We start from the raw sequence: 115343 nt of genomic DNA, 5'->3' as shown, positions 1-115343 counted from the left end.
CCGGCGGGCCCGGACCATCGCCATCAGCGGCACCACGCCCGAGCCGCCGGCGACCAGCAGCACCGGCGCGGTCTCCGTCGGCCGCCAGACGAACCAGCCGCCGACGGGGCCGCGCACCTCCACCGGGTCGCCCGGCGCCCAGACGTCGATCAGGTACGGCGACACCTCGCCGTCGGGCACCCGCTGCACGGTCAGCGCGATCCGGTCGCCGTCGGCCGGCCCGGCGAGGGAGTACGACCGGGCTGCCTGGTACCCGTCGGACGCGGTGAGCCGGACGTCGACGTGCTGGCCAGGCAGGTGCCCGGGCCAGCCGGGCACGTCGATGACGAGCGTCCGCGCGGTCGGCGTCTCGCCCCGCCGCTCGACCAGCCGGGCCACCCGCCAGGTCAGCGGGGCGCTCAACGGGGCGCTCAATCGCCGGTGTAGCGCTGCTCGCGCCACGGGTCGCCGTAGGCGTGGTACCCGGCGGTCTCCCAGAAGCCGGGCTCGTCCATGGTCTTGAGCCGGATGCCGCGCACCCACTTCGCGGACTTCCAGAAGTACAGGTGGGGCACCAGCAGCCGGGCCGGGCCGCCGTGCTCGGCGGGCAGGTCCCGGCCGTCGAAGCGGTGCGCCACCCAGGCCCGGCCGCCGCGCAGGTCGGCCAGCGGCAGGTTCGTGGTGTACCCGCCGTACGAGTGGACCAGGGCGTACGCCGCGTCGGTGTCGACGCCGTCGAGCAGGACGTCCAGCGAGACGCCCTGCCAGTTCGTCGCGAGCTTGGACCAGCGGGTGACGCAGTGGATGTCGACGGTCGGGGTGTCCTGGGGCAGGGCGGTGAACTCGGCCCAGGACCAGCGGCGCTCCGCGCCGGCCTCGGTGGTGACGACGAACTCCCAGGTGTCCGGCCGCACCTTCGGGGTGGGGCCGGCGGAGAGCACCGGGAAGTCCTCGGTCAGGTACTGCCCCGGTGGCAGGGCCGGCTCCGCCGAGCGGGGGCGGCCCTGAAAGCCCGGTGACACGATTCCCACCAGTCAGTCGTACCACCTGCCGGATCGCGACGGCACCGTTCGCCCGGACCCGCCCGGCCGGCGGCGCGGTCAGTGCCGGTCGGCGACGGCCTCCTTGTCACCCGGTGCGGCGTTGCGGGTGGCCCGGAGGCTGGTGAACGTGACGACGACCAACGCGCCGATGATCACCCCGAGCGAGGCCAGCGTGGGGATCTGCGGCACGCCCGGCCAGATCCCGTGCGCCCAGTGCAGGCCGAGCTTGACGCCGATGAAGGCGAGGATGAAGGCCAGGCCGTAGCTGAGGTGCACCAGCCGGCTCAGCGCGGCGTGCAGCACGAAGTACAGCGCCCGCAGGCCGAGCAGGGCGAAGGCGTTGGTGGCGAAGACGAGGTAGGGGTCCTCGGTGATGCCGTACACGGCGGGCACCGAGTCGACGGCGAAGACGATGTCGGTGGCGAACACCGCGACCACCACGAGGGCGAGCGGGGTGAGCGCCCGACGACCGTTCTGCCGGACGGTCATCCTCGTGCCCTGGTACTCGTCGACGACCGGCATGAACCGGCGCAGCAGCCGCACCGACCGCATCTTGTTGATGTCCACCTTCTGCTCGTGGCCGGAGAGGGCGTCACGGAGCAGCTTGACGGCGGTGACGATCAGGATGGCCGCGAAGATCAGGAAGGCGAAGTCGAGGGTCTGCAGGGCCGCCGCGCCGAGGGCGATGAAGATCGCCCGCAGCACCAGCGCGCCGGTGATGCCGTAGAGCAGCACCCGCTGGGCGAGCACGGCGGGCACCGCGAACGCCGCCAGCAGCAGCATGAAGACGAAGAGGTTGTCGACCGAGAGGGACTTCTCGACCAGGTAGCCGGTCAGGTACTCCACGCCCTGCTGGGAGCCGAACCGATACCAGACCCAGGCGCCGAAGGCCAGCGGCAGGGCGATGTAGAAGGCCGACCAGCCGAGCGCCTCCTTGATCGACACCTCGTGCGGCTTGCGGGTGACGAGGAAGTCCAGCGCCAGCAGGGCGAGCACGCCGACGATGGTGACCGCCCAGAGCATGGGCGTGCCCACCGACGACAACTCGCCGGCGGACAGATAAGACAATTCGGTCATGGAATCCCCTCGAACACCGTGTCATGTTCGAGGTCTCCTTCACCCACGTTCTCGTGGGCAACCACCCGAGGCGTGCCCCGGGCACGCCGTACTGACCGGAATGATTCGTGGGAAGTACTCCCCTCGTGCGACAAGGTTAGGTCAGCTCGGTCCACTCGCCAAGCCGCGACCCCGGCCGTCACCAGCGGTGATCGGGCCGGGACCCGTCGCCGACCGGGTCGCGGTGAGGCGGCCGGGGCCGTACGGGAGGGCCACCCGGTACCGGGGGTGGTCACTCACGCCACCCACCCGTCGCCTCGCAGTCGCGGGCAGACTCCCGGGCCTCGCGGTCACGGACGGACTCCCGGCGCCTTACGGGACAAACCCGAAACGCCTATGGTGACCCGATGGACGAGCGCGTGAGCCACCCCGACGCGGGCCGGTCGGCGGCCGGCGGCGGGGCCGGCCCGCTCGCCGGGGTGCGGGTGGTCGAGCTGGCCGGCATCGGCCCCGGCCCGTTCACCGCGATGATGCTGGCCGACCTGGGCGCCGACGTGATCCGGGTGGACCGGGCCACCGACGTCGACCCGTCGGCCTTCGGCACCCCGCACCCGGACCTGCTCAACCGGGGCCGCCGCTCGGTCGCGGTGGACCTGAAGTCGACCGGCGGCCGGGACGCGGTGCTGGCCCTGGTCGGCCGCGCGGACGCACTGGTCGAGGGCTTCCGACCCGGGGTGACCGAACGGCTCGGCCTGGGCCCCGCCGACTGCCACCCGGTCAACCCCCGCCTGGTGTACGGGCGGATGACCGGCTGGGGGCAGGACGGCCCGCTCGCCCCGTACGCCGGGCACGACATCGACTACCTGGCCCTGACCGGGGCGCTGCACGGCATCGGCCGGTCCGGTGAGCGCCCGGTGCCGCCGCTGAACCTGCTCGGCGACTTCGGCGGCGGCGGGATGATGCTGGCCCTGGGCGTCGTCTCGGCCCTGTACGCCGTCCGGGCCGGAGCGCACGGACAGGTGGTCGACGCGGCTGTCGTGGACGGGGTTGCGGTGCTGTCCACCCAGGTCCACGCGCTGCGCCGGCTCGGCCTGTGGCAGGACCCGCGCGGGGTCAACCTGCTCGACGGCGGCGCTCCGTTCTACGACACGTACGAGTGCGCCGACGGCCTACACCTCGCCGTCGGCGCACTCGAGTCCCGCTTCTACGCGGAACTGGTCCGGCGTACCGGCTTCCCGCTGCCCGGCGACGAGGCGCCGGACCGCGACGATCCGGCGAACTGGCCGGCGCTGCGCGCGGCGTGGGCGCGGCTGTTCCGCACCCGGACCCGCGACGAGTGGACGGCGCTGCTCGGCTCCTCCGACGCGTGCGTCGCGCCGGTGCTGGACTGGCGGGAGGCGCCGGAGCACCCGCACCTCGCGGCCCGGGGGGTGTTCGTGGAGCACGCCGGGGCGACCCAACCGGCACCGGCGCCCCGGTTCACCGGCACGCCGACGGCGCTGCGCCGGCCGCCGCCGCACCCGGGCGAGCACACCGACGAGGTGCTGGCGGAGGCCGGCCTCGCCGCCGACCGGATCGCCGCCCTGCGCGCCGCCGGCGCGGTCGCCTGAGGGCCGCCGCATTGGGGGCTGGCACGGTCGCCTGAGGGCCGCCGCATCGAGGCCCGGCACGGTCGCCTGAAGGCCACCGCGCGGGGCCGGTCCCGGCGGCACGACGCCGACCGACTCGCTGAACCCGGCCGCCCCGCGCGGCGGGGTCGCCGAGGGGGTGACGGTCGGTCAGGGGCGGCGCGGGACGGCGGCCCCCGGGGCGAGCGCCGGCTCCACCATGTCCCGGTAGTCGCGCGGCATCTGGACCACGATGTCGTCGAACTCCCCGCCGGTGACCGCCTCGCGCAGGGTGACGAACACGGCCCGGATGGCGTCCCGGGCGGCCCGTTCGTCGAGGCCGGCCCGCTGGCCGACCCGGGCCACGAACTCGGCCGCGCCGAACCGGTCGGCGGCCTCGGTGTCGGGGCTCGGCCGCATGACCAACTGCAACGGCTTCGGCAGCTGCGCCGCGAGGTCGAGCACCTCGCCGCCGGTCAGCCGCTCCGCCAGGGTCTCCAGCGTGGCCCGGGTCAGTTCCACGGCCCGCTCCGCGGGGACCTGGGCCCGCAGGGCCACCTGTTCGACGAAGGTGTCGTAGTTCATGCGGTGCTCCTTCCGCTGCCTCGGGTCGGTCGCGTACCCGTCCCGCAGGGCCGGAAACGGCGACCGGCCGGTCCGCGATTTCCCGCAACGGACGGGCGTGGGCGGCCTGCGGGTGGGTAACCGCGGCCGGTCGTGAAGTCGTGAACCGGATCGAACCGGCGAGGGAGCCCACACATGGCGAGTTACGACGACGTCCTGCAGTACCTGTCCAGCCTCGACTACCCGGCTGGGAAGGCCGACGTGGTGCGCGAGGCGCAGCGGGAGGGCGCGCCGCCGGAGGTGCTGCGCGCGCTGCGGGCCCTGCCCCCGGTCGACTACGCCAACGGCAACGAGGTGGCCCGGTCCGCCAAGATCGACGCTGCCCCGGAGATCGGCAGGTCGCAGCGCGCGGCACAGGCCCGGGAGCCGCACACCCGGGTCGCGCAGCACCTGCGCGGCATCTGAGCCCGCGCCGGCGGGAGCGGGTGAGGGCGCGACCGGTGCGCGGCGGGGACGGGCACACCCCGGCGGTGGTCCAACTCGCCGTGCTCGGGCTGGCCGGCGGGCTGGGCGGCGGCCTGTTCACCCTCGTCGGCCCGCCTTCGCTCGGCCCCCTCGTGGGCTGGGACGCGGCGGCACTGAGCTGGCTGGTGCTGGTCTGGCGCACGCTGTGGCCGTCGGACGCCGAGCGGACCGCCCGGCTCGCCGTACGCGAGGACCCGAACCGGCCCACCCGCGACCTGTTGCTGCTGGTCGCCTGCCTGGCCAGCCTGGTCGCCGTAGCGGTCGTGCTGGTCACCGCGCACGGCGCCCGACCGGGACTGCCCCGGGACGCCTACGGCGTGCTGGGTGTGACCAGCGTGCTGCTGTCCTGGCTGGTGGTGCACACCGTTTTCACCGCCCGGTACGCCCGGATCTACTACAGTGGGCCCGACGGCGGGGTGATGTTCCACCAGGCGCAGCGCCCGCGCTACTCGGACTTCGCCTATCTCGCGTTCACGGTGGGGATGACCTTCCAGGTCTCCGACACGAACCTGACCAGCAACGAGATGCGCACGACCGTGCTGCGGCACGCGCTGGTGTCGTACCTGTTCGGGGCGGTGATCATCGCCTCGACGGTGAACCTGCTGGCGGGTCTGGTCAGGTGACCGGGGCTGGTCAGACACCGGGGCCGCAGGTGAGCGGGCCAGCCGGAGACAGGCGGGCGCCCCGGGCCACGAACCGCGACCTGGGGCGCACGCAGAACCTGTCTCCCGGCGGTGACCGCGACCCGAATCGGGTCGCACCGCCGGGCGGCCATGTCCGCCCGAACCGGGCGGACTCGACTGCCGAGATCATCATATCTTCTGCCATCGTACTTACGGTCAGATTTCGAGGAACTGTGGGCCGACACACCTTCAGTCGGTCAGCTCGGCGTACCGCTTCTCCAGGTCCACCCGGGCGAGCGCGCCGACCAGCCAGGCCAGCCGCTCCGACTCGCCGCCGCCGGCCAGGTGGGCGAGATCGGTCGCGGACCGCCCCAGGCCGAGCCGGCGGGCCGCCGCGAGCGCCCGCCGGTCCGCCACCGGGGCCACCTCCCGCCACAGCGCCTGCGTCTCGCGCAGGAACAGGTCGACCACCCCGGCGTCGACCCCGGGCAGCTCGGCCAGCAGCGCCCGCTCGCCGGCCGGGTCGTGGTGCGCCGCGGCGCGCAGCCGACGCAGGTCGCCCCGGTACCGCTCCACCACGGCACGGGCGAGGTCACCCAATGTGTCGGCGAGGGCGTCCACGTCGCCGCGCTGCCCGGCCGCCCGCAGGACCCGAACCCGGTCGGCGTGCAGCGAACGGGCCAACCGGGCCGCGCTGTCCCAGCCGGCGTCGCGCAACGCGGCGGCGGTGTCCAGGGCCCGCCGGAAGTCGCCCCGCCGGGCGAGCAGGACCGACAGGACGAGGATCTGGAACAGGTTGGACGGGTTGTTGGTGACCCGGAACCCGTACTGCTCGGCGAACCCGCGCCCGCTGCCGGCGAGCCGGCGGGCCAGTCGCTTCTTGTCCTCGATGCTGGAGATCGCGGTGATCGGCATGCCCGCGACTACCCGCGTCGCCGCCCGCCACGCCTCCACCCGCCGGTACCGCCCGGCCCCGCCCGGCCCGGGGTTCAGGCCCGGATGTCGCCGTGCCGGGTGCGGGCCTTGAGCCGGGTGGTCGGCAGCGCGGGCGCCGGCAGCGGCGGCGCGTCGTCGTCGGCCACCGTCCCGAACCGGCGGCCGGCCGCCCAGTCCGCACGGGCCGCGACGACCTCCTCGTGCGACCGGCCGACGAAGTTCCACCACATCACCAGCGGCTCGTCGAACGGCGCCCCGCCGAGCAGCAGCAGCCGGCTGCCCGGTGCCCCGCTCAGGGTGAGGCTGTCCCGGCCGGCACCGAGGTAGAGCAGCGCACCCGGCTCCAGCGGCACGCCACCCACCTGGGCGGAACCGGACATCGCCAAAAGGCCGTACTCGAAGTCGCGGCGCAGCGGCAGCCGGGCCAGCGCCGCGCCCCGGGCCGTGAGCTGCGCGCCGACCAGCGGGGTGTGCAACACCGCCGGGGACCGCTCCCCGCCCAGCTCGCCGGCCAGCAGCGTGACGTCGAGGTCGCCGTCGCGCCACACCGGCAGGTCCTCGTGGTGGGCGAAGTCGGGCGCCGCCGCCCGCGCCGGGTCCGGCAGGGCCACCCAGAGCTGTACGCCGTGCATCACCGGCGGATGCGCCGCCGGCGACCGCTCCGAGTGGGCGATGCCGTGGCCGGAGGTCATCACGTTGAGCTGCCCCGGCCGGATCGGCTGGACGTTGCCGAGGCTGTCCCGGTGCACGATCTCCCCGTCGAGCAGCCAGGTGACCGTCTGCAACCCGGTGTGCGGGTGCGGCGGCACCTCCATCCCGGGCCGCTCGGCGACGTCGTCCGGCCCGAAGTGGTCGACGAAGCACCAGGCCCCGACCATCCGCCGCCGGCGCTGCGGCAGCAGCCGGCGCACCGTCGTGTAGCGGCCGAGCGGCACGTCGTGCCCGGGCAGCAGCACGCTGCCCGGGTCGGCGGGCGCCACGCCGGGCGGTCGCGTCTGCGCCGGCAGGGATTCGGTACGGTCCACCGCCCGACTGTACGCTCAGGCCCCTTCGACGGTCACCGCGTTGGCCCCGGCCACCAGGTCGACGTACACCCGGTCCACGCTGCGGTCCCACTGCGGCGAGCCGACCAGCGTGCCGGCGGCCACCCCGGAGCGGTGCCCGTCGTACACGGTGACCGAGCCGGCACCGGCACCGGCGCCGAGCCGCACCCGGGCCGGGACCGATCCGGGCACCCGGACCAGGAGCTGGTTGGCACCGGCGCTCATCCGCACCGTCAGCGTCCGGAAACCGCTGGCCCCGAACGCGCAGACGCCGCTGGCCGGTCTCCGAGGTGTCGGGGACCGGCCAGCGGTGGTGCGGTGGTGCTGGGTGCGTGGTGCGCTGAGTGTCAGCTGTTCCAGTGCTCGGCGACGAGGTCGGCGGCCTGCTGCTCCCACTGCGCGTACGCGTCCGGGTACGCCGACACCTGAACGGTCTGCGCGGCCTCGGTCAACGGCATGTCCTGCCACCCGTCAACCTGCTTCAACCCCTTCAGGAACGCCAGGGTCGAGTACTCCGGGTCGGTGATCTGCTCCGGCGTACCCCACCCGGAGGTCGGACGCTGCTGGAACAGACCCAACGAATCGTGATCGTTACGGTCACCCAGGTGACCCAGGTTCTCCAACTTCGACTCCTGCAGCGACGTCCCGATCGAGATCACAGCAGCCCGCTCGTCCAAGCCGGCCTTCTTCGTCGCCGCCACAATCGCCTTCACATTGGCGGTCTGCTCGTCACCCAACTCGATGCGGGACTGCGCGCCCTGCACACCGTGCGGAATCAGCTTGCCCTTGTCCACACCCGGCTTGTCAGCCTGCACGGCCACAACAACCGGGGCGGCCGACTCCACGGTCGGGGCCGTGGCGGCGTGATGCAGAGGACCAGCGGCCAAACCACCGGCAAAAGCCAGACCAGCAATACCGAGAACGCTCTTACGCATGATCGTATTCATCAGGGGTGACTCCAATCGGGGGTCGACACACCACCGCCCCGGAGGAAGGGGCGAGGTGTGAGCACCACATCGAGGCGCCCAAAAGATTCAGGGGGAAAGCCCCTCGCTCACTGCACCGGGGGGTGCTCGTGGCGGCGGGACCATGTGTAACGACCGCAGGCTGACCCGCATTCCGTGAGGAGGTCACCGGGTCCGGGCAGCTCAGCAGCGGCGTGCGCTACTCGATCGTCTGCCATGTGTAACGACCCCGTCCCGCCCGATGTTCCGCCGACCGGATGCCCCCGGCCACACCCCAAAACACCCAGACCCCCCAAACCCCCCCACCCCCGCACCGCCTTTGCCCGGTGATCAAGAAGTTTGCGTCGGGTTCGGGGCGCAAACCTGACGTAAACCTCTTGATCACCGCGCGAGGCGGAGGGGGCGCGGCGGCCAGCGGGTTCAGCGATCGGGGCCTCCCCGCCAGGACCCGCTGCGGTAGATGGTCCCCCGGTACTCACGCGCCCCGTCGAACTCCGGCCCGACCGGCGGCGACGCCTCCGCGTCCGACGCGTGGACAGCAGCGTCGACCGGGGCGACCGGGGCGGCCCCGTCGACGGGCACCCGCCGGGCGGCGCGGGCACGCCGTATCCGGGTGACGACGAACCAGCCGAGCGCCACCGCGCACACCACGATGACCACGTTCTGGAACGTGCCGACGTAACCCTCGACGACGTGCCACTTCTCCCCCAGCAGGTAGCCCGCCATCACGAAGATCGTGTTCCAGATCAGGCTGCCCAGGGTCGTGAACAGCAGGAAGGTCGGCACCGGCATCCGTTCCACGCCGGCCGGGATCGAGATGAGGCTGCGGAACACCGGGATCATCCGGCCGAAGAACACCGCCTTGACCCCGTGCCGGAGGAACCACGCCTCCGTCCGGTCGACGTCGTCGAGCTTGACCAGCGGCAGTCGCGCGACGATGGCGCGCATCCGGTCCCGGCCCAGCATGGCACCGATCACGTACAGCGCGAGGGCACCGACCACGGAGCCGAGGGTGGTCCAGCCGATCGCCCCGACCAGGCTCATTCTTCCCTGGCTGGCGGCGAACCCGGCCAGCGGCAGGATCACCTCGCTGGGGATGGGCGGGAAGAGGTTCTCAAGCGCGACCGCCAGTCCAGCGCCGGGACCGCCCAGCCGTTCGACCAGGCCCGTGACGAACCCCACGGGCCCGTCGGAGCCGGGCTCGGGACCGACGGCGACCGTACGGGGGAACGGCAGGAGCGGCTGCGTGCTGATCATCCGACAAAGCTAATGACCGTCTCCGCCGATCGCCATGTCTGGTGCACCTGTTCACCACGGCCACCCTGGACGGGATCGGCGCGCAGTTGCCCGGCGGCACCGTGGGCGTCAACCTGGTGCTACGCGCAGGTGGTAAGGCCGGCCGGGGGCGGTGGGGGCACCGTCGCGCTGGGCTGAGGGCGGTCAGTCCGCCTCGGCGCCGCGCAGGTAGTCGTACCCGGTGAGCAGGTCGCGCAGTCGGTTCGCCACCGCCGCGCCGAGCCGGTCCCGCTCGACCGCCTCGGTGACCCGTTCGAGCAGGTCCCGGACCCGCTTGACCCGGTCCTTGAGCTTGGCCCGGTTCAGCGCCTCGGCCTTGTCGCGCAGCTCGTCGGCGGTCTCCCGGTCGATCTCGCCGCGAGCCTGTGCCTCGTCGACCACCGCGATGAGCTCGGCGGCCAGCTCGCGCAGGGTGGCCGGTCGGCTTCGAGTGGTGGCCGGAGGGGCCGGGCGCGGCGCGGCGCTGGTCGGCGCGAGGGCCGCGGCCCGCGCCGACGTCGACTTGGGGGCCGGAGTGGTCACGCCGGGCACGGCGGCCGGCGGGGCCGGGGACCCGCCGCCGGGGGCCAACAGCCCGACCAGCCCGACGAGCAGCGCCACCCCGGCCACGACGAGGACGCCGAGCAATCGATTTCCGTGCCGCGACCGCCCCGGCGAGGCGGGCGAAGGCGACGCGCCCGGCCATGGCGCGCCCGAAGACGAGGCGGGCGAAGGGGACGCGGCCAGAGGCGAGGCGGCCGGCCACGACGCGCCCGGCCATGGCGCGCCCGAAGGCGACGCGGGCGAAGGGGACGCGGCCAGAGGCGAGGCGGCCGGCCACGACGCGCCCGGCCATGGCGCGCCCGAAGGCGACGCGGGCGAAGGCGACGCGGGCGAAGGCGACGCGGGCGAAGGCGACGCGGGCGAAGGCGAGGCGGAGAGCGGCGGAGGAGGCCTGGTCGCCGGGCCGGGGGTGACGCGGGTGGCGCGTGGGCCGGCCCGGTCGATCAGGGTCGGCGGGTATGACGCGGTCGGCGGCACGACGGGCAGGAGCGCGGTCGGCGGTTCCGCCGGGGGTGCCGCACCGAGCCGGGCGGCCAGCTCGGCGGTGGTGGGTCTGCGGGCCGGGTCGGCGTCCAGGCAGGCGAGGGTGAGCGCGGCGACGTCCGGGGGCAGCCCGGTGACCCGCAACGGCGGCACCGGCATCTGCCGGGCGTGCACCTCGACGGCGTCCTCCCAGGTCTGCACGGGCAGCGGGGCGCCACCGGTGAGGGCCCGGTAGAGCACCGCGCCGAGGGCGTAGACGTCGCTGGCCGGGTCCGGCGGCCCGGGGGCCATCCGCTCGGGCGCGAAGTATGCCGGGGTGCCCATCATCAGCTCGCCGCTGTGACCGGAGGACGGGCCGGCGAGCGGGTGGCGCGGGCCGGCGAGCGCGGCGATGCCGAAGTCGAGCACCTTGGCGCCGGTCCCGGTGAGCATGACGTTGCCCGGCTTGACGTCCCGGTGCACCACGCCGATGCGGTGCGCGGCGGCGAGGGCGGCGGCGACCTGCCCGGCCATCCGGACGGCCTCCGGCCAGGGCAGCGGGCCGGTGGTGAGCCGGTCGGCCAGGCTGTGCCCGTCGACCAGCTCCATCACGAGGTAGGGAAGCACGGTGCCGCCGGCCAGGGTCGCCTCGCCGTAGTCGTACACCTGGGTGACGTGCGGATGGGTGAGCCGGGCGGCGGCCCGGGCCTCGCGCTGGATGGTGGCGCGTAGCTGCGGGTCGGCGGCGGGCTGTCCCGCGAGCGCCTTGACCGCGACGGGACGGTGCAGCACCTCGTCGTCGGCACGCCACACCTCGGACATCCCGCCGAGGCCGATGCGCTCGCGCAGGACGTACCGGTCGTGCAGCCGCAGGCCGGGGGTGAACGGCGACATGATGGGTCCAGTCTGCCCGCCGGCCGGGGCGGGCACCAGCCCCGGCGCCCGGCCGGGGCCGGCATGTTCGAATATGGACGGTACCGCTTGCGGGCGGCCCGGGGCGGGCACGCCGGGGCCGGTCAGGGCTTACGGGCCACGGCCGCGTAGAGGCTGACGTCGACCGCCGAGGGCCGGGGCTGCGGCTCCGCGTCGGCACGCCACTCGGCGGCGGAGACGATGCCCGGCTCGACCAGCTCCAGGCCGTCGAAGAACCGGGTGAAATCGGCCAGGCCGCGCAGGTAGATCGCGCCGTACTCGCCCCCGTTCCTCGTCGCCGCCCTGGTGTCCTCGGCGACCTGCGCCGGGAGGTGGTCGTAGGTGGCGTGCGATGCGGCCAGGTAGCTGCCCGGGGGCAGGGCGTCCAGCAGCCGTCGGACCAGCGCGTACGGCTCGTCCGGGTCGGACAGGAAGTGCAGGATCGCCACCAGCATCAGCGCCACCGGCTGCCCGAGGTCGATGGTGCGCCGCAGGTCGGGGTGGGAGAGGATCCTCTCCGGATCGAGCAGGTCGGCGTCGATGTAGGCGGTGGCGCCCTCGGGTGTGCTGGTCAGCAGCGCACGGGCGTGGGCGAGCACGATGGGGTCGTTGTCGACATACACCACCCGGGTCTGCGGGGCGACGGCCTGGGCGACCTCGTGGGTGTTGTCGGCGGTGGGGATGCCGGTGCCGATGTCGAGGAACTGCCGCATGCCGGCCTCGCGGGCCAGAAAGCGCACCGCCCGCTGGAGGAAGCGGCGATTCTCCAGGGCGGTGACCCGGATGGTCGGGAAGGCCGCGGCCATCGCGTCACCCGAGTCGCGGTCGGCCTGGAAGTTGTCCTTGCCGCCCAGCCAGTAGTTGTAGCGGCGGGCGGGATGCGCCACCGAGGTGTCGATCCGGTCGCTGGGGTGGACGGGGTCGGTCGGGGCACCGGGGGGGTCGGTGGTCAAGGCTCCTCCATCGCTCTGCACTGGCCTCAGCGCACCGACGTCCGTCCACTGTCGTCGGTTCCGACCATGGTAGAGGTATCCCGGGCCGGCTACGCGCCCGGGAACCGTCACCGCGGGAGGATCTCGTCACGCAGCCGGGCCAGCAGCTCCGGCGTTCGTTCCGGGGGCTCGGCCTCCACGCAGAGGCGTTCCATGGCCGCCGCGTAGTAGTCGAGATCCTCGCGCTTGTCGAGGTAGATGGCGCTGGTGAGCTGTTCGATGTAGACGATGTCCGGCAGGTCCTGGTCGCCGAAGCGCAGGATGGTGAAGGCGCCGCCCGCCGCGGCGTGCCCACCCGCGTCGAACGGGATGATCTGCAGCCGCACGTGCGGCGACCGGGTCGCCTCGATCAGGGCTGCGAACTGGCCGCGCATCACCTCGGGGCCGCCGATCGGCCGGCGCAGCGCGGCCTCGTCGACCACCGCCCACAGCTGGGGCGGCTGCGGGCGGCGCAGCAGCTCCTGGCGCTGCATGCGCAGGCCCACCCGCCGGCCGATCTCGTCCGCGCCGGCGCCGCGGTGGCCGAGCAGGACGACCGCCCGGGCGTACTCCGGGGTCTGGAGCAGGCCGGGCACGAACTGGACCTCGTAGCTGCGGATCAGCGCGGCGGCCGCCTCCAGGCCCAGGTAGGACTGGAACCAGGACGGCAACACGTCGCCGTAACGGTGCCACCAGCCCGGGCTGTTGGCGTCCTGGGCGAGCTTGAGCAGGGCCTCGCGCTCCTCGAGATCGGTGACCCCGTAGAGGCTGAGCAGGTCGGCGACGTCACGCTCCTTGAAGCCGACCCGGCCCAGCTCCATCCGGCTGATCTTCGATTCGGAGGCCCGGATCTCCCAGCCTGCGCCCTCCCTGGTCACCCCGACGGCCTCGCGTAGGCGGCGTAGTTGGGCGCCGAGCAGCATGCGCAGCACGGTCGGGCCGGTGGCCGGGCCACCTTCCGTGGGAACCATCGTCACGTGCCGACCTCCGCTTGCCAGCCTCCGTCAACCGGGCCCCGACCCCGGCCGACGTGTAAGCATGCCATGGACCGACAGTGAGGTGAACCCACCCGAGGGGTGTTTTGGTCCCATCGACGGGACGGAGCCGGCCGGTGACGCTGAGTCAGGCAATCAGGTCGTCGAAGTCCCCGTCCCGGGCGCCGAGCACGAAGGCGGCGATCTCGTCCACCGTGTAGATCAGCGCCGGACCCTCCGGGTGACGCGAGTTGCGCAGGGCGATCCCGGCGCCGCCGGGGAGTTCGGCCAACTCGACGCAGTTGCCGCTGGGGTTGCTCCGGCGGCTCTTCTGCCACTTCAGCGGGGGGAGGTGCGCGGCGGGAACGCCGTTGTGGGGCTGCTGCATGGGGGCGTCTTTCTCTTCAAGAGCCTGCCTATGCCGCGGGGAGGAGCGGTGCTGGCGAGGGTGCGGGGTCAAAAACGATCCTGCTGCACGTGCATCTGCTATTGCATCTGCACCGGACAACGAGCATGATAACGCACGTGCGGTGTACCCATTCGTTCACTTTGGGTTACTCGAATCGGGTCCGCACCAGGGGAAACGAGGGTGGGCAGGGCGTCGGCCGGCACCGGGCAGGGCAGGCGGGCGGACGCGGCGAGGGGAGGGTTCGTGCCGGATCCGTTGACCATCGCGTCCGGCATCTCGGCCGCCGGGGCCCTCGCGTCCGCGTGGCAGCTACGCCGCCGTGCCCTGCTGGCCGAGGCCGAGATCGAGCACCTCCAGGCGGAACTCGCCGCCGAACGGCACGCCGCGAGCCACGACCCGCTGACCGGGCTGCCCAACCGACGGGCCTTCTTCCGGCTGGCCGCCGCGCTGCTCACCGATGCCGCCGGCAAGCCGCTGATCGCGGTGGTGCTCGACCTGGACGACTTCAAGCAGGTCAACGACCGCTACGGGCACGCCGCCGGGGACCGGGTGCTGATCAGCGTGGCCGAGCGGCTGGCCGCGTTCGCCGGCGACAACCTGGTGGCCCGCCTCGGCGGCGACGAGTTCGCCGGCCTGCTGACCAGCCCGACGGTCGACCGGCGGTGGATCGAGCACGCCTCCCGCCGGCTCTGCGAGGCGCTCGCCGCGCCCATCCCGCTCGACGGCCTCAGCCTCCGGGTCACCGCCTCGGTCGGCCTGGCCCCGGTGACCGGCCCCGCCCAGCTCACCGAGGCGCTCGACCGCGCCGACGCGGCCATGTACCGGGCCAAGAGCGTCGGCGCGTCCAGTCCCACCCGGCAACTCGTGGACAGCGCGCACCTCGCCGAGTGCTGACCGCCCGAGCCGGGCAGCGGCGTGGGGTCAGCGCCAGCCGTAGCCGGCACGCAGGGCCTGGCCGACCCGGTCGAAGCGGGGACGGTCCAGCACCGCGCCCTCGCGCCGGATGCTGTCCTCCCGCATGGTGAGCACCCGGTCGAGGCGTACCCAGCTCGGCCGGTTGTCACGGTCCCAGGTGCCGGGGCCGAGGGAGAACCAGTGCCGCTGGCCGTCCCGCTCGCTCTGGCTGGACAGCATCAGGCCGAACAGGGTGCGGCTGCTCCGGCCGACGACCAGGACCGGCCGGTCCTTGCCCTGCCGGGGGTCGTCCTCGTAGGGGACCCAGGTCCAGACGACCTCGCCCGGGTCGGCCTGCCCGTCGGGCTCCGGGGCGTAGCTGAGCTCCCGCCGCTGCAACGCCGCGACCTGCCGGCGCCGCGCGACCTGGGCCGGGATCGGACCGGGGGTGCGCGCCGGGGCGGCCCCGCGGGTCACCCGCCCCAGCCGGGACGCCACACTCCTCAACAGACCTGCCACGGCGGGCAGCCTAACCCCTCCCCCGGCCCGCCGCCGACCCGCGTCGGGCGAAGAGCAACGGGGCCAGGAACGGCGGAGGCGAAAAGCGGTGGAGGCGGGTGGTCTGATCCGCGACGATGCCGACGTGACCATCCCCCTGCACCAGATCCGCGCCCGGTACACCGCCGACACGCTGACCGTGTACCAGGCGTACCCGCCGGAGATCGCCGGGCCGGCGGTGGCGGCGGGCCGGTTCGTGCCCCCGTTCAAGCGGGACCGAATGACCTGGATCAAGCCGTCGTTCCGCTGGATGATGTACCGCTGCGGTTGGGCCCGGAAGCCGGGCCAGGAGCGGGTGCTCGCCGTCGAGATCGACCGCGCCGGGTTCGAGTGGGCCCTGGCGCACGCCTGCCTGAGCGGCTACGAGCCCGCCCTGCACGCCGACCGGGACGGCTGGGCCCAGCGGCTGCGCACCAGCCCGGTCCGGGTGCAGTGGGACCCGGAGCGCACCGTGCGGGCGCAGCCGCTGCGTCACCGTTCCCTGCAGATGGGCCTGGCCGGCGAGGCCGCCCGGCGGTACGTCGACGAGTGGATCGTCGGGATCACCGACGTCACCGCGACGGCGCGGGCGATCCGGGCCCGGCTGGACGCGGGCGACGACGCCTCGGCCGAGGCGATGCTGCCCGCGGAGCGCCCCTACCCGCTGCCGACCGGCGTGGGCGACGCGATCGCCGCGCACCCCGGCTGACGTCCGGGCCGCCGCGCACGCCGCTGGCCTGCGGGCCCGCCGCGCACCCCGGCTGACGTCCGGGCCGCCGCGCACGCCGCTGGCCTGCGGGCCCGCCGCGCACCCCGGCTGACGTGCGGGCCACCGCCACCGTCGGGCACCATGGGTGCGACCGGGCCACCTGAGGCAGCGAACGGGAGGAGCGACCGTGACGGGTATCCCCGACGACCTGCCGGTCGTCGAGCGGCGCGCGGTACGGCTGGTGGTGCTCGACGCCGACCGGCGGCTGCTGCTGTTCCACACCCGCGACCCGGACCACCCCCGGCTCGGCACCTGGTGGGAGCTGCCCGGCGGCGGCGTCGACCCCGGCGAGACGTACCTCGACACGGCCGTGCGGGAGCTGCGCGAGGAGACCGGCATCCGGGTGACCCCGGAGCGGATCGGTCCGCCGCGCTGGCGGCGGCGGGCCAGCTTCATCCACCGCCGGCTGCGCCACGTGCAGGACGAGGTCGTCGTGGCGGTACGGCTGGACGGCCCCGGCCCGGACGTCGACGAGACCGACCGGCTGGACTACGAGCGGGAGGACTACTTCGGTTTCCGCTGGTGGCCGGTCGCCGACGTCGTCGGCAGCCAGGAGCGGTTCTACCCGGGCCGGCTGCCCGGGCTGCTCACCGCCTTCCTGGCCGGGGACGAGATCGACGAGCCGTTCGAGCTGTTCTCGTGAGAACCGGCCCGGGCGGGGCACAGTGGAGGCCATGACGACGAACCTCCACGGCCCGCTGGCCCGCTACGCCGCCCGGCTGCACGGCTCGGTCGGCGCCCGGCACCACGTCGCGTCCCCGCTGGGCGCCTGGCTGCTGCTCGCGCTGTGCGGGTCGGCCGTCCCCGACGCCGACGGCCTCGCCGACGCGCTGGGCACCGACCCGGCGACGGCGGCGCGGACCGCCGCCGCGCTGCTCGACGCCCCGCACCCGCTGGCACCGGCCGCCACCGCCGTCTGGCACCGGCCGGACGCGGACACCGACGCGCTGGCCGCCTGGCGGGCCACCCTCCCCCGCGCCACGGAGACCGGCCCGCTGCCGGACCAGGCCGGCCTGGACGCCTGGGCGCGCAGGCACAGCGCTGGCCTGCTCGACAGGTTCCCGCTGACCCTCTCGCCCCGCGTCGTGCTCGCGCTGGCCTCGGCCGTGGCCACCCGGATCTCCTGGGCCGACCCGTTCGGCCTCGCCCCGGCCGCGGCGCTGGGGCCGGACAGCCCCTGGGCCGGGCGGCTGACCCGGGTGCTGCGCACCCCGGCGTACGGGCACAAGGCGTGGATCGCCGCGACGCCGGAGGCCGGCGACGTCGCCGTGCACACGGCGGCGGCCGGGCCGGGGGACGGGAACGGGGCCGCCGGACCCGGGGACGGGGCCGGGCTGCTGGTCGTGTCGGTGGCCGCCGCTCCCGAGGTCGCCCCCGCCGACGTGCTCGCCGCCGCGTACCGGATCGCGGCCGACGCCGACGCCGACGAGCCCACCGGCCGGCGATCCCTGTTCGACCTGCCGCTGGGCGCGACGCCGCTGTGGACGCTGCGTGAGGAGACCGTCCGCACCCACGCCCGCGACCGCCGGGAGGAGCGGCACGCGGCGGCGCTGCCCTGCTGGTCGGCCCGCGCCGAGCACGACCTGACCGGGCCGGGGCTCGGGTTCTCCGCCCTCGCCCGGGTCCTCGCACCTCTGGTCGGGGGCACCGAGGTCGAGGCACGGCAGGCCGTCGTCGCCCGGTACAGCCGGAACGGGTTCGAGGCCGCGGCCGTGACCGGGGCGTTCGGGGTGGTGAGCCTGCCCCCGGAGGGGGTGGCCCGCACCGCCGAGCTGCGCTTCGGCCACCCGTACGCGGTGGTGGCCGTCGCCACCGACCGGCGGGGCGGCGGGGTGGGCCCGTGGCACGGGGTGCCGGTCTTCTCCGGCTGGGTCGCCGAGCCCGACGACGTTCCCGAGACCGAGTTCGCCGACCCGCCCCTGGCGTAGGGGCCCACACCCGGCCGGACGCGGAGCCCGGGCACCCGGCCGGGCGGTCGGCCAGGCGCGGGGCCGGCGGTCGGTCGGGGGTCACGGTTCCGACCCGTCGCTCACGACGCCGCCGGCGCCGTCACGCCGCGACCGGCACCTTCTCCTCCTGCCGCTCGGCGGCCCGGGCGGCCAGCCGCCGCTCGCGCTCCTGGGCGCCGATCAGGTCGTCCGGCAGCGAGTCCGGCACCTCCATGTCGAAGCGCCGCAGCAGCCGGATCGCGAAGCCGCCCAGGGTGACCAGCACCAGCGCCGCGCCGAAACAGACGTACGCGAAGCCCATGCCGCGGCCCGGACCGGTGCCGATCACCGCGCCCACCGAGCCGGCGAGGGCCCCGCCGGGGGCGAGCATCGGCTCGAACAGGGCGGTGGCGGCCGGGGCGATCAGCGCGAAGCCGATCGGCAGCGTGGACCAGGAGATGGTCTGGTTCAGGCTAAACACCCGGCCGTGGTACCGCTGGGGCACCTTCACCTGGACGATGGTGGCGTAGATCGACTGGGCGGTGGTCATCGACATGCCCAGCCAGAACACCCCGACGCAGATCACCGTCACCGAGGCGTCGAGGCCGATCACGACACACCCCACGGCGGTGCCGAGGTTGCCGATCAGCACGCCGATCATCCGCCGGCTGCGCGGGCCGCCCCACAGCGACATCAGCACGCCGCCCGCCACCGCGCCGAGCGCCTCGGCCAGGGCCACCTGCGCCACCTGCGTGGCGGTGGCGAAGGAGAGCACCATCGGGGTGGTCAGCACCAGGGCCGGGGCCAGGAAGATGTTGCCGATCGCGAAGTAGCCCAGCATGAGCCGGAAGCCCCGGTGCTGCCACGAGTAGCGCAGCCCGTTGGCGATCGCCGCCAGCAGCCGCTCCCGGGGCCGGAAGCCGAGCAGGTCCGGGAAGCGGACCACCGCCAGGGTCAGCACCGCCACCACGTAGCTGGCCACGTCGATGAGCAGGATGCCCTTGAGTCCGATGGCGGCCAGCAGGCCGGCCGCGAAGACCGGCATCAGCAGCATGGCGGAGCCGTTGGTGAGCTGGGTGACGCCCATCGCGTGGCCGAGGTACCGCTTCGGCACGAGCTGCGGCACCGCCGAGGAGAACGCGATGCGCTGGAACGACCCGGCGACCTGGCTCAGCGCCACCAGGATGTAGATCATCCACAGCCGCAGGTTGTCCGTCCAGAGCAGGCCGGCCAGCACGAGCTGGATCATCCCGGCGCTGGAGCTGGCGATCATCATGATCTTCCGGCGGCTGACCCGGTCGACGATCGCGCCCGCGATCGGCAGCATCAGCACGCCGCAGACCAGCGCGAGGGCCCAGAGCATGCCCAGGTCGGCCACCGAGCCGGTCCGGGTGAACAGCCAGATCGGCACGGCGAACGCGGTCAGCGCCGAACCGGTGGTGGAGACGAACTGGCCGGCGGTGACCGCGACGAACCGGCCCATGCTCGGCTTCACCACGGCCTTCTCCGAGCCCGTGGCCTCGCCGATGCGCTGGTGGTCGGCGACCACCCAGCCGGCGTCCTCGCCCCGGGCCGGCGCCTCCAGCGCCGTGGTGTCGCCGGCGAGCACCGCCGGGTGTGCCGCCGTGACGATCTCGGCCAGCTCATCGGCCCGGTACTTGAGGAAGAAGTGCCCCGCCTGGTCGAGGACGACCAGCCCGAGGGTGTCGGAGAGGAACCCCCACTCGGCGTACCGCTCGGTGTAGTAGTCGGTCACCGGGTCCTCGGAGCCGACCACCGAGACGATCGGGGCGCGCAGCTTCGTCGCGCCGGAGTCCAGCAGGCCGGTGAAGTACTCCTCGGAGGCGCGGGAGTCGGCCCGCATGTTGCTGATGATCCGGTCGGCCTGCTCCGGGTCCAGTTCGTCGGTGTCCACTCCCATCGACTTGAGCCAGCTCGCGTAGTGCTTGTTGCTGCGCAGCCGCTCCAGACGGTTGCGGGCGGCGGCGAAGAGGCCCTTCGGGCGGGCGAAGGGGAACATCGCGCCGATGTAGAGCGCCTCCAGCTCCCGGCCGGCCGCCTCGACCTTGCGGGCCACCTCGGCGACGATCGCGCTGCCGACGCCGCAGTGGCCGTACAGCACGATCGGGCCCTCGATCCGCTCGACGATCTCGTCGGCGACCCGCCGGGTCAGCTCCTCGAACGGCAGGCCGTCCTCGCTGAGCCCGACGTCGTGGCCGGGGATGGCCAGCGAGTACAGGGCGTTGCCGGCGGGCAGGGCGTCGGCCAGGGGCTGGTAGACGATGGCGCTGCCACCGCCGTACGGGACGCAGACGTACGTGCGGACCCGCCTGCCCGCCGGGATCGGCTTGGTCAGCTCGTAGAGCAGCCGGCGCGGGCCGTCGTCGGCGGCGTCGCCGGTCATGAACGCGGCCAGCTCCCGGATGGTCCGCTTCTGGAACAGGTCCATCACGCCGACCGCCCGGCCACCGTGCTCGGCCTTGCGGATCTTCGCCACCACCTGGGTGGCGAGCATCGAGTGCCCGCCCAGGTCGAAGAAGTCGTCGTCGATGCCGAGCGTGTCGACGCCCAGCACCTCCGACCAGATCCCGGCCAGCAGCCGCTCGGTGTCGTCGCGCGGCTCGACCAGCGCCACCGACGCCTCGCGGGTCACCACGGGGGCAGGCAGCGCCCGACGGTCGAGCTTGCCGTTGGGGCTCAGCGGCAGCGCGTCGAGGGTGACGAGGGCGGTCGGCACCATGTACTCGGGCAGGGTCTCCTTCAGCGCGGCCTTCAGCGCGGCGTGCTCGGCGTCGCCGACCACGTACCCGGTCAGCCGCTTGTCGCCCGGGGTGTCCTCGCGGACGATCACCGCCGCCTCGGTCACCTGGGGCTGCTCGCGCAGGGCGCTCTCGATCTCACCCAGCTCGATGCGCAGCCCGCGCAACTTCACCTGGTGGTCGATCCGGCCCAGGAACTCGACGACCCCCGACCCGTCCGGCGAGGCCACCCAGCGGGCCAGGTCGCCGGTGCGGTACAGCCGGGCGCCCGGCTCACCCGAGAACGGGTCGGGCACGAACCGCTCGGCGGTCAGCGCCGGCCGGCGGTGGTAGCCCCGGGCCAGCCCGACGCCTCCGATGTGCAGCTCGCCCGCGACGCCGACCGGGCACTCGTTGCCGGCCGGGTCCAGCACGTGCAGCCGCAGGTTGGCGATCGGGCCGCCGATCGGCACGCTGGTCAGCCCGGCCAGCTTGGCCGGGTCGCAGTGCCAGGCGCTGACGTCGATGGCCGCCTCGGTGGGGCCGTACAGGTTGTGCAGCTCGCACCAGGGCAGCCGGGCGGTGAACTCCACCGCCGAGACCAGCGGCAGCTCCTCGCCGGAGCAGATCACCCGGCGCAGGCCGGTCGCCGCCTCGACCCCGTCCTCGCCGAGGAACACCGTCAGCATCGACGGGACGAAGTGGGCGGTGGTGATCCGCTCAGAGACCAGCAGGTCGCGCAGGTACGCGGCGTCCTTCTGCCCGCCGGGCCTGGCCAGCACCAGCCGGGCGCCCTCGCGCAACGGCCAGAAGAACTCCCACACCGACACGTCGAAGCTGGCCGGGGTCTTCTGGAGCACCGCGTCGTCGGCGCCCAGCCGGTACGTCTTCTGCTTCCAGTCCAGCCGGTTGACGATGCCCCGATGGGTGTTCGGCACCCCCTTGGGCCGGCCGGTGGAGCCGGACGTGTAGATGACGTACGCCAGGTTGCCCGGCCCGGCGGTCGGCGCGGGGTCGGCGGTGGGCTGGTCGGCCCACACCGACTCGTCGTCCAGGGCCAGCACGGTCGCGCCGGTCTCGGGCAGCACGTCGCGCAGGTGCTCCTGCACCAGCACGACACCGGCGGCCGCGTCGGTGACCATGAAGGACAGCCGGTCGGCCGGGTACTCCGGGTCCAGCGGCAGGTAGGCGCCGCCGGCCTTGAGCACGCCGAGCAGCCCGGCGACCAGCTCCACCGAGCGCTCCGCGCACACCCCGACGAGGGTCTCCGGGCCGACGCCGGCGGCGCGCAGCCGGTGCGCCACCCGGTTCGCGGCGGCGTTCAGCTCGGCGTACGTCACCGAGCGGTCCTCGAAGGTCAGCGCCACCGCGTCCGGGGTGGCCGCGGCCCGCTGCTCGAACGGGCCGTGCAGGGTCTGCGCCTGCGGGAAGTCGGCCGTGGTGTCGTTCCAGCCGGCCAGCAGCTCCCGCTCGGCGGGTGCGGTCAGCTCCAGCGCGGAGACCGGGGTGTCCGGGGCGGCGACTACCGCCCGCAGCAGGGTGGTCCAGCGCCGCGCGATCCGCTCGACGGTCTCCCGGGTGAACAGGTCGGTGTTGAAGACCAGCTTCCCCCAGAGGCCCTCGGTGGTCTCCACGGCGTGCAGCTCGAAGTCGAACCGGGTGGCCCGCAGCTCCATGGGGGTCCACTGGAAGCGCACGTCGGCGGAGTCGGAGACCCCGGTGAACCGGCCCATCTCGTAGTTCTGGAGCACGAACATGGCCTGGAACACCGGGGACCGGCTCACGTCGCGGGGCAGGCCCAGCTCGTGGACCACCTTCGCGAACGGCACCTCGGCGTGCTCGAAGCCGTCGAGCACGCCCTGCCGGGTGCGCTCCAGCAGCTCGGTGAACGTCGGGTCACCGGCCAGCTCGGCGCGCATCGGCAGCATGTTGATGAACATGCCGACGACGTTCTCCAGCTCCGGGGCGGAGCGGCCGGCCACCGACGCGCCGACGGCGAAGTCGTCCTGGCCGGCGTGCCGGGCCAGCAGCACCTGGTACGCGGCGAGCAGCGTCATGAACAGCGTGCCGCCGCCGGCCCGGGTGAGCGCGTTGAGCCGCTCGGTGTCGGCCGGGTCGAGCTGGAACTCGACGAAGTCGCCCCGGTAGGTCTGGGTGGCCGGGCGGGGGGCGTCCAGCGGCAGCTCCAGCGGGGTGATCCCGGCCAGTCGGGACTTCCACCAGTCCAGGTGGCCCCGGGCCGCCGGGCCGTCCAGCTCGCCGGCCTCCCAGACGGCGAAGTCGCCGTACTGCACGGGCAGGGCGGGCGGCTCGCCGCCGTGGTAGAGGGTGATCAGGTCGCGCAGCAGCACGTCCACCGACCAGCCGTCGCCGACGATGTGGTGCTGGGCGAGGAACAGCACGTGGTCGTCGAGGTTCATCCGGTCCGGAGTGCCGTCTTGCGGCGCGGAGGCCGGATTGTCGTCGTCGTCGGCCAGCCGGATCAGCAAGGCGCGCAGCAGCGGCCCGGCGGCCAGGTCGAACGGCTCCATCGAGGCGGCGTCGACCAGCGCCTGCGCCGCCGCCTCGTCGGCCGCCCCGGTGATGGTCAGCGGCACCTCGACGGTGTCCTCGACGACCACGGTGGGGCGGCCGTCGGCGTCGGCCGGGAACCGGGTGCGCAGCGACTCGTGCCGGGCCGTCAGCCCGGCCAGCGCGCCGCGCAGGGCCGCGACGTCGAGCGGGCCACGCACCCGCAGCGGCACCGCGATGTGGTACGCGGCCTCACCCGGGGCGATCTGGTCCATGAACCAGACCCGCTCCTGGGCGTACGACAGCGGCACCTCGGAGCCGGCGGGCCGGGGGCTGATCCGGGCGGCCGGGGCGGCCTGGCGCCGGCGTAGCCGCTTGGCGATCAGCGCTTGCCGGGCCGCTTCCCGGGCCGGATCCTTCAGGTCGGTCATGTGGTACGTCCCTCTTCCGTCGCCAGCAACGCGGCGACCTCGGTGTCGGAGAGCCCGTCGAGTTCCGCGGCGATCAGGCTCTCGATCTGGGCGGCCAGGTCGGCCACCACGGGGCTGCCGAACAGCGCCCGCATCGGCAGGTCGACGTCCACCTCGGCCCGGATCCGGGCCATCGCCCGCATGCCACGCAGCGAGTTGCCGCCGAGGGCGAAGAAGTCGTCGGCCGCGCCGACCTTCTCCACGCCGAGGATGTCGGCGTACACCTCGGCCACCAGGGCCTCGGCGTCGGTGCGCGGGGCGACGTACGCGTCGTCGACCGTCCCGCTGGCCGGGGCGGGCAGCGCGGCCCGGTCCAGCTTGCCGTTCGGGGTCAGCGGCAGCGCGTCGAACCGGACGAACGCGGCCGGCACCAGGTGCGCCGGCAGCTCCCGGCCCAGGTCGGCGGCCAGCGCGGCCTCGTCGGCGTCGCCGACCAGGTAGCCGACCAGGGTCGGCTCGCCGGAGTCGGTGCGCACGACCACCGCCGCCTCCCGGACGCCGGGCCGGGCCAGCAGGGCCGACTCGATCTCGCCCAGCTCGATGCGCATGCCGCGCACCTTCACCTGGTCGTCGCGGCGGCCCAGGTACTCCAGCGTCCCGTCGGCCCGCCACCGGGCCAGGTCGCCGGTGCGGTACATCCGCTGCCCGGCCTGCCCGTACGGGCAGGGCAGGAAGCGCTCGGCGGTCAGGCCGGGGCGGCGCAGGTAGCCGCGGGCGAGCTGGTCGCCGGCGACGTACAGCTCGCCGGCCACGCCCGGCGGAACCGGGTTCAGCGCCGCGTCCAGCAGCAGCGCCCGGGTGTTCCAGGTGGGGGTGCCGATCGGCACCGCCCCGGCGGGCAGCTCCGCCCCCGGCGCGATCCGGGCGGCGACGCAGCCGACGGTGGCCTCGGTCGGGCCGTACTCGTTGATCACCGCCACCTCGGGGTGGGCGGCCCGCCAGCCGGCGAGCTGCTCGCCGGTGAGCGCCTCGCCGCCGATGACCAGGTCGGCCGTCGGCGACAGCGCCTCGTCGAGCAGCGGCAGGTGGCTTGGGGTGACCTTGAGGAAGGTCGGCCGGCCGCCGGCGCGGGCGGCCGGGTCGTCGATGGCCGCGAGGCGGACCGTGCCGCCTGCGGTGAGCGGCCCGAGCAGCCCGGTGACGGTGAGGTCGAACGACACCGGCGAGTGCAGCAGGGCGGTGCCGGCCAGGCCCGGGTAGGTGTGCCGGGCCCAGGCCAGGTACGCGGTCACCGACCGGTGCTCCACCACGACGCCCTTCGGGCGGCCGGTGGAGCCGGAGGTGTACAGCACGTAGGCCGGGTGGTCCGGGCGCAGCGGGGCGGCCCGGTCGGCGTCGGTCAGGTCCGCCGCGTCGAGGTCGGAGGCGGTGAGCAGGTCGAGCACCAGCGCGTCGCCGGGCACCACGGCGGCGGTGTCGGCGACCGCCAGCACCAGCGCCGGCTCGGCGTCGGTCAGCAGGTACCCGATCCGGGCGGCCGGGTAGCCGGTGTCCACCGGCACGTACGCCGCGCCGGACTTGAGCACCGCGAGGATGGCCACGAGCAGGTCCACCGAGCGGGGCAGGGCGAGGGCCACCCGGGTCTCCGGGCCGGCCCCTCGGGCGACCAGCAGCCGGGCCAGCCGGTTCGCGGCGGCGTTCAACTCGGCGTACGTCAGCTCGGCTCTGTCGCAGACCAGCGCGATGGCCTGCGGGGTGGCCGCGACCTGGCGTTGCACCTCGTCGACCAGCGTGGTGACCGGCCGGTCGTGGGCGGTGTCGTTCCACGCGTCCAGGACGAGCCGCCGCTCGGCCTCGTCGAGCAGCGGAAGCTCGGACACCCGCCGGCCCGGGTCGGCGACGGCGGCGGCGAGCAGCCGGACGTACCGGGTGACGACCGCCTCGGCGGTGGCCCGGTCGAACAGGTCGGTGCGGTAGACCAGCCGGCTCTCCCCCGCGGTGACGTCGAAGGCCAGGTCGTCCTTGGTGGTGCCCAGCGGCACCGGGTCCAGGCCGGAGTCGGGGATGAAGTTCAGCGCGGTCTGGAAGAGCGGCTGCACCGACGGGTCCCGCTGCGGGGCGACCGCCTCGACGATCTTCTGGAACGGCGTCTGCCCGTGCTCCATCGCGTCGATCAGGCCGCCCCGGACCCGGCCGAGCAGCTCGGCGACGGTGGGGTCGCCGGTCAGGTCGCAGCGCAGCGCCACCGGGTTGACGAACATGCCGATCAGCGGGGCCACCTCGTCGGTGTCCCGGCCTGCGGTGGACACGCCGACCACCACCGTGTCGTCGCCGGAGATCCGGGACAACAGGGCGGCGAACCCGGCCAGCAGCACCATGTACGGCGTGGCGGCCGAGGCCGCGGCGAGCTGGCCGACGGAGTCGAGCAGCCCGTCGGGCAGGTCGAAGCGCACCTCGTCGCCGGCGAAGCCGAGCTGGGCCGGGCGGGGCCGGTCCAGCGGCAGGCCGGTCACCGCCGGGGCCCCGGCCAGGTGGCCGGTCCAGAAGGCGAGCTGCCGGTCCAGTTCCGGGCCGGTGAGCTGGTCGCGCTGCCAGGCGGCGAAGTCGGCGTACTGGATGGGCAGCTCGGGCACCTCGGCGGGGGCGCCGGTGAGCGCGGCGGTGATGAACGCGGCCAGCTCGGTGGTGAACACCAGCGCCGAGTGGGCGTCGTAGACGGCGTGGTGCACCACGAACTGCAACGACCACGCCGTGTTGACCTTGACCAGCCGGGCCCGCCACAGCGGCGGGGCGTCCAGCGGGATCGGGGTGCGGGCCAGCTCCTCGCGGATCGCCAGGTACCGGGCGACCCGCTCGGCCTCCGGCAGGCCCGACAGGTCGTCGGCCGGCAGCCGGACCGGCTCGTGCGCGCGGACCACCTGCACCACGGCCCCGTCGTCCATGCGCAGGTGGGTGCGCAGCGCCTCGTGCCGGGCGACGACCTGGTTGAACACGTCGCTGACCGCGTCGGCGTCCAGCTCGGCCGGGAACGCCCACGGGTTGGAGATGTTGTAGACCGGCGAGCCGGTGTCGAGCTGGTTGGCCATCCACACCCGCTCCTGCGCGAAGGAGGCGGGGAAGGTCCACTCCCGCGTCATGAGGACGCCTCGCGGACGGAACGGGGGCGCATGTCGGTCCACACGGTGTCGATGTGCGCCAGGCACTCCTCGCGGGTGCCGGCGAAGCCGGTGCCGTTCCAGCCCGCGGGGAGCTCACGGTCGGCCGACCAGATCGAGTACTGCTCCTCGTCGTTGCGCACGACCAGGAAGCGTGATTCGGCCATCAGTTGTCTCCAGTGCTCTCGGGGGTGTGCGGCTCGGCCATCGCGACGGCGATCCTGCGGGGGCCGGTGAACGGCTCCCGGGCGTGCGCGGCGGTCATGTTGTCCACCACCAGCACGTCGTCGCGCTGGTAGTCGAAGCGGACGCTGGCGGCCCGGTACGCGGCCCGCAGGTGGTCCAGCACGTCGCCAGGGATCTCGCCGCCGTCGCCGTAGTAGGTGTTCGACGGCAACCCGTCGGGGCCGAACATCGCCAGCAACCCCTCCTGGTACTCCTGCGGCAGCGTGCTCACGTGGAAGAACGTGGCGTGGTTGAACCAGCGCGGGGTGTCCGAGCCGGGCCGGTGGTGCACCACGTCGCGCACGGCGCGGGTGCGCAGCCCGTCCCCGCCGACCCATTCCAGGGCGATCCGGTTGGCCGCCGCGTACGCCTCGACCTCGGCCCGGTCGTCGGTGTTGAACACGTCCTGCCAGCGGGTGCCGAAGTCGGCGTGGAAGTTGCGCACCAGCATCCACCGGCGGCGGACGAACTCCTCCCGCACGGCCGGGTCGATCAGCTCGTACACCCGGCGCACGTCGGCCAGCGGGGTCGCGCCCAGGGTCTCGGGCGGGGTGACACACCAGAAGAACAGGGTCAGCGGCCAGCGCGCCTGGTACGAGTTCTCGTTGTGCAGGAAGATTTCCTCGTCCGGCGGGTAGTCGGTCGAGGTGTAGACCCGGCCCTTGATGGAGTGCCGGGGCGAGGACCGCTCGGTGTAGACCAGCGGCTCGCCGGCCAGCGCCCGCACCACCGCGTCGAAGCCATCGACGCCGCCGACGTCGAAGCCGCGGAACAGCAGCCCGCCGTGCTCGACGAGGGTGGCCCGCAGCTCGGCCCGGCGGGCGTCGATCAGGTCGGTCAGCGCCCGGCCGTCGCTTTCGACGACCACCGGCAGCGTGGCGATCGTGTCGCTCATAGCTCTGTGCTCCCTTGTTCCTCGGTCCTCACGCGCGGGGCAGCCGCGGGATGCTCGTGGTCGCCGCCGGGACGGCCGGCTCGGCCGCGGCGGACGCCTCGGCGCGCAACTCCTCGATCCGGGCGGCCAGCCCGGCGACGGTGGGCGTCTCGAAGAGGCTGCGCATCGGCAGCCGCACCCCGGTCGCCTTGCGCATCGACGCGATGAGCTGCACCGCGACGAGGGAGTTGCCGCCGAGGGCGAAGAAGTCGTCGTCCACGCCCACCACCGGCACCCCGAGGCCGTCGCGCCACACCTGGGCGACGGTGGCCTCCAGTTCGGTGCGCGGCGCCGACGAGCCGCCGGCCTCCACCATCGCGGTGGACACGGTCGGGTCGGTCTCCGACTCCAGGCTCCCGGTGGTGACCCGGGCGGCGCGGCGCCGGATGTCGGCCACCGACCGGGTGGCGATCACCACCTGGGCACCGAGCCCGGCGGTGAGGCTGCGCCGGAACGCCTCCGCGCCGTCCACCGGCCGGATGTCCTCGCCGGGAACGTCGGCGGCCGGGGCGGACCCGGCCGGGGCAGCGTCGGCGGTGAGCCCACCGGTGACCGCCGACTGGTCCACCCGGCGCAGCACGAAGTCGCTGATCGCGACCAGCTCCCGGCCGGACGCGTCGGTCAGGCTCAGGTCGGCGGTGATCACCTCGTCGGTTCCGCCGTCGCGGTGGCGCAGGTGGCTGTGGAACCGCTGCGGCAGCGTTCCGCGCACCACGATCCGCCCGTACGACAGCGGCAGGTAGGTGCCCGAGCCCTGGCCCCGGCCGAACGCGGTGGCCACGTCCAGCAGGGCCGGGTGCAGCCCCCACCCGGCCAGGTCGGCGACGGCCTCGGCGGGCGCCTCGACGAGGGCCAGCTCCTCGCCGTCGGCGAGGTGGTGCTCGGCCAGCGAGTGCCAGCGCGGCCCGAAGGTCAGCATGCTGGTGCGGCCCCGGCCGAACGACGAGTCGTCGTCGACCCGGCGGGACCGGGCGACCACGTCGGCGAGGTCCCGCACCGGCGGGGCGGGGTCGGTGGTCCAGCCGGCCGCGCCGCGCACGTGGGTGCGCAGCACCCCGGCGGTGAGGCTCTGCACGACGAACTCCGTCGACCCGTCCTCGGCGGCGGTCAGCGCCACCCGGTACTGGGCGACCGAGCCGTCGGGCACCGAGAAGGGCTCCAGGAACACCACGTCGCGCAGCTCCACCGCCGCGCCCGGGCCGGGGGCGGGGACGGCGGCGGCCACGGCGGCGCGGACGGACTCCAGGTGGGCGGTGCCCGGCACCACCGGCACCCCGCCGATGCGGTGCTCGTCGAGCAGCCAGTGGGTGGCGGCGGAGACCAGACCGTGCAGCACGGTGCCCTCCGGGCCGGTCACCTTCGTGGTGAGCACCGGGTGGTCGACGGCGGCGGTGACGGTGTCCCGGGTCAGGGCCCGGAACCCGGCCGGGGCGGTGCTCTCCGCCGCCATGCCGACCTCGGCCCAGCCGCCCCAGTTCTGCGACACCACCGGGGCGGACCAGCCGGCGCCCGCGCGGGCGTGCGCGTCGAGGAAGTTGTTCGCCGCGCAGTAGTCGACCTGGCCGAAGCCGCCGATCACGGCGGTGATCGAGGAGCACAGCACCACGAAGTCCAGCGGCAGATCGCCGAAGACCTGGGCGAGGGCGAGGGTGCCGGCGAGCTTCGGGGCGAGCACCCGCTCGGCCTCGGCCCGCTCCTTGATCTCGGCCATGCCGCCGCCGGGCAGGCCGGCGGCGTGCACGACGCCGTCGATCCCACCGAACTCGGCCTCGGCGGCGGCCCGGACCCGGCGCAGGTCGGCCGGGTCGGTGACGTCGGCGGCGAGCACCAGCACCGACGCGCCGGCCGCCTCCATCCGGCGGATCGCGGCGATCGCCCGGCCCGCCCGGTCGGACTGGCCGGAACCGTGCACGGCGAGGTGGTCGTCCCACTGCTCGCGCGGCGGCAGGCCAGAGCGGGCCAGCAGCACCAGCTTCGCCCGGGCCCGCCGGGCGAAGTCCTCGGCCAGGGTGATGCCGATGCCGCCGAGGCCACCGGTGATCACGTACCGGCCGCCCTCGCGCAGCGCCCCGGACTCGCCCTCGGCGTCGACGGTCACCTGCTCGTAGCCGGTGACCCAGCGGCGGGTGCCGCGCAGCGCCACCTCGGTGTGCTCCGGGTCGGCCGGGCGGCGCAGCTCGGCGACCAGCGCGTCCGCCCCGGTGGCGGCGGGGTCGGCGTCGAGCAGCCGGACGGTCAGCCCGGGCAGCTCGACGGGGAGCACCCGGACCAGGCCGGTGAGGGTGGCGTGCTCGGGCCGGGTCAGGTCCGCGCCGGTCACGTCGCCGATGCCGGCGGTCACCAGGTCCAGGGCCAGCGAGCCGTCCTCGGCGGTGCGGCCGGCCCCGGCGAGGGCCTGCACCAGGTGCAGGGCGCTGAAGAAGCCCCGGTCCTGGGCGGCCCAGCCGGCGGCGATGTCGGTGCCGGTGGGCTCGCCGTCGAGGGCGAAGGCGTGCACCAGCCGCTCGGGCAGGTCGTCGCCGAGGGCGGCGACCAGCGCGTCGTGGTCCTCGCGCACGCCGGGGCGCAGCACCCAGCCGCCGTCGGTGCCGGCGAAGGCGTCGCCGGCGCGTACCTCGACGATCTCGGCGCCGGCGGCGCGCAGGCCGGCGACGAGCGCGTCGCCGCGCGGGCCGTCGGCCAGCACCAGGCAGCGGCCGGACGCGGCGGTGGCCGGCGCGGGCGCGGCCTGGCGCCACACCGGCACGGCGAACCACTCGGGCAGCGCCCGCGGGCCGGTCTCGGCAGGGGCGGCGGCGACCTGCTCCTCCGGGTCCGGGTCGACCCAGTAACGGCGCCGCTCGAACGGGTACGTCGGCAGCGGCACCCGCCGGGCGTCCGGGTCGGAGCCGGCACGCACGGGCAGGCCGGCGCACCACAGCGCCCCGGCGGTGGTGAGCAGGGCGGCCAGGTCGCCGGCCGGCTCCCCCGGGCCGGGCAGGCTGCCCAGCGGGACGAGCGCCCGCTGCTCCGGCGAGCCCTTCGCGACCTGCATCCGGGCCAGGTTGGCGAGCTGCCGGCCGGGGCCGCACTCGACCAGCGCCCAGGTGCCCTCGGCGAGCAGGGTGGCCACGCAGTCGCTGAAGCGCACCGGCTGGCGCAGGTGCGCCGCCCAGTACGCCGGGTCGGTGGCCTGCGCGTCGGTGATCCAGGTGCCGGAGACGTTGGACAGGAACGGGACCTTCGGCGCGCGCAGCGGCACGGCGGCCATCAGCGCGGTGAACTCGGCGAGGATCGGGTCCATCATCGGCGAGTGGAAGGCGTGCGAGGTGCGCAGCGCCTTGCTCTTGACCTTGCGGGTGGTCTTCAGGGTCTCGGCGAACGCGGCGACCGCGGCGGACTCCCCGGCCACCACGCAGGTGCCGGGGCCGTTGACCGTGGCGATCGAGACACCCTCGGGCAGCAGCCCGGCGACCACCGACTCGTCCAGCGGGACGGCCAGCATCGACCCGGCCGGCAGGGACTGCATGAGCCGGCCCCGGGCTACGACGATCCGCAGCGCGTCGGGCAGGTCGAACACCCCGGCGACGGTCGCGGCGACGTACTCGCCGATGGAGTGCCCGGCCATCGCCGCCGGCCGGACGCCGACGCGCTGCCAGTGCGTGGCCAGGGCGTACTCGACGACGAACAGGGCCGGCTGGGTGTAGCGGGTCTGGAGCAGCTTCTCGGCGGCCTCCGGGTCCCGGCCCAGGATCAGGTCGCGGATGTCCAGGCCCAACTCGCCCCGGAGCAGCTCGGCGCACTCGTCGACGACGGCGGCGTAGCCGGGCTCCTCGGCGTAGAGCTGCGCGCCCATCCCGGCGTACTGGCTGCCCTGGCCGGAGAGGAGGAAGGCGACCCGGGGCGCGGGGCCGTCGGCGACGCCGGCCTGCCGGCGACGCGGGGTACGCAGGGCGGCGACGGCGTCGGGCAGGTCGGTGGCGACCACGGCGACCCGGTGCGCGTACTGCTGCCGGCCCACCCGCAGGGTGTGCGCGACGTCGGCCAGGTGCGCGGCCCCGTCGGGGTTGCCGGCGAGGTGCTCGGCGAGCCGGTCCACGGCGGTCTCCAGCGCGGTGGCGGTCTTCGCCGACACGTGCAGCAGCTGCGCGGGGCGCACCCGCCGGTCGGTGCGGTACGCCTCCGGCGCCTCTTCGAGCACCACGTGGGCGTTGGTGCCGCCGATGCCGAAGGAGCTGACCCCGGCCCGCCGGGGCGTCCCGTCGGTGTCCCACTTGGTGAGGGTGTTCGCCACGTAGAACGGGGTGTCGGCGAACTCGATCGCCGGGTTCGGGGTCTCGTAGTTGATGGTCGGCGGGATCAGCCCGTGCTCCATCGCCAGCACCGTCTTGATCACGCTGACGATGCCGGAGGGCTGGCTGAGGTGGCCGATGTTGGACTTCACCGAGCCGATGCCGCACCAGCCCCGGTCGTCGGTGTCCTTCGTGTACACCGCGGACAGGGCGGCGACCTCGATCGGGTCGCCCATCGCGGTGCCGGTGCCGTGCGCCTCGACGTAGCTGATGGTGCGCGGGTCGACCGCGGCCATCCCGACGGCCTGGGCGACGGCCTCCATCTGCCCGTCGACGCTGGGGGCGGTGAAGCCGACCTTGCCGGCGCCGTCGTTGTTGATGGCGTTGCCGAGCACCACGGCGCGGATGTGGTCGCCGTCGGCGATCGCGTCGGACAGGCGCTTGAGCAGGGTCACCCCGACGCCGCTGCCCCACATGGTGCCGTTCGCCTCCGCGTCGAACGGCCGGCACCGCCCATCGGGGGAGGTGAAGCCGTCCATGCCGAGGTACCCGGCGTGCGGCAGCTCGATGTTGACGCCGCCCGCGAGGGCCATGTCGCACTCGCCGTTGCGCAGCGCCTCGCAGGCGAGGTGGAAGGCGACCAGGGAGGTGGAGCAGGCGGTGTGCACGGTCAGGCTGGGCCCGCGCAGGTCCAGCCGGTACGACACGCCGGTCGCCACGTAGTTGGGCGAGTTGCTGGTGGCGATGGAGACGGCGTTGTGCGGGTTGCCGCCGACCCGCTTGTTGTGCAGCACGTTGCGGTGGAGGTACGCGGTGCCGCCGGTGCCGGCGTACACGCCGACCGCGCCGTCGTAGCGGGCCGGGTCGTAGCCGGCGTCCTGCAGGGCGGTGTAGCAGGTCTCCAGGAACAGCCGGTGCTGCGGGTCGGTGACCTCGGTCTCCCGGGCGGTCATCCCGAACAGGCCGGCGTCGAACTGGTCGTACCCGTCGATCAGCGGGGCCTTGTTGACCCAGCCCGGGTCGTCGAGCTCCTCGGGGGTGACGCCCCGGGCGAGCTGCTCCTCGCGGGTCAGCTCGGTGACCGACTCGACGCCGTCGACCAGGTTGCGCCAGAACTCGTGCACGTCGGCGGCGCCGGGCAGCCGGGCGGCCAGCCCGACGATCGCGATCGGCTCGATGCCGTCGTCGGCGGGGTGGTCGGTTTCGATCGCGTTGTCCATCAGGTCGTCCTTCATCACGCGGTGCCGCCGGGGCGGCGGGGAGGGATACGTCGGGTCCGGCTGCGACGGGCTGCGGCCCGCAGCGCGGCCCGGGCCAGTTCCGGTCGGTCGGCCGCGCCGTCGAGGTGGGCGGCGAGGGCCCGGACGGTGGGGTGGCGGAACAGGTCGAGCATCGCGATCGACCGGCCGGTGGCTGCGGTCAGCCGGGCGTGCACGGCGGCCAGGGCGAGGGAGTGCCCGCCGATGTCGAAGAAGTTGTCGGTGACCCCGACCCGGTCACGTTCCAGGACCTCCCGCCAGATGCCGGCGACCAGTTCCTCGGTGTCGGTGAGCGCGTCCGGGCCGGCGGGCAGCGCCACCGTCCGCGCGGGCTCGGCGGTCGCGGCGACGGTCATCGCGCCGAGCTGGGCGGTGCGCACGGTCGGCCGGGGCAGCTCGGCGGCGACCTCGCCGGCCGGCGCGTCGGGGCTGGCGACCAGCGCACCGACCAGGTCGGCCAGGTCGGCCAGCAGCGCGTCGATCCGGTCGGCGTCGAACAGGTCCGGGTTGTGCACCACCTCGACGCCGAGCCGGCCGGCCCGCTCCGCCACGTAGATGGTGAGGTCGAACGGGGAGCCGGGCTTGGGCACCGGCGCGGGCTCCCCGGTCAGCCCGGTCAGCGCCAGCCGGGGCTGGGCGAAGTTGAGCACGTTGAACAGCACCTGCACCAGCGGCGCCCGGGAGGTGTCCCGGCCGACGCCGAGCGCCTCGACGATCTTCTCCAGCGGCGCGCCGGGGTGGGCGGTGGCGTCGTGCAGTTCGGCCGCGCAGCGGTCGACCAGCTCGGCGAAGCTCGCCCCGCCGGTGCGTACCCGCACCGGCACGGTGTCGATGAAGAACCCGACGACGTCGTCGAACGCGGCCAGCCGCCGGTCGGCGACGATCGCGCCGACGACGTGGTCGTCGCCGCCGGTGAGCCGGCTCAGCAGCTCGCCGAAGCCGGCCAGCAGCACCGCCGCCACGCCCGTGCCGCGACGCTCGGCCAGCGCCCGCACCGCCCGGTCCGCCTCGGCGGACAGGGTGACCGCGGCCTCCACGCCGGCGTACGTCTGCACGGCGGGGCGGGGCCGGTCGCGGGGCAGGTCCAGCACGGTCGGCGCGCCGCGCAGGTGCCCGGCCCACCAGTCCAGGTCCTCGGCGCCGCGCCGGCGGTCGCGCTCGGCCCGCCAGACGGCGTAGTCGGCGTACCGGGCGGCCACGGCGGGCAGGGCGGGGGCCGCGCCGACCACGGCCAGCGCGTACGCCGCGGCGAGGTCGTCGTAGAACACCGCCTCGGACCAGCCGTCGAACACGGCGTGGTGCCAGGTGATCGCGAGCACGTGGGCGTCCGGTCCGAGCCGGTACACGGCGACCTGCCAGGGCGGCCCGGTGGCCAGGTCGAACGCGTGCGCCGCGCCGGCGGCGAGCATCCCGGCCAGCTCCGCCTCCGGGTCCGCACCGCCGGTCAGGTCGACCACCGGCACCGCCACGTCGGTGGGTTCCTCGCACACCGCGTACGGCACCCCGGCGGTCTGCGGGATGCGCCAGCGCAGCACGTCGTGCCGCTCGGCCACGGCGCGCAGGGCCGCGCCGAGGGCGGGGACGTCCAGCTCGCCGCGCAGCCGGTGGGCCACCGCGATGTTGTAGGGCGCGCTGGACGGGGCGAGTTGGTCGACGAACCACAGCCGGCGCTGCGGCGGGGACAGGGTGGGCGGGTTGCCGGTGGTCAGCCCGTCGCCGGGGTCCGGGGCGGCGGCGGTGATCCGCTCGACGAGGCCGGTCAGGGTGCGGCCGGCGAACACGTCCCGGGTGTCGACGTGCCGGCCCAGCTCGGCCCGGAGCGCGGCGACCAGCCGCATCGCGGCGATGGAGTTCCCGCCGGCGGCGAGGAAGTCGGTGCCCGGGCCGGGGGCGGCGCCGAGCAGCCGGGCCCAGGCCCGGGCCACGGCCCGGGTGACCGGGTCGGCGTCGGCCGGCCCGCCGTCGGCCACCGGCGCGGGGCGGGCGGCGGCGGCCAGGGCGCGCAGCGCCGGGCGGTCCAGCTTCCCGGTGATCGGGCCGACCGGCAGCGCGGCCAGGCGCACCGTCCGGGCCGGGCGCATGGCGGCGGTCAGCCGGGGCTCGGCGTACGCGCGCAGCGCCGCGTCGTCGGGGGCGTCGGCGGGGGTGAGGAACGCGACCAGCTCGGCGCCGGCCGGCCCGTCGACGGCCTCGACGGCGACCCGGTCGACGCCGGGCAGCCCGGCGAGGACGGCCTCGACCTCGCCCGGCTCGATGCGCTGCCCACGGATCTTGACCTGCCGGTCGGCCCGGCCGTGGTAGACGATCCGCCCGTCGGGGGCCTGGGTGACCAGGTCGCCGGTGCGGTACAGCCGCTCCCCGGGCAGCCCGGAGAACGGGTCGGGCACGAACCGCTCGGCGGTCAGGCCGGGCCGGTCGAGGTACCCGTCGGCCAGGCCGGGGCCGCCGATCAGCAGCTCACCGGTCTCCCCCGGCGGCACCGGGCGCAGCTCGGCGTCGACCACGTACGCCCGGTGGTTGGGCACCGGAAGGCCGATCGGCACCGGGTCCGTCTCGGCGGCGGTCAGCTCGCCGCTGACCACCACCACCGTGGTCTCGGTGGGGCCGTAGCTGTTGATGAAGCGCCGGCCGGGCACCCAGCGGGCGGCCAACTCGGCCGGCACGGCCTCGCCGCCGCAGAGCACGGTGCGCCAGCCGGGCAGCTCGGCCGGGTCCAGCATGGACAGCACGGTCGGGGTGATGAAGCCCCAGTTCACCTCGTGCTCGGCGACGAACCGGGTCAGCCGCGCCGGGTCGGACCGGTCGTCGGTGCCGAGGAGCTGCACCGCGCCGCCGAGCAGCAGCGGGACGAACAGGTCGATGACGGCCGCGTCGAAGCCGAGCGAGGCGATGCCGAGGCTGCGCACCGAGGCGTCCGCGCCGGACAGGGCCGCGCAGCCGGTGACGAACTCGACGACGTTGCGGTGGGTGGTGAGCACCCCCTTGGGCCGGCCGGTGGAGCCGGAGGTGAACAGCACGTACGCCGGGTCGCCGGGGCGGGCCGGGCAGGGTGCGAGCGGGGCGGGGCCGGGCAGCGCGACGGTCTGCACGCCCGGCACGTCGCCGAACTCGGCCTCGGCGGCGTCGCCGACGACGACCCGCACCCCGGCGTCGGTGGCGATCTCGCGCAGCCGCCGGCGCGGGCCGCCCGGCTCCAGCGGCACGTAGCAGCCGCCCGCGAGCAGCACGCCGAGGACGGTGACCACCAGGTCGGGCCGGCGCTCGCCGCACACCCCGACCCGGCTCTGCCGGCCGACGCCGTGCTCGCGCAGCGCGGCGGCCACGCCGGCGGCCCGGCCGACCAGTTCCCGGTAGGTGAGCCGCTCGTCCCACTGGCGCACCGCCACCGCATCCGGGGTCCGCGCGGCCTGGGCGGCGATCAGCTCGGCCAGCGTGGCGTCGGGCCAGGGCAGCGGCTCCCCGTGCGCGGCGCTGATGGACAGGATGTCGGTCACCCGTGTTCTCCCCGGTAGGTGGCTGGATCGGTGATCTGCAGGCGCAGCTCGCTGACGTAGCCGTGCCCGGCCGCGTCGGTGACCCAGGCGTCGGCGGGGGCGGGCAGCAGCTCGCTGACCGTGAGCGAGACGTCCGGGGTGGTCCGGGCGGCGGCGTCGACCATCGCGCACAGCGACTGGGCGTACAGCGGGCCGGTCAGGTCGAAGTAGCAGGGCTTGACCTCGGTGCCCACCTTGATGAACACCCGCTCGGGCAGGCCCAGGCTCTCCCGCCAGCGACGCACCGCCAGGTACCGCCCGGTGTCGCCGGTGACCCCGGCCAGGCCGCTGTCGGCGACGGTGGTGCGCCAGGTGCGCCGGGCCACGACCAGCCGGTCGATGGTGATCCGGGGGGTGGTGGGGGCCGGGGCGAGCAGCTTGAAGCTGTCCAGCAGCAGGACGCCGAGCAGGTGGGCGAAGACCTCCACCAACGGCCACCGGCCGCCGTCGGGGGTGACCGCGATCAGCCCGTCCCCGGTGTCCTCCACCCGCACGGCGCTGGCCGCGACCAGCCGCTCGCGGTCGCCGCCGCGGGCGGTGTCGATGCCGAACTGCCGGTCGCCGGGCCCGTCGAAGTGCCAGGTGGTGCGGGTGGCCTGCCGCGGGAACCCCTCCGGGTAGAGCAGCCGGACGCGGGCCGCACCCAGGTCGGCGTCGATGCCCGCGCGCAGCGTCGCCGGGTCGGGGTGGAACGGGCTGAGCACCGCGCTGTCGAACGGCACCATCGCCGGGTGCAGCTCACCGAGGACGAGCAGGAACTCCCCCCGGTTGAGCGCCGCCACGTCGGTGGCGCTGATCTGCACGTCGGGGCTGTGTGACCGGGCGGAGGGCCAGCCGGGGGCGGTGGCCGGGAAGATCGCCTCGGCCCGGGCGGCCAGGTCGGCGCTGCGCAGCCGCAGCTCCGGCTGCCCGGCGGCAACGGTGTCGAGCCCGAACAGCTCGGCCCACCGGGCGGTGAAGCTGGCGCTGGCCGCCGCGACCGGGCCGTCGGGGGCGAGGATCAGCCCCTGGGCGAGCGGCCAGATGTCGGCCAGCCGGACCGGCCCCTCGGTGGCCTGCTCGGCGTGCAGCTCGGCCAGGATCCGCTCGCAGGCGGCGCCGATCTCGGCGGTGAGCCAGCGGGCGGCCCGCAGCACGATCGCCAGCGGCGCGGCGAGCGCGTCGAGCACAGCGGAGCCGACGGCGAAGTCCAGGTCCCGCCCGGTGTCCTCGTAGACCACCGTGCGGCCGGTGTACATCTGCCCGCTGTGCCGGCTGGCCGGCCGGCCGGTGACGGCGGTGAACTCGGCGTTCAGGGCGGCCAGGGCGGCGGCGAGCCGGTCGGGGTCACCGGCCGCGGCGGCCACCTCGTCGCGGGCGGCACGGAGCCGGTCGAAGTCGCCGGCGACCCCGGCCCGCACCGCGGGGTCGCCGATCGCGGCGATCCGCGCGGCGAGCACCTGCTCGGCGCGGGGGCTGTTCGGCAGGCCGGCGTCCCAGGTGAGCAGGTCGCGCTCGACCAGCCGGTCGAGCAGCAGGAACCCGTCGTCGGCGCGGCGCAGCCCGGCGTCGCCGTCGGCGCACAGCCGCTCCACCAGCTCCCCGGCGGGGGTGTGGCCGTCGCAGCCGGCCAGCAGCCGGGCCTCCAGCGCGGACAGCTCGACCGACGGATGCAGCGCCCGACGCAGCCGGCGCCCGTCGAGGGCCAGGTGGGGTGGCAGCACCGGCGCCCACCACCGGCGCACCGCGAGGTCGTCGGCGAGCCGGTCGGCGTACGCCATCAGCGCCCACGCCTCGAAGTGCACCTCGCGCCGGTCGACCAGGCGGGGCCCCGGGGTCAGCCGGGTCCCGGCGGTGTCGGGGTCGATGACGCCCCAGCAGACCGGCCCGAAGAAGCCGATGGTCTCGGCCTTGCCGCAGTAGCGCTGCCAGTACCGCAGCACCGCGATCTCCCGCCTGCGGCGGCGGGAGTTGCGCGCCCCCGGGTCGGTGCGCAGCAACCCGTCCAGGGCCACCAGCATGTCGGGGTTCTGCCAGGTGACGGCCTCCCGCAGCAGCGGGTCGGCGCAGATCTCGCCGAGCGTGGCGGAGGACCGCGCGAACGCCTCGAGGACCGCCTTCTCGCAGACCTCGGCGGTGAACTGGCCGGCGAGCAGCCCGTCGGCGGTGGCCGCGGCCTCCGGCGCGGCGAACCGGTCGAGCCCGGCGGCGGGGAAGCCGGCGGTGCGCAGGATCGCGTCCCGCCACACCGACCAGCCGGTGTCACCCAGTGGCAGCAGGTGATTCATCGGCCGGACCGCCCCTCGTCGTCGACAATGTGCAGCCGCAGCTCGCTGAAGTAGCGCCGCCCGGCGCCGTCGGGCACCCAGGCGTCGCCGGGGGTCGGCAGCATCTCGCTGACGGTCAGCGACACCCCGTCCCCGCCGTCCTTGCGGGCCGCCCGGACCATGGCGCTGAACATCGCGGCGTACGCGGGGCTGCCCAGGTCGACGAAGCAGGGCTTGGTCTCGGTGCCGAGCTTGACGTACACCAGCTCGGGGAGGCCCTTCTCGCGCCGCCAGCGGCGGACGGCGAGGAACCGGTCCCGCTCGCTGGTGACGTCGGCCAGGCCGCACTCCCCCACCGTGGTACGCCAGGTCTGCCGGGCCACCACCAGCCGGTCCAGGGTGATCCGGGGCGTGTACGGGGCGGCGGCGACCAGCTTGAACCCGTCGACCGCGTGGCCGCTGAGCAGCCCGGCGAACACCTCGGTCAGCGGCCAACGGGACCCGTCTCGGGCGGTGGCCACGAGCCGGCCGTCGGAATCGGACACGGTCAGGTCCACGGTGGGCAGCACCCGGTCCGGGTCGACGCCCGGCGCGGGCTGGAACGCGAGCTGCCGGTCGGTCGGGCCGACCAGCGCCTCGGCGGTGCGGCTGGTGCGGCGGGGCCAATCGCCCGGGAACAGCAGCCGCATCCGGTGCGTGCCCAGGTCCGCGGCCAGCGCCGCGCGCAGCCGCTCGACGTCCGGGTGGGACGGGGTGAACACCTGGCAGTCGAAGGACGGCCAGGCGGCGTGCAGCTCGCCGAGCACGACGGTGTAGTCGCCACGGGCGAGGGCGTCGGCGTCGGTGGCGCAGATCTGGAGGTCTGGGCTGTGCAGCCGTGCGCTGGTCCACTCGCTCGCGCGGGCCGGGAACACCTCGGCGGCCCGGTCGGCCAGGCCGGCGACGGACAGCCGTACCTCGGTGCCGCCCGGGGGCAGGTCGGCCAGGCCGAACAGCCCGGCCCAGCGGGCGGCGAACTCGGCGGCGACCGCGTCGACGGGCCGCTCGCCGGAGCCCCAGAACAGGCCCTGCACGAGGAACCACAGGTCGGCCAGCGACACCGGGCCGTCGCCGGCCTCGGCGCGCAGCTCGTCGTACAGCTCGCGGAACGTCGCCCCGTACGCCTGCTCCAGCTCGCCGGCCAGCCAGCGGGCGGCCCGCAGCAGCACGGCGAGCGGGGCGGCCAGGTCGGCCAGCAGCGGGGCGCCGAAGGCCACGTCGAGGTCGCGGGCGGTGTCCTCGTAGCAGAGGGTGCGCCCGGCATACATCTGGCCGGCGCGGCGGCTGGCCGGCTGGCCGGTCAGCTCGGTGAACGTCTCGTCGAGCCGGTCGAGGGCGGCGCGCAGCCGGTCGGGGTCGCCGGCCGCGCCGGCCACCTCGTCGCGGGCGGCGCGCAGCCGGTCCAGCCCGGCCTGGGCGGCCCGGCGGGCGGGCTCGTCGCCGACGGCGTCGATCCGGGCCGCGAGCACGTCCTCGGCGTCGGGGGCGACCGGCAGGGCGGCGTCCCAGGTGATCAGCTCCCGCTCGACCAGCCGGTCCAGCAGCGCGTAGCCGTCCTCGGCGCGGCGCAGCCCGACGGCCGGGTCGGTGACCAGGTCGCGGGCGGGGCGGTGGCCGTCGGCGGCGGCGAGCAGGGCCGCCTCGACGGGGGTGAGGGTGACCGGTGGGCGGCCGGGCCGCAGCACGGCCCGGCCGCGCAGGCTCAGGTGGGGCTGGAGCATCGGCGGCCACCACTGCCGCACCGCGAGGTCGGCGCCGATCCGGTCGCCGTACGCGGACAGCGCCCACGATTCGAACCACACCCAGCGCCGCCGGGTCAGCGCCGCGCCGGGGAGCACCCGGGCGGTGTCGGCCAGCTCCGGGTCGAGGGTGACCCAGCAGCTCGGGCCGAAGAAGCCGACGGTCTCGTTCTTGCCGCAGTAGCGCTGCCAGTACTTGAGCAGGGCCCGCTCGCGATCCCTGCGGCGCACGTTGCGGGGCGCGTCCGCGCCGCCACGGGCCAGCCCGTCGAGGGCGAGCAGTGCGTTGCGGTTCTGCCAGGTGACGGCCTCGCGCAGCAGCGGGTCGGCGGCCAGCTCGCTCAGCCGGCCGGCGGTGGCGGTGAGGGCCTCGGCGAACTCCTTGTCGAACCGCTCCTCCCCGGTGCCGGTGGCGATCAGTTCGTCGGCCGCGGCGGCGGCCTGCGGGGCGCCGAGCGCGGTGAGCCCGTCGGCGGGGAAACCGGTGGTGCGCAGGATCGCGTCGCGCCACACCGACCAGCCGGTGTCACCCAGCGGCACCCGGTGGCCGGCCGCGTCCGTCGTGGTCGCCGCGCCGGCCGCCTGCTGGTCGTCCCTCGGATCAGCCGGGCCGGCCGTCGCCGGGGGGCCGTCCGGGGCCGGTGCGGTCCCGTTCGCGCCGGCGACCCGGACGGCGTTCGTGAGGTCGGCGCTGATCGTCGCGGCCAACTCGGGGAGGCGGTCGTGCAGGAAGAAGTGCCCGCCGGCGATCTCGTGCAGGGTGAACCCGGCGGAGGTGTGCCGCTCCCAGGCGATGCTCTGCGCGTGGCTCACCGCCCGGTCGGACCGCCCGCTGAACGCCACGACCGGCACCGGCAGCGGCTCGCCCGGGACGTACCGGTAGCTGTCCACCCGGCCGAAGTCCGCGCGCAGCAGCGGCAGCAGCAGCTCCACCAGCTCGGGGTGCTCCAGCACGCCGGCCGGCAGTCCGCCGCCGTCGCCGAGCCGGCGCAGCAGCTCGTCGTCGTCCACCCGGGACAGCCCGTCGAAGAGGCTGGCGTCGTCGACGTGCGGGGCCCGGGCACCGCCCACGTACAGCCGCAGCGGCAGCGGCCCGCCGGTGCGGCGCAGCTCGCGGACCACCTCGAAGCCGACCCGCCCGCCCATCGAGTGGCCGTAGATCGCGTACGGCCGGTCGGCCCGCCCGGCGATCGCGGCGGCGACGTCGGCGACGGTGAAGTTCGGGTCCTCGCTGATCCGGTTCTCCCGGCCGGGCAGTTGCACCGGCAGCACCTCGACGTCGGCGCCGAACTCCCGCTGCCAGCCGCGGAACGCGCTCGCGCCGGCACCGGCGTAGGGCAGGCAGAACAACCGCACCGGCGCCTGGGGTCGGCTTCCGGCGGAGACGAACCAGTTCACCGCAGGCCTCTCTGAGGGGGGTCGATCCAGTGCCGCTGGCGCTGGAACGGGTAGGTGGGCAGCCCGGTGCGCCGGACGCGGCCCTCGGGGTGCAGGGCCGTGAGGTCGACGTCCCGCCCGGCCACCCAGTCACCGGCGAGGTCGCGCAGTTCGCCGGGCGGTCCGGCGACCCGACCGTCGGCGGCGAGCATGCCGTCCGCCGGGGGCAGTGCATCGCCGGCGGGCAGGGTGCCGGCGGCGAGCAGGGCGTCCAGGCCGGCCAGGGCGTCGGCGAGGTCGCCCGCCACGACCGCCGCCCGGCAGGCGAAGGCCCGGCGGCCGAGCGCGAGGGTCGCGGCCACGTCGGCCAGCGCCGGGGCCGCGCCGGCCAGGTGCCGCCGCAGCCGGGCCAGCGCCGCCCACAGCGCCGCCGGGTTACGCGCCGACACCGGCAGCAGGTGCTCCGCCGCGTCCGGGACGTCGGCCGGCTCGGCCGGTGGCGGCTGCTCGACGACCACGTGGGCGTTGGTGCCGCCGAGCCCGAACGAGCTGACCCCGGCCACCCGGCGGGCCGCCTGCGGCCAGTCCCGGGCCTTCGTCGGCACGTGGAACGGGCCGCCGGCGAGGTCGATCTCCGGGTGCGGCCGGGTGAAGTGCAGGTTCGGCGGGATGACGCCGTGCTGGACGGCGAGCACCGTCTTGATCAGCCCGGCGATGCCGGCGGCGGCGTCGAGGTGACCGATGTTGGTCTTCACCGAGCCCAGCGCGCAGGACTCGGCGGGCGCGGCTCCCCCGTACACCTCGTGCAGGGCGGCGACCTCCAGGGCGTCGCCCAGCGGGGTGCCGCTGCCGTGCGCCTCGATGAACCGGACCTCGCCGGGGGCGACCTCGGCGGCGGCGAGCGCGCCGGCCACGGCGGCGGCCTGCCCGGTGGGACCGGGCACCGCGAAGCCGGCCCGGTCGGCGCCGTCGTTGGTGACCGCCCAGCCGGGCAGCACCGCGTAGACGCGGTCCCCGTCGGCCTGGGCGTCGGCGAGCCGGCGCAGCGCGACCACGCCGACCCCGGAGCCGAAGCCGGAGCCGTTGGCGGCCTCGTCGAAGGCCCGGCACCGGCCGTCCGGGGAGGCCATCCCGCCGGCGGTGTGCCGGTACCGGGGCCAGGTCACGTTGACCCCGCCGGCCAGGGCGATGTCGCACTGGTAGTCGGCGAGGCTCTGGGCGGCGACGCAGACCGCGACCAGCGAGCTGGAGCAGGCGCTCTGCACGGCCATCGCCGGCCCGGTCAGCCCGAGCCGGTACGAGACCTGGCCGGGCAGGTGGTCGGTGGACTGCCGGCCGACCAGCCGGGCCTCCCAGTCGTCGGGGTCGACGTCGCCGACGACGGCCGGGTTGTCCATGAGGTGGAACAGGAAGTACCGGTTCGCGGAGGTGGCCGAGTACACGCCGACCAGACCGGGGAACCGCGACGGGTCGTGCCCGGCGTCCTCCAGTGCCTCCCACGCGGTCTCCAGGAACAGCCGGTGCTGCGGGTCGGTGCGGGCGGCCTCCTGCGCGCCGAAGGCGAAGAAGTCGGCGTCGAAGTCGGCCACGGCGTCGAGCCGTCCGGTGGCCCGGACGTGCCGGGGGTCGGCGAGCAGCCGTGGGCCGATGCCCAGGGCGGCCAGTTCCTCGTCGGTGTGGTCGTGGATCGCGTCGACCCCGGCGCAGAGGTTCCACCAGAAGGTCGCCAGGTCCTCCGCGCCGGGGAAGCGGCCGGCCATCCCCACCACCGCGATCTCGTCGCCGGTGTACTCGCGGGCGGCCGGCGCGACCGGGGCCGGCCCGACCGGGGCGCGGTCGGGCGCGGGCGGGGCGTCGACGAGGCGGGCCTGCGCCTCGACCGTGGGGTTCTCGAACAGCCGCAGCAGGGGCGGGCGCACCCCGAACCGCTCGGCGAGGCGCTGCTGGACCACGCCGAGCAGCAGCGACTGGCCGCCGACGTCGAAGAAGCTGGCGGTGCGGGCGACCGCCGGGCGGCCCAGCACCGCGCACCAGATGTCGTGCACGGCCCGCTCGGTGGCGGTGGCCGGCTCCTCCCCCGCCGGGGCGTCCCGGGCCGGGTCGGGCAGCGCCCGCTCGTCGACCTTGCCGGTGACGGTGAGCGGGAACTCGTCGATCACCACGACGGCGCGGGGCAGCGCGTACTCCGGCAGCCGCCGGGCGAGGGCGGCGCGCAGGGCCGCCGGGTCGAGGGGCCCGCCGGCCGGTCGGGCGTACGCGAGCAGCTCGCCGTCGCGGGCGATGGCGCGGACCGCGCCGACGCCGCTCTGGGCGGCGAGGACGGCCTCGATCTCGGTCAGCTCGACCCGGAACCCGCGCACCTTGACCTGCCGGTCGAGCCGGCCGAGGCAGACCAGCCCGCCGCCGGGCAGTCGCGCGCCGAGGTCTCCGGTCCGGTACGACCAGATTCCGTCGGGCTCCCGGGTGAACCGGTCGTCGGCCCTGTCGAGGTAGCCGGCGGCGACGTGCCGGCCGCGCACCACGATCTCGCCGCTGTCCGGGGCCTCGCCGCTGTCCGGGGCCTCGCCGCTGTCCTGGTCCTTGCCGCTGTCTCCGGCGAGGTCCACCTCGTAGCCGGGGAGCGCGGTGCCGATCGGCAGCGGGCCGGTGGCGGCGGGGTCGGCGTCGGCCAGCGGCAGCGCGTACCGGGCGGCGAACGTCATCTCGGTCGCGCCGTAGCCGTTGACCAGGACGCAGTCGGGGGCGAACCGGTCCCGCCCCCGGGCGGCGTCGGCGAAGGTGGCCTGCTCCCCGCCGAGCAGCACCGCCCGGACGGCGTCCAGCCGCCGGTCGCCGAGGGCGTCGAGCAGGAACCGGTACACGGTGGGGGTGGAGTGGTAGACGGTGACCCGGTGCCGGACGAGCTGGTCGACGGCGTGGGCGAGGCCGTGCCGGCGCAGGTCGACCGGGACGACGGCAGCGCCGGTGAGCAGCGCCGGGTACAGGTCGGGGATGGCCGCGTCGAAGCTGAACGAGGCGAGCAGGCTGAGCCGGTCGTCCGGGCCGACGGCCAGGGTGTCGATCTGGTTGTCGACGACGTGGGCGAGGTTGCGGTGGGTCTGCCCGACCGCCTTCGGCAGCCCGGTCGAGCCGGAGGTGAACAGCACGTACGCCAGCGCGTCCGGGTCGACCGGGGTCGGGCGCAGCGGCCCGGGGGCCACCGCGTCGGTGGTCAGCACGGCGGTGCCGGGGCGGTCGACGGCGAGCCGGGCGGCCAGTTCCCGGTGTTCCGGGGCGGCCAGCACGGCGTGCACGTCGGCGGCGGCGAGCATGTGCCGCAGCCGGTCGACGGGGAAGCCCGGGTCCAGCGGCACGTACGCGCAGCCGGCGGCGAGCGCGCCGAGGAGCGCCGCGACGGTCGGCGCGCCGTGCGGGGTGAGCAGGGCGACCCGCTCGCCGGGACGGACCCCGGCGCTGGCGAGCAGCGCGGCGTGCCCCCCGGCGGCGGCGGCGAGGTCGGCGTAGCTGACCGCAGGTCCCTCGCCGAGCAGGGCGGGACGGGCCGGGGCCTCGGCCGCGAGGCGGGCGAATCGACCGATGATGGCGTGTTTTTCCATGTCAGCGGGCGCGGGCCGCGGCACCGTCGACGGGCGCGCGACATCCGGTCACTGTGATCACGATCCCCCCCCAGGACTACACAATGGATGCAGCATATGGGCCGGCAACTGGGGCGCAAGATCATCGATTGGAGTCGGACCGAAGAGCCGACGACGCCCGCCCGGGACGGCCGGAGAGATTCACCCGATCAGTCCCCTAGCGCGTAGAGGATCTTGGATTTAAGGGCGCACCCGCCAGCAATCTTGTGGACAAAGCCCCTGCTGGCCGGGGGTTTTCCCATCCAGCGCGTCCTGAGTCGCAGCTCAGAAGGGCGTGCCGGGAGGGGCGAGCGACGTCGTACGGCAGTCGCCACATCAGGTGGAACGATCCATAGTGCCGCAATCCGGACGAGACCCTTGCCACACAGATAGACGGCTCCCTATCCTCACTGTGGAAAGCGCTTTCCAGCACGTCGCAGCGACATCCAGCATTCGAGGACGAAGGTGAGGCGACATGAGACGACCAGTTGCACTGCGACTCCAGGCGGCGCTGGCCACGGCGGCCGTAGGGATCGCGATCGGCGTGGCTCTGCCGACACCCCAGGCGTCGGCGGCGGCCGGCAGCGCCACCGGGTACGCGACCCAGAACGGTGGGACCACCGGCGGCGCGGGCGGGCAGACGGTACGGGCCACCACCGGGACCGCGATCCACACGGCCCTGTGCACCCGGACCAGCAGCAGCACCCCGATCGTCATCGAGGTCACGGGGACCATCAACCACGGCAACACCAGCAAGGTGTCGGGTGACAGCTGCAACACCGCCGCAGGCGTGATCGAACTCAAGCAGATCAGCAACGTCACGATCATCGGGGTCGGCGGCGGAGCCGTGTTCGACCAGTTGGGCATCCACATCCGCGACTCCAGCAACATCATCATCCGGAACGTGACCGTCCGGAACGTCAAGAAGTCGGGCTCGCCCACGTCCAACGGTGGCGACGCCATCGGCATGGAGAGCACCGTCCGCAACGTCTGGGTCGATCACGTCACTCTGGAGGCCTCCGGCGGGGAGTCGGAGGGGTTCGACGGTCTCTTCGACATGAAGGACAACGTCCAGTACGTGACCCTGTCCTACAGCACGCTGCGCAACTCCGGCCGAGGCGGCCTCATCGGCTCCAGTGAGAGCGACCGCTCGAACGGCTTCATCACGTTCCACCACAACCTGTACGAGAACATCGACTCCCGCACGCCCCTGCTGCGCGGCGGCATCGCCCACATCTACAACAACTCCTACGTGAGCCTGCACGAGTCCGGGATCAACTCCCGGGCCGGCGCCAAGGCCAAGGTGGAGAACAACCACTTCAAGGACTCCAAGGACGTCCTGGGCACCTTCTACACCAGCGAGGCCGGCTACTGGCAGGTCAGCGGCAACGTCTTCGACAACGTCACCTGGTCCAGCCCCGGCAGCGAGAACAACCCCGCCGGCCCCAACCCGCAGTCCAACACCACCGTCAGCATCCCGTACTCCTACAGCCTCGACGGGGCCGGCTGCGTGCCGGGCATCGTCCGCCAGACGGCAGGCGCCAACACGGGTCTGAAGGAATCGGACGGCAACTGCTCGCCGCAGACGCCGTCGCCGACACCGACCACCCCCACTCCGGGACCGACCACTCCCACTCCGGGGCCGACGAACCCCGGTGGGGTCAACCTCAGCATCGGTGCCGGCTCCGACGGCTCGAGCAAGGCCAGCGGGACGAGCTACGGCAACGTGCGGGACGGCGACATGAACACCTACTGGTCGCCGGCCGGCTCGACGGGCTCCATCTCGATCAAGTGGGGCTCCCCGACCACGGTGTCCAGGATCATCATCCGTGAGGCGTCGGGCGCCGTGGGCAACATCGGGTCCTGGCGGGTCACCAACGGCGGGACCGGTGCCGTCCTGGCCTCCGGCAGCGGGGCGGGCACCATCACCTTCCCCTCGACCTCGCTGACCAAGGTCACCTTCGAGATCACCAGCTCGACCGGCACGCCGAAGGTCGCCGAGTTCGAGACGTACACCGCGTAGCAGCTCGGTCCCGCTGCCCGGCGGGTCCGGCGTCCCCGGACCCGCCGGGCAGTGCGCTGTTGTCCTATGCTGCCCGACCGCCGTGGGCCGACCGGTCGGCCGAGGGCGAACCGCACTCCGGAAGGGGGTCGGCATACGATCGGCCGGAAACTCCGAACTTTCATACCCGTCGATTGCTTTCGCTGCGATGAGGTCTCGATAATGTGATCCGGTGCCGGGCGGACCCGGGCAGGAGGCACATGGGTGAGTTACGCGCATCCGTCAACATCGGAAATGTCGCCGAGTTCAACCACCAGTTCTTTCCGGCGGACTTCCGGGCCGACCATCTGGAGACCTGGGATCTGGAGGGGCACCATTACGCCTGCCTCGCGCCCTTCTACAGCAGCGATCCCGGCCTCGTCGTCACGCCGCTGGCGCCTCGGCAGGAGTGGACCGAGCTGCAACTCGCGGTCATGCGCTGGCCCGGTCTGGATCTGCGGACCGGCGTGCGGGGCGAGGCTGGCGAGGTCTGCGCGGCCATCCTCGCGGACGAGCGACTGCTCGCCGACGTCGCCGACGCGGCCCGGGGCGGGTCGGCCCTCCTGCCCTGGGGACACACGCCGGGCTTCGCGGCCGTCCGTCGCCGGGTAGCCGGGGCGGGAGGGAACGGGCCCGTTCCCGGCCGCGGGGACGCCGGTGGAATCGACTGTTCCCTGTTCGAGTCCAAGGTCCGGGCGAACGAGCGGTTCCGGATCGCGGCGGCCGCCACCGAGCGGATCATCGTGGCCAGGCAGGACGTCTGCGGATCGGTCGAGGACGCCGCCGTCACCCTCGCGCGCCGGATCGCCAAGACCGGCCGGCCCCAGATGCTCAAGTCCGATTTCGGTGTGGGCGGCTTCGGCACCACCATGGTCGCGCCCGAGCAGGCGGCCACGCCCACGGACGCACGACGGCTGCTCGCCGCCCTGATCAAGGAGGACGCGATCTACGCCGTGCTGCCGCTGATCGTCGAGGAGTACGTTGCGCATCGGCAGGGGCTGCCGTCGCAGATGACCTTCAACGCTGAGATCGACCCCGACGGGACACTGCGACCTCGCGGGTGCGCCGTGATGGACGTCGTGGACACGAAGTATGCCGGTGCTGTGGTCGGCGGAGGGCTGGACCACGACGCCCGCCGCCGGATGGAGGCATTCGGCGCCGCGGTCGGGCAGCTCATGCGTGAGGCCGGGTACGTCGGCTGGTTCGACATCGACTTCATCCGCACGGACGACGACGTGCTCGTGCCCACCGAGACGAACGCGCGGCGCACCGGCCCCACCGCCGCCCTGTCGATCGCGCAGAACCTCGCCACCGGCCGTGATGGCACCACCGTCGTCGTGCGGACGAACGACCGGGTGCTGTTGCCCGAACCGGCGACGGAGCAGGCGATGCTCGACCGGTTCCTCGCGGGCAGCCGCAGACTGGGCCCCGCGTCGGGCGTGCGGTTCGTCCCCACCATCGTCACCGCCACCGACCAGGAGTTTCCGTACTTCGGGTTCGCGGCCGTCGGCCACGAGCTGAAGACCGTGAACGCGGCGACCGAGGCGTTCAGCCAGGCACTCCTACGAGAGGACTACTGACGTGCCGCTCGATGCCCCGCAACGCGACTGCGAGTACGTGACGTATTTCCCCCTGAACATCACGCCGCTTGCCGGATCGGCGCTGCGCGAGGGGCGGACCGACGCGTCCGCCGGATTCGGCGTCTACATCCACGTGCCGCTGTGCGACCGGATTTGCCCGTTCTGCAACTACAACAAGTTCCCCGCCGAGTCGCACTCCGGTCCGCTGGTCGAGGGCATGCTGCGGGAGATCGCCGGCTACGACGCGGTGGTGTCGCCGTCGGTCCGGAAGCTCGACTTCGTCTACTTCGGCGGTGGCACCCCGTCCGTGCTTCGCCCGAGCGAGATCCGGCGGCTGCTGGACCGGCTACGGGAACGGTTCGACCTCGACGACACCGAGGTCAACCTGGAGTGTCATCCCAGCCACGCGACGGTGGAATACCTCGCCGGGCTCCGCTCGGCCGGCGTCAACAGGATCAGCTTCGGCGTGCAGAGCTTCCAGGACGAGGTGCTGAGCGGCATCGGGTCGTACCACCGGGCGGCGCAGAGCCTCGCCTGCACCGGCAACGCCCGCGCCGCGGGCTTCGACAACATCGCGATCGACCTGATGTTCATGCTGCCCGACCAGGATCGCGCCAGCTGGCAGCGGGAGCTGGACGTCGCGCTGGAGCAGGGGCCGGAACACATCAGCCTGTACCGGATGCTGCTCGACCCGGCCGGCCCGCTGGGGCGCAGCGTGCGCTTCGGGCGCACCAAGCCGCAGGGCGGCGAGGCGCTCGAACTCGAACTGGCCGCGCTGGGCCTGGAGGTGATCGGCGGCGACGGCTACCGGCACTACGGCTCGTGCAGCAGCGCCGGCTTCGACCTCTGCCGCCCCGGGACGGAATCGGCGTACGAGATGTGCCACCGGGCCGCGCCGCAGTCCGAGTACGTCGGGATCGGGCCGGGCGCGGTCGGCTACCTCAACGGCCACGTGTACTGGAATGTGCACACGATCCGCGAGTACCTGGAGGTGGTCTCGGGCGGCGACCCGGCCGTCCTCGCCGGCCGGCGGCTGACCGACTCCGATTACCGGTCACGGTACTGGGTGCTGGGCGTCAAGCACCTCGCCGTGCCGCTGGCACCGTTCGAGGAGCGGTTCGGCACGACCGTCACCGACGCGTTCCCCGGCGTCATCGACCGGCTCGCCGGGCATGGGCTGGCCGAACTCGGCGACGACACGCTCACCGTCACGCCGCGCGGGGTGCACTACATGGACAACATCTCGAAGAGCTTTTTCAACGCCGACAACGCGCGGCTGCCGCAGCCGTACAAGCCGGAGCTGCAACTGCTGTCGGTCGAGCTGTTCGGGACGCCGGCATGAGGGCGACCCGGCCGGCGCACGTCCTGCTCGCTGCGGCGGCTCGGGCGGCCGGGTCGTCGCCTTACTACCGCCGTGTCCTCTCCACGCCGCCGGCCGACTGGGCGTCGGTGCCTTGCACGCTCCCCCGCGACCTGATGCGCGACGGCCCACGGTTCGCCGCCACCCCGGCCGTGACCGTCTACGCCAGCAGCGGCACATCCGGACGGGCCAAACCGGCGTTCTTCACCGCGCGGGACCGGGCCGGCACGGTTCGCCGGACGATCCAGAGCCTGATCGGTTCTGGCGTCACCGGGTCGGACACCCTCGTGGTCGCGCACGGGTTCGGGATCTGGCTCATCGGGTCGGACTTCTCGTCAGCCGGCGAGGAACTGGGGCTGCGGGTGCTGCCGATCGGCAAGGGGCCCAGCGTCGTCCAGTCGGTGCAGCTCATGCGGGAGTACGGTGCCACGGTCATCGCCACGTCGCCGAGCTACGCCCGCAGGCTCGCCGTCAACTCGGGTTTTCGCCCCGGCGACCTCGGCGTCGAGCTGGGCGTCCGGATGCTGTTGCTCTCCGGCGAGGCGATCTCCGAGGTGTCCCGGCGCGATCTCGGTCGGGCCTGGGGCGTCGAGGAGATCCGGACGTACTACGGCACCGCCGAATTCGGCCACCTCGGCTGCGACGTGCGCGGCGACACGTGCGTCCGGCTCAGCGACGACTTCGGATACGAGATCCTGGTCGACGGCGAGCCCGCTGACCTGCGGCCGGGGGTTCGCGGCGAGTTGGTGGTCACGACGCTGTTCCAGGAGGGCATGCCCCTCGTGCGGTACCGCACCGGCGACCTGGTGGAGGTGGGTGCGGTCGCGGAGCTGGCCGGGCTGATCAGTCTCGACGCCCGGGTGCTGGGGCGTTTGGAGTCGTCGGTCGTGCTGGAGTCCGGCGAGAAGCTGTCGCTCTGGCAGCTGGAGGAGGTGCTGCTCGGCCAGGCCGGTATCGTCGACTTCCGGGCGGAGCTGAACGAGGTCGAGGCTGACCGGCAGTGGTTCACGATCGCCGATCAGCTGACGATCCGGTGCGCCACGGCCGGGCCCCGCCCGCCCGACTTCGAGATGGACGACGTCGTCCTGGCGCTGCGCGAGCTGTCGCTGGACATCTCGGCCGCCGGCGAGTCGCTGCGGTTCGTGGTCGAGTGGGTGACCCCGGAGGAGCTGATCGCGCACGACGGGGAGGGCAAGCCCAGGCGACTCGTCGACCGCCGGTCCGCATCGGTCCTGGCCGGCTAGGCTCCCGCGATGGCCGGTGCGCCTCTCCGGGTCGGGCTGCTCAGCGGGGAGAAGATCCTTCCCTTCGTCGTCGCCGAACGAGCCGGCCTGCTCGCCCGCGGCGGCGTCGAGCTGTCGATAGCGGACAGCGCGGCGCGGCGGGATGCCGACCTGCTGGCCGGCCGGCTCGACATCGTTCTGATGAACCTGGTCGGCGTGCTGGTGCTGTCGCTCACCGGCACGCGGGTCACCGTGCTCACCGTGCTCGCCCCCGACCCGGGCCCGCAGGGCATGTTCCAGCTCCTCGCCCGCGCCGCGCCGGTGCCGTCCCCGGCGCGGGTCGGCTACTCGCGGCACACGATCGCCGACTACTCCGCGTCGGTGCTGCTGCCCCGGGCCGGCCTGGTCCGCGCCCGGCAGCACCTGGTCGACGTGCCGGACCTGGTCCGCCGCGGCCGGGACCTGATCGCGGGCGCGCTCGACCTGGCGATCCTGCCGGCGCCGATCGGCGACTGGTGCCGGGAGCGCCGCGCCGTCCTGCTCGCGGACGACCGCGACCTCGCACCGCCCCCGCCCACGCTGTGCATGCTCACCCGTCGGCTGGCCGAGCGCCGCGTGGAGGTCGGCGCGTTCCTCGACGCCTACGCCGAGGCGGTGCGCCTGACCAACGCCGAGCCGGAGCGGTCGGCCGGGCGGCTGGCCGACTGGGGTGTGCCGGTCGGGCGGACCTGGCGTAGCCCGCTGTTCGCCGAACGCGCCGCCCCGACGGTCGACGCGGTCGAGCGGACGCTCGCCTGGTGCCGCGAGATCGGCCTGCCGGGCGGGTCGACACCGTCCGCCGCGCTGCCCACGCCGGCCGCGGCGCTGCGTGCCATCACGTTACCGTCGACCGGTGCGACCGTTTGACGTCTCGACGCGATGCCCCATGCTCCGTACGGAGGCGACAAGGTGAACCCGCAGGAGTTGGCCGGGCGGCCGGTGCAGGAGCAGCGCGCGGCGGGCCGCCGGCTGAGCCAGGCCGATCTCGGCGAGTGGGCCGTCGCGCCGGTGCCCGAGGCGCGCTCGGCCGTCGGGTACGCAATGGCGAACGTGTTGCCAGACGGTGACCCGGCGCCGTGGGACCTGGTTCATCGCCTCGTGAACGACGACGACTGGACGGTCCGGGAGGCGGCGACGTTCGGGGTGCGGGACGCGCTGATCGCCGCGTATCCCGTCGTGGTGCCGGGGGTGCGCGCGTGGGCCGGGTCGACCGCCAACGACCGGGAGCACCGCGCGTTCCTCGTGGTCGCCCGGCAGCCGTCCCGGCAGCGCCCCGACGCCGTCGCCGAGCTGACCCGGATGCTTCGCGTGCCGCTGAGCGATCCCGCCCCGTACGTCCGCAAGAACGTCCCGTTCTGCCTACGCTACCTGGCACGCACCCATGGGCGACTGCTTGCCGGACATCTACGCGCGTGGGCCGCCGAGCCCGACGAGTGGTTGCAGCGCGCCTGCTTCGGTGGGCTGACCGACGCGCTGGCCGAGGCGGCACCCGAGGCGTACCCGGGCATCGTGGCGACCCTGCGGGCGTCGGAGTTCCGCTGGGTGCGTGCCAAGGCCGCGACGGTGTAGCGGGACGGCTCGCGGGTTATCGGCGTCGCGGCAGGGCCCGGGCCAGGGCGGCGAACAGGGTGTCGGCGTCGGCGGCGTCGTTGTAGGCGTGCCACGAGATCCGCAGCCACTCCTGCCAGCTTCCGGTGACCACGCCGTCGGCGGCGAGTCGCCGGACCAGTTCGCTCGCGGCGGCCGGGTCCGGTTGGCGGACGCAGACCAGCGGGCCGGCAGTCCGCAGCTCGGACGGGTCGATCAGGATGTCCTCGACCAGTCGCGCGGCGCAGTGCTCGACCAGGCCGCGTATCCGATCCGCCGTGGCGGCCCGGTCCCAGCTCAGCACCTCGTCCAGACCCGCGCGGGCGCACGCCGCCGCCAGGATCGAGGGCAGGCCTGCGTCGTAGCGGCGGGCCCCGGTGTGCCTGGGGACCGCGCCGCGGTGGCCGGCGAACGGGTCGACCGAGCCCAACCAGCCATGGGGAATCGGTTCGGCGTGGGTGAGGAGCCGGGGACCACAGTAGGCCAGAGCGTAGCCGCCCGCCGACCCGAGCAGGTACTTCATGCTGCCGGTCACCAGCGCGTCGACCGACGCGGTCCGGACGTCGAGCGCGGTCGCGCCCAGCCCGTGGTAGCCGTCAACCAGGCAGAGCGCGCCCTGGGCGCGGCACGCCTCCGCGAGTAGCGGAAGATCGAGCGCGAAGGCGCCAGCGTGGTGCACGGCGCTGACCACGACGGCCCGGGTCGAGGGCCGAAGCGCGGCGGCGATCGTCCGCGTCACGGACGCCGGTGCGGTCGGGCGGAGGAACCGTGGCTCGGCGCCGAGCCGACGGACCGCGAGCGCGGCGTCGCCGAGGGTCGGGAAGTCCCCCTCCACCAGCAGCAGATCCGGGCGGTCCCGGTAGTCGAGGCCGGCGAGGAGCGCGGTGAACGCGGCCGACACCGAGCCGGTGACGAAGACCTGCTCCTGGTGGGCCCCCACCAGCGCGGCGAACTGTTCCCGGGTGCGCTCGATCTCGCCGAGCCAGACGTCCCAGGGCGCGCCCTCGTGGTCCCACTGGTCGAGGCTGTCCAGGGCCGCGTCGCGGACCGCGACGCAGAGGGCGCCCTTGGCGGCGGAGTTGAGGTAGGAGCGTCGAGCCAGGATGGGAAAGCGTGCCCGGTCGGGCAGGGCACCCGGCGGTCCGGCCGTCACGGGGCGGTGCCCAGGGCGGCGATCACCGCTTCGCCGATCACGGCGGCCTCCACCGTGGTCAGCCGCCCGTGCAGGGGCAGCGCGAGCAGCCTCGGGTAGGCGTCCTCGGCCGCCGCAAGCCCGCCCGGCCCGATACGGGCGGTGCGCTGGTACAGCTCGTACTGGTGCAGCGGACGGTAGTAGGCGCCGGTCGCGATGCCCGCCGCGGCGAGTTCGCGCCGCACGTGTTCCCGGCGGCTGGCCACGGCGGCACCGTCCGTTCCGGCGAGGCGAAGCTGGTACAGGTACCAGCCGTGGTCAGCGGTCGAGGTCCGGGCCGGCAGCGCCACGCCGGGCAGGTCGCGAAGGAGGTCGTCGTAGACCGCGACGGCCGCGCGGCGGGTCGCCTGAAGCGAGTCCATCCGGCCGAGTTGCACCCGGCCGATCGCGGCGTGCAGGTCGCTGAGGTTGTACTTGTAGCCGACCTCGCGCGGGGTGTAGCCGGCCGCGGTCGCGGTCATCGCGCCGCCCCAGGTGAAGTCCAGCCCGTGCCGCGCCAGCAGCCGGGCGCGGGCCAGCACGTCCGGTCCCGCGACCAGCGCGCCCCCCTCCACCGAGGTGATGTTCTTGGTGGCGTAGAAGCTGAAGCAGGAGATGTCAGCGGCGCGGGCGACGTGCAAGCCGTCGACGTGACAATCCACCGCGTGCGCGCAGTCCGCGACGACGGTCAGTCCGAACCGATCGGCGACACTTTTCAGGCCGATCAGATCGCAGGCCGCGCCGCCCAGGTGCACGGGCATGACCGCTCTGGTTCTCGGGGTGACCGCCGCAGCGACGGATTCCGGATCCATATTCAGCGTGATTGGGTCGATATCGGCGAACACCGGCGTGGCACCGACGGCCAGAATGACGTTCGCGGTCGCCGGAAACGTGAGCGGCGTCGTGACAACCTCGTCACCGGGCCCGATATCGCTCGCGATCAGGGCGAGATGCATCGCCGCAGTGCACGAACCCAGCGCGAGCACGTCGGGCACGCCGAACCGGTCGGCGAGTTCGCGCTCGAAGAGGCGCACCTCCGGTCCGGTCGTGATGGTGCGCGACGTGAGCACGCGCACGGCGGCGTCAATCTCCGCCGGACCGAGCACATGATCCACGACCCACGACCGCCCCGCATCCTCAAGATCCACGCAGGCTCCTCGGGTCACCTATACTGCCATTGCTTCGACTGCCATCATTGTGCCGGTCGGTGGAGGAAGAATGATCTCTAATGATCGACAATTGCGACTCCGGCTGACTAATGCAAACCGTATGGTGCGCTCCGTTCGTAGTCAATTGCCCGCCGGGCAGGACGTCGACATGCGTAAGGGCACCGTCTGGCTGCGCCGGCCTCGTCGGCAGGTCGACCTGTACCAGGTCTGGTTCCGCACCCGTGGCTGCACCTTCGACCGCGCGGGGCAGTGCAGTATGTGCAACTACGGCACCGGGCCGGAGATCGACCCGAACGTGATCGCCGCCGCCGTGGAGACGACGCTCGCCCGGATCCCGCCCGGCAACCTGGTGTACGTCTCGCCCTCCGGCAGCCTCCTCGACGAGCACGAGGTACCGCCGCGGCTGCGGCTACGCATCCTCCGGGCTGTCGCCGCCCGCCAGCCGATGGCGTTCACCTTCGAGACGCGACCCGAGCTGTGCACGCCGGAGAACATCGACAACCTGCTCGACCTGCTGCCCGGCACGTCCGTCTCGTGCCACCTAGGCGTGGAGTCCTGGGACGAGGACGTGCGGCGGCTGTGCCACCTCAAGCCCACGAGGCAGGCCGCGTACCTGGCGGCGGTCCGGATGCTCCGTAGCCGGCGGGTCGCGCCCATCGCCAACATCGCGCTCGGCGGCCTCGGCCTCTCCGAGCATCAGGCGTTCGTGGACGCGGCGGCGAGCGTACGGGGCACCCGCACCGCCGGCTTCTCCATCCAGATGCTCTTCCCACTGAGCGCGAAGCGCGGGACGCTGCTGGACTGGGCCGGCTGCCGGGGGCTGTGGTCCCCGCCGTCGTTGTGGACGCTGGTCGCGGCGCTGTCGGCCTGCGTCGAGGAGGGGCTTGCCGAGGACGGCACGGGTGACCTCGACATTTCCTGGTTCAACCCGGACATCGGCAGCATCGTCCGAGCCAGGCCGGACGGCTGCCCGGCCTGCCGGCCGATGCTGATCGACACCCTCCGCGCGTTCCGGCTCCGGCCCGGCCCGGACGCGCTGGATGCCGCGGTCACCTGGTCGGGCTGCTCCTGCCGGCGACGGTCGGAGCCCGACGCGCCGGAGACCTCGTACCGCGAGCGGCTGGCGGAGGTCTTGGCCCGGTGGGAGGCGGAGGGCGTCCCGGCGGCCGCCCGGGCGGCCTCAGCCGGGTAGGCCCCACGCCACCCGCCAGCCCGGCGGGAACTCGAAGTCGAGCAGGCTGACCGCCACGATCAGTTGCCCCTGGTGCAGCACCTCGTGCTGCACCATCCGTTCCAGGTGCGCGGCGAGGGGAATCGGATCCTCTCCCGGCCACGTCACGGTGTCCGTCCGGTTCGCGGCCCTGACCGCCGGGACGAGGACGTCGGCGTCCACCCGCGCCAGATAGGCCAGCAGGTCGGCCTTCGACGACCCGTCCGCGGTGATCTCGGGCGCTCCGAACTTGATCTCCTTCGAGGTGAGCGCGCTCGCGTAGTTGCACTCGATCCGGCCGAGATGCCGGAACTGCCGCCACAGATGGCCGACCCTCGACGCCGGACACTGCTCCAGTTCCCGGTCGGTCAGCCAGCCCAGCAGTTCGAACGTGCGACCCCGGACCGGACGCCACCGGTCCAGGAACCGCTCTTCGGTCAGATCATCCATCTCAGCCGCCATTGTCATCTGTCGTAGCCAACACGCCGCCGTTCCGCAGGGAGATGCTACCGCCGGGAACGGCTCCGCCTGCGGTGATCGCGCACGCGCCCGACGGCGTGACGCGGGGCGGCTGAACAGCGGAATCGTGGCGGGGTAAGACAGCACGGCGAGGCTCCATCCGTCCGCCCCGCCGCGCGACCTGACCAACCGCTTCCTGTCCCGGGTCCGCGCGCCACGGTAACCCTGCCCGACCGCCTGCTCCGGTTCCCCTCCCCCGGGACCGGCTCGGGGCGGGCCTCATCCCACTCGTACAGGCTCGCTGCGCCGATAAGCGGAGGTCGCCGCCGGACGTTCGTCGGTGTGTTGGCTCGATCGCTTTCAGTAGTGTGCGGGAATGGTCCGGGGCCGGGGCGGCGGGTTGTGGTGGCGGTTCCTGGCTGCGGGGGTGCCGGGGGGTGTGGCCGGGGTGGCGGTGTGGGCGTTGGTCGCCGACGACAAGGCGGGGTGGACGGTCGTCGCGGGCGCTACGGCGGCCGTTGCGGGTGGGTTCGGCCCGTCCCTGGGGCAGTGGGTGGCGGCCCGGCGAGAACGGCACGAGCGGCAGGGCCGGGCGGTGGCCGGTGTGTTGGTGGCGGACCTCCCGGCCTCGGTGGCGTGGTTGTTGCATCCCCAAGCGGCAGTGATTCGGTTCTTCGGCCGGGGCTGGGTCCTGCGGGGGTTGCAGACGTGGTGTGCGGACCCGGACGCATCACCGGTGCGCCTGCTGGTGGGGAGCGGCGGGGTGGGCAAGACCCGGCTGGCCCAACACTTCGCGACCGGCTTGGCGGGCTGGACGTGGTGGCCGGTCGCGCCACAGGGGGAAGCACGGGTGGCGCAACTGGTCGCCGATGGTGAGGCTCCCTCCCGGTTGTTGCTGATGGTCGACTACGCCGAGACCCGCGACCCGGCGTCGCTGGCGGCTCTGCTGTGTACGGCGCAACGGGCCGAGGGTGTGCGGGTGTTGCTGCTGGCCCGCACGGCCGGGCTGTGGTGGTCCACCCTGTCGGCCGCGTACCCGGAACAGGCGCACCTGGTGGATGCCTTGACGATGCCGGCGAACGTGATCGAGCTGCCGGCACGCGTCGAGGAGCGTGCCCCCTCCGAGATCGTCGCGGATGCAGTGGCACAGTTCGCCGACCACCTTCGGTACGCGCCGCCGGCGGAGTTCACGCCCCAGGCCCACGATGCGGATACGCCGGTGTTGCGGTTGCACGCCGAGGCGTTGGTCGCGGTCCTCGGTGGCCCACGCGGTGGCGGCCGCTACGACGTGCTGGCCGAGGTGATCAGCCACGAAGCGCGCTACTGGCGCGGCTGTGCCCGCCGCGCCCGGCTGGTGGCTGCCGATGACGCGACCTCCCGGGACGCGGCGTTGCGTCAGGTGGTGGGCATCGCGGCGCTACTCGGTGCCGACGACGACGGGCAGGCGGCGGGCCTCGTACGTCGGGCACCGCTGCTGGGCGAGGACACGCCGGCACCGGTGGTGGGCGCCTTCGTGCGCTGGCTGCGTAACTTGTATCCGTCAGCGGGATCGGGTACGGCATTGGGGACGTTGCAGCCGGACCTGCTCGCGGAGGGCCTGGCGGTGGCGGTGTTACGCGACTGCGCGCCGGCCGAGCAGATGGCGGTGTTCTCTGGGCTGCCCAGGGCGCAAGCCGTGCGGGCGTTGACGGTGCTGGGTCGGGCGTGTGTGCATCAACCGGACGCGGTCAAGGTGATCGAAATAGCGTTGAGTGCTGACGTGCCGGTGATGACCGAGGCGGTGCTACAGGTTGGGACGCAGTTCCCGGGCAGGTTCGCCGCCCGGGTAGCGACTCTGCTCATGACAGCCGCGATCGATCCCGAATGGGCGCGCGTGTGGGCGGAGCGGGTGCCTTATCCGTCCCTGGAACTGGGCCAGGTCGCGATGGCCTTGACCGCCAAGGTCCTCATCGACCTCCCACCAACGACGCCCCCGCAGGAACGAGCGGCCTGGCTCGGCGGCCACGCACTCCGACTGGCGGAGGCTGGCCGCCGTACCGAAGCCCTGACCGCCAGCAACGAAGCCATCACCCTCTACCGCGAACTCGCCGCCACCAACCGCGACGCCTACCTCCCCGACCTCGCCGTGTCCGTCAACAACCACGCACTCCGATTCGCGGAGGCTGGCCGCCGTACCGAAGCCCTGACCGCCAGCAACGAAGCCGTCAACCTCCACCGCGAACTCGCCGCCACCAACCGCGACGCCTACCTCCCCAACCTCGCCATGTCCGTCAACAACCACGCACTCCGACTCGCAGAGACCGGCCACCCCACCGAAGCCCTGACCGCCAGCAACGAAGCCATCACCCTCTACCGCGAACTCGCCGCCACCAACCGCGACGCCTACCTCCCCAACCTCGCCACATCCGTCAACAACCACGCGGTACGACTGGCGGAGACCGGCCGCCGTACCGAAGCCCTGACCGCCAGCAACGAAGCCGTCAACCTCCACCGCGAACTCGCCGCCACCAACCGCGACGCCTACCTCCCCAACCTCGCCATGTCCGTCAACAACCACGCACTCCGACTCGCAGAGACCGGCCACCCCACCGAAGCCCTGACCGCCAGCAACGAAGCCATCACCCTCTACCGCGAACACGCCGCCATCAACCGCGACGCCTACCTCCCCGACCTCGCCATGTCCGTCAACAACCACGCGGTACGACTGGCGGAGGCTGGCCGCCGTACCGAAGCCCTGACCGCCAGCAACGAAGCCATCACCCTCTACCGCGAACTCGCCGCCACCAACCGCGACGCCTACCTCCCCAACCTCGCCACATCCGTCAACAACCACGCGGTACGACTCGCGGAGACCGGCCGCCGTACCGAAGCCCTGACCGCCAGCAACGAAGCCATCACCCTCTACCACGAACTCGCCGCCACCAACCGCGACGCCTACCTCCCCAACCTCGCCACATCCGTCAACAACCACGCACTCCGACTCGCAGAGACCGGCCACCCCACCGAAGCCCTGACCGCCATCGAGGAAGCCATCGACCTGCGCCGGGAACTGGCCGCCACCGACCGCGACGCCCACCTGCCCAACCTCGCCATATCGCTCCGGAACGTGGGTGTAGTAGGACTTGCCGTAGGCGTTGCGAGCGACCATGTCGTCGCGATGACGACCGAGGGCGTGCAGTACCTTGAGGAACTAGCTGCTGCCGAACCGGAAGCGTTCGCGGCGCTTCGGGACACGGCCGTATCAATCCTGGCCGAACTGCAGCGGGTATTCGGCAAGCAGTCCGCCGCAGCAGCATCCGACGACGCGCCTCCTGGAACAAGCGCCTGAACTTCTGGTACCGAGCCCGCCCGGCCGTGCTGCGCCAGCTCGCCGGCACCACGGCCGGCACGCCGTGACCACCACCCACGCCCGCGCGTACGCCTCGGTCTGGAGCAGGCCCGGCACCCAACCCTCCCCGACCGCCCGCCCCGGTTCCCCTCCCCCGGGAACGGCCCGGGGCGGGCCTCATCCTGCGCGAACAGCTCGTACCTCGCTGGCGCACGACCCTTCTTCCGACGACAAGGGGCCCAGGACGCCAGCGTGGCCGAGCGAGTCCCCGTAAGGACTTCGATCCGAGCCAGCGGCGTCGGCGACTCGCTGGCCGCAAATCCACCCGGTTCCTGGACCAGCAGCAAGGCGGCCTTGCCCGTCCGGACATGGGCCTGGTGGGTCACCTCGCCCCGGCGAGGGCCCATCACTCGCGCCGCTTCAGTCAAATACCGCTCGGCCCGGCGACGCCCAGTCAGACGCCCAGCAAGGGGTCAAGGACGGCGCGGCTTGGCCGGGCGCAGCGAGGCCAGCGAGTCACTCTACTGCCCGTGTCAGCTAGTTGCTCCTGGGCGACGGCCTGGAATGCTTCGCCCATGCCTTCCTACCCGCCTACCTTCGTCGACCAGGTCGTCGCACAGCCAGCCCGTGCCCAGTTCGAGGCGTTCCTCGACGAGCACCGCGGCGCGCTCAATGGCTGCTTGGACGGGCTGACAGAGGAACAGGTGCGCCGATCGCTGGTGGCCTCCCGGACCACGCTGCTGGGTCTTGTGAAGCACGCGACCTTCGTCGAGAAGGTCTGGTTCAACGAAGCCGTCACGTGCCGGTCGCGCGCTGAGATCGGCATTCCTGCGACGTCAGGCGAGTCGTTCATCCTCGATGACGACGACACGATCGCCACCGTCCAGCACGCGCACCGCGAAGCCTGCGAAGCATCACGCCACGCGACGTCGTCCCTGGGTCTGGACGACATCCTTCACGGGCACCGGCGGGGCCCGCTTCCGCTGCGGTGGGTGTATCTCCACGTGCTGCGCGAGCTCGCCCAGCACTGTGGGCACGCAGACATTCTGCGAGAGCAGCTCATCAACGAGTAGTGCGGACGTCCGCTCATGCCGCGATCCATGCGTCACGGTGTGGAACGGCACGCGCCGGCACTCGGCATCCGCTCGTGCCGATGAGCGCGCGCCTCCTCGCGCTCTGCCTATGATCGCACGTATGTTCATCGAGGTCGTTGGTAACCATCAGTTGCCCGACGACGTTGATCGCGATGACGTCGAAGAGCTACTCGCAACTGCTCTACGAGCGGACGGCGAAGTGATCGGCGCGGGTAGCGGATCGGGGCGATGGCATCTCGACGTCGAGGTCTCGGCCGATGCGGATCAGTTTCCACACGTGCTTCGAAGGCTGGCCACCGCGCTGGTCAACCAGAATCTTGGATGGGTGGTGCTCCGACCGGAGCACGAGGAGACGGGGAAGTCGTCTCGCGAGCTTGCGTGAGGCCGCTTATGACGGGCACGGGTCTGACGCCGAGCGGGTGCCACAGCATGTATTGGAGAAGTCGGCAGCGCCTCGGCGCGGAGTCGTGCGGTTCGGCCGTATCGGCCCCGCCCACATCGTCATGTCGCGTGCACTGTCATGAATCAGTGGCCGGTGTCCTGGTGGCGTTTGTTGCGACGACCGGTTGAATCCGCCCCACCAGAACCCCGCCGCTGCCAGCAACGATCCCACGGCCACCACCCTGCGCTTCACCACAGTCCAAGCCCTCACCGACTACCTGAGCGGCGACAGCAGCGCAACGCCGCGGCCCGACCTGCCCCACACGCTGTCCCACCCGTCCCTGACCGGGATGAGCCGGGCAGAGCTTGCAGACCTGGTACGACGGCTGACGCTCCCGCACGCTGCCCAGACCGAACGGCTGCGTCACCAGCGCCGCAGCCGCGACCGGCTCCCCGGCACCCGCAGCGGCGTCTTCCGCCAGAAGATCACCCAAGCCGAACGCGTCCTGGCCACCGTCCTCCACCAACGCGGCCTATGCAAAGGAGACGTCCTGGCCCAGCTGTTCGACGTCAGCCCACAAACCATCGGCAACGCCTTCACCGAAGTCGTCCCGCTACTCGAGCAACACGGCTGGACACCAGCGCCAGGCGCGCGGCGCTTCACCTCCGCCGCCGCGCTCATCGCGTCCGTCACGCCAGACGACACGTCGACATGTTGATTCTTACAGCTTCAGTGGGTGCGGCACCGCTGCCAGGCCGCGCCGGCAAGGCCGCCATTGGTTGCCTCGGAGTGGGCTGTGCCGGCAGCAGCGGCGCCAGCACAGCCCACTCGTGGTTCGTCAGATTTCCTCGTGCCGCACGGGTCTATCGAGCGGGATTCATGATCCGCGAGACAGAATTTTGGGTGAGTGGACGCCGTACCGGTGGGCGGGTGTTACGGCTGGACCGGTCGCTCAAGAACGGCGACCACCTCCACATCGAATGCGCGGTCGTGTGGCCGTCGATCGGGAGGGTGTCTCGGTGGGTGTATCCGTGCTGCTGGAACAGTTCTCGGTCGGCGTCGGTGAAGGCCTCGGCGTATGTGGGGAGGCTGAGCTTGTCCATCCAGCGCTGCGCTCCGGCGAGGACCGCTGCGGCCCGGCCCGGCTCCGCGGGGCCGGGCGCGGCGAGCAGCGCCAAGTGGTTGTGCGCCTCGGTGGGCCGTCGGGCGGCGAGGGCCTGGTCGAGCTGAAGGAACCGGTCGAGGTATGTGCTGCACGCGTCGGTGAGCCGATCGGCGTATTGGGCTGGGGGCGGGATCGGCCGGTAGCGGTGGAACCAGACGGTTGCGGCCGTGCCGTCTGGGAGTAGGAACGCGTCGCCGAAGAGCAGCGCGTGTTCGGTCCAGATCCGGGCCACGGCGGCGAGGATGGTTGGCCGGTGTCGCTCGTCGGGGACGAGCCAGGCGCCGAGGTCGGTGGGTGCGAGGGCTTCGGTGACGAGATCGGCGATCCGGCCGATGTCGCACCAGCGGGCCCGGACGACAGGCGTGCTCATGTTCATGGGTAACTCCTGGTCACCATCTTGATCGGGTACGTCGTGGAGGATGCCGGCGTCGTCGCGGGACCGCCGCGCGGGCCGGCGCGGGCCACCAAGGGCCGTCAAGGCATACGGGTACGCAGAGGCCGCCGGTGCCGCGCAACGGCACGCAACGGCCCGCCGGTCAGGCGGGCCGGGTGCCCGGGCGGGGTGAGCGGGACGGGAGGGCGTCGCCACCGGTCGAGTGGCAGCGGCGCCCCGCCAGGCTGGGCGGCGTCCACACCGAAGCGGGGGCTTCGGCGGCGTGACCGTGGACGGTGCCGGACGAGCCGGATCCACTGGTGCCGGGAGAGGGCGCGGCTGGCGCGGAGCCGGCGTCCGGCCGGAGCGGGTCCGGCCCGTCCGGCCCGACGAGGCGCGGCGGGAACGAGAGCTCGGTTGCCGTCTGCGAGTGTGATGAGGTGCTCGTGGTGGCGGGGCCCGAAACGGGCCCGGCCGGTTCGCCGACTGATCCGGAGCCGGAACCGGCGCAGCAGCCCGGGCCGGTCTGCGGCGGCGTGGGTAGCGGCGGCGCCGGCAGGGTCGGCGCGGATGGTGGCGCGGCCGTCGGGCCGGTGGGCGGGTCCAAGAGGCCTGTCACCGGTTCGAGGGGCTTGAGCACGGGGTCCAACGGCTCGAGCAGCGGCTCCAGCCCTCGCCAGACGGGCGAGAGAACCGGGGCGAGCGGCTGGGTCACCGGGCTGAGGGCGTCTGCCACGGGCGCTAGGACCCCGGTGCGTACCGGGTCGGTGACCGGGCGGAGTACCTCGGTCACCGGGGTGAGCACTCCGGCCTGGAGCGGCTTCGTGACCGGACGGAGAACATCACCCACCGGTGCCAGCACCTCCCCGCCACGCGGCCGGGTGGCCGGTCGGCTCGCACCGCCAGCGGCGGGCTTCGGCGTGCCGACCCGGACGGGCCGGGCCGGCGGTGGAGTGACTTGGTTGGCCGGCCGGGTTGCCGGTCGGGCCGGCGGTCGGGCTGGCGCCGGGAGAGGGTCGGCTCCGCTCGGCGGGGTGCCGGGGGCCGTCTCGTCGGCAGGTACTTCTGGAGCAGGCGGTGGTGCCGTCGTATCGAGGATCGGGCGGAGGACGCCGGTGAGCAGGTCGACGGCCGCGTCCACCGGCGCGGCCAGCGGACGGTCGGCGGCGTAGGCGACCGACGTGGTGGCGCTCTCGTGGACGCCCCACGCCACGACGACACCGCCGAGCAGCAGCGCGAGGCGCAGCGCGACCCGCGTCCACCGCCCGCCCCGTCGAGTCATCCCGGCACCCCTCCGACCCCCGGCCATCGCCTACGATCAACGCCCGTACCCTACCGAAAGCGGTCGGCCGATCACAGCCTGCCGCTGATCGAAGTCGGGCGCGTCGCGCCATCGCGGCCCAGGCAGACCAGAACCTTGCCGGCTGGGGCGTAGAGAAAGCGCAGTCGGGTCGGCCGTCCCGCGGCACGCATCCGTTCCAAGGCTTCAACCAGCACGGCAGTGTCGTGGTAGTCCCAGATGCCACCGGAGCACACCAACTCGGTGGCGGTGGCAGTAACTCCTGAGGCCTCGGCTGCCTCGGCGCTGAACCCGACTGGCAGCAACGTGAGCAGGTGGCGCATGGTGCGAGATCGAGTGTGGTGGGCCGAGCCGGCCGATCGCCTGTACCGTGCCAAAACTCCGGTCGCTGCCGTGACCTGGCGCGGCGAGCATCCGGCGGGCTTGCGGATGCTCGCCGACCGGATCGGTCTGACCTCGGGAATCTCGACGGTTCTGGCCAGGGCCGGGTTCACCCGGTCCACGAACGGGGTCGGGTGTTCACCGACAAGGCCGTCACCATCGCCATCGCCTGCGACGGGGGCGACCTGGTCGACATCGAACCCTGCGCCCAGCAGAGCCTCGACGTCGACGTCGAGGACCGTGCCGGCCCATTCCGCGTACTACACCTTCGATGAGGTCGCTGTCGACGGTGCGCGGGGTGGTGCCGAGCACGAGCAGCACAACCCGCCACGTACAGCGCGAGATGCCGCCGCGCGTCCGCATCTGCCGCAGACCGTACGTCACGCAGCGTCACAGCCGGTCGGTCAAGACGAGGCTTGATCTTGCCGGTGAGCGGGCTACGCGTCCGACCGAGGTGGCCGAGTGACGAGCGGAGGCGGGTCGTCCGCAAGCCGGACACGCTTTCGCCACCGGTAGTGGCGCCACACAGCGACTGTGACGGCTACGGCAACGAGCAGCGCGGTGGCACCCTTCCAGGCACGCTCGAACCATGATCTGTTGTGGCCGAACGCCGCCTCACCGGCCGTCATCAGCCATAGCCCCACCCACGCCCACTGCCAGCCCCGTGGCCGCGGGAATTTGTCGGGCGGGGCGGAGAATGCGACGGACCCAGCGGCTGCGGCGCCGCCGACGACGACCAGCGGTACTCCGATGCGCCAGGTGGCGTCCCACAGCGACACGAACCGATCATGGCACCCCATCAGCTTGAATCACCAGAGCCGTTCTCGCCCAACCCTCCGCGGCGAAGGTGGCACCCATGGCCCGAGAACACCAACGCCCGCACATCAGCCGCTGACCGCACGTCACGCGACGTCGCAGTTGTCAATCGAGACAGCGTCGGTCTTGCCGATGACCGTGCCTCACAGTTCGGTGCTCGTCATCCGAGGGCGCGCGGCCCATGCCACGCGCTTGCCGCGTCGGCCATGAAAATCGCTATCCGGTTGTCGGAGCACGGTGATAGACAGCCGGAGTGGAAGAGACTCTGGAGTTTCCCGATCTGCTGCGGCTGATCGACGAACGATCGACCGCCTTCCGCGCCGCGGTCGCCTCCGCGCCCAGCCTCGACGTGCAGGTGCCGACCTGCCCCGAGTGGACGCTGTTCGATCTGGCGCAGCACCTGGGCGAGGGGCGCCGCTCCTGGGCCGCCACCATCGCCGCAGGGCCTGCCGCCGCTGCCAAGTCCGCATTGGAGGGGGCCCCGGCTGCGCCTCGGGAGCGCGAGGCCCTGTTGGCCTGGTCGGCCGCATCGACACAGGAGCTACTGGACGCACTGCGGGAGGCCGGCCCGGATCGCGGTTGCTGGACGTGGTGGGGTAGGTCGCAGTCGCCGCAGACCTGCGGTGCCGTCGCCCGGCACCAGCTCCAGGAGGTCGCGGTGCACACCTACGACGCCCAGGTCACCCTGGGCGCCCCGCAGCCGCTGCCGGACGAGGTAGCACTCGACGGCGTCGACGAGTTCCTGTCCACCTGCTGCGCAACGACGAGCGCCTGGCCGCACAAGCCCACTGCCGTCGACTTCCACGCCACCGAGGGCCGCTCCTGGCGCCTGTCGCTCTCCGCCGATGGCGCACGGGCCACCCGTCTCCCCATCGCAACCGCCGCTGGCGAGGGCCCGGACGCGCCCGCCGCCTCCGCCCGGGGCGCGGCTGGTGAGGTGGTCCTCGTGCTGTACGACCGTATCCCGATCGACTCCCTGCAGCTCGACGGTGACCGACGTCTGTTCGACCTGCTCAGGGCCTGGAATCCGGATGAGTAGGGCGTGACGATGCGGCATCTCGTGCGCCCCGAGGGCATGCCCATTCCCGGGAAGGTGGCAATGATCGGTCGCCGACAGAGCCGCTCGAACGCGCTCATCTGCCGCTGACAACGGGCGGCCCCGACGATCCGGCCAGCGGAGCGGGAGTCAGGCGCTGCCGCGGGCGGGTGGGGGCACTATCGTTCTGGCGTGCACATCCGTTTTGACGTCCCAGCCGATCCCGCCTACCCAGGCCGCGTGGCCGCTGCGCTCAGCAGTGTCCGGCTGCGTAAGTATGGCTATATCGGCGCGGTGCTGACGGCGGTCGGAGCGATCGGTCTCGCCGTCTCGCGGGGGTTCGCATGGGGCGAGCAGATGTCGCCGCTGTGGATGGCGATGGTCGTGGGTGGTCTGCTGTCGATGCTGTACTGGCCGTGGGTGCGGTTGCGCGCCCGGCGCCGCTCCAGTCGCTACGCTGTCGAGGGCGCCTACGACATCACCGACGACAACATCATGATGCGCAGCGGCTTGGAGTCCGGTGGCATCGCCTGGGACGGGGTCGCCCAGGTAAAAGACACGCCTGAGTTCTGGATCGTGTACGTCGGCCGGATGCCGGCGACCGTGATCCCACGCCGCTTGATGTCCGCCGAGGATGCCGAGACGTTGCGAGCCTACATGGCCAGACGTGGGCTGCTCCAGCTTCGGTGAAATCAGTTGCCGCGTTCAGCGTGGTCGCTATTGCATATCCGGCGCAGGCAACGATCGCGAGACGGCGCGTCCATCGCTGCGAACGGCAGAGTGGGATTCTTTCCAGACAACGAATAGGTGCCCGTGTCCGCCTTCCTGCCACCCATCCCGACCCCCTCTCCTGACCAGGTGCGGAAGTACCTCGCGCGCTGGCGTGAAGGTGACAATGAAAAGATCGACGCCGCGCTGAAGATGACATTCGAAGCAATGCCGAGAAACGAAGATGTCGGCGAGGTGGGAGTCAAGATCGCAGCGCTGAACGGGCTCTACTCAACCAACATCTTCGGCGTGGTCCAGGTGGCACGGCACATCATCACCCTGGACATCGACGCCACGCTGGCCGCTAACACCGTGGTCCCCGACCTCATCGAGAAGATCGCCAACGTTGATTTTGGCGGCAAGAGGCGGCGCAACTACTCCTTTGCGACCAAATACTGCAACTTCCACCGGCCGGACGTCTATCCCATCTACGACTCCCTCGTAGTTGGCGTCCTCAGCGCGCTGCTCAGGCAGGGCGAGAGGTTCGACACCTTCGCGCCTGGCGAACACTGGGGAACGGACTACGCGATCTGGCACCGCTCGATCAGCGGGTTTCGCACGCACTACGGCCTTGAGGAGTATTCAATGCGGGACCTCGACAAGTACCTTTGGATGGTGGGCAAGGAAAGGAAGGCTATGTCCGCCGGCCCGGTCCCCGTACCCGGAGCCTCGCCGAGATTTGTTTGACCCACCTCGACCGCGATCCGCGCCTCTGCCTATTTCCCCACCGAAATCCGGTCTGGTTGCGCACTGCCGAGTAGGTTAAGCGCCGCTCTTAAGCGACCACGGTGCCCCTCGGCAGGCATCCTCATCGGCCGCCGTCCGTGCAGCGCCGGCACAGAAGCTGTCACGATGTTCTGAACTGGTGGGAAAAGGAGGCAGCCGGCGGCACCCGATGACCGACCAGCCCGGACCCCGCGTCACCAACATCGCCCTCGACGACGAGCAGATGCCCGCCACCATCACCCTCCAACTCCCCATCCACCATGCCGCCCTCGTGGCCCGCGCGATGGGTGAGCTGCCCACCGGGCAGGCCGCCGAGGTGTACTTCTGCCTCAGCCTGATGTTCGACCGCTTCTACCAGGATGGCCTCGACGGGTACGGCAAGGAAGCCGGTGACCGCAGCCCCGACCGTCGCGACGCTGACGCCCTCGCCGAGCATGCCCATCGCCGCGTTCGGCGTCTGACCTCCGCCAGGGCTTGCGCCAACCCCGCACGATGAGCCTGTGCCCCGCACTAGGCTGGTTGTCCGGCAGATCCTGCTGACCCTCGGATCCCTGCTCACCTGCTTCGTGGCGGGAGGCGCGGCAGGCGCTCTCTACAGCCGCGGCCTCAACCTGATCGTCGTCGTGCTCAGCACAGTGTTCATACTGCTCGGTCTCTTCGGCATGGGGATGGTCTGGTTCATCGGCGAGGACCAGATGGACGTCGAACCGCAGTGGATCGTGCCGATGACGATCGCTTCGATCTGCCTGCTCGCCGTCGCCCCCATCGGTGTGGGCCTCGCCTACCTCGAAGTGTTCGGGGAGCGGGTGGCTGTCGTGATCACCGAGGACGGCTCCGGCGAGTCCACACCCGGCACCTACCAGGCGGTTCGGGTCGCCACGGTCGCGAGCGGCGAGGACGTGGGCGAGATGGCCTACAAGTCCGAGCATGATCTACAGGTCGGCGACAGGCTGGAGGCGCTGGTCGATCCACGTGGCTGGTTCCTGCCGGACACCATGCAGTCCTACCCGCCTTTGCGCAATCTGGGGTACGGCTTCACCGGCACCGGACTCGGCCTGCTCCTCCTGATGACGGTGTTGCGTACGCGCCGGGACCTGCGGCGCTATCGGCTCACCGGCACGCGGCAGCGGTGACCTCGCAGCGGCCGGCGGCGCCGACTATCTCCGCAGCATGGCCACCGGGGCGCAGCCCTGCCCGCCCGGCCGGCTGCGGGCGCTTGCCGGTGTCATCGCGGGACGAGCAGTCGACCCCACCATTCCCCCGCTGAGCACTGGTCCTGCCGATACGAACCGCTCCGGTCGTGGCGGTGGCCCTGCCCGTAGTCGCCGACTACCGCAGCCCGGAGACCACCCGATGACCAACCAGCCCGGACCCATTCCGGGGTGGACGGGATAAGCCCTGTTGTCCGAGTTGCCCTGGATGACATTGCCCGCCCCGGGGAAGCTCGCGGACATCATCGGGCACCTGGATCGGGGACGGGCGATCAGCGGCCTCGAGCTTCTACACCGCGCCGGGCACGCGTTTTCACCGCAGGAAGTCGCGGAATGCGTGCTGGCCGAGGGCTGCGTCTCGTCTCTCGTCTCGTCCGTCCGTCGGCCGAGCCGGCGGGCTGTCGGCCGCCGAAGCTGCGGGTTCGGGTGATCGGGGGTCTGGCCCGGGCCGCGGCCAACGCACGGTCGACCCAAGGGGTGAGAGCAGATCAAGGACGCTCCCCGTCGCCGTTCGCGTTTGCGGGGCAGTTGCCGTGGCGCAAACGAGCGCAGTCCGGGATAGCCTTGGCGCATATGGCTACCTATCGCAGCGCCTCAGTGCTTCTCTCCTCGGACGGCACCAGGACCCCCGGCACCGCCGCACTCTTCGCCGAGCCCGCCCGCAAGGGTGGCACCCCACCGTGGGCAGGAGACTTCCGACCCGCCAACAGCGCCGGCAACGGCCCCAAAAACGCCGTCGGGAGGACCTTCACGCTGGAACTACCCGACGGCAGCACCGGCAAAGTCGTGGTCCAGAGCCTCAAGAGCGGGAAAGGAGGCGTCGTGCTGGCGTTGATGGGCGAGGACGCACCCCCCTTCTGATCAGGAAACTGATCACCACCGACGCCACCGGCCGGAGACAGCCGGTATACGACCCTGCCGATACCAATGCGTCCGGAGAGCTGCCGGGCGCATTGCCTCACCCGTGGCTTGGCGTCGACGACGGCCAGGTGTACTGATCTGCCGCTGAGAACGCTCGAGCCACTCGCCGCCGTTGACGCACTGTAAGCGGCGGGGGCGTCGTGGGTGCGGCAGCGCTGGTGGTGGCTCGGGTCCGGGCTGCCCTGGTCGGCGGCGGGCCGCCGCCGACCGGGGCCACCGGTCAGCGGCGGCCGGCGGCCAGGGCGACGAGGTACTGTCCGCCGCCTGCGTCGACGCTTGCGGTCACCGGCAGTCCGGGCACCAGCCGGGAGAACCGGTCGACCAACCAGTCCGCCGCCTCCTGGGCGTCCTTCCTGCTCGGGCAGCGGGCGACCAACTCGCGGCCACCCTTGCGTTCGAGCCGCTCGGCGACGGCGATCAGCGGCGCGGGCTCCACCACGTGCAGACGGTCCGGCCAGGCGATGACCACCTTGACAGCGCCCTTGCGGGTGTTGCAGGCACGGTGCGCGAGTCGCTCGGCGACCTTGGCCTTCTTGTCGGCGGTGCGGCTGTCGACGCTGGGACCACGCGGGTCGTTCACCGACATGTCGGCGTCGACCGGCTCGTCGCACACCCAGCACCGCCAACTGTCACGCCTCGCGACGTCATCGAGAAGACTCATCCGAGCAAACTAGCCTGTCAGCCCCCGGCCAACGACAGCCCCGGCCCCGGCGAGCGCCGCCAGTCCGTCAAGGGGTGCTGGTGGTGGTCGGCTTCTACCGGGTCCGCGTCGTCGACGCCATCCTGGCGCACTCGCCAGCCGGCTACGTCCGCAGACCCGTCGTACCAGCCGAATCACCCACCCTCGGCCTGTGCCACCTCCAGTTCGAAGCCCTGATCACGCGTCCTCCGCGTACGCGGCAAGGGCGGCAAGGGCGTCCTCGTCCCGTTTCCACCCGTTGTCGCCAGAGCCATCGGCCGGGCGGCCGACGACCGCGACAGCAGACCGATCCTGCGCAACACCCACGGCGCGGGGCGACTCCCAATGACCCCCCACGTCTCCGGCTGGAGGCCTGACCTTCTTCCGGCCGACGAGCAGATCGACCAGCGGGCCGGGCCGGGACCGGTCCGGCCCTCGCCCTGCTGCTGGCCGTCTCGGGCCGCACCCCAGCCCTGGCCGAGTTCAGCGGACCGGGGTGGCCGGACTCAGCGACTGAGCGAAGCCTCCCGCAGGATCCGCGAGAGCTTCTCGGGGTTGCGGACGGTATACATGCCGCTGACCAATCCCTCCACGACCCGCACCGACATGACGCTGTCGATCTCCCCGTCCAAGCGGAGTAGCAGCGCCGGCCAGCCGTTGACCTGGACCAGCTCCGCCGACATCCGATCGACGAAGATCGCCAAACCGGCCGTGATCAGGCGAGCCACCCTGTCGGCGCCCACGACCGGGCGCGGCATGGCCTGCTTTACGCCGCCACCGTCGCCCAGCGCGACCACGTCGGGTGCCAGCAGGTCGACCAGGCCCTGAAGGTCGCCGGTCTCGATCGCCCGCCGGAACGCCTCGAGCGCTCCCCGGGTCTCGGCCGGGGAGGCCACGCCGCGGGGACGCCGCTCGGCGACGCGGGCCCGGGCCCGGTGTGCGATCTGTCGCACCGCGGCGGGCGTCTTGCCCACCGCCTCCGCCAGCTCGTCGTACCCGAGGTCGAAGACCTCGCGCAGCACGAAGACCGCGCGCTCGGTCGGGGTGAGCGTCTCCAGCACCAGCAGCATCGCCATCGACAGGCTGTCGGCCAGTTCGACGTCCTCGGCGACGTCGGGGCTGGTCAGCAGCGGCTCCGGCAGCCACGAACCGACGTACTCCTCGCGCCGCCGGGCCAGCGTCCGCAGCCGGTCGAGCGCCTTCCGCGTGACGACCCGGACCAGGAAGGCCCGCGGGTCGCGCACCTCAGCCTGATCGACGCCGTCCCACTTGAGCCAGGCCTCCTGCACGACGTCCTCGGCGTCCGCGGCCGAACCGAGCATCTCGTAGGCCACGGTGAACAGCAGGCTCCGATGCCGGACGAACGGGTCGCCGATCATGTGTGCGCGACCCTGCTGGCCAGGGGCTGCAGGCCGCACGACGCGGCGTACTCCTGCGAGCGGATGCCGAGGGCGACGTTGGCGCGGGCGGTGAGATTCATGGCGCCCACCCGGGCCGTCAGCTCCAGTACCCCGGCGGCGCCCAGGTCCTCGAGCAGCACGGCGGTCATGTCGTCGGTGACCGTCACCGGGGTCTGGCACATCGCCTCGGCGTACTCCATCACCCGGCGCTCCACCGGCGTGAACACCGAGGACTCCCGCCACCGTGGGACCTCGTGCGCCTTCGCCTCGTCCAGTCCCTTGTTGTGGGCCATGAAGTAGTGGAGGTCCAGGCAAAAGCTGCAGCCCACCTCAGCGGCCGCAGCCATGGTCGCCAAGGACGCCAGGTTGCGGTCCAGCCGGTCCCACTTCTCGGTACGGCCACCGAACCTCATCATGTCCTTGAAGACACGCGGGTGGTGCCACATCACCTCGGCGCCCTCCGGCACGCCGCCGAGCATCTTGCGCATCGCCACCTTGAGCAGGCCGCCATAGAGGCCGGTGATCTCGGTGCGGGGAACGCGGGTGGTACTGGTCATCGCCGTCTCCTTGTCGCCGGTGTGACATGGAGACGCCGGCTGGCGGCGTCCTGTGACATCACGCCGCTACGCCACCGTGGTGGACCGCTCCGCGGCCTTACCGCCTCGGCCGACAGCCGCTCGGCGGCACCGGACCGCCGTCGCACCAGACGACAGTGAGCTACGGCTGCCGGTGATCGGGGGACGGGCCGTACTCGGCTTCGGAGGCAGAGCGTCCCCCACGGGCCCGCCGGGGGTGGTGACCCCCGGCGGGCCCGTCGGGCGCGACCGGTTACCGCGTCACGGGCAGGGCTTCCGCGCGCATACATCGATGACCTTGCCGGTGAGCAGGAACACCGCCTTCTGTTTCTGGGCTCCGGCCTGGGCGCGCGGGAACTCGTGTGAATCGTCGCCGTACTCCGGCCCGGCCGGGGCGAGGTTGGTCGGCGGTGGCGCGTACGCCGCGCCGCTGTTCCAGATCACGATCGCCGAGCCGGTGTACGGGTACCTGCGGATCGGCGCGATGCCCCAGTACGGCCGCACGTCCGGTGACCAGCCGTCGGCGAGCGCGGGGGTGTGCAGGCGGGCGCCGATGGTGCGCGCCTGGACTTCCGCCGCGGCGGGTGAAACCTGCTGGTCGCCGAAGGCCACGTGCATCAGCACCTGGTGCGCCGGGGTGCCCGGCAACGGCCGGTCGGTCATGTGCTGGGCGTACCCGTTGGCCTCGGAACGGTCCCACAACATCTGCAGCAGCGCGAGAATCAGCTGCTGGTCGACCTTGTCCGGGTAGTAGCCGTCCATGATCGTCTGGAACGGGGCGAAGGCCACGCTGCGTTGCAGCAGCGTGGAGTAGTTCATCGCCGGCACGCCGAGCACCGACCGGGTCCAGTCCTGGGCGATGGCGGTGAGCGCGCCGCCGTTGATGCCGCCCTGGCTGTTTCCGTCGTAGTGCAGCCCGCCGGCCACGTTGATCAGCGGCCGTGCGGCGGCGTCCCGGAACGCCGGGTGGGCGGCGAATCCGCCCGGGTGGATCATCGCCCGGCCCAGGAAGAGGAAGTTCAGGTAGCTCTGCTGCAACCGGTCCGCCACCGCGGGAAAGGCACTGAGCTCGGTGAAGGCGCCGGCCACGTAGGGGACGTCGGCGGCGGACATACCGATCCAGCTGGTCGCACAGAAGGTGAAGTCGTACGTGTTCGACATCGTCTTGACGTTGCCGGCGTTGATCTCGGTTGGCTTGCCGAGCAGGCCGTGGCCGTAGAGCGAGAGGTGCGCAGGCTTCGCGGCGGAGGCACTGCGCGGGATGTTGCAGACGAAGTCCGCCGCGACCGTCGCGCCGGACGGCGTGGGCAGGGCGTTCGGCTTCGGTGGCGTTCCGCCGCCGCCGGCCGGGCCGTAGTGCAGCCGGGAACCGGGCCCGCCGTCGCCCGTCAGATAGGACGGTACGCCGATGGTGCCGGTCACCTGCCGGGCGATCAGCGGCTCCTGCTCCGGTGGGTAGTCGGTCACCTGAGTGACGGTGAACGACGGTGCGGCCCGGCGGAGGGCGGCGAACGCGCCGTCCCGGATCGCCAACATCCGCCCGGTCAGACCGTGCCGGCTGGCCACGGTGAAGTCCCAGGCCAGGTAGAGGCTGTGCCGCTTGACGCCGGCCCTGGTCAGGTCGGTGAGGATCCGCTTCATCTGCGGTACGCGACGGTCCCGATGGCCGAGGCCGGCACCGGTCACGTACGCCGTGAACGCCTTCGGTGCCGGGATCAGCGCCTCGTTGCCGTCGCGCATGCCGCGCAGGCCGACGACGTACCGGGTGCCCTCGGTCAGCGCCACCGCCGGCCGGATGATCAGCAGCTGCCGGTCCGGCTGGCCGGCCGCGTGTGCGTCCAGCTCGGCCCAGTACGGCGTGCGCCTGCCGGTCCGGGCGTCGAGCAGCACGATCGGCGCGTCCGGCGCCAGCGAGCGGCCGATGTCGGTGACCGGCGCGATTCCGGTCGCCGTGGCGTCGAGGCCGGGCACGCGCACCAGGATCGGCGAGCCGGGACTGAACCCGTCCTGCCGGTTCCATTCCGTCGGGTCGATCGGGGTCCCCTGCGCGTTGGCGGGCATCGCGGAGGCCGCGAACCGCACCCGCTTGCCGGTCGGGCTGGTCCGATCCGGCACGGTGAAGTAGTCGTTCGGGAACGGCAGCAGGCAGGCTGTCGGGTCGATCGGGTCGCAGGCCCGGTGCCCGGCCGGTGCGGGATTCGCGGGCGGAGCCGCGGCGGCACCCCCGCCGAGCAGGACGGCGCCTGCGGTCACCAGCACGGACACGGCAAGACGGAGCCGTCTGGGGGTGGCCACTCGCATCTCCTTTGATGCTCGACGGTGAATCGATGCGGACATCGACGAAGGTACGTGGAGCGTGGTGTCCTTCCTACGCTCGTGAATGGATCTCGGCAAGGGGCGCTGCGCGCCGGGGACGAGTACCTGCCGGTGGTCCCCCGCCGGCTGGCCCGGCCTTGTCGCCCGATCGCCCCGATCGCGGGACGGAGTGGCTCTCCATGATCGTCTGCTGTAAATGGAGAACTCGCCCGGCGTGTCGTCTCACAAATCAGCAGACGATCAAGCCGCGACGCTCGGCACCTCAGGCGCGGGCGGTGTGGGGGGTGGGGGGCCGTCCGCCGGCGGCTAGTCGACGGCCGAGGCGTCGGCGAGGACGTCGAGCAGCAGGGCGGCGGTCCAGCCGAACGCGGGCGAGCCGAGGCCGACCCCGGTGTCCGGGTGGAAGTACTCGTGGCAGCCGGCCGTCGCGACCAGGTCCACCATGGACGCGCGCAGCCCGGCGGCGAGGTCGAGCCGGTGGTGGGTGCGCAGGCCCCGCCACAGCAGCCAGTCCAGGTTCAGCCAGCTCGGCCCGCGCCAGTAGCGCAGCGGCTCGAAGTCCGGCGCGGTCCGGTCGTGGCTGGGCAGCGGCCGGTCCATCCGCGCGGCCAGCCCGAACCGGGGCGAGCACGCCTCGGCGAGCACCGTGGCGACCTGCCGGGACGGCAGGTCGGGCAGCGCCAGCGGGACGAGGCCGAGCGCGGTGCGGGCCGGCACGAGCCGGCCGGTGCGCAGGTCCCGGGGGTGGAAGGCGCCGGTCGCCGGGTCATACAGCCGGTCGACGAGGGTCGCGGTGATCCGGGCCGCCCGCTCGCGGTGCGGGCCGGGGTCGGCGCCGACCGCGCGGGCGATCGCCGCCAGGGCGTGCTCGGCGAGCCCCAGCGCGGTGTTGAACAGCGGGCACTCCACCAGGAACGGGTGCCGCCCGGCCAGCCCGTCGTCGCCGTACCGGCCCGCCCGGTAGGCGTCGACCAGCGCGACGTACCGCGCGTAGTCCAGGTCGGTGGGGCGTTGCGCGGCGTCGGCGTGGGCGGTGTCGTGCCGCCGGTACGCCCGCATGACCGCCTCGTCGGCGGGCACCACGGCCAGCGGCGGGTCCCAGGCGGGGCTGTTGTCCAGCCCTGACTCCCAGGGGTGCACGAGGCAGGCCAGCCCGGCCCCGCCGACGTCGCGCCGGCCGGTCAGGTAGCGCTGTTGGGCGACGAGCCGGGGGTAGAGCCAGGCCAGTTCCGTCCGGCTGCGCTCGGACGGCGTCCGCCGGTACGCCAGCCAGGCGGCGAGGGCGTGCACGGGCGGCTGGACGATGCCGGAGGTGGCCGCGGCGGGCGCGCCCGGGGCCCGGGCGGAGTCCCAGAACCCGGGCCCGGGGAAGTAGGATCCGACGGGCAGCGCGGGGTTGAACACGATGTGCGGCACCCGCCCGTCGGCCCACTGGGCGGCGAACAGGGTGCGCAGCTCCCGCCAGGCGCGGTCGGGACGCGCCGTGGCCAGGCCGATCGCGATGAACGCCGAGTCCCAGCTCCACTGGTGCGGGTAAAGGGTGCGCGACGGGACGGTGTGGTCGTGCTCCCAGTTGCCGTCGAGGGTGGCGACCGCCAGCCGGCGCAGCGCCCCGAGGTCCCGGGCCATGGCCGGGCCGACCGGGGGCGCGTCGTCGGCGGCGGTGCCGGCGCTCACGCCGCCGCCCGCTTCGGTTCGGCGTGCCGGAGCACGGTGGCGGCCTGTTGCAGCGCCCGCACCGGCTCGCCGCGCAGCCGGCACTCCAGGGCCAGCCAGCCCCGGTAGTCGACCTCCAGCAGGGTACGCACCAGCGCCCGCCAGTCCAGGTGACCGGCGCCGGGCTGGCACCGGTTGGAGTCGCTGACCTGCACGTGCCCGAGGTAGGGCGCGGCGGCCCGCAGGGCGGCGTGCACGTCGTCCTCCTCGATGTTCATGTGGAAGGTGTCGGCGACCACCCGCACCGAGGGCAGCCCGACGGCCGCGCAGAGGACCACCGCCTCGTCGAGCCGGTTGACCATGTGGTCCTCGTACCGGTTCAGCGGTTCCAGGAAGAGGGTGACCCCCTCGGCGCGGGCGTGCTCGCCGAGGGCGCCGAGGGCGTCGAGGAGCACCCGCCGGTCGGCGGACGGCGGGCGGGGCGGCTCGAACGGCGGCAGCCGGCGGGAGAACATCCCCCAGGCGGCGGGGGTCATCACGCCGACGCCGCCCAGCTCGGCGATGACCGACAGTTGGGAGCGCAGGTTGGTCACGGCGTCGCGGGACCGGTCGGGGTCGAAGTCGCCGATGAAGTGGTCCATCTCGACGCAGACGGTCGGCATCGCCACCCCGGCGGCGCGGGCCCGGCGCAGCTCGGGCAGCCGGCGGGCGAAGGACAGGTCGCCCCGACCGCGCAGTTCGAGCCCGTCGAAGCCGAGCGCGGCGGCGAGGGCGTGCTTCTGGATCAGGTCTGCGCCGGGGAGCAGTTGCTCCTGGCAGGCGAGCGGAATGGTCATTCAGAACCTCAGCACCACTTGGAGGACGTCACCGTCACCGCGGTCGAGCAACGCCAGCGCGTCGGCCACCGCGCCCGCGTCGACGACGTGGCTCACCAGCGGCAGCGGGTCGACGCTGCCCTCGGCCACCAGGTCCATGAAGGTGTGGGCGACCCGGGCCCCGGTCCACCGGCCGGCCTGGCCGGGCGCCGGGTCGGCCCCGGACACCTGGGCCGCCACGAGCTGGATCCGGTTGTGGTGGAACTCCTCGCCGAGTCCCAGCCCGTCGGCGTGCCCCTGGTAGAAGCCGGCCGCCACGACGCGGCCGGCGTGGGCGGTGGCCCGGATCGCCTCATGCAGCGCCGGGTACGCCCCGGACAGCTCCAGGCAGACGTCGGCGCCCCGGCCGCCGCTCACCCGGCGCAGCGCGACGGCGGCGGACTCGGCGTCCGCGTCGACGACCAGCCGGGCGCCGCAGCGGGCGGCGTGGCCCAGCCGGACGGCCAGCCGGTCCACCGCCACCACCCGGGCCCCGGAGAGGGTGGCCAGCCGGGTGGCGAGCAGCCCGATGACGCCCTGGCCGAAGACGCCGACCCAGTCGCCGAGGTGCAGGTCGCCGGCGATGACGGCGGTGAGCGCGATGGCCCCGGGCCGGGCGAACACGGCGGCGAGCGGGTCGAGCCCGGCGGGCAGCGGGTGGACCGCGTCGGCGCGGACGACCGCCTCGGCGCGGTGGCCCCAGATGCCCCAGACGGTCTGGCCGGGGTGCCGGTCGGCGACGTCGGGGGCCGCCTCGACGATCTCGCCGACCTCCTCGTAGCCGAAGCCGGCCAGCGGATACGGCACCGGCGCCCGGCGGGGGACGAACATCCGGGTGGCGTCGTCCCAGTCCTTGCTCAGCCGGGGGTTGCTGCCCCGGTAGAGGGTGAGCTCGGTGCCGGCCGAGATGCCGGAGTAGCAGGTGCGGACGCGGACCTGGCCGGGGCCAAGCGGGTCCGGGGCGCAGGGCTCGAGGCTGATCCGTCGGGGCCCGGCGAGTGAGACAACCCAGTTGGCCATGAGTCACATCCCGGTAGCACTGGGCTCCATCGTAGAACAAAATATCGGCATATGTCTTGCAATTGATCAATCGAAGATGTCGAATCCGTCATGTACCCCTTCGAGGGGAGTGCCCTCCAGGAGTCCGCTGCCATCGACGGGGCGGGCCGGCTCGGGATCATCCGCCGGGTCAGCCTCCCCCTGGCCGCCCCGTCGATCATGGCGGTCGCCCTCTACGACTTCATGATCGCCTGGAACGGGTACCTGTTCGCCCTGCTCTTCCTCGTCGACAAGCCGGACCGGTGGACGGTGTCGCTCGGGCTGTCGCTGCTCGCCGACGGCGTCGAGGTGCCCAAGACGGTGCTGATGGCCGGCGCGGAGAAGGGCTGATAATGGGCTGCGCGTGCGCCCGCCTCACCCTAGGCTCCCGTGCGACCGGCTGGTCAGGCGTCCTGTCGACAGCGGTCAGTCAACGGATCGGAGATGGGCAGAGAAATGACGACTCAACTGTTCGCGCTCAGCTTCGACGCGAACGAACCCCTGCGGCTCGCACGGTTCTGGTCCGGGGTCCTGGGTTGGGACATGGCCGACGATCCGCACGACGGTGTCGCGCTCCTGCCCAGTGACGACACCGGGTTCCGAATCCGCTTTCTTCCGACCCAGCGGCGGAAGGACGGCCAGAACCCGATGCACTTCGATCTGACGAGCGCGTCCCTGGAGGACCAGCAGCAGACGGTGGCGAGGGCACTGGAACTTGGGGCACAGCACATCGACATCGGCCAGCTCCCGGAGGAACGGCATGTGGTGCTCGCCGACCCCGAGGGCAACGAGTTCTGCGTCATCGAGCCGGGCAACAACTTCCTTGCCGACTGCGGATTCGTCGGAGCGCTGGCCTGCGACGGTTCGCAAGAAGTCGGATACTTCTGGAGCGAAGCGCTGGGGTGGCCGCTGGTCTGGGATCAGGACCAGGAGACCGCGATCCGTTCGCCGCTCGGCGGTCCGAAGATCACGTGGGGTGGTCCACCGCTGATGCCGAAGACGGGCAAGCAACGACTGCACTTCGACCTCGCCCCACCTGCCCACGGTGATCAGCAGGCAGAGGTTGACCGTCTGCTCTCCCTCGGGGCGACTCGAATCGACATCGGCCAGGGCGAGGTCAGCTGGGTGGTCATGGCCGACCCCGACGGCAACGAGTTCTGTGTGTTGACGCCCCGGTAGCGCGGCCAGGGTCCGGCGGGCGGCTACCCCGCAGGTCGCGATGAGAGGCGTGCTCCTCCGCAGACTCGATCTGAGCCCACGCCTCCTTCGCCGCAGGAGAAGCCAGCAGATCCACCCTGGCCCGCAACGACACCGAAGCAGGTGTACGGCCCCGACGAGTCGCAGATATGAGTTTTCCGCGTGCGGCAGTCGCTGAAGAGTTCCGCGTAGAGAGCTATCCGTGCCTCGTGTAGGAGGTTCGCCCGCTGCTGCTGTCCCTGCCAGCGAGCACCGAGGTAGCCAGGGCGATTGCGAAGTCGGGCGGGAGCGCTTCGATCAGGATGTCTCGGGGGTCCTGGCGTGGGCGCCGCTCCACGGCAGGTGTGCCTCCCGGTGCCTATGGAGCTGAGTCGGATACGACATCAGCCACGCTCGGCGACCGCAAGCGACGACCCGAAAGCGGTGGGTGACGCGACGGCGGTGGCCCGACCGGCGGTGATGACGTAAACGACTCAGCTCCACAGGCGCCGCCCCGCCCACAACTCCGCCACCGCCACGGTCCCCGGGCCGACCAGGAACCGCACCCGCGACAACGCAATGACCCTGCCGAGGCGGCCGCCGCAGATCGCCAGCAGGGCACCGAGAAAACCCGGCCACAGTTGATTCACCGGAAGCGGTCTCAGCAGCCCGTCATATCCTCAGCCCGCCCTCCGAGCCTTACGGGCGATCGACGCTGCCGAGGTCACCGAGGCACGGGCCAGCGCGGCGGCCGAGGTGGACGGCATCCGCACCCGTGCCGCCGAAGAACTTCGCGAACTGACCGCCAGCGCGGCTGCGGATGCCGTCCACCGGGAATGAAATCGCCACACTTCGCGTCCGCCTCGCCGAGACGGCCGATCTGTTCGAGACAGTATCGACCGAGTCCGAGCGACACCAGGTGGCAGCCCGTCAGGCCGAGGCCACTCGGGTCAACGCCGACCCGGCCCGGGTCGAACTCGGCGTCCTGATCGACCGGCTTTCATTCACCGCATCGAACCAACCCTACAAGGGACAAAACCTATCGAACCATCCCCTCCTTGCTGATCCCACCAGTCGACGGTGACCTTTCGCGCCGCCTCCCCGGGTGGCCGCCCGGGCCACCACTGACCCGGACTAGCGTGGGGTCATGGCCAACCCGACCCGCTGGGCCACCGACACCGGCCCCGAGCACTCGCAGTGGTACATCGACCGCTTCCGTCGACTGGCGGCCGAGGGCGCCGACCTGGCCGGGGAGGCCCGGCTGCTGGACGCGCTGGTCCCGCCGGGCTCCCGGATCCTGGACGCCGGCTGCGGCACCGGGCGGGTCGGCGCGGCGCTGGCCGCCCGGGGCCACACGGTGGTGGGCGTGGACGCCGACCCGGCGCTGGTCGAGGCCGCCCGCGCCGACCACCCCGGCCCCCACTTCCTGGTCGGCGACCTGGCCGAGCTGGACCTGGCGGCGGCCGGGGAGGCCGAGCCGTTCGACGCCGCCGTGGTGGCCGGCAACGTGATGGCGTTCGTCGCCCCCGGCACCGAGCCGGAGGTGCTCCGCCGGGTCGCCGCCCACCTGCGCCCGGACGGTGTCGTCGTGGTCGGCTTCGGCACCGACCGGGGCTACCCGCTGGCCGACTTCGACGCCGACGCGGTCGCCGCCGGGCTGCGCCAGGAGCACCGCTTCGCCACCTGGGACCTGCGCCCCTGGACCGACGGCACCGACTTCGCGGTCACCGTGCTGCGCCGCCCCGCCGACCCGACCGTCGGCTGACCCGCCCGATCCCGCCCGCAGTGCTGCCGACGCCGGTGGTGCCCGACGGTCAGCCACGGAGATCGTCTGTCGCGTACCGGCGTCGGCCCGGCGTGTCGCGCCGGTGACCAGCAGATGATCAAGGGGCGGCCCATGAGGAAGCGCGCGGGGCGTGCGTCCGTCCGCCTCAGCGGGTCGTCTCGCGGAGGTGGGCGGCGAGCAGCGCGACGGCCAGCAGCGCGGCGGCGGCCCCGACCAGCGGCAGCGGCGCGGGGCCGGCCGGCAGCCCGTGCTGGCGTACCGCGCCGGTGACGTCGAGCCCGCCGAGCCCGTTCACCGCCGCCCACCACAGCGCCAGCCAACCGACCTGGAACGGCCGGGGGCTGCGGGTGAGCGCGCCGAGCGCCAGCGCCCCGGCGGGCAGCAGCAGCGCGGCGGCGGCCCACGCGGCGAGCCCCGGCCCGTCGCCGGCCGCCAGCATCCGCAGTGCCGGTACCCCGCCGACGACCCCGGTCAGCGCCACGCCCGCCGCCCACTGGGCGACCACCCGACGGTACGGCCGGGGGTGGGCGGCCAGCAGCGGCTCGACACCCTCGGCGTGCGCCTGCGTGCCGAGCCGGGACCAGACCAGGATCGGCCAGATCCAGGCGGCCAGCAGCAGTCCCCGGGTGGCCACGGCGGCCGGCGCCACGGCGGCCCCGACGGCGAGCAGCGCCACCCCCGCCCACCACCAGCGGGACAGCCCCTGCACCAGCACCCGCAGCTCGCCGGTGAGCAGCCGCCCGGCGGTGACCCCGGGGCTGGCCGGGGTCCGGGGCCGACCGCCGAACACGGCGGCCGGGTACCCCACCGGCCCGCCGGGGCCGGGCACCGCGCCCGGGGCCGCGAACGGGCCCGGGCCGACGACGCCACCCTGGGCCGCGAACGGGCCCGGGCCGACGACACCACCCTGGGCGGGGAACGGGCCCGGGACGGCGAACGCGCCCGGATCCACGCCCGGGACGGCAGCCGCGACGGCGTCGGGGTGACCGGCGGGGCCCTCGGGGGCGGGCCGGTACCGGCCCCGGGCCGGGTCGAAGCGGGTGAACCAGAGCGCGGGCAACACCGCCAGGCCAGCGGCCAGGAGCAGAAGCAGCAACCGCGCGGCGACGAACCCGGCGTCCGGGTGCAGGCCGGACCAGTCGAACACGCGCAGCGGCGCGTCCCGGGCGGTGAGCCCGAGGCTGAACTCCGCGCCGTCCGTCGGCACCCCCCGGCGGCCCAGGTCGGCGGCAATGGATGCGGCGACCCGGTGGCTGCCGAGGCCGCCGAGCGGCGCACCGGCGCCCTGCCCGACGATGACCGCGACCATCCAGCAGCAGAACCAGACGACGTTGCCGAGCCCGGCGCGCAGCGGCCGGACGGTGCCGAAGAGCACCGCCGCCGCCGCGGTGACCGCCAGCACGGGCAGGGTCAGCAGCAGGAACGGCGACAGCAGCGCCACCGGGTCGAGCGCGCGGGACTCGCCCCGGGCCAGTTGCAGCACCACCGCCGTGCCGGCCAGCACGCCGGTCATCGACGCCAGCACCAGCAGGTTGCTGCCGAACTTCCCGGCGAGGTAGGCCACCCGGGTCAGCGGGGTGGCGGCCAGCAGCTCGCCGACGCCGCCGCGCTCGTCGCGTTCGATGCCGTCGCGCAGCACGTAGAAGCCGCCGAGCAGCAGCCACAGGGCCGCCGCGAGGGCGATGACCGTGCCGGTCCAGGCACTGTCGTAGCGGCCCCGCCAGCCGCCCGCGTCGAGGATCACCCAGCGGGCGTCGGCGGCGGGCGCGGCGAGCAGGCCCAGGCCGATCGCCGCGCCCAGCACCACCAGGTACGCCGGCCGGCGTACCCGCTCCCGCAGGTCGGCCAGGGCCACCGCGCCGGCCGCGTGGGCCTGCGCCGCGAGGCCGGCGGGCACCCGGGGGGCGCTCACCGCCACACCACCGTCGGCGCGGCCGGCTGCGGGGTGTGGATCGCGTCGAGGTACGCGTCCTCCAGGTCGGGGGTGACCGGCACGGCGCCGGGCGCGGGCGGCTCGGCGGCCAGCACCCGGGCGCGTACCCCCGTCGGGGTGCGCAGCGTGCGGGTGAGCACGTGCCCGGCGGCGAGCCGGGGCACCTCCTGCGGCGGCAGGTCGACCTCCCACACCCGGCCGGTCAGGGGGCGCAGCAGGTCGGCGGGGGTGCCCTGGCGGCGCAGCCGCCCGCCGGCCACGATCGCGATGTCCCCGGCCACCGACTCGACGTCGGAGACGATGTGGGTGGACAGCAGCACCACCCGGTCGGCGGCCAGGTCGCTGAGCAGGTTGCGCAGCCGGACCCGCTCCTCCGGGTCGAGGCCGGCGGTCGGCTCGTCGACGACGAGCACCCGGGGGTCGGCGAGCAACGCCTGGGCGATGCCGATCCGCCGCCGCATGCCGCCCGAGTAGCCGCCGAGCGGCCGGCGGGCCGCCTCGGTGAGGTTGACCAGCTCCAGCAGCTCGTCGACCCGGGCCCGCGCCGAGCGCCGGGACAGCCCCTTAACCGCCGCGAGGTACGACAGGAACTCCCGCCCGCTGAGCTTCGGGTAGCCGGTGAAGTCCTGCGGCAGGTACCCGAGGGTGCGGCGCAGCGCCTCCGGTCGGGCGACCGCGTCGGCCCCGTCGAAGAGCATCCGCCCGCTGCTGGGCCGGGTCACCGTGGCTGCGATCCGCAGCAGCGTCGACTTCCCCGCCCCGTTGGGGCCGAGCAGTCCGACGAGCCCCGGCCCCAGCCGCAGCGTCAGCCCGTCCACCGCCCGCCGGCCGCCCCGGTACACCTTGCCGACGTCCACCAGTTCCAGCACGATCTGCCCTTCCGCCTCGCCCGTTTTGTTCCGGGTCACAGCGGACCACGCGGCGGCGGTGGCGGGCACTACGGCCAGATACCCAGTTCGGGGTAGTGCCCGCTCTACCCCCGCCTCAGGCGGGCGCGGCGACTGCGCGGGCGACGGCCGGGTCGAGCGGGCTGCCGGCGGGCACCAGGCTCACCAGGCCGGCCGGCAACCGGACGGCTCGCACGTCCCGGTAGCCGAGCATGCCGAGCACCTCGGGGTCGGCCAGCACGTACCGCCGGCCGAGGTCGGTGACGACGGAGACCGCGCCGCCGGTGGCGCCCGGCGCGGCGGCCGACTCCACGACCGCGCCGTGCCCCGGCTCGACCACCACGTGGTCGGCGACCGCCGCCACGCCTGCGGTACGCGGGCTGCCGGACAGGTCGGGCACGGCCGCGCCGAGCCGCACGTCGCGGACCTCCCCGTCGTCGCCGATGCCGACGCAGAGCGCTCCGCCGTCCGGGGCGGCCAGCCGGGGCGGGCCGGTCGGCGGGGCGGTCGGCCCGGTCGGCACGAGGTCGGGCTGCTTGGGCAGCGCGGCGAACCGGCCCAGGGTCAGCGCCTCCGGCTCGCCCTGGCCGGTGCGGGCGAGCAGCAGGTTGGCCTGCAACTCGGTGATGCCGGCGAGGCCGTCGGAGAGGGCGACGGCGTACTGCCGGCCACCGCCGGAGTTGCGGATCAGGAAGACGTCGCCGACCAGGGCGCCGGACACCTGGGCCGAGGGCCGCCCGAGGCCGGGCAGCTCCGGCGGGGCGAGGTCGGCCCCGGCCGGAATGCTGTCGATCAGGGCGGGGGCGGCCGGCACAGCCCGCTGCCGGGTGGCGGCGAGCGCGGCGAGCGACCGGCCGGTGTCCCGCAGCAGGTACCGGCGGGCGTGCCAGACCAGGTGCAGGCCACCGCCGGGGTGCCGGAGCAGGACCGCGTCGTCGCCCGGGGGCCGGCCGCCGGCGGCGGCCACCCCGATCAGCACGGCGGAGCGGGGTGCGGCCCGTTCCGCCTCGGTGGTGGCGACCGAGCAGACGGTCCACGGGGCGGTCGACAGGCGGGACGGCTCGGGCAGCGAGTCCGGGGCGTCGGGGATGCCCAGCGGCAGACCGCGCGGCACCCCCTCGATCGAGCGGCGGGCGGCCAGCACGGTCTGCGGGCGTTCGGCACCGAGGATCAGCAGCGCGGAGGCGTAGTTGAGCACCGGGTGCAGCTTCTGGTCGCGGTAGACGAAACGGGCGCCGGACTCCTTCTCCACGATCACCGCGCCGGGGTCGCGCCACTTGCTGCCGCCGCCGGTGAAGAGCCCGTACAGGGCGAAGCCGCCGAGGGCGATCGCGGCGACCAGCACGCTGGCCAGCCCGGCCCCGGCCAGCCGCCGGAACGGCGACCGCGCCGGGTCCGTCTCCCGCATCACCAGGGCGGCGACCGCCCGCTGGACGGTGAACTGGTACGAGTGAAGCTGGTCCTGCCGCGACGGCATGCGGTCCCCTCCGACGGGTCGGTCGGGGCACAGGATAAGCGCTGCGTCGATCCCTCGAAGACCCTCCGTGGCCGGCCGGAGGGCCGAGGGCAACGCGCTGGTGGCGTTCCACCTGGTCGGCGACGCGCCGCCGCCCGCCCTGGTCGCGCTGTCACACGAGGCGTCGGTGGACGAGCACCCGTAGGGCCACGAATCCGGGGACGGCGGGCAGCCAGAACGTCGCGAGCCGGTAGATCAGGACTGCGGCGACGGCCGTCTCCACGGTCAGCCCGTAGAGCAGCAGCCCGGACACGAGAGCCGCCTCGGTGGCCCCGAGCCCGCCGGGCGTGGGGGCGGCGGTGGCGACGCCCTCGCCGACGACGCACACCAGGATCACCGGGGGCACCAGGGTGAGGTCGATCGGGTGGCCGACGGCGAGCACCGCGAGGTAGAGACTGGCGCCGTAGCAGAGGGTGAGGGCGACTGAGGACACGACCAGCCGGACCAGCCGGTGCTGGCGGGTCAGGGCGCGCAGGGCCGACAGCACCTGACCGGCTGCGGCGCGTCCTTGCCGGCGCAGCCGGGGGACGGCGAGGGCCACCGCGGCGACCAGCAGCACCGCCACGACGGTCAGCAGGATGGGCAGCGCCTTCGCGCTGGCCTCGTGGGTCAGGGTGCGGGCGGGCTGGCGGGCGAAGGGCAGCAGCACGGGCAGCAGCAGCACGACGGAGACGACGCCCGCGACGCGGGACACGGCGACGGCGGTGGCCGCCTCTGCCGTGGGGATCGCCTTCTGGTGCAGGTAGCGCAGGCTCAGGGCGGCGCCGCCGACGCTGCCCGGGGCCAGCCGGTTGGCGAAGGACGCGGCGACCTGCACGACGGTCGCCTCCCGTAGCGGAATCCGGTCGGCGACGGAGAGGCGCAGCACGACCGCGCTGAGCACATAGGTGGCCGCGGAGGCGAGCAGGGTCGCGGTGACGGCCACCGGGTTCGCGCGGGCCAGCAGGTGCAGGGCGGTGCGTACCTGCCCGACCTGGGGAAGGAGGAGGTGTACGAGCAGGCCGAGGACGAGCAGCAGCCCGATGCCGTGGGGAGTCACCCGCACGACCCGGGCCAGTCGGTCGTCGTGGTCCGGGCAGTGCCGCAGGATCTCGCCGCGTACCTGGTCGAGCAGGTCGGGGAACCGGCCCAGCGTGCCCCGTCCCGCCCGGGACAGCACCGGTTTCTGCAGGTACGGCAGGCTGTCGGCGACGTGCCCGCCGCCGAACTGCGCGACGGCCGCGTCGACTGCGGCCCGGGGGGTGATCCGACCGGCGAGGGTGACCAGCAGTTCGACGACGTCCCGGGACTGCTGGTCGGCCGAGGCGTCGTCGGCGCCGAAGCCGAAGTCGACGAGGTACGCGGTCCGGCCACGGATGAGGATGTTGGCCGCGCGCAGGTCGCGGTGCGCGATCCCGGCGCCGTGCAGCAGCGCCACCTGTCGGCAGGCGTCGGCCGCCGCGTCGAGCGGCAGCGGCCCGAGCGTCGCGTCCAGCGAGGGGGCGTCGGTGAACTCCTGCACCAGCAGGGCGTCACCGCGCCCGGTGGTGGCGGTGGTGACGACTGCGGGCACGCGCGCCCCGGCGCGCTGCGCCAGCAGGACCATGTAGGTTTCGTGCTCGTTCTTCTGCTTGGCGGTGGCATATGGTGGTTCGTCCGCCACATGCCGGTAGCGCAGCCGCCGGTAGAGCTTGTACGCCCAGTCCGCGTCGCGCTGTTCACCGCCGGTCACCTTCACGAACATCCGGCGGCCGTCTGCGGTGTCCGCCCGCCAGGGCCGTGAACCACGGGCGTCCCCGGTGATCGGTTCCAGCCGCACGGCGTCGATCCCGCGCTGCGCGAGCACCCGGCGCAGCCGCGAGGTGGACTGCTCCGGGCCGACCTCGCCGACGATCAGGCGGGTCAGGCACACCGCCAGCCAGCCGGCCAGGAATCCGCCGACCGCGTCGGCGGGCAGGTGCGCCCCGACGTGCACGCGGGCCAGGGCGACCAGGACGATCACCGCCCACAGCGGTCGGCGCCAGCGCGGATCGACGGCGCGGGCGGTGACGAGGCACAGGGCGGAGGCGACCGCGACGTGCCCCGACGGGTAGCCGAACGCTCCGGTGATCGTGTCGTGCGTCCGTACGTCGGCCAGCAGCGCCGCGGGTCGCTGCCGGGCCACCGCGGCCTTGCCCAGCACCGCGAGCCAGTACGCCAGGTTGCCGGCCAGGAGCAGGTCGCGGGCGACCGCGAAGCGCCGCATGAGCGCAGCCACGGCGGCGACGACGAAGACGGCCACGTACGACCCGACCTGCATGACCACGACCAGCCCGGGAGTCAGCCCGGCCGGCAGGCGGTTGAGCAGGGTGAACAGGTCCCGCTCCCAGCGGGCGACCGAATGGTGGCCCACCGCCAGGCTCACCGCGACCAGCAGGCCGGTCGAGGTGACCAGGCTGACCAGCAGCGCCGGTGACGGGCGGTGCGTCCGGGCCATCACCAGTCCTCGACTCCGACGGTCGCTCCCCGGAGCCGGCTCCGGGCCTGTGGATCGACCCTACGGCCCGCGTGGACTCCGGCACGGCCGTTTACCCCGCATGGGGCCGGGGGCTGCGGCGGGGGGACAGCCAGCCGAGGAAGCGGGTGTGCAGCACGCCCGGGGCGGGGCGGGAGCCCAGGTGGTGCATGTCGTCCATCGCCTGGTACATGGACGCCGCCAGGTAGAACGCGAGCGCGATCGAGTGGCCGCGGAACTCGGTGAGCAGGTCGAGCCGGGCCGGGCCGCACGGCCAGGACGCGGCGCAGGACCGGCACAGCCAGGCGGGACGCATCGGCAGGTGCGTCCTGGGCGGGAGGCGGCTCACCGGCAGCCCCGGTGCGGGCGGCTGCTCCGGTGCATGCGGGTGCTCCGGTACGGGCGGGTGCTCCGGCTCCGGCTTCGGCTTCCTGGCCCGGCGCTCCCGGCAGCGTACGCATCCGCAGCGCGGTCCACGGCGCGATCCGTGCCGGCCTCTCCTGTGCAGCATGGCTCTCCCCTTCGGCTCCGCTGGAGGCCGCCCCGCGCCGGATACGCGGGGCGGCCGACGGGCGCGACCGCCGGGCCCTCGCCTCCACCGGCCGCGCCGTCCTCTGCGGAGAAACCCTGCCGCGCGTAATGGTCCAGATACAGGGCGTAAGGGTATGGTCAGCAGACATCCCTGACATCCCCTTGGGAGGGGCCGTGAACGACGCTCTCCGGGCCGCGCTGCACGACACCGGCCACACCACCGACTCGCTCGCCGCAGAGGTCGGCGTCGATCCGAAGACGACCGCGCGATGGTTGCACGAGGAACGCATCCCCCATCCCCGGCACCGCGCGGCGGCGGCGGCCGTCCTCGGCCGGGACATCGGGGACATCTGGGCGGACACATCGAGACGTCGGGAGCCCATCTGGTTCCGACCGTGGCAGGAAATCGAGCGCGAGGCGGTCTCGCTTCGCTCGTACGAGTCCATGGTGCTGCCCGGCCTGCTCCAGACGGAGGCGTACGCCCGCGCGGTGCTCGGCGGCACCGGCCTGATCGCCCGGGGCGACGTGGAGCGGCACCTGGCCACCCGGCTGGCCCGCCAGGACATCCTGCGCCACGACGACCCGCCGCAGTTCACCGCCGTCGTCGACGAGGCGGTGCTGCGCCGGCCGGTCGGCGGCCCGGCGACCATGCGCGAGCAGTTGCACGCCCTGGTCGCGGCGTGCGCGCACCCGCACGTGCGGGTGCACGTCGTGCCGTCCCGGGTGGGCGCGTACGCCGGGCTGAACGGGCCGTTCGTCATCGCGACCAGCGCGGACCACCGCCTCGGCGGCTACCTGGACAACCAGATCCAGGGGCAGGTGGTCAGCGACCCGGACGACATCGCGGCGATACTGGGGGCGTGGGAGAACGTGCGCGGCGAGGCGCTGTCCCACTGGCAATCGGTCGAGCTGATCACGGAGGTGGCGCAGACATGGGCCTGACTGGCGCGCGGTGGCGCAAGAGCAGCCGCAGCAGCGGCAACGGCGGAAACTGCGTCGAGGTGGCCGACAACCTCCCGGGCGTCGTCGGCGTACGCGACAGCAAGGACCCCACCGGCCCGGTCCTCACCTTCCCCCCGACCGCCTGGCGCACCTTCGTGACCCGGGCCGCCGGCCGGGGCTGACCCGCCCGCAGTTCCCGGCGCTCCTGAGGCGGCCGGGGTCACCGTCGCCGACGGTGACCCCGGCCGACAGCGCGGGTCGAGGGAGGTCAGTTCCACCGGTCCTGGTTGAGGAACCGGGCGAAGCCCCGCCACGAGTTCGGCCCCATCACCCCGTCGATCGGGCCGGTGTAACCGTAGCCGGAGGCCAGTCGCTGGACCGCCTTCCACGAGTTCGTCCCCATCACCCCGTCGATCGGGCCGGTGTAGCCGTAGCCGCGCATGGCCCGTTGCAGCGCCGCGTAGGTGTTCGGACCGGGTACCCCGTCGATCGGGCCGGTGTAGCCCGAGGTGATCCGCAGCCAGTTCTGCATCCGCTTGTAGAAGATGGTGCCCGGGATGCCGTCCTGCTCGGTCGAGGTCTTGGGCAGCCCACCACCCGGGTTCTGGCCGATGTAGGTGAGCGGGTTGATCCGTACCCCGCTCGGGTTGATCATGTGCCAGTGCAGGTGCGGGCCGGTGGAGCTGCCGGAACCGGGAGCGCCGACGGCCCCACCGGACCGTCCCACGATCGCACCGGCGCCGACTGCGGCGCCGTTGCCCAGCAGGAACTGCGACAGGTGCATGTACTGGCTGCGGTATCCGTCCGCGTGGTGGATCGTGACGGTGTGCCCGCCCGTGCCGTTGTTGGGGATGTTCTGGATCGTGCCGGCGCCGCAGGCCGGCAGGTTGGTGCCGACGCCCATCCCGAAGTCGATGCCGCCGAGCGAGCCGCTGTTGAGGTGGTCCTGCCAGGATCCGGTGATCGCGTAGCCGGCGAACGGGTTGTAGATCGATGGCGCGGCGTGGGCGATCCCGGGCAGGCCGAAGACACCGCCGACGGCGAGGGCACCGGTGGTCAGGGCGGTGCCGCGCAGCAGCGTACGGCGGCTGAGGCCGGCCGGCGACTGCTCTCCGCCACCGCCGCAGCAGCCGGGCAGGTTTTCATGGCCCATAGTCGTTCCTCCGTGCGGTCGTAGGTGATCATTGACGTGCAGAGGATAGCCCTCAAAGTGGCGTACATCAATGTTCAAAACAGGGGTTGAGGCGGGGCCCCGCCGGCGACGCAGGGGTGGCGTCACGCCTGGCCAACGCTTACCATTGCTCGATGATCATCGATGTATACGGAACGACCAGCTCGCCACGCGGTGGCACGGGCGCTCCAGAGGGAGACCTGGCATGACCGCCGTTCTGGGACGACTCGCGGTGGCCATCGCCATCGCCGTCGCATTGCCGGTGAGCGTCGGGGCGACGCCCGCCGCCGCGACGCCCGCCGCCGCGGCGGTGCCGCCCGGCACGGTGTCCGGCATCGACGTGGCCACCTGGCAGGCCGGCATCAACTTCGCGAACGTCCGTGCCGCCGGCCACCAGTTCGTGATCGTGAAGGCCGGCGGCTCCCAACTGTCAGAGGGCCCGTACATCGGTTCGCAGTACGCGATCCAGGTGAACGGCGCGCGGGCGGCGGGGCTCAGGGTCGGCCACTACTGGCTGGCCGGGGACTTCCAGACCCCCACCCAGGCCGCCGACTACTTCGCCGCCCACCTGCGCGACTATCGGTCCGGTGACGTGATCGCGCTGGACAACGAGGTGCTCGACGACTCGACGAGGCTGTGGAACGACACCGAGGTCACGACCTTCTTCCAGCGGATGCGCGCCCGGATCGGCAACCACGTGCCCTGGCTGTACATGGGCGCGGGCGACCTGCGCTCCCAGACGTGGCCCCGAACGATCGCGGCGGGCGTGAAGCTCTGGGTGGCGATGTGGGGCGCCAACAACGGCAGCTACCCCGGCGAGCCGAACCTGGGCGGCGCCTACCCGGCCTGGAGCGCGCACCAGTACAGCTCGAAGGGATCGGCCGGCGGCATCGCCTCGGTGGACCTGAACGTGGCCAAGCCGAGCGCGTTCGAGATCGTCAACGGCGGACCGACCGACCCGCCGTCGGACGACCCGCTGCCCAAGACCACGACCGAGCAGGACGGCACCCCCGGGCCGGTCATGTGGATGCGCGCCCAGAACTGGCTGTCCATCACGTCCGGCTACACCGGCCCGATCGACGGTGTGCCGGGGACGAACACCTACGCGGCGCTGCAACGAGCCATGCGCGGCTACGGCTACACCGGCCCGATCGACGGGGCGATGGGGCCGAACTCGTGGAAGGCGGTGCAGCGACTGGCCTCCGGCTACGGCTACACCGGCCCGATCGACGGGGCGATGGGGCCGAACTCGTGGCGGGGCTTCGCCCGGTTCCTCAACCAGGACCAGTGGGACTGACCAATCCGGCACGCACCGGTGGCCGCATCGATCGTGATCCGTGTCACACGCGACGCGCGTCACGGGTGGGCCGCCGACCCGGCCGCACACGCCCTGGTTAGGCGTGTGCGGCCAACGGTCTTTGTAGGGTTCCTACAACCGGCGCCGTTCAGCGTGCGTTGTCTGCGACATGGCGCTCCCCGCCGGTAGACGGAAGGGTGAACACTGCCGGGGGTCGCCGTGTCGCGGTGCCCCCCATCGTCGGACTACAGGAGGGCTCGGTCGGGTGTTCAGTCGTGTCGCCATCGTCAACCGCGGCGAGGCCGCTATGCGGCTCATCCACGCCGTACGGGACATCGCCGCCGAGACCGGGACCCGGATCGAGACCGTCGCCCTGCACACCGACGTCGACCGTACGGCCACCTTCGTCCGCGAGGCGGACCTGTCCTACGACCTCGGTCCCGCGTCCGCGCGCCCGTACCTCGACCTGAAGGTGCTGGAACGCGCGCTGGTGGAGACCGGGGCCGACGCCGCGTGGGTCGGCTGGGGCTTCGTCGCGGAGGACCCGGCGTTCGCGGAGCTGTGCGAGAAGGTCGGCGTCACCTTCGTCGGGCCGAGCGCGGAGGCCATGCGCAAGCTCGGCGACAAGATCGGCGCGAAGCTGATCGCCGAGGAGGTCGGCGTCCCGGTGGCGCCGTGGAGCCGCGGCGCGGTCGAGGACCTGGACGCCGCGCTGGCGGCGGCGGCCGGGATCGGCTACCCGCTGATGCTGAAGGCGACCGCGGGCGGCGGCGGGCGCGGCATCCGCGTGGTCACGAACGAGGCCGAACTCGCCGACGCCTACGAGCGCACCAGCCAGGAGGCCGCACGGGCGTTCGGCAGCGGCGTCGTGTTCCTGGAGCGCCTGGTCACCGGTGCCCGGCACGTCGAGGTCCAGGTGATCGCGGACGGCGAGGGCACCGCCTGGGCGCTCGGGGTCCGCGACTGCTCGGTGCAGCGGCGCAACCAGAAGGTCATCGAGGAGTCGGCGTCGCCGGTGCTCAGCCCCGCGCAGACGGCCGAGCTCAAGACGTCGGCCGAACGGCTGGCCCTCGCCGTCGGCTACCGCGGCGCGGCGACCGTCGAGTTCCTCTACCACCCCGGCGACAGGCTGTTCGCGTTCCTCGAGGTCAACACCCGCCTGCAGGTCGAGCACCCGATCACCGAGTCCACCACCGGGTTCGACCTGGTCAAGGCGCAGCTACACGTGGCCTCGGGCGGGCGACTCGAAGGCGAGCCGCCCGCGGAGCGCGGGCACGCCATCGAGGCCCGGCTGAACGCCGAGGACCCCGACCGCGACTTCGCGCCCTCCCCGGGCCGCATCGCCCGGCTGGCCCTGCCCGCCGGGCCCGGCATCCGGGTGGACACCGGGGTCAGCGAGGGTGACACCATCCCCGCCGACTTCGACTCGATGATCGCGAAGATCATCGCCTACGGCCGCAACCGCGACGAGGCGCTCGCCCGGCTGCGCCGGGCGATGGCGCAGACCACGGTGATCATCGAGGGCGGCGCGACGAACAAGAGCTTCGTGCTCGACCTGCTCGACCAGCCCGAGGTGATCGACGCCAGCGCGGACACCGGCTGGATCGACCGCGTCCGGGGCGAGGGCCGGCTCGTCTCGCACCGGCACTCCGCCGTCGCGCTCGCCGCCGCCGCCATCGAGGCGTACGAGGAGGAGGAACGCGCCGAGCGGCAGCGGCTGGTGTCGACGGCGTTCGGCGGACGCCCGCAGGTGCAGCACGAGAGCGGTCGCCCGCTGGAGCTGAAGCTGCGCGGCGCCGGCTACCGCGTGCGCGTGGCGCGGGTCGGCGCGCACCGGTTCCGCGTCGGCGTCGAAGCGGGTGACGACGTCCGCACCGCCGACGTCGAGCTCGACCGCTTCGACCGGCACACCGGGCAGATCCTCGTCAACGGCACCCGATACCGCCTGCTCACCAGCACGTACGGGCCGATCCACCTGGTCGAGGTCGACGGCGTGACGCACCGGGTCAGCCGCGACGAGGGCGGCGTCGTCCGCTCCCCCGCGCCCGCGCTGGTCGTCGCGACGCCGCTGAAGGTCGGTGCCGAGGTCGAGGCGGGCGCTCCGATGCTGGTGCTGGAGAGCATGAAGATGGAGACGGTGCTGCGGGCGCCGTTCAAGGCCCGGCTGAAGGAATGCGTCGTGGCCGTGGGCAGCCAGGTGGAGACCGGCGCCCCGCTGCTGCGACTGGAGCCGATCGCCGACGACGACGCCGAGGCCGAGGCCACCTCGACCGGCAGCGCCGTCGAGCTGGACCTGCCCGCCGCGCCCGAGGAGGTCCCGGCCCGGGAGCGCACCCGGCGCGGCCAGGAGGACCTCCGCAGCCTGCTGCTGGGCTACGACGTCGACCCGCACGACGAGCGCCGCGTGCTCGACGACTACCTCGCCGCACGCCGGAAGAGCACCGAAGACCGCGTGCGCCCCCTCGCCGAGGAGCTCGAACTCGTCTCCCTGTTCGCCGACCTGACGGAGCTGAGCCGCAACCGGCCGGCGGGTGAGGACGGCGGCGGCGACGGCCACGTGCACAGCGCCCGCGAGCACTTCCACACCTATCTGCAGAGCCTCGACGTCGAGCGGGCCGGGTTGCCGGAGGCGTTCCAGGCCAAGCTCGCCACGGCCCTCGGGCACTACGGCGTACCCGACCTGGAGCGCTCGCCCGAGCTCGAAGCCGCGGTGTTCCGGATCTTCCTCGCGCTGCAGCGGGCGTCGACCGACGCCATGGTCGTCACGACGCTGCTGCGGGCGTGGCTGCGCGAGCCGCCGCCGGACGAGACGCTGCGCGAGCCCGCCGGTCTCGCGCTGGAACGGCTGGTGGCCGCGACGCAGGTCCGCTTCCCCGTGGTGTCCGACCTCGCCCGCGGCGTGGTGTTCGCGTGGTTCGGCCAGCCGCTGCTGCGCCGCAACCGGGCCCTCGTGTACGCCGGCGTCCGCAAGCACCTGCGCTTCCTCGACGAGCACCCGGACACGCCGGACCGCGCCGAGCGCATCGCCGAGATGGTACGCAGCACCGAGCCGCTGGTGCGGCTGCTCGGCCAGCGGCTCGTCCGCGGCTCCGTGGACAACTCGGTGCTGCTGGAGGTGCTGACCCGGCGGTACTACGGCAACAAGGGCCTCACCGGTGTCCGCACCAGCGACGTCTCGGGCTGCAGGTTCGTGGTCGCCGAGCGGGCGGGCTCGCGGCTGGCGACCTCCGCGGTGAGGTTCGAGACGCTGGGCGACGCGCTGCGCGGGCTCGCCGAGCTGGCGAGCGGCCAGGAGGCCATCGACGCCGACATCTACCTCGCGTGGGAGGGGCAGCCCGAGGACTCCGACGCGATGGCCGCCGCGTTGCACGAGGCCATCGCCGCGCACCCGCTGCCGAGCCACGTCAGGAGGCTCACCACCACCGTCGCGGGCAGCCGCGGCGCGGTGATGCACCACCACTTCACGTTCCGCCCGTCGACCACCGGGATGACCGAGGAGCGGCTGATCCGCGGCCTGCACCCGTACATCGCGCAGCGGATGCAGCTTGAGCGGCTGCGTAAGTTCGACCTCACCCGGCTGCCGTCGTCGGACGAGGAGGTCTACCTCTTCCAGTGCCAGGCGCGGGAGAACCCGTCGGACGACCGGCTCGTCGCGTTCGCCCAGGTGCGCGACCTGACCGAGCTGCGCGAGCACGACGGCCGGCTGATCGCGCTGCCCACGGCCGAGGACACCGTCGCCACCTGCCTCGACTCGATCCGCCGCGCGCAGTCGCGGCGACCGTCGAAGAAGCGGTTCAACACCAACCGGATCGTGGTCTACGTCTGGCCGCCGAGCCACATCACCCGCGCCGAGCTGGAGACGATCGCCGGGCGCGTGCTGCCGACCACCGCGGGCGCCGGGCTGGAGGAGATCCTGTTCATCGCGCGGCAGCGCGACCGGACGACCGGCGAGCTGACCAAGATTGCCGTACGCGTCTCGTTCGACGCCACCGGCGGCAGCGAGCTGATCATCGGCGAGCCGTCGGACGAGGCGGTCGAGCCGCTCGACGACTACCGGCTGAAGGTGCTGCGGGCGAGCAGCCGCAACACGGTGTACCCGTACGAGCTGACCGGGCTGCTCGGCGACTTCGTCGAGCACGACCTCGACGAGAACCACGTGCTGGTGCCGGTCGACCGGCCCAAGGGCCGCAACAGGGCGGCGATCGTCGCGGGCGTGGTCGCCACGGCGACCCGGCGGCACCCGCAGGGCGTCACCAGGGTCGTGCTGCTCGGCGACCCGACGAAGTCGCTCGGGGCGCTGTCGGAGCCGGAGTGCCGCCGCGTGATCGCCGCGCTGGACCTGGCCGAGCGGATGCAGGTGCCGCTGGAGTGGTACGCGTTGTCCTCCGGCGCGCGGATCTCCATGGAGTCCGGCACGGAGAACATGGACTGGGTGGCGGCGACGCTCAAGCGGATCGTCGAGTTCACCCAGGACGGCGGCGAGATCAACATCGTGGTCGCGGGCATCAACGTCGGCGCGCAGCCGTACTGGAACGCCGAGGCGACGATGCTCATGCACACCAAGGGCATCCTGGTGATGACGCCGGACTCGGCGATGGTGCTCACCGGCAAGCAGTCGCTCGACTTCTCCGGTGGCGTGTCGGCCGAGGACAACTTCGGCATCGGCGGCTACGACCGGGTGATGGGCCCGAACGGGCAGGCGCAGTACTGGGCGCCGAACCTGACCGCCGCGCGGGCCGTGCTGATGTCGCACTACGACCACACGTACGTCGCACCCGGCGAGGAGGGGCCGCGGCGGGCGAGGACGACCGACCCCGTCGACCGCGACATCTCCGACTTCCCGCACACCGTGGCGGGCAGCGTCTTCACCACCGTCGGCGAGATCTTCTCCGCCGAGGCCAACCCGGACCGCAAGAAGCCGTTCGACATCCGGTCCGTGATGCGGGCGCTCTCCGACCAGGACCACCCGGTGCTGGAACGCTGGGCGGGCATGGCCGACGCGGAGACCGCGGTGGTGCAGGACGTGCATCTCGGCGGCATGCCGGTGTGCCTGCTCGGCATCGAGTCACGGTCGGTGCCGCGGCGGGGCTTCCCGCCCACCGACGGCCCGGACACCTACACGGCCGGCACGCTGTTCCCGCAGTCGTCGAGGAAGGCCGCGCGGGCGATCAACGCGGCCAGCGGTAACCGGCCGCTGGTGGTGCTGGCGAACCTGTCGGGCTTCGACGGCTCGCCGGAGTCGATGCGGAAGCTGCAGCTCGAGTACGGCGCCGAGATCGGCCGCGCGATCGTGAACTTCCGCGGGCCCATCGTGTTCTGCGTGATCTCGCGGTACCACGGCGGCGCGTTCGTGGTGTTCTCGAAGGCGCTGAACCCGAACATGACCGTGCTCGCGCTGGAGGGCTCGTTCGCCTCGGTGCTCGGCGGCGCCCCCGCCGCCGCGGTGGTGTTCTCCGGCGACGTCAACGCCCGCACTGCGGCCGACCCGCGCGTGCGGGACCTGGAGGCCCGCGTCGCGGCAGCCTCCGGCGCCGACCGCGCCGCGTTGACCGCCGAGCTCGACGAGCTCCGCTCGACGGTCCGCCCGGAGAAGCTCGGCGAGGTGGCCACGGAGTTCGACCGCGTGCACAACATCCAGCGCGCGGTCGAGGTCGGCTCCGTCGACGCCGTCATCCGCGCCGCCGAACTGCGCCCGCGGATCATCGAGTCCATCGAGTCCCGCCTGCGCTGACGATCCCGCTGCACGATCAGGAAACCGTGGCCTCCGCGCGAAGGAGGCCACGGTTTCCTGCTCTAGGCGACCCAGCGAGGCGCCCCCGACTCCCCATCGTTCCCCATCGTGCCTATGATGGGGAACGATGAAGGAAGAAATGTACTCGGTCGAGCAGGTGGCCGAGCTGCTCGGCCTGCACGTGCGCACGGTGCGCGGCTACATCCGCTCGGGCCGGCTCGCGGCGGTGCGGATCGGCAAGCAGTACCGGATCGCCCGCGCCGACCTCGACGCGCTGACCGGGCGGTCCCAGCCGGTGCCGACCCGAGCCGGCCGCGCGTCGGTGGAGGTGTCCAGCATCGTGCAGATCGACGGCGTCGACCGGGCGGCGGCCGACCGGCTGGGCACGCTCGTCCTGGCCGGGGCGAACACCGGCCACGACCCCGCCCGCCCGCTGCGCGTCCAGACCATCCACGACGAGGAGCGGGAACGAATGAAGATCGTGATCCTGGGCGACGCCGCCGCCACCGCCGGCCTGCTGTGCCTGCTCGACGCCGTGCTCGGCGGCGACAACGGCCTGTTCGCCGGGCAGGTCGGCCATGCCTGACGAGGTACGGGAGCTGGCCGGGGTGGCCGTGCTGGTCTGTGACCCGGCCGGCCCGCCGGTGGCGACCGCACAGGACGCGCTGGACCTGATCGGTGCGGCCTTCCTCGGCGCCGAGGTGGTGGCCGTGCCGGCGAGCCGGCTGGACGAGGACTTCTTCTCCCTGGGCACCGGCTTCGCGGGCGAGGTCATGCAGAAGTTCGTCAACTACCGGCTACGCCTGGCCGTCCTCGGCGACATCTCACGGCACCTGGCGGCCAGTTCGGCCCTGCGCGCCCTGGTCCACGAGTCGAACCGGGCCGAGCACGTGTGGTTCCTGCCCGACCTCGACGCGCTCGAAGCCCGTCTGACCACCCCAACCTGACCGCCCCGGCTGATCACGCTCTTACAGAGAATCAGTGGCCTTCCCTGCGTGGGAGGCCACTGATTCTCTGTAAGAGCACGAGGCGGACGGGCGGGGCGGGGTAGGTCAGGGGCGGAGGATCAGGCGGATCGGGTTGCCCTGTTTGGACTGCACCCGGGCCACGGCCTGCTCCGCCTCGGCCAGCGGCAGCACGTCGCTGATCGAGGCGGCGAGGTCGAGTCGACCCTGCCGGGCGAGGGCGACGAGCTGCTCGACGTGCTCGGCCTCCGAGCCGTAGTGGCCGAGCACCGACTGCTGCAGGTAGTTGAAGGTGCTGTCCGAGGCGATGGTGACCGGCTTGTCGGCGATTCCGGCGAGCACCAGCCGGCCCCGCCGCGCCAGCACGGTGAGCGCCTGTTCCCGCACCGGCGTGACCCCGGCGAAGTCGAAGGCGACGTCCAGGCCGCGCCCGCCGGTCAGTTCGAGGACCGCGTCCCGGAACGCGGCGTCGCCCGGGTCGAGGGCGGCGTCCGCGCCGAGGGTCAGCGCCCGCTCGCGGGCCGCCGCGAGGGGTTCCACCGCGATGACCGGGGCGGCCCCGACCAGCCGCAGCAACTGCACGGCGTGCGCGCCGAGGCCGCCGACGCCCCACACGCCGGCCGCCTCGCCGGGGCGGGTCCGGCCGGTGTCGGTGACCGCCGCCCACGGGGTGGAGACCGCGTCGGGGATGATGCACGCCTGCTCGAAGGGCAGGTCGTCGGGGATCGGCACGACGGTGTCCTGGCGGGCCAGGGCGTACTCGGCCCAGCCGCCGTCGTAGTCGACGCCCCTGGTGAAGACGGTCCCCGTACGGTCCCGCTCCCCCGCCTGGAGCAGCACCCGTTGCCCCGGCTCCCAGCCGTCGGCGTCGTCGCCGACGGCGTCGACGACCCCCGCCACCTCGTGGCCGAGGGTCACCACGTCGCCGGGCAGGTAGAGCGGGGTGAGCGCTCCTTCGATCAGGTGCACGTCGGACAGGCACACCCCGGCCGCCTTCACCCTGATCCGCACCTGACCCCGGCCCGGCTCGGGGACCGGCACGGTCTCCATCCGCAGCCTCCGGTCCGCCACGTGCAGCCGTCCGGCCAGCATGTCCGCCGCCACGAGCGCCACCCCTCCCGCCGGTCGCCCCGGCACGATCGCCTCCGGGAGGGGTTACCCGGGACGGATCGGAGGATGCGCCGCGACGCCCTGCACCGGCTGGTCGTGGGCACCGCCACCGCGCTCGCCGCGATGCGGGCGTACCGGATGGGGGTTGCTGCGGCGGCCGGGCCCGCGCGGGCGGTAGCATCCGCTCGGACCCGGCCGAAGTGAGGAAACCGCGTGGGCGTGCGATTCGAGGAACTGGCCTGGCGGGAGACCCCGATCGGCGAGATCAGCCTGCGCCGGCGGCACGACCCCGCGCTGGACCGCGAGGTGTACGAGGTCAAGCTGGACGACGAGTTCCTGATGTCCAGCCTCTTCCCGGTGGCGGAGATCGAGCTGGCCCGGCTGGGGCTGGCGCCGCTGGCCGACACGGCCCTCGACGTCGTGGTCGGCGGCCTGGGCCTCGGCTACACGGCCCGCACCACCCTGGAGGACCCCCGGGTCCGCTCCCTGGTGGTGGTGGAGGCGATCGAGGACGTCATCGACTGGCACCGGCGGGGCCTGCTGCCTTTCGCGTCGGGGCTGGCCGACGACCCGCGCACCCGGTTCGTCCGGGCGGACTTCTTCGCGGCGGTGGCCGACGGGGCGGGCTTCGACCCGGACGACGCCGGCCGGCGGTTCCACGCCATCCTGCTGGACGTGGACCACTCCCCCCGGCACGTGCTGCACCCCAGCCACGCCCCGTTCTACACGGCCGACGGCCTGCGCCGCCTCGCCGACCTGCTGCACCCCGACGGGGTGTTCGCGCTGTGGTCCAACGACCCGCCGGACACCGACTTCCAGCAGGTGCTCACCGGGGTGTTCCCGACCTCGCTGGCCCACGTCGTCCGCTTTCCCAACCCGTTGCAGGGCCGGGAGTCCGCCAACACCGTCTACGTCGCCCGCCGGTAGCCGACTCGCGGCCCGCCCGCCCGCCTGGGCAGGCATGGCGGCGGCGGGACTGGGAAAGGCCGTCCAGGACGGGCGGTCCCTCGGTCACGGGAGGTGGACATGCGAGCCATGCTCTGGGTCGTCGGCGTCGTCGGCGGCGCGCTGATCCTGCTCGGGCTGCTCCTCGAAGCGGTCCGATGGCTGGTGATCATCGGGCTGATCGCGCTGGTCGTGGTCATCGTGCTCGCGTTCGTGAAGGGCCGCCAGGTGGCACGCCACCGGTCGTCCGGCCGGCGCTGACCGGGGCCGATCGACGCTGACCGGGCCGGCCGGCCGGCACCGGCGGCGAGTGACCTACGCAACCGTAGGTTACCGAGCCGTAGGGTTAAGCTGGCGGCCGGTCGACGACGTCCCCGACGGCCGCCCGACGCCCGAGGAGAGCCGAGTGGAACCCACCGCCGACCGGCCCTGGCTGCGCAACTACGCCCCCGGCGTGCCCGCCACCATCGCCGAGCCCTCGGGCTCGCTGGTCGACCTGCTCCGGGACGCCGCCCGGCGGTTCGGCCCCCGGGTCGCGCTGGACTTCTACGGCGCCACCACCACGTACGCGGATCTGGCCGACCAGGTGGCCCGCGCGGCGGAGGCGCTGCGCCGGCTCGGCGTCGCCCGGGGCGACCGGGTGGCGCTGGTGCTGCCGAACTGCCCCCAGCACGTGGTCGCCTTCTACGCGACGCTGCGGCTGGGCGCGGTGGTGGTCGAGCACAACCCGCTCTACACCGCCCAGGAGCTGGACCAGCAGCTCACCGACCACGGTGCCCGGGTCGCGGTGGTCTGGGACAAGGTCGCCCCGCTGGTGCGTGGCCGGGGCGCGGTGGAGACCGTGGTGGCGGTGGACCTCACCGGCGCGCTGCCCCGGCTCAAGCGGTGGGCGCTGCGCCTGCCGCTGCCCAGCGCCCGCGCGACCCGGGCGGCGATGACCAGCCCGGCCCCGGGCGCGACGCGCTGGGCGGACCTCCTCGCCGCCGCCGGGCCGCTGCCGGCCGACCATCCCGCGCCCGGCCCGGACGACACCGCGCTGCTGCAATACACCGGCGGCACCACCGGCACCCCGAAGGGCGCGGTCCTGACCCACCGCAACCTGCGGGCCAACGCCGCGCAGGGCCGCGCGTGGGTGCCGGGCCTGCGCGACGGCGCGGAGACGGTGTACGCGGTGCTGCCGCTGTTCCACGCGTACGGGCTCACGCTCTGCCTGACCTTCTCGGTGAGCATCGGGGCGACGCTGGTGCTCTTCCCCCGCTTCGACCTCGACCAGGTCCTCGACGCGGCCCGCCGCCACCCGCCGACGTTCCTGCCCGCCGTCCCGCCGATCTACGAGCGGCTGGCCACCGCCGCCCGGGAGCGCGGCGTCGACCTCACCTCCGTCCGGTACGCCCTCTCCGGCGCGATGGCCCTGCCGCCGGCCACCGTGCAGCTGTGGGAGTCGGTGACCGGCGGCCTGCTGGTCGAGGGGTACGGCATGACCGAGTCCTCGCCGATCACCCTGGGCAATCCGGTCTCCCCCGCCCGCCGGCCCGGCACCGTGGGGGTGCCCTTCCCCTCCACCGACGTGCGCGTCGTCGACCCCGACGACCCGTCCCGGGAACGGGCCCCCGGCGAGCCCGGCGAGCTGCTGGTCCGCGGCCCGCAGGTCTTCGCCGGCTACTGGCGACGCCCCGAGGAGACCGCGAAGGTGCTGCTGCCCGGCGGCTGGCTGCGCACCGGCGACATCGTGACGATGGATGCGGAAGGCTTCGTCACGGTGGTCGACCGGATCAAGGAACTGATCATCACCGGCGGCTTCAACGTCTACCCGTCCGAGGTGGAGGACGCGCTGCGCCGGCTGCCCGGCGTACGCGACGCCGCCGCGGTGGGCCTGCCCGGCGAGCGCGGCGGCGAGGAGGTCGTGGCAGCCGTGGTCCTGCTCCCCGACGCCCACACCGACGAGGCCGCGCTGCGGGCCGGCTGCCGGGAGCACCTGGCCGGCTACAAGGTCCCCCGCCGGGTGGTGATGGTCGACGACCTGCCCCGCTCGCAGATCGGCAAGGTCCTGCGCCGGGAGGTCCGCGACCGGCTGCTCGCCGGGCACTGACGGCACGGCCGGCGAAGCCGCCGGGCGCGTTCGCAACGGCCCGACCCGCCCCAGCTACACCGTTCGCGACGTCTACGTCTCGCACCGTCATGGATGCGCCCCCTTCGGGAAATCGAAGCCCGTGACGGGTCGTGCCGGGCCGTTTGATCGCGTACCGTCGAACCGACCTCGGCAAGATCACCGGGCCGACCGGCGTTCGCGGGAAGGAAGCGGCTTGAAGGTTTCCCCTGTTCACCCTCCTCCCGAGCCCGCCACCGGCCCGAACACAGCCGGCCTCGGCGCGGCGGCCTCTGGCGAGTCCTACGAGGAATCGACCCGCGTGGCGGGTGCGATGTTGTGCTCCCCTTCTGATGTCGGCACACCTGACGCGGCACGCCGATCGTCGCGTGCTCCATACCGGAGCGGCGTGACCTCGTCCGGCCGGTCACTGTAGACACCCGCATCGACCACGGTGATTCGATCTGGTCCTTCATCCCCCTAGCCGAGCGACCGTCTCGGGCACTCCACCGAGCTGGCAGACGAGTCGCGGTCAACCATGCCGAGAGGGCAGACAAACATGGTCATCGAGCAGCCTGGACAAACCTTCATTCCTGTCGAGAGCCTCAATGCTCGCACTCTCGGGCGCGGCACCCAGGCGGCCACGATCGGCCGGCCGCTCGTCGTATTCCTGGCGCACCTCCACAGCACGACCGGAAAGAACCTGCGCGTGACGGTTCCGCTCGGGATGACCTACGTGCACTCCTATCTGAAGGCGCGGTTCGGCAACGCGATCCAGATTCGGCAACTCGCCACGACGCAGCAGATCAACGAGGCGCTGAACGAGCAGGTGCCCGACGTCTTCGCGCTCGGCAACTACTCGTGGAACACCGCACTGACCAACGCGGTGATCGGTGTCGTGAAGCAGCGACACCCCAAGGTCGTCGTCGCGGTGGCCGGGCCGAACATCCCCACCGAGAAGCCCATCGCGCAGGCCGGCCTGCGGAGAAACCGGGCCGCTGACTTCTACATCTCCCGCGAGGGCGAGCACCCGCTCGCCAACCTCGTCGAGACGTGCCTGGGCCTGGCTGACCCCAGCGACGTCAAGGGGACGGTGGTGGACGGTTGCTACTCGCTCACGGAAGAGGGGCTGGTCCTCCAGGGTGACCCGCTGGACCGGGTAGGCGTCCTGGAGGAGATCCCGTCGCCGTATCTGACCGGCCTGTGCGACGACTTCCTGGCGAATCCCGAGTACATCCCGTTGCTCCAGACCTCACGCGGCTGCCCGTACCGGTGCACGTTCTGCGTGGCGGGTCACGACTGGTGGTCCAAGCTGCGGGCGTTCAGCGTGGAGCGCGTCAAGGAGGAGATCGACTACATCCAGGCACGAACGTCGAATCCCCTGCTGCGCATCGCCGACGAGAACTTCGGGATCCTCCCCCGCGACGTCGAGATCGCCGAGCACATCCGGAAGGTGAAGGACACGTTCTCCTACCCCTCCGTGGTGCAGGTCTACACCGACAAGCACCTGACCAAGAACGTCAAGCAGGTGACCCTGCTCATGCGGGACCTCATCCCGCTCAACATCAGCTTCCAGTCGCTGGACAAGCAGGTCCTGAAGAACATCAAGCGGGTCAACGTCAAGGACACCGCGATCGAGGAGGCCGCCGCCTTCGCCCGGGAGCACAGCCTGGTGCTCTCCACCGAGCTGATCTTCGGGCTACCCGGGGAGACGATCGAGTCCTTCACGAACTCCCTCGACAAGGTTCTCGACTATCGCTTCGACAACGTCGTCATCTACGCGCTCAACATCCTCGACCAGGCCGAGATGGCCTTCGCGGAGTACCGCGAGAAGTTCGGCCTGAAGACCCGCTTCGCCCTGTCTGAGAACGGATACTCCGAGTACGACTCCGTGCAGACCTTCGAGATGGACGAACTCGTGGTCGCGACCTCGACGATTCCGGAGCAGGAGTACCTCAGGTTCTTCAAGTTCATCTTCTTCTTCAACTTCGCGCTGTTCTACGGCTGGCTGCGGGAGTTGGTCTTCTTCTTCGAGACCAACGGTGTCCGGGCGACCTCCGTGATCCGCTCCATGCTGGCGGACCCCGAGCAGTGCCCCACCCTGGCCGAGTTCGCCGGCCGGTTCCTCACCGGCCACCGGGCGATGATGCGCGACACCCGCGAGGAAGTCGCCGAGCTCATCCGGGAGCTGGCCGAGCGTCAACCGGAGCAGGTCACCGACAACCAGTTCGGGGCGATGCGTTACCAGTACGCGGTCTTCAGCGACCTGTTCACCGAGGGCCGGTTCGCCCAGGTCGTCCACGAGTTCGCGCAGAGCGGCCTCCGGCTCCACCGCGAGCTGACCGGGGAGGCGCCGTCAGACTCGTTCCTGGAGCAGCTGGACGTGATCACCCAGTTGCAGATCCAGTCGTTCATCCCGCTGCACGAGCCCGTGCCCGAGACGGTGGTCCTGGAGTCCGGCTACGACCTGGTCGGATGGAAGAACTCCAACTTCAGGCAGCCGCTCGCCGACTTCGCCCTCGCCGAACCGGCGAGGTTCTCCCTGCGGATCGAGGGCTACCAGCACCACGAGCGGCTCTGGGACGCACGGGGCGGCGACGACATTCGACGAATCTACCTGCGCAGCTTCGCCAGCACCAACGCGAACCGGCGGCGGCACCTCGAACTCTGCGAGGAGTCCCTGCCGGCCTGATCGGGGCGGGCGGCGTCGGCGCACGACGGTCCCGACGCCGCCCGCTGACCCGGAGCGAGAACGCATGACCGTCGGCACTGGATCCGGACATCGGACATCGGACATCGGATGAGCCGATGCGGCACGACCACGGGCGTGGGGGAACACATGGATGACATCGACCTGGACGGCTTCACCCACTCCCACGTGCCACTCATGTACGACCGCGACGGGCTGCACTGCTTCTGGGTGCCCCGGGCGCTCGCCGCGTCCCGGTGGGGCCGGGAGCGGCACGACGCCTTCTACGTCCATTTCCAGCTCTGGGTCCACTACAACCACCGGTGGGACCGCTATGACGTCGGTGATCGCTGGCGGGGCGCCGACAGCGCGACAGGCTGGGACACCGGGCTGGGCGCCGAGGTGGACGCGGTGCAGGACCGCATCTTCCGCACCCACCTGGGACTGCGTCTCGACACGTTCAGCTCCGGGGGCGAGAACGTGGTGGAGACCCTCTTCGGGCTCCTGCGCGACGACCACGTCCCGCTGCTCCCCATGGACATGGGTGAGCTGCCGTCGTGCCGCGCCTACTACGACGGCCATCACTCTGGGCACGTCACGGTGGTGACCGGCTACCGCAAGCAGCGCGAGATGTTCACCGTGTTGGACGGGCTGCATCTCGAATCGCTGACGAACGCCAGGCTGTTCCACGTCGACTCGACGGGCGGGCAGGCGCCGCTCGATCCCTGGGAGACCCCGTTGCGGTTCGCGGTGCCGTTCGAACCGACGGTCACCCTCCGGCAGGTCCTCGGGGACGTCTGCACGACGGCCTACGTGCCGAGCGAACATCTCGCCCGCGCGCACGTGGCCTGGGCGGCCCACGGCGTTCCCTACCTGGTCGGGCAAGTCCTGACCGTCTCGGCCGGGCCGACGCCGACCACTGCCGCCGCAGTGATCCGCGACGCCGCGAGCGAGCTCGCGGACGTGGCCGACGCGGTTCTCGCCGGCGAGGAGCCGGTGCGGGCCAAGGCCGAGTTCCTGGCCGGGGTCGCGCCGGAGTCGGCGTGGCGTCAGTTCGGCTACGTGGACAGCCAACACATCCTGGGCGCCGCGGCGAGGCTGGTCCTGTACCGGGCCGGGGCGAGCCCCGCCGACGCGGCGGCCTGCCAGCTCGCGGCGGCAGCCGCAGCGGGCCGGTGGCGCGCGCTCGTGGAGCGGGCGCTCGCCGGCAGCGGAAAGCTCGATGACGAACTCGCGCAGACCTACGGGGACGCCCTGACGGCCGAGCGGGCCTGGGCGACGACGGTTCGGCGGGCGATGCGGCGCGGTTAGCCGGGGCCCCGATCCGAGATATGGAGAAATGGTGAACAGGATCAAGATTCCGGAGCTGACGCTGTGCCTCATCGTCAAGGATGAAGCCGCGTTCCTCCCGAGGTGCCTCGCGGAGGCCAGCCCCGTCTGCGGCGATGTCGTCATCGTCGACACGGGCTCGACCGACGGTTCCCAGGACATCGCGCGTTCCCACACGGACACGTTCATCCAGACGACGATGGACGGCGGCTACTCGGCCGCGCGGAACCTGGCCCTGGAGCAGGTGAAGACGCCCTGGGTGTTGTTCCTCGACGTGGACGAGGAGTTTCCCGCCACCGAGTGGCCACGGGTCGCCGCCCAGATCGAGCAGGCGCCGGACGACCACCTCGCCTACACCGTCCTTCGCTTCAACCTCACGGCCGTGGGCGCGATCTGGGTCGACCGTCCGGTACGGCTCTTCCGCAGCCACCCGGACATCCGGTACCGGCGGCTCGTCGGTGAGTCGGTGGAGGAGGCGGTGCAGGACATGGGGGGCGTCATCGCGTCCTCGGGTCTGGTCCTCAACCATCCCGGCAACGTCCGGCCGGTCGCGGACCGCACCGCCAAGCTGCGGCGCTACCTCGACCTGACCGAGAAGCAGATCGCCGACTACCCCGACCTCGGCCTGTGGCCCGCCTACGCGGGCTTCCTGCACCGCGCCCTCGGCAACTTCGAGCAGGCGGTCGAGTGGAGTTCCAAGGCCGTCGAGTCGGACCCGTCGGCAGCGCGGGTGTGGGCCTACCACGGGCACGTGCTCCGTGCGGCAGATCGTCCGCACGACGCCCTCGCGGCGTTCCAGACCGCGGCCAAGCTGGCCCCGGAGGACTCCATCTTCCTCAACATGGTCGGCGTCATGCACCTCATGCTCAACGAGCTGGAGGAGGCCGAGGCTGCCTTCACGGGGGCGCTCGCGCTGGAACCCGACCTGTTGCACGCCGAGATCAACCGCGGGCTGATCCGCCAGGCCAGGGAGGAGTACGAGGCCGCGGCCGAGATTCTGCGCGGGGTTGCTCAACGCAACGCCGGTCTCCTCCTGCAGGACTGGCGCGGGCGCGTCGAGATCGACCACTTCACGTATCTCTTCAACGAGACGGTTCCGCACTTCGCCGGCCTCGCCTATCACCTCGCCTACTGCGAGTTCATGGCGGCGTCGTCCCGCACCGAGGTCCGGTACCCGGTGGACGGGAGATTCGCCGGCACGAGGTAGGGCGTCGGCCGGGTGGCCGTCGATCCGACGCCGCCCCACCGTCGGCGGCCGGGGCGACCCGGCCGCCGACGCGCGGCCACCGTCACCGGTAGGCGTTCGCCTGGACGGTGAACAGGTCGGCGTAGAGGCCGTTCGCGCTCATCAGCGCGTCGTGGCCGCCCATCTCCCACAGCCGTCCGCCACGGAGGACGGCGATCTGATCCGCCGCCCGGACGGTGGAGAACCGGTGTGACACGAAGAGGGTGATCACTCCGCGCTCGCCGCGAACGTCCGCGGCGGTGTTCACGAGTCGTTCGAACAGCGCGTGTTCCGCCAGGGCGTCCAGGGCCGCCGCCGGCTCGTCGAGGGCCACGAGCAGCGGGTCGCGTCGCATCAGGGTGCGGGCGAGCCCCAACGTCTGCCACTGCCCGCCGGACAACTCCATTCCGTCCCCGTAGCTGTGCCCGAGCAGACCGTCCAGGCCACCGGGAACCCTCCGCACGATGCCCCGCGCACCGGCCCGGTCGAGCGCCGCCATGATCTCCTGGTCGGCGTCGACCGCCGCCGGCCGGCCCAGCCCGACGTTCTCCCGAAGCAGCAGCTCGAAGCGCGCGAAGTCCTGGAACAGCGTGGCGACCCGGGAACGCCAGTGCTCGGGGGTCAACTCGCGCAGGTCGATCCCGTCGACGGTGATGCGGCCCGAGGTCGGCTGGCAGAGGCCACAGATCATCCTCACCAGGGTGCTCTTGCCCGCGCCGTTCTCACCCACCAGCGCCAACGTGCTGCCGGCCGGGATCTCCATCGAGACGTCCCGGATCACAGGCTCGTCCGCGCCCGGGTAGGCGAAGGAGACGTGTTCCAGCCGGATCCCCCGACGCAGCCGGGCGGGCGTCCGCGACACCGCCTTCTGGCCGGCCGGCTCCCGCGTCGGATCCGACGTCGGCGGCGACGCGGCGGGAGGACGGACCGGGCCGATCGCGGGGGCCCGCCCCGGACCGGCCGTCAACTGCCGCAACACGTCGATGCGCTCGACGGTACGACCCATCTGCTGCAACGTCCCGAGCATCCCCAGCAGACCGGCCACCTGCACGCTGACCTGGACTGCGAGGGTGAGCACCAGGACGACCTGCCCGATGTTCGCCTCGCCGCGCACCGCGCTGCGGACGACGAGGAAGATCGCCGTCCCGTACGCCGCCGCGAACAGCACCTGCCCGCCGGCGCGCAGTAGGGCGCTGCCCCAGTGCGCCCTCCACAGCAGGCCGGTCGTCGCCGCCCAGGCCGCTCGCTGCCGCGAGATCACCGCATCCCGGGCGCCGGCGAGCCGGATCTCCTTCGCGGAGCTTCCGGTCGTAGCCACCTTCACCAGGTGCCGGGACACCTGGATGTCGACGGCGGCGGCCACCTGGGCGTCGTCGATCATCCGCTGCGCTCGGTTGCTGAGCAGCACCGGCGGCAGGGCGGCGAGCGGCAGCATGACGAGCCACGGGTCGACGCTGACCAGCAGTACGGCGGTGAGGCCGATCTGCAGCACGACCCCGCCCAGCTGCAGCGTCGACTCGAGGGCGTTCCGCACCCGGATCAGGTTCTCGGTCACCAGGGTCAGGGCCTCGACGAACCTCGGGTTGTCGAAGTGGTCGATGCCGGCGCTGCCGTTGACGATCGAGGCGACCTCGTCGGTGAGGGCGAGTTGCTCCAGGTCTCCCAGTTCGAAGTAGGACAGGTGCGCGAAGTGCATCATGGTCAGCTCGAAGACCAGCAACAGTGCTGCGGCCAGGGCCAGCAGCACGGCCACCGTGCCGTCCCGGCCGATCGCGGCGTTGGTGAAGGCGGCGAGGACAACACCGATCAACGGCGTCGCGAGATAGCCAACGGTCATCAGGACGATCGCGGTGAACAGTCTGCGGCGGTCGGTTCGGTAGCCGAGGCGCAAGAGGAAACCGGCCGCGAGGGCGATCTTTCTCATCCCACCGCCGTCGGTTCGACCGCGTCCGTCCGGAATCTCCTCGCCTGCAACTCGAACAGCTCGGCGTACCGGCCGTCGTGCCGAATCAGTTCGTCGTGGCTGCCGCGTTCGACGACCCGGCCGTGCTCGATCACCACGATCTGATCCGCGTGGCGGACCGTGGAGAAGCGGTGGGAGATCAGCACGCTCGTGATCCCTCTCGCCGTGGCCAGGAACCGGTCGTGGAACTCCACCTCCGCCCGGACGTCCAGCTGCGCGGTCGGCTCGTCGAGCACCAGCACCGAGGCACCGCCGTGGACGGCGAGCAGCGCCCGGGCGAGGGCGATCCGCTGCCACTGGCCGCCCGACAGGTCCGTGCCGCCGGGATAGCGCGAGGACAGCGGCGTCCGGAGCGGATCCGGCACCCCCCGCAGCGCGTCCAGGGCGCCGGCCTGTTCGGCCGCGGCCGTGATCGCCTCGTCGTCCGCGAGCAGCCTCGGCGCACCGAGGCCGATGTTCTCCGCCACCGTCAGCTCGTAGCGGACGTAGTCCTGGAAGATCATCGCGAGTTGGCGGCGCCACTCGTCCGGGTCGAAGTGGGCCAGCTCGGCCCCGTCCACGGTGATCCGTCCGCTCGTCGGCTCGTAGAGGCGGGCGAGCAGCTTCACCAGTGTGGTCTTGCCGGCGCCGTTCAGGCCGACGATGGCGGTGGAACGGCCGACCGGGAGCGTGAGGTCCAGGCCGTCGAGAATGTTGGGACCGCCCGGGGAGTACCGGAAGCTCACGTTGTCGAAACGGATCTCCCGGCTCGGCCGCACCGGCATCGTCGTCGCCCGCGCGCCGGCCGGCCAGCCGGCGCCCGCCCGTTGTTCGAAGCGCTCCAGGGCGTGGAACGAGTGCAGTCCGAACTGCGTCTGCACGTCGCATTCCGGGAAGTAGACGCCGAAGCGCATGGGGATCAGGATCCCCTGTAGGGCGACGGCGAGCTCAAAGAGGTCGACCTGCCCCCGGCCGGCGGCCACGGCCAGCATCGTGATGGCGACCGCTCCACCGACGAACCCGACCGCGGAGAACCCGACGAACGGCCAGAACTGCAGGCGTCGGCTACCGGCCCACATCGGTCGGAGGTTGGCCATGGTGTCGGAGCGCAGCCGCTCGCGCAGCCAGCTCAGCAGCCCGAACACGCGGATCTCCTTGGCGGCGGTCGCCCCGGTCGCCAGGCCACCGATGTATCCGGCCCTGCGCCGATGCCCGGCCAGGGACTCCGACACCGCCGCGAACCGCCCGAGCGTGCCGCGAACCCCCACCCGGATGACCAGCGCGGTGACCATCATGATCAACCCCGCGAGTGGACTCAACACCACGCCGACGAGGACCACGGCAGCTGTCAGCTGGCAGTAGCGGGACACCAGCGCGGGGATCGCGCCGACGGCGTCGCCGGGGGTGTACGCCTGCCGCTCGAACGCCGCCCGCGCGTCGGCGAGCAGGTCCAGCGCCTCGGGGTCCTCCAGCAGGGCGATCGGCGCGTCGTCCAGCGCCGCGTCGAGCAGCCGCCCGATACACACCTCGTCGACCCGACGCGCGATGACCTCGGTGACCGCGGACTGGAACGGCGTCAGCAGCTGTTGCAGGGTGAACGCGCCCAGTGCCACCGCGAAGACGACCACGATGCCGTCCCACGAGAGCCCCACGGGCTGCGCGGCGAGGGCCGGCACGCGAGAGAGCAGCATGCTGGTGGAGACGATGAACACCGACGGCAGCAGGCCGAGCGTGACGTTCAGCGCGAGGGCGCCGAGGGCCAGGCCGCGCCCCGCGTGTGGCAACAGGCGGAGCATCTGGAGCCAGCGGGTGGACCGATCCCTGATGGCGAGCACCAGAGGTGCCACCGAACCTCCTACTGGGAGAAGTGACGGGCCGCCGGGAGGTCACGGCCGGAGCGGGACGTCCGTCGCGCCGTTTCCAACCCCAACTGCGTCGCCGCCTCCACGACAGGCGCGAGTTGTTCGCTCACCGCGGGAAGGGCTTGGCCGTCCACGAAGTTGCGTAGGCCACCCGGCACGAGCGTGGCCAGCGCGGCGGCCGCGACCGGTTCCTTGGTCCGCACGCCGGCGGCGGGGGCGCCACACTCACCCGCCAGGAGCCCCACGGCGACCGCCGCCGTGACAAGGGCCTGCGTCAGGTGGGCCGGTACCGCGGCGTCGCTCGGGCGTTGCGGGCATCCGTTGGCGATCAGCCGCCGCACGTCGTCGTCCCCGAGGCCATAGGCGCGCAACAGGTCGACGGCCGGCACCTGCCGCCAGTCGTCGCTGGCCGGCTGATCGCGGAACCGGCAGATGGCGTCCCCGGTGAACCAGGAGAAGAACGGCACGAGAGCGATCCGGTCGAGGACGGTGTCGGCCGGCGCCACCGGGTCGGTCCGCCAGCACGCGGCCTTGCGCAGGCCGTGCCAGCCGTTGCCGGCGATGCTCACCTCGTCGCCGTGCTGGACGAGATTCGACACCGACACGACCATGGGCACGCCCATCGACCGCAGGAAGCCCAGGAGCACCTCGTCGTCCGGTTCGTCGCCGGTGGTGGCCCGTGCGGCGTACCGGTCGAACTCGCGGGCGACGTCGGCCGGCAGGATGAGCGCCTGGGCCGGCATGTACCCGTCGACGACCTCGACCCAGTCGGTGCCGACGAGCGCGGCGACCCGCAGGGCGTACGAGGTGAACGACCCCCACTCGGTGAACAGACCGAGGGCGTGCCCCGGCAGCGCGCGTGTCCCGGCGAGTGCGTGCCGCACGAAGTCCGGCGCCAGGACGGAGTCGTCCTGGACCACGAGGTGGTGCGTCGCGCCCGGCGCGACGCGCGACCACGCCATGCGCGAGGTGCGGAGCGGACCTCCGGGCCGGCCCGGCTCCGGGTCGGTCACCACGCCCGCGTCGAACTCAGAGAGCGCCACGGCGAGGCGTTCCGCAGCCGCCTGCCGGACGGGATGCGCCATGACGCAGGCCGAGAGCCGAGCCGGCGGGTCGTCCGGACGCTCGGCGGCCCGGGTGGGCCGGGCGTGCGTCGACACATCGCGGGCAGCCATGGAGATCACTATATCCACCGTTGATCACGTGGGCGTACGGCCACTGCGGCATGCTTGACGACAGGAGAACCGGCCGGGCAGGATTCACCGCTGTGTCCAGTGAGAGCTCAGGCGGCGGGCTGACGGAGTGGACGTGGGTGGTCGCCACGGATCCGGCGGAGGCGCACGCCCTGCTGTGTGCCAGTGACGGACACCAGGCTGCCCGATACGGGATGGTCGCGCCCAGCCGCAACCTCGACACCACCGAACGCCGGGTGCGGGCGGGCTCGGTGCACCTGCTGCGGCACGGCACCGAGGCGGCGGCCTCGTTCACGCTGTCCCAGGAGCCCCCGCACGGCCTGGACCTCTCCGTCTACCCGCCCGCCACCAGCCCCGTCTACCTGCAACGACTGGCCGTCTCGCCGGCGTACGAGGGATCGATCGTCGGTGTCCGGTGCCTGCGCCGGGCCGTCGAGCTCGCTCACGAGCGGGGTGCGGACGTACTGCGCTGCGAGGCCAACCCCGACCTGCTGGCGACGCGGCGGATGCTCGACGCGCTCGGATTCGTCCAGCATGGGCCGGCCCTGGCCGAGGGCGGCGTGCATCGGGTCCACCTGCAGAGACCCGTCGCCGCCGGCTAGCCCGCGG

Annotated in this window: 90 protein-coding genes (1 of these 90 only partly in view); 43 read left to right on the top strand and 47 right to left on the bottom strand. The window is 73.2% G+C overall.

Features of this window, described 5'->3' with window-relative positions; all coding sequences use genetic code 11:
- From OG617_RS27320 to OG617_RS27310, 3 genes are all read right to left on the bottom strand, one after another.
- Window positions 1-402, bottom strand: partial view of a ferredoxin reductase gene (locus tag OG617_RS27320; RefSeq protein WP_405095811.1) — the 5' portion only. Its footprint begins 333 nt before the window's first position; only the first 402 of its 735 coding nucleotides appear in the window; the start codon lies at window positions 400-402; the stop codon falls past the left edge of the window.
- A gap of 8 nt (window positions 403-410) precedes the next feature.
- Window positions 411-1001, bottom strand: a complete 591-nt coding sequence (locus OG617_RS27315) for a sulfite oxidase-like oxidoreductase (RefSeq protein ID WP_405103974.1) — start codon at window positions 999-1001, stop codon at window positions 411-413.
- A gap of 78 nt (window positions 1002-1079) precedes the next feature.
- Window positions 1080-2099, bottom strand: coding sequence for a TerC family protein (locus OG617_RS27310; protein ID WP_405095810.1), 1020 nt, complete (start codon window positions 2097-2099; stop codon window positions 1080-1082).
- A gap of 386 nt (window positions 2100-2485) precedes the next feature.
- Here OG617_RS27310 and OG617_RS27305 point away from each other — a divergent pair, with 386 nt between their 5' ends.
- Window positions 2486-3688: a CaiB/BaiF CoA transferase family protein gene (locus OG617_RS27305; RefSeq protein WP_405095809.1), complete on the top strand. Its 1203-nt coding sequence runs from the start codon at window positions 2486-2488 to the stop codon at window positions 3686-3688.
- Between the two features lie 168 nt (window positions 3689-3856).
- Here OG617_RS27305 and OG617_RS27300 read toward each other — a convergent pair whose 3' ends face one another.
- Window positions 3857-4270, bottom strand: coding sequence for a DUF2267 domain-containing protein (locus OG617_RS27300; protein ID WP_405095808.1), 414 nt, complete (start codon window positions 4268-4270; stop codon window positions 3857-3859).
- 174 nt (window positions 4271-4444) lie between these two features.
- Between OG617_RS27300 and OG617_RS27295 the strand changes: the two genes are divergently transcribed.
- Window positions 4445-4714 carry a DUF2795 domain-containing protein gene (locus OG617_RS27295; protein WP_161689597.1) on the top strand — a complete coding sequence of 90 codons (270 nt, stop codon included), beginning with the start codon at window positions 4445-4447 and terminating at the stop codon, window positions 4712-4714.
- A gap of 20 nt (window positions 4715-4734) precedes the next feature.
- Window positions 4735-5397, top strand: coding sequence for a DUF1345 domain-containing protein (locus OG617_RS27290; protein WP_405095807.1), 663 nt, complete (start codon window positions 4735-4737; stop codon window positions 5395-5397).
- Between the two features lie 249 nt (window positions 5398-5646).
- On the opposite strand, the gene OG617_RS27285 is transcribed toward OG617_RS27290, so the two are convergent.
- From OG617_RS27285 to OG617_RS27245, 9 genes are all read right to left on the bottom strand, one after another.
- The gene (locus tag OG617_RS27285; protein WP_405095806.1) at window positions 5647-6312 is read right to left on the bottom strand and encodes a hypothetical protein; all 666 of its coding nucleotides are present in this window, start codon (window positions 6310-6312) and stop codon (window positions 5647-5649) included.
- A gap of 74 nt (window positions 6313-6386) precedes the next feature.
- Window positions 6387-7358 carry a pirin family protein gene (locus OG617_RS27280; protein WP_405095805.1) on the bottom strand — a complete coding sequence of 324 codons (972 nt, stop codon included), beginning with the start codon at window positions 7356-7358 and terminating at the stop codon, window positions 6387-6389.
- 15 nt (window positions 7359-7373) lie between these two features.
- The gene (locus OG617_RS27275; RefSeq protein ID WP_405095804.1) at window positions 7374-7601 is read right to left on the bottom strand and encodes a hypothetical protein; all 228 of its coding nucleotides are present in this window, start codon (window positions 7599-7601) and stop codon (window positions 7374-7376) included.
- A gap of 122 nt (window positions 7602-7723) precedes the next feature.
- Entirely contained in the window at window positions 7724-8323 is a 600-nt protein-coding gene (locus OG617_RS27270) for a hypothetical protein (RefSeq protein ID WP_405095803.1), read from the bottom strand.
- 438 nt (window positions 8324-8761) lie between these two features.
- Window positions 8762-9598, bottom strand: a complete 837-nt coding sequence (locus OG617_RS27265; RefSeq protein ID WP_405095802.1) for a DedA family protein — start codon at window positions 9596-9598, stop codon at window positions 8762-8764.
- Window positions 9599-9781: 183 nt separating this feature from the next.
- Entirely contained in the window at window positions 9782-11536 is a 1755-nt protein-coding gene (locus tag OG617_RS27260) for a protein kinase domain-containing protein (protein WP_405095801.1), read from the bottom strand.
- 122 nt (window positions 11537-11658) lie between these two features.
- Complete coding sequence (locus OG617_RS27255; RefSeq protein ID WP_405095800.1) at window positions 11659-12507, bottom strand: SAM-dependent methyltransferase; 849 nt, start codon at window positions 12505-12507, stop codon at window positions 11659-11661.
- Between the two features lie 107 nt (window positions 12508-12614).
- Window positions 12615-13496 carry a helix-turn-helix domain-containing protein gene (locus OG617_RS27250; RefSeq protein WP_405103972.1) on the bottom strand — a complete coding sequence of 294 codons (882 nt, stop codon included), beginning with the start codon at window positions 13494-13496 and terminating at the stop codon, window positions 12615-12617.
- Window positions 13497-13647: 151 nt separating this feature from the next.
- The gene (locus tag OG617_RS27245) at window positions 13648-13887 is read right to left on the bottom strand and encodes a DUF397 domain-containing protein (RefSeq protein ID WP_117667803.1); all 240 of its coding nucleotides are present in this window, start codon (window positions 13885-13887) and stop codon (window positions 13648-13650) included.
- A 264-nt stretch (window positions 13888-14151) separates the two neighbouring features.
- Between OG617_RS27245 and OG617_RS27240 the strand changes: the two genes are divergently transcribed.
- A complete protein-coding gene (locus OG617_RS27240) occupies window positions 14152-14802 on the top strand; it encodes a GGDEF domain-containing protein (RefSeq protein ID WP_405095799.1) in 651 nt (216 codons plus the stop codon).
- 27 nt (window positions 14803-14829) lie between these two features.
- On the opposite strand, the gene OG617_RS27235 is transcribed toward OG617_RS27240, so the two are convergent.
- Window positions 14830-15321 carry a type II toxin-antitoxin system PemK/MazF family toxin gene (locus tag OG617_RS27235; RefSeq protein WP_405095798.1) on the bottom strand — a complete coding sequence of 164 codons (492 nt, stop codon included), beginning with the start codon at window positions 15319-15321 and terminating at the stop codon, window positions 14830-14832.
- Window positions 15322-15445: 124 nt separating this feature from the next.
- On the opposite strand from OG617_RS27235, the gene OG617_RS27230 reads away from it, so the two are divergent.
- The 3 genes from OG617_RS27230 (at window position 15446) to OG617_RS27220 (ending at window position 18036) form a co-directional block, all read left to right on the top strand.
- Window positions 15446-16048 (top strand): DUF4291 domain-containing protein, encoded by a 603-nt coding sequence (locus OG617_RS27230; RefSeq protein ID WP_405095797.1) that lies wholly within the window; start codon window positions 15446-15448, stop codon window positions 16046-16048.
- A gap of 187 nt (window positions 16049-16235) precedes the next feature.
- Window positions 16236-16751: an NUDIX hydrolase gene (locus OG617_RS27225; protein ID WP_405095796.1), complete on the top strand. Its 516-nt coding sequence runs from the start codon at window positions 16236-16238 to the stop codon at window positions 16749-16751.
- Window positions 16752-16782: 31 nt separating this feature from the next.
- Complete coding sequence (locus OG617_RS27220; RefSeq protein WP_405095795.1) at window positions 16783-18036, top strand: hypothetical protein; 1254 nt, start codon at window positions 16783-16785, stop codon at window positions 18034-18036.
- A gap of 121 nt (window positions 18037-18157) precedes the next feature.
- Here the strand turns inward: OG617_RS27220 and OG617_RS27215 are convergent, their stop codons facing one another.
- From OG617_RS27215 to OG617_RS27175, 9 genes are read right to left on the bottom strand one after another with little or no spacing between them, the layout of a single operon-like run.
- Window positions 18158-23716: an amino acid adenylation domain-containing protein gene (locus OG617_RS27215; protein WP_405095794.1), complete on the bottom strand. Its 5559-nt coding sequence runs from the start codon at window positions 23714-23716 to the stop codon at window positions 18158-18160.
- Window positions 23713-26832, bottom strand: a complete 3120-nt coding sequence (locus OG617_RS27210) for a non-ribosomal peptide synthetase (protein WP_405095793.1) — start codon at window positions 26830-26832, stop codon at window positions 23713-23715. Before OG617_RS27210 ends, OG617_RS27215 begins: the two co-directional genes overlap by 4 nt.
- The gene (locus OG617_RS27205) at window positions 26829-27017 is read right to left on the bottom strand and encodes an MbtH family protein (protein WP_396678275.1); all 189 of its coding nucleotides are present in this window, start codon (window positions 27015-27017) and stop codon (window positions 26829-26831) included. Before OG617_RS27205 ends, OG617_RS27210 begins: the two co-directional genes overlap by 4 nt.
- Window positions 27017-27970 carry a TauD/TfdA family dioxygenase gene (locus OG617_RS27200; protein WP_405095792.1) on the bottom strand — a complete coding sequence of 318 codons (954 nt, stop codon included), beginning with the start codon at window positions 27968-27970 and terminating at the stop codon, window positions 27017-27019. Before OG617_RS27200 ends, OG617_RS27205 begins: the two co-directional genes overlap by 1 nt.
- Before the next feature lie 28 nt (window positions 27971-27998).
- A complete protein-coding gene (locus tag OG617_RS27195; protein WP_405095791.1) occupies window positions 27999-33500 on the bottom strand; it encodes an SDR family NAD(P)-dependent oxidoreductase in 5502 nt (1833 codons plus the stop codon).
- Window positions 33501-33514: 14 nt separating this feature from the next.
- Complete coding sequence (locus tag OG617_RS27190) at window positions 33515-37033, bottom strand: amino acid adenylation domain-containing protein (RefSeq protein WP_405095790.1); 3519 nt, start codon at window positions 37031-37033, stop codon at window positions 33515-33517.
- Window positions 37030-39339, bottom strand: a complete 2310-nt coding sequence (locus OG617_RS27185; RefSeq protein ID WP_405095789.1) for a lantibiotic dehydratase — start codon at window positions 39337-39339, stop codon at window positions 37030-37032. The genes OG617_RS27190 and OG617_RS27185 overlap by 4 nt, the downstream gene beginning before the upstream one ends.
- Window positions 39336-42494, bottom strand: coding sequence for a thioesterase domain-containing protein (locus OG617_RS27180; protein ID WP_405095788.1), 3159 nt, complete (start codon window positions 42492-42494; stop codon window positions 39336-39338). The genes OG617_RS27185 and OG617_RS27180 overlap by 4 nt, the downstream gene beginning before the upstream one ends.
- Window positions 42491-46069 carry an amino acid adenylation domain-containing protein gene (locus OG617_RS27175; RefSeq protein WP_405095787.1) on the bottom strand — a complete coding sequence of 1193 codons (3579 nt, stop codon included), beginning with the start codon at window positions 46067-46069 and terminating at the stop codon, window positions 42491-42493. Before OG617_RS27175 ends, OG617_RS27180 begins: the two co-directional genes overlap by 4 nt.
- Window positions 46070-46562: 493 nt before the next feature.
- On the opposite strand from OG617_RS27175, the gene OG617_RS27170 reads away from it, so the two are divergent.
- The 6 genes from OG617_RS27170 (at window position 46563) to OG617_RS27145 (ending at window position 53899) form a co-directional block, all read left to right on the top strand.
- Window positions 46563-48110: a polysaccharide lyase family 1 protein gene (locus tag OG617_RS27170; protein ID WP_405095786.1), complete on the top strand. Its 1548-nt coding sequence runs from the start codon at window positions 46563-46565 to the stop codon at window positions 48108-48110.
- A gap of 239 nt (window positions 48111-48349) precedes the next feature.
- Entirely contained in the window at window positions 48350-49708 is a 1359-nt protein-coding gene (locus OG617_RS27165) for a hypothetical protein (protein WP_405095785.1), read from the top strand.
- 1 nt (window position 49709) lies between these two features.
- A complete protein-coding gene (locus tag OG617_RS27160) occupies window positions 49710-51050 on the top strand; it encodes a coproporphyrinogen-III oxidase family protein (RefSeq protein ID WP_405095784.1) in 1341 nt (446 codons plus the stop codon).
- The gene (locus OG617_RS27155; RefSeq protein ID WP_405095783.1) at window positions 51047-52312 is read left to right on the top strand and encodes a phenylacetate--CoA ligase family protein; all 1266 of its coding nucleotides are present in this window, start codon (window positions 51047-51049) and stop codon (window positions 52310-52312) included. Before OG617_RS27160 ends, OG617_RS27155 begins: the two co-directional genes overlap by 4 nt.
- A 9-nt stretch (window positions 52313-52321) precedes the next feature.
- The gene (locus OG617_RS27150) at window positions 52322-53197 is read left to right on the top strand and encodes an ABC transporter substrate-binding protein (protein ID WP_405095782.1); all 876 of its coding nucleotides are present in this window, start codon (window positions 52322-52324) and stop codon (window positions 53195-53197) included.
- 42 nt (window positions 53198-53239) lie between these two features.
- On the top strand, window positions 53240-53899 hold the full coding sequence (locus tag OG617_RS27145) for a hypothetical protein (RefSeq protein WP_405095781.1): 660 nt from the start codon (window positions 53240-53242) through the stop codon (window positions 53897-53899).
- Between the two features lie 16 nt (window positions 53900-53915).
- Here OG617_RS27145 and OG617_RS27140 read toward each other — a convergent pair whose 3' ends face one another.
- Together OG617_RS27140 and OG617_RS27135 are read right to left on the bottom strand one after the other, a co-directional pair.
- Window positions 53916-55070, bottom strand: coding sequence for an aminotransferase class V-fold PLP-dependent enzyme (locus tag OG617_RS27140; protein ID WP_405095780.1), 1155 nt, complete (start codon window positions 55068-55070; stop codon window positions 53916-53918).
- Window positions 55067-56236, bottom strand: a complete 1170-nt coding sequence (locus OG617_RS27135) for a DegT/DnrJ/EryC1/StrS family aminotransferase (protein ID WP_405095779.1) — start codon at window positions 56234-56236, stop codon at window positions 55067-55069. The genes OG617_RS27140 and OG617_RS27135 overlap by 4 nt, the downstream gene beginning before the upstream one ends.
- Window positions 56237-56405: 169 nt before the next feature.
- On the opposite strand from OG617_RS27135, the gene OG617_RS27130 reads away from it, so the two are divergent.
- The gene (locus OG617_RS27130; RefSeq protein ID WP_405095778.1) at window positions 56406-57449 is read left to right on the top strand and encodes a radical SAM protein; all 1044 of its coding nucleotides are present in this window, start codon (window positions 56406-56408) and stop codon (window positions 57447-57449) included.
- Here the strand turns inward: OG617_RS27130 and OG617_RS27125 are convergent.
- Window positions 57438-57917, bottom strand: coding sequence for a DinB family protein (locus OG617_RS27125; protein ID WP_405095777.1), 480 nt, complete (start codon window positions 57915-57917; stop codon window positions 57438-57440). The genes OG617_RS27130 and OG617_RS27125 overlap by 12 nt on opposite strands.
- Window positions 57918-58389: 472 nt before the next feature.
- Between OG617_RS27125 and OG617_RS27120 the strand changes: the two genes are divergently transcribed.
- The 4 genes from OG617_RS27120 to OG617_RS27105 all read left to right on the top strand — a co-directional run bounded on the left by OG617_RS27120 (window position 58390) and on the right by OG617_RS27105 (window position 63448).
- Window positions 58390-61254, top strand: a complete 2865-nt coding sequence (locus OG617_RS27120) for a hypothetical protein (protein ID WP_405095776.1) — start codon at window positions 58390-58392, stop codon at window positions 61252-61254.
- 575 nt (window positions 61255-61829) lie between these two features.
- Complete coding sequence (locus OG617_RS27115; protein WP_405095775.1) at window positions 61830-62327, top strand: DinB family protein; 498 nt, start codon at window positions 61830-61832, stop codon at window positions 62325-62327.
- Window positions 62328-62448: 121 nt separating this feature from the next.
- Complete coding sequence (locus OG617_RS27110) at window positions 62449-62730, top strand: hypothetical protein (RefSeq protein WP_405095774.1); 282 nt, start codon at window positions 62449-62451, stop codon at window positions 62728-62730.
- A gap of 184 nt (window positions 62731-62914) precedes the next feature.
- Window positions 62915-63448 (top strand): hypothetical protein, encoded by a 534-nt coding sequence (locus OG617_RS27105; RefSeq protein ID WP_405095773.1) that lies wholly within the window; start codon window positions 62915-62917, stop codon window positions 63446-63448.
- A gap of 145 nt (window positions 63449-63593) precedes the next feature.
- Here the strand turns inward: OG617_RS27105 and OG617_RS27100 are convergent, their stop codons facing one another.
- The 3 genes from OG617_RS27100 to OG617_RS27090 all read right to left on the bottom strand — a co-directional run bounded on the left by OG617_RS27100 (window position 63594) and on the right by OG617_RS27090 (window position 65891).
- Window positions 63594-64271, bottom strand: a complete 678-nt coding sequence (locus OG617_RS27100; protein ID WP_405095772.1) for a hypothetical protein — start codon at window positions 64269-64271, stop codon at window positions 63594-63596.
- Between the two features lie 160 nt (window positions 64272-64431).
- Window positions 64432-65550, bottom strand: coding sequence for a hypothetical protein (locus OG617_RS27095; RefSeq protein WP_405095771.1), 1119 nt, complete (start codon window positions 65548-65550; stop codon window positions 64432-64434).
- Between the two features lie 71 nt (window positions 65551-65621).
- Window positions 65622-65891 (bottom strand): hypothetical protein, encoded by a 270-nt coding sequence (locus OG617_RS27090; RefSeq protein ID WP_405095770.1) that lies wholly within the window; start codon window positions 65889-65891, stop codon window positions 65622-65624.
- A gap of 192 nt (window positions 65892-66083) precedes the next feature.
- Here OG617_RS27090 and OG617_RS27085 point away from each other — a divergent pair, with 192 nt between their 5' ends.
- The 7 genes from OG617_RS27085 to OG617_RS27055 all read left to right on the top strand — a co-directional run bounded on the left by OG617_RS27085 (window position 66084) and on the right by OG617_RS27055 (window position 71367).
- Window positions 66084-66224: a hypothetical protein gene (locus OG617_RS27085; protein ID WP_405095769.1), complete on the top strand. Its 141-nt coding sequence runs from the start codon at window positions 66084-66086 to the stop codon at window positions 66222-66224.
- Window positions 66225-67018: 794 nt separating this feature from the next.
- Entirely contained in the window at window positions 67019-67804 is a 786-nt protein-coding gene (locus OG617_RS27080; protein WP_405095768.1) for a maleylpyruvate isomerase family mycothiol-dependent enzyme, read from the top strand.
- Window positions 67805-67993: 189 nt separating this feature from the next.
- Complete coding sequence (locus OG617_RS27075) at window positions 67994-68491, top strand: YcxB family protein (RefSeq protein ID WP_405095767.1); 498 nt, start codon at window positions 67994-67996, stop codon at window positions 68489-68491.
- Between the two features lie 168 nt (window positions 68492-68659).
- Complete coding sequence (locus tag OG617_RS27070) at window positions 68660-69256, top strand: hypothetical protein (protein WP_405095766.1); 597 nt, start codon at window positions 68660-68662, stop codon at window positions 69254-69256.
- Between the two features lie 208 nt (window positions 69257-69464).
- Window positions 69465-69791 (top strand): hypothetical protein, encoded by a 327-nt coding sequence (locus OG617_RS27065; RefSeq protein ID WP_405095765.1) that lies wholly within the window; start codon window positions 69465-69467, stop codon window positions 69789-69791.
- Between the two features lie 4 nt (window positions 69792-69795).
- Window positions 69796-70428, top strand: a complete 633-nt coding sequence (locus tag OG617_RS27060; RefSeq protein WP_405095764.1) for a hypothetical protein — start codon at window positions 69796-69798, stop codon at window positions 70426-70428.
- A gap of 651 nt (window positions 70429-71079) precedes the next feature.
- Complete coding sequence (locus OG617_RS27055; protein WP_405095763.1) at window positions 71080-71367, top strand: hypothetical protein; 288 nt, start codon at window positions 71080-71082, stop codon at window positions 71365-71367.
- A 280-nt stretch (window positions 71368-71647) separates the two neighbouring features.
- On the opposite strand, the gene OG617_RS27050 is transcribed toward OG617_RS27055, so the two are convergent.
- The 7 genes from OG617_RS27050 to OG617_RS27020 form a co-directional block, all read right to left on the bottom strand.
- Window positions 71648-72088: a hypothetical protein gene (locus OG617_RS27050; protein ID WP_405095762.1), complete on the bottom strand. Its 441-nt coding sequence runs from the start codon at window positions 72086-72088 to the stop codon at window positions 71648-71650.
- A 524-nt stretch (window positions 72089-72612) separates the two neighbouring features.
- Window positions 72613-73485: an RNA polymerase sigma-70 factor gene (locus OG617_RS27045; protein ID WP_405095761.1), complete on the bottom strand. Its 873-nt coding sequence runs from the start codon at window positions 73483-73485 to the stop codon at window positions 72613-72615.
- Window positions 73482-74063, bottom strand: a complete 582-nt coding sequence (locus OG617_RS27040; protein ID WP_405095760.1) for a carboxymuconolactone decarboxylase family protein — start codon at window positions 74061-74063, stop codon at window positions 73482-73484. The genes OG617_RS27045 and OG617_RS27040 overlap by 4 nt, the downstream gene beginning before the upstream one ends.
- A gap of 279 nt (window positions 74064-74342) precedes the next feature.
- Window positions 74343-76382, bottom strand: a complete 2040-nt coding sequence (locus tag OG617_RS27035) for a hypothetical protein (protein WP_405095759.1) — start codon at window positions 76380-76382, stop codon at window positions 74343-74345.
- 321 nt (window positions 76383-76703) lie between these two features.
- Window positions 76704-78026: an MGH1-like glycoside hydrolase domain-containing protein gene (locus OG617_RS27030; RefSeq protein ID WP_405103970.1), complete on the bottom strand. Its 1323-nt coding sequence runs from the start codon at window positions 78024-78026 to the stop codon at window positions 76704-76706.
- 44 nt (window positions 78027-78070) lie between these two features.
- Entirely contained in the window at window positions 78071-78889 is an 819-nt protein-coding gene (locus tag OG617_RS27025) for a TIM barrel protein (RefSeq protein ID WP_405095758.1), read from the bottom strand.
- Window positions 78890-79927 (bottom strand): zinc-binding dehydrogenase, encoded by a 1038-nt coding sequence (locus OG617_RS27020; RefSeq protein WP_405095757.1) that lies wholly within the window; start codon window positions 79925-79927, stop codon window positions 78890-78892.
- A 90-nt stretch (window positions 79928-80017) separates the two neighbouring features.
- Between OG617_RS27020 and OG617_RS27015 the strand changes: the two genes are divergently transcribed.
- Together OG617_RS27015 and OG617_RS27010 are read left to right on the top strand one after the other, a co-directional pair.
- Window positions 80018-80296, top strand: a complete 279-nt coding sequence (locus OG617_RS27015; RefSeq protein ID WP_405095756.1) for an ABC transporter permease subunit — start codon at window positions 80018-80020, stop codon at window positions 80294-80296.
- Window positions 80297-80389: 93 nt separating this feature from the next.
- The gene (locus OG617_RS27010; protein ID WP_405095755.1) at window positions 80390-81124 is read left to right on the top strand and encodes a VOC family protein; all 735 of its coding nucleotides are present in this window, start codon (window positions 80390-80392) and stop codon (window positions 81122-81124) included.
- 491 nt (window positions 81125-81615) lie between these two features.
- Here the strand turns inward: OG617_RS27010 and OG617_RS27005 are convergent, their stop codons facing one another.
- A complete protein-coding gene (locus OG617_RS27005) occupies window positions 81616-81771 on the bottom strand; it encodes a hypothetical protein (RefSeq protein WP_405095754.1) in 156 nt (51 codons plus the stop codon).
- 170 nt (window positions 81772-81941) lie between these two features.
- Here OG617_RS27005 and OG617_RS27000 point away from each other — a divergent pair, with 170 nt between their 5' ends.
- Window positions 81942-82205 carry a hypothetical protein gene (locus OG617_RS27000; protein WP_405095753.1) on the top strand — a complete coding sequence of 88 codons (264 nt, stop codon included), beginning with the start codon at window positions 81942-81944 and terminating at the stop codon, window positions 82203-82205.
- 63 nt (window positions 82206-82268) lie between these two features.
- Window positions 82269-82886, top strand: a complete 618-nt coding sequence (locus tag OG617_RS26995; protein ID WP_405095752.1) for a class I SAM-dependent methyltransferase — start codon at window positions 82269-82271, stop codon at window positions 82884-82886.
- A 166-nt stretch (window positions 82887-83052) separates the two neighbouring features.
- On the opposite strand, the gene OG617_RS26990 is transcribed toward OG617_RS26995, so the two are convergent.
- The 5 genes from OG617_RS26990 to OG617_RS26970 form a co-directional block, all read right to left on the bottom strand.
- The gene (locus tag OG617_RS26990; protein WP_405095751.1) at window positions 83053-84819 is read right to left on the bottom strand and encodes a hypothetical protein; all 1767 of its coding nucleotides are present in this window, start codon (window positions 84817-84819) and stop codon (window positions 83053-83055) included.
- Window positions 84816-85748, bottom strand: coding sequence for an ABC transporter ATP-binding protein (locus OG617_RS26985; protein ID WP_405095750.1), 933 nt, complete (start codon window positions 85746-85748; stop codon window positions 84816-84818). Before OG617_RS26985 ends, OG617_RS26990 begins: the two co-directional genes overlap by 4 nt.
- 76 nt (window positions 85749-85824) lie before the next feature.
- Entirely contained in the window at window positions 85825-87204 is a 1380-nt protein-coding gene (gene eccB / locus OG617_RS26980; RefSeq protein ID WP_405095749.1) for a type VII secretion protein EccB, read from the bottom strand.
- Window positions 87205-87355: 151 nt separating this feature from the next.
- Entirely contained in the window at window positions 87356-89698 is a 2343-nt protein-coding gene (locus OG617_RS26975; RefSeq protein WP_405095748.1) for a lysylphosphatidylglycerol synthase domain-containing protein, read from the bottom strand.
- A 91-nt stretch (window positions 89699-89789) separates the two neighbouring features.
- On the bottom strand, window positions 89790-90032 hold the full coding sequence (locus tag OG617_RS26970) for a hypothetical protein (protein WP_405095747.1): 243 nt from the start codon (window positions 90030-90032) through the stop codon (window positions 89790-89792).
- 389 nt (window positions 90033-90421) lie between these two features.
- Between OG617_RS26970 and OG617_RS26965 the strand changes: the two genes are divergently transcribed.
- Both OG617_RS26965 and OG617_RS26960 read left to right on the top strand, forming a co-directional pair.
- Window positions 90422-91189, top strand: a complete 768-nt coding sequence (locus OG617_RS26965; RefSeq protein WP_405095746.1) for a DUF5753 domain-containing protein — start codon at window positions 90422-90424, stop codon at window positions 91187-91189.
- Window positions 91180-91371, top strand: a complete 192-nt coding sequence (locus OG617_RS26960) for a DUF397 domain-containing protein (protein WP_405095745.1) — start codon at window positions 91180-91182, stop codon at window positions 91369-91371. The genes OG617_RS26965 and OG617_RS26960 overlap by 10 nt, the downstream gene beginning before the upstream one ends.
- 86 nt (window positions 91372-91457) lie before the next feature.
- Here the strand turns inward: OG617_RS26960 and OG617_RS26955 are convergent, their stop codons facing one another.
- Window positions 91458-92342 (bottom strand): peptidoglycan DD-metalloendopeptidase family protein, encoded by an 885-nt coding sequence (locus tag OG617_RS26955; RefSeq protein ID WP_405095744.1) that lies wholly within the window; start codon window positions 92340-92342, stop codon window positions 91458-91460.
- Between the two features lie 223 nt (window positions 92343-92565).
- On the opposite strand from OG617_RS26955, the gene OG617_RS26950 reads away from it, so the two are divergent.
- From OG617_RS26950 to OG617_RS26935, 4 genes are all read left to right on the top strand, one after another.
- Complete coding sequence (locus OG617_RS26950; RefSeq protein WP_405095743.1) at window positions 92566-93657, top strand: GH25 family lysozyme; 1092 nt, start codon at window positions 92566-92568, stop codon at window positions 93655-93657.
- 265 nt (window positions 93658-93922) lie between these two features.
- Entirely contained in the window at window positions 93923-99388 is a 5466-nt protein-coding gene (locus OG617_RS26945) for a carboxyl transferase domain-containing protein (RefSeq protein WP_405095742.1), read from the top strand.
- A 127-nt stretch (window positions 99389-99515) separates the two neighbouring features.
- Window positions 99516-99974, top strand: a complete 459-nt coding sequence (locus OG617_RS26940) for a helix-turn-helix domain-containing protein (RefSeq protein WP_405095741.1) — start codon at window positions 99516-99518, stop codon at window positions 99972-99974.
- Window positions 99967-100335, top strand: a complete 369-nt coding sequence (locus tag OG617_RS26935) for a DUF4180 domain-containing protein (protein ID WP_405095740.1) — start codon at window positions 99967-99969, stop codon at window positions 100333-100335. The genes OG617_RS26940 and OG617_RS26935 overlap by 8 nt, the downstream gene beginning before the upstream one ends.
- Before the next feature lie 105 nt (window positions 100336-100440).
- Here OG617_RS26935 and OG617_RS26930 read toward each other — a convergent pair whose 3' ends face one another.
- Window positions 100441-101457 carry a zinc-binding dehydrogenase gene (locus tag OG617_RS26930; protein ID WP_405095739.1) on the bottom strand — a complete coding sequence of 339 codons (1017 nt, stop codon included), beginning with the start codon at window positions 101455-101457 and terminating at the stop codon, window positions 100441-100443.
- 72 nt (window positions 101458-101529) lie between these two features.
- Between OG617_RS26930 and OG617_RS26925 the strand changes: the two genes are divergently transcribed.
- The 7 genes from OG617_RS26925 (at window position 101530) to OG617_RS26895 (ending at window position 109719) form a co-directional block, all read left to right on the top strand.
- Window positions 101530-101667, top strand: coding sequence for a hypothetical protein (locus tag OG617_RS26925; protein ID WP_405095738.1), 138 nt, complete (start codon window positions 101530-101532; stop codon window positions 101665-101667).
- A gap of 9 nt (window positions 101668-101676) precedes the next feature.
- Window positions 101677-102390: a spermidine synthase gene (locus tag OG617_RS26920; RefSeq protein WP_405095737.1), complete on the top strand. Its 714-nt coding sequence runs from the start codon at window positions 101677-101679 to the stop codon at window positions 102388-102390.
- Between the two features lie 99 nt (window positions 102391-102489).
- Window positions 102490-102669, top strand: coding sequence for a hypothetical protein (locus OG617_RS26915; RefSeq protein WP_405095736.1), 180 nt, complete (start codon window positions 102490-102492; stop codon window positions 102667-102669).
- Window positions 102670-102814: 145 nt separating this feature from the next.
- A complete protein-coding gene (locus tag OG617_RS26910; RefSeq protein ID WP_405095735.1) occupies window positions 102815-104497 on the top strand; it encodes a long-chain-fatty-acid--CoA ligase in 1683 nt (560 codons plus the stop codon).
- Between the two features lie 706 nt (window positions 104498-105203).
- Window positions 105204-107186 (top strand): B12-binding domain-containing radical SAM protein, encoded by a 1983-nt coding sequence (locus tag OG617_RS26905; protein WP_405095734.1) that lies wholly within the window; start codon window positions 105204-105206, stop codon window positions 107184-107186.
- Window positions 107187-107333: 147 nt separating this feature from the next.
- On the top strand, window positions 107334-108494 hold the full coding sequence (locus OG617_RS26900) for a hypothetical protein (RefSeq protein WP_405095733.1): 1161 nt from the start codon (window positions 107334-107336) through the stop codon (window positions 108492-108494).
- Between the two features lie 31 nt (window positions 108495-108525).
- Entirely contained in the window at window positions 108526-109719 is a 1194-nt protein-coding gene (locus OG617_RS26895; protein ID WP_405095732.1) for a glycosyltransferase, read from the top strand.
- Between the two features lie 82 nt (window positions 109720-109801).
- Here OG617_RS26895 and OG617_RS26890 read toward each other — a convergent pair whose 3' ends face one another.
- From OG617_RS26890 to OG617_RS26880, 3 genes are read right to left on the bottom strand one after another with little or no spacing between them, the layout of a single operon-like run.
- The gene (locus tag OG617_RS26890; protein ID WP_405095731.1) at window positions 109802-111661 is read right to left on the bottom strand and encodes an ABC transporter ATP-binding protein; all 1860 of its coding nucleotides are present in this window, start codon (window positions 111659-111661) and stop codon (window positions 109802-109804) included.
- The gene (locus OG617_RS26885) at window positions 111658-113526 is read right to left on the bottom strand and encodes an ABC transporter ATP-binding protein (protein ID WP_405095730.1); all 1869 of its coding nucleotides are present in this window, start codon (window positions 113524-113526) and stop codon (window positions 111658-111660) included. Before OG617_RS26885 ends, OG617_RS26890 begins: the two co-directional genes overlap by 4 nt.
- A gap of 8 nt (window positions 113527-113534) precedes the next feature.
- Window positions 113535-114716 (bottom strand): hypothetical protein, encoded by a 1182-nt coding sequence (locus OG617_RS26880; RefSeq protein WP_405095729.1) that lies wholly within the window; start codon window positions 114714-114716, stop codon window positions 113535-113537.
- A 92-nt stretch (window positions 114717-114808) separates the two neighbouring features.
- Here OG617_RS26880 and OG617_RS26875 point away from each other — a divergent pair, with 92 nt between their 5' ends.
- Complete coding sequence (locus OG617_RS26875; protein WP_405095728.1) at window positions 114809-115336, top strand: GNAT family N-acetyltransferase; 528 nt, start codon at window positions 114809-114811, stop codon at window positions 115334-115336.
- Window positions 115337-115343: the final 7 nt, after the last annotated feature.

It is taken from the genome of Micromonospora sp. NBC_01412 (assembly GCF_045040215.1).
Lineage (GTDB): Bacteria > Actinomycetota > Actinomycetes > Mycobacteriales > Micromonosporaceae > Micromonospora > Micromonospora rubida.
This window is presented reverse-complemented; position numbering and strand designations above follow the sequence as displayed.

Coding starts and splice junctions, on each gene's coding strand:
- OG617_RS27310 (WP_405095810.1), bottom strand. CDS start 2,099: ATGACCGAATTGTCTTATCTGTCCGCCGGCGAGTTGTCGTCGGTGGGC.
- OG617_RS27305 (WP_405095809.1), top strand. CDS start 2,486: ATGGACGAGCGCGTGAGCCACCCCGACGCGGGCCGGTCGGCGGCCGGC.
- OG617_RS27300 (WP_405095808.1), bottom strand. CDS start 4,270: ATGAACTACGACACCTTCGTCGAACAGGTGGCCCTGCGGGCCCAGGTC.
- OG617_RS27295 (WP_161689597.1), top strand. CDS start 4,445: ATGGCGAGTTACGACGACGTCCTGCAGTACCTGTCCAGCCTCGACTAC.
- OG617_RS27285 (WP_405095806.1), bottom strand. CDS start 6,312: ATGCCGATCACCGCGATCTCCAGCATCGAGGACAAGAAGCGACTGGCC.
- OG617_RS27275 (WP_405095804.1), bottom strand. CDS start 7,601: ATGAGCGCCGGTGCCAACCAGCTCCTGGTCCGGGTGCCCGGATCGGTC.
- OG617_RS27270 (WP_405095803.1), bottom strand. CDS start 8,323: ATGAATACGATCATGCGTAAGAGCGTTCTCGGTATTGCTGGTCTGGCT.
- OG617_RS27265 (WP_405095802.1), bottom strand. CDS start 9,598: ATGATCAGCACGCAGCCGCTCCTGCCGTTCCCCCGTACGGTCGCCGTC.
- OG617_RS27260 (WP_405095801.1), bottom strand. CDS start 11,536: ATGTCGCCGTTCACCCCCGGCCTGCGGCTGCACGACCGGTACGTCCTG.
- OG617_RS27250 (WP_405103972.1), bottom strand. CDS start 13,496: ATGGTTCCCACGGAAGGTGGCCCGGCCACCGGCCCGACCGTGCTGCGC.
- OG617_RS27245 (WP_117667803.1), bottom strand. CDS start 13,887: ATGCAGCAGCCCCACAACGGCGTTCCCGCCGCGCACCTCCCCCCGCTG.
- OG617_RS27220 (WP_405095795.1), top strand. CDS start 16,783: ATGACGACGAACCTCCACGGCCCGCTGGCCCGCTACGCCGCCCGGCTG.
- OG617_RS27215 (WP_405095794.1), bottom strand. CDS start 23,716: ATGACCGACCTGAAGGATCCGGCCCGGGAAGCGGCCCGGCAAGCGCTG.
- OG617_RS27210 (WP_405095793.1), bottom strand. CDS start 26,832: ATGACGCGGGAGTGGACCTTCCCCGCCTCCTTCGCGCAGGAGCGGGTG.
- OG617_RS27205 (WP_396678275.1), bottom strand. CDS start 27,017: ATGGCCGAATCACGCTTCCTGGTCGTGCGCAACGACGAGGAGCAGTAC.
- OG617_RS27200 (WP_405095792.1), bottom strand. CDS start 27,970: ATGAGCGACACGATCGCCACGCTGCCGGTGGTCGTCGAAAGCGACGGC.
- OG617_RS27195 (WP_405095791.1), bottom strand. CDS start 33,500: ATGGACAACGCGATCGAAACCGACCACCCCGCCGACGACGGCATCGAG.
- OG617_RS27185 (WP_405095789.1), bottom strand. CDS start 39,339: ATGAATCACCTGCTGCCACTGGGTGACACCGGCTGGTCGGTGTGGCGG.
- OG617_RS27175 (WP_405095787.1), bottom strand. CDS start 46,069: ATGGAAAAACACGCCATCATCGGTCGATTCGCCCGCCTCGCGGCCGAG.
- OG617_RS27170 (WP_405095786.1), top strand. CDS start 46,563: ATGAGACGACCAGTTGCACTGCGACTCCAGGCGGCGCTGGCCACGGCG.
- OG617_RS27165 (WP_405095785.1), top strand. CDS start 48,350: ATGGGTGAGTTACGCGCATCCGTCAACATCGGAAATGTCGCCGAGTTC.
- OG617_RS27155 (WP_405095783.1), top strand. CDS start 51,047: ATGAGGGCGACCCGGCCGGCGCACGTCCTGCTCGCTGCGGCGGCTCGG.
- OG617_RS27150 (WP_405095782.1), top strand. CDS start 52,322: ATGGCCGGTGCGCCTCTCCGGGTCGGGCTGCTCAGCGGGGAGAAGATC.
- OG617_RS27130 (WP_405095778.1), top strand. CDS start 56,406: ATGCGTAAGGGCACCGTCTGGCTGCGCCGGCCTCGTCGGCAGGTCGAC.
- OG617_RS27125 (WP_405095777.1), bottom strand. CDS start 57,917: ATGGATGATCTGACCGAAGAGCGGTTCCTGGACCGGTGGCGTCCGGTC.
- OG617_RS27115 (WP_405095775.1), top strand. CDS start 61,830: ATGCCTTCCTACCCGCCTACCTTCGTCGACCAGGTCGTCGCACAGCCA.
- OG617_RS27110 (WP_405095774.1), top strand. CDS start 62,449: ATGTTCATCGAGGTCGTTGGTAACCATCAGTTGCCCGACGACGTTGAT.
- OG617_RS27100 (WP_405095772.1), bottom strand. CDS start 64,271: ATGAACATGAGCACGCCTGTCGTCCGGGCCCGCTGGTGCGACATCGGC.
- OG617_RS27095 (WP_405095771.1), bottom strand. CDS start 65,550: ATGACTCGACGGGGCGGGCGGTGGACGCGGGTCGCGCTGCGCCTCGCG.
- OG617_RS27090 (WP_405095770.1), bottom strand. CDS start 65,891: ATGCGCCACCTGCTCACGTTGCTGCCAGTCGGGTTCAGCGCCGAGGCA.
- OG617_RS27065 (WP_405095765.1), top strand. CDS start 69,465: ATGACCGACCAGCCCGGACCCCGCGTCACCAACATCGCCCTCGACGAC.
- OG617_RS27055 (WP_405095763.1), top strand. CDS start 71,080: ATGGCTACCTATCGCAGCGCCTCAGTGCTTCTCTCCTCGGACGGCACC.
- OG617_RS27050 (WP_405095762.1), bottom strand. CDS start 72,088: ATGAGTCTTCTCGATGACGTCGCGAGGCGTGACAGTTGGCGGTGCTGG.
- OG617_RS27045 (WP_405095761.1), bottom strand. CDS start 73,485: ATGATCGGCGACCCGTTCGTCCGGCATCGGAGCCTGCTGTTCACCGTG.
- OG617_RS27040 (WP_405095760.1), bottom strand. CDS start 74,063: ATGACCAGTACCACCCGCGTTCCCCGCACCGAGATCACCGGCCTCTAT.
- OG617_RS27035 (WP_405095759.1), bottom strand. CDS start 76,382: ATGCGAGTGGCCACCCCCAGACGGCTCCGTCTTGCCGTGTCCGTGCTG.
- OG617_RS27030 (WP_405103970.1), bottom strand. CDS start 78,026: ATGGCCCGGGACCTCGGGGCGCTGCGCCGGCTGGCGGTCGCCACCCTC.
- OG617_RS27025 (WP_405095758.1), bottom strand. CDS start 78,889: ATGACCATTCCGCTCGCCTGCCAGGAGCAACTGCTCCCCGGCGCAGAC.
- OG617_RS27020 (WP_405095757.1), bottom strand. CDS start 79,927: ATGGCCAACTGGGTTGTCTCACTCGCCGGGCCCCGACGGATCAGCCTC.
- OG617_RS27015 (WP_405095756.1), top strand. CDS start 80,018: ATGTACCCCTTCGAGGGGAGTGCCCTCCAGGAGTCCGCTGCCATCGAC.
- OG617_RS27010 (WP_405095755.1), top strand. CDS start 80,390: ATGGGCAGAGAAATGACGACTCAACTGTTCGCGCTCAGCTTCGACGCG.
- OG617_RS27000 (WP_405095753.1), top strand. CDS start 81,942: ATGCCGTCCACCGGGAATGAAATCGCCACACTTCGCGTCCGCCTCGCC.
- OG617_RS26995 (WP_405095752.1), top strand. CDS start 82,269: ATGGCCAACCCGACCCGCTGGGCCACCGACACCGGCCCCGAGCACTCG.
- eccB (WP_405095749.1), bottom strand. CDS start 87,204: ATGCCGTCGCGGCAGGACCAGCTTCACTCGTACCAGTTCACCGTCCAG.
- OG617_RS26975 (WP_405095748.1), bottom strand. CDS start 89,698: ATGGCCCGGACGCACCGCCCGTCACCGGCGCTGCTGGTCAGCCTGGTC.
- OG617_RS26970 (WP_405095747.1), bottom strand. CDS start 90,032: ATGCGTCCCGCCTGGCTGTGCCGGTCCTGCGCCGCGTCCTGGCCGTGC.
- OG617_RS26960 (WP_405095745.1), top strand. CDS start 91,180: ATGGGCCTGACTGGCGCGCGGTGGCGCAAGAGCAGCCGCAGCAGCGGC.
- OG617_RS26955 (WP_405095744.1), bottom strand. CDS start 92,342: ATGGGCCATGAAAACCTGCCCGGCTGCTGCGGCGGTGGCGGAGAGCAG.
- OG617_RS26950 (WP_405095743.1), top strand. CDS start 92,566: ATGACCGCCGTTCTGGGACGACTCGCGGTGGCCATCGCCATCGCCGTC.
- OG617_RS26940 (WP_405095741.1), top strand. CDS start 99,516: ATGAAGGAAGAAATGTACTCGGTCGAGCAGGTGGCCGAGCTGCTCGGC.
- OG617_RS26935 (WP_405095740.1), top strand. CDS start 99,967: ATGCCTGACGAGGTACGGGAGCTGGCCGGGGTGGCCGTGCTGGTCTGT.
- OG617_RS26925 (WP_405095738.1), top strand. CDS start 101,530: ATGCGCCGCGACGCCCTGCACCGGCTGGTCGTGGGCACCGCCACCGCG.
- OG617_RS26915 (WP_405095736.1), top strand. CDS start 102,490: ATGCGAGCCATGCTCTGGGTCGTCGGCGTCGTCGGCGGCGCGCTGATC.
- OG617_RS26900 (WP_405095733.1), top strand. CDS start 107,334: ATGGATGACATCGACCTGGACGGCTTCACCCACTCCCACGTGCCACTC.
- OG617_RS26890 (WP_405095731.1), bottom strand. CDS start 111,661: ATGAGAAAGATCGCCCTCGCGGCCGGTTTCCTCTTGCGCCTCGGCTAC.
- OG617_RS26880 (WP_405095729.1), bottom strand. CDS start 114,716: ATGGCTGCCCGCGATGTGTCGACGCACGCCCGGCCCACCCGGGCCGCC.